This window comes from Rhizobium sp. S96 (genome assembly GCF_030382195.1).
Taxonomy (GTDB): domain Bacteria; phylum Pseudomonadota; class Alphaproteobacteria; order Rhizobiales; family Rhizobiaceae; genus Rhizobium.
This window is the reverse complement of record NZ_JAUDRY010000042.1, coordinates 184,124-299,466: the sequence shown is the minus strand read 5'-3', so window position 1 is coordinate 299,466 and position 115,343 is coordinate 184,124. Positions and strand designations below refer to the sequence as shown.

98 protein-coding genes (1 of these 98 cut by a window edge) are annotated in these 115,343 nt (G+C 61.1%); 47 read left to right on the top strand and 51 right to left on the bottom strand.

Annotation, left to right across the window (positions count from 1 at the left end; translation table 11 throughout):
* From QTL94_RS27635 to QTL94_RS27600, 8 genes are all read right to left on the bottom strand, one after another.
* On the bottom strand, nucleotides 1–226 hold the 5' end (the start) of the coding sequence (locus QTL94_RS27635) for an ABC transporter ATP-binding protein (RefSeq protein ID WP_289803783.1). The gene continues 488 nt to the left of window position 1, outside the view; the window shows 226 of its 714 coding nt (coding positions 1–226); the start codon lies at nucleotides 224–226; the stop codon falls past the left edge of the window.
* Complete coding sequence (locus QTL94_RS27630; RefSeq protein WP_289803782.1) at nucleotides 223–1,047, bottom strand: ATP-binding cassette domain-containing protein; 825 nt, start codon at nucleotides 1,045–1,047, stop codon at nucleotides 223–225. The genes QTL94_RS27635 and QTL94_RS27630 overlap by 4 nt, the downstream gene beginning before the upstream one ends.
* Nucleotides 1,040–1,897: an ABC transporter permease gene (locus QTL94_RS27625; protein WP_113522024.1), complete on the bottom strand. Its 858-nt coding sequence runs from the start codon at nucleotides 1,895–1,897 to the stop codon at nucleotides 1,040–1,042. Before QTL94_RS27625 ends, QTL94_RS27630 begins: the two co-directional genes overlap by 8 nt.
* Nucleotides 1,894–2,976 carry an ABC transporter permease gene (locus QTL94_RS27620; RefSeq protein ID WP_289803781.1) on the bottom strand — a complete coding sequence of 361 codons (1,083 nt, stop codon included), beginning with the start codon at nucleotides 2,974–2,976 and terminating at the stop codon, nucleotides 1,894–1,896. Before QTL94_RS27620 ends, QTL94_RS27625 begins: the two co-directional genes overlap by 4 nt.
* On the bottom strand, nucleotides 2,977–4,557 hold the full coding sequence (locus tag QTL94_RS27615) for an ABC transporter substrate-binding protein (protein WP_065693138.1): 1,581 nt from the start codon (nucleotides 4,555–4,557) through the stop codon (nucleotides 2,977–2,979).
* Between the two features lie 134 nt (nucleotides 4,558–4,691).
* On the bottom strand, nucleotides 4,692–5,174 hold the full coding sequence (locus QTL94_RS27610; RefSeq protein ID WP_065693139.1) for an Lrp/AsnC family transcriptional regulator: 483 nt from the start codon (nucleotides 5,172–5,174) through the stop codon (nucleotides 4,692–4,694).
* A gap of 380 nt (nucleotides 5,175–5,554) precedes the next feature.
* Nucleotides 5,555–6,199: a ThuA domain-containing protein gene (locus QTL94_RS27605; RefSeq protein WP_289803780.1), complete on the bottom strand. Its 645-nt coding sequence runs from the start codon at nucleotides 6,197–6,199 to the stop codon at nucleotides 5,555–5,557.
* 72 nt (nucleotides 6,200–6,271) lie between these two features.
* Nucleotides 6,272–7,561 carry an ABC transporter substrate-binding protein gene (locus QTL94_RS27600; protein ID WP_065693141.1) on the bottom strand — a complete coding sequence of 430 codons (1,290 nt, stop codon included), beginning with the start codon at nucleotides 7,559–7,561 and terminating at the stop codon, nucleotides 6,272–6,274.
* A 139-nt stretch (nucleotides 7,562–7,700) separates the two neighbouring features.
* Here QTL94_RS27600 and QTL94_RS27595 point away from each other — a divergent pair, with 139 nt between their 5' ends.
* Genes QTL94_RS27595 through QTL94_RS27585 form a run of 3 tightly spaced genes read left to right on the top strand, consistent with a single transcriptional unit; the run spans nucleotide 7,701 to nucleotide 11,601 of the window.
* Nucleotides 7,701–8,732 carry a LacI family DNA-binding transcriptional regulator gene (locus QTL94_RS27595; protein ID WP_289803779.1) on the top strand — a complete coding sequence of 344 codons (1,032 nt, stop codon included), beginning with the start codon at nucleotides 7,701–7,703 and terminating at the stop codon, nucleotides 8,730–8,732.
* 5 nt (nucleotides 8,733–8,737) lie between these two features.
* Nucleotides 8,738–10,594, top strand: a complete 1,857-nt coding sequence (locus tag QTL94_RS27590; protein WP_289803778.1) for a DUF2264 domain-containing protein — start codon at nucleotides 8,738–8,740, stop codon at nucleotides 10,592–10,594.
* Nucleotides 10,591–11,601 carry a hydroxyacid dehydrogenase gene (locus QTL94_RS27585; protein WP_289803777.1) on the top strand — a complete coding sequence of 337 codons (1,011 nt, stop codon included), beginning with the start codon at nucleotides 10,591–10,593 and terminating at the stop codon, nucleotides 11,599–11,601. Before QTL94_RS27590 ends, QTL94_RS27585 begins: the two co-directional genes overlap by 4 nt.
* 40 nt (nucleotides 11,602–11,641) lie before the next feature.
* On the opposite strand, the gene QTL94_RS27580 is transcribed toward QTL94_RS27585, so the two are convergent.
* A complete protein-coding gene (locus QTL94_RS27580) occupies nucleotides 11,642–12,700 on the bottom strand; it encodes an adenylate/guanylate cyclase domain-containing protein (RefSeq protein ID WP_289803776.1) in 1,059 nt (352 codons plus the stop codon).
* A gap of 57 nt (nucleotides 12,701–12,757) precedes the next feature.
* Nucleotides 12,758–13,204, bottom strand: a complete 447-nt coding sequence (locus QTL94_RS27575; protein ID WP_065693145.1) for an SRPBCC family protein — start codon at nucleotides 13,202–13,204, stop codon at nucleotides 12,758–12,760.
* A 322-nt stretch (nucleotides 13,205–13,526) separates the two neighbouring features.
* On the opposite strand from QTL94_RS27575, the gene QTL94_RS27570 reads away from it, so the two are divergent.
* The 10 genes from QTL94_RS27570 (at nucleotide 13,527) to QTL94_RS27525 (ending at nucleotide 27,149) form a co-directional block, all read left to right on the top strand.
* Complete coding sequence (locus tag QTL94_RS27570; protein WP_065693146.1) at nucleotides 13,527–14,129, top strand: ANTAR domain-containing response regulator; 603 nt, start codon at nucleotides 13,527–13,529, stop codon at nucleotides 14,127–14,129.
* Nucleotides 14,126–15,334 (top strand): CmpA/NrtA family ABC transporter substrate-binding protein, encoded by a 1,209-nt coding sequence (locus QTL94_RS27565; RefSeq protein WP_289803775.1) that lies wholly within the window; start codon nucleotides 14,126–14,128, stop codon nucleotides 15,332–15,334. Before QTL94_RS27570 ends, QTL94_RS27565 begins: the two co-directional genes overlap by 4 nt.
* Nucleotides 15,335–15,656: 322 nt before the next feature.
* Complete coding sequence (locus QTL94_RS27560) at nucleotides 15,657–16,892, top strand: MFS transporter (RefSeq protein WP_289803774.1); 1,236 nt, start codon at nucleotides 15,657–15,659, stop codon at nucleotides 16,890–16,892.
* A gap of 17 nt (nucleotides 16,893–16,909) precedes the next feature.
* The gene (gene nirB, locus QTL94_RS27555; RefSeq protein WP_289803773.1) at nucleotides 16,910–19,360 is read left to right on the top strand and encodes a nitrite reductase large subunit NirB; all 2,451 of its coding nucleotides are present in this window, start codon (nucleotides 16,910–16,912) and stop codon (nucleotides 19,358–19,360) included.
* A gap of 4 nt (nucleotides 19,361–19,364) precedes the next feature.
* Nucleotides 19,365–19,700: a nitrite reductase small subunit NirD gene (nirD, locus tag QTL94_RS27550; protein ID WP_016554895.1), complete on the top strand. Its 336-nt coding sequence runs from the start codon at nucleotides 19,365–19,367 to the stop codon at nucleotides 19,698–19,700.
* The gene (locus QTL94_RS27545) at nucleotides 19,700–22,357 is read left to right on the top strand and encodes a nitrate reductase (RefSeq protein WP_289803891.1); all 2,658 of its coding nucleotides are present in this window, start codon (nucleotides 19,700–19,702) and stop codon (nucleotides 22,355–22,357) included. Before nirD ends, QTL94_RS27545 begins: the two co-directional genes overlap by 1 nt.
* Complete coding sequence (gene cysG, locus QTL94_RS27540; protein ID WP_289803772.1) at nucleotides 22,329–23,867, top strand: siroheme synthase CysG; 1,539 nt, start codon at nucleotides 22,329–22,331, stop codon at nucleotides 23,865–23,867. The genes QTL94_RS27545 and cysG overlap by 29 nt, the downstream gene beginning before the upstream one ends.
* A 196-nt stretch (nucleotides 23,868–24,063) precedes the next feature.
* Nucleotides 24,064–24,780, top strand: coding sequence for a GntR family transcriptional regulator (locus QTL94_RS27535; RefSeq protein WP_289803771.1), 717 nt, complete (start codon nucleotides 24,064–24,066; stop codon nucleotides 24,778–24,780).
* Nucleotides 24,781–24,902: 122 nt separating this feature from the next.
* Complete coding sequence (locus tag QTL94_RS27530; RefSeq protein ID WP_289803770.1) at nucleotides 24,903–26,045, top strand: M24 family metallopeptidase; 1,143 nt, start codon at nucleotides 24,903–24,905, stop codon at nucleotides 26,043–26,045.
* Between the two features lie 141 nt (nucleotides 26,046–26,186).
* The gene (locus tag QTL94_RS27525) at nucleotides 26,187–27,149 is read left to right on the top strand and encodes a dihydrodipicolinate synthase family protein (RefSeq protein ID WP_289803769.1); all 963 of its coding nucleotides are present in this window, start codon (nucleotides 26,187–26,189) and stop codon (nucleotides 27,147–27,149) included.
* 85 nt (nucleotides 27,150–27,234) lie between these two features.
* On the opposite strand, the gene QTL94_RS27520 is transcribed toward QTL94_RS27525, so the two are convergent.
* Entirely contained in the window at nucleotides 27,235–28,272 is a 1,038-nt protein-coding gene (locus QTL94_RS27520) for an Ldh family oxidoreductase (protein WP_289803768.1), read from the bottom strand.
* Between the two features lie 138 nt (nucleotides 28,273–28,410).
* On the opposite strand from QTL94_RS27520, the gene QTL94_RS27515 reads away from it, so the two are divergent.
* Entirely contained in the window at nucleotides 28,411–29,928 is a 1,518-nt protein-coding gene (locus tag QTL94_RS27515; RefSeq protein ID WP_289803767.1) for an aldehyde dehydrogenase (NADP(+)), read from the top strand.
* A gap of 60 nt (nucleotides 29,929–29,988) precedes the next feature.
* Here QTL94_RS27515 and QTL94_RS27510 read toward each other — a convergent pair whose 3' ends face one another.
* From QTL94_RS27510 to QTL94_RS27485, 6 genes are all read right to left on the bottom strand, one after another.
* On the bottom strand, nucleotides 29,989–30,276 hold the full coding sequence (locus tag QTL94_RS27510; protein ID WP_065693157.1) for a hypothetical protein: 288 nt from the start codon (nucleotides 30,274–30,276) through the stop codon (nucleotides 29,989–29,991).
* A 125-nt stretch (nucleotides 30,277–30,401) separates the two neighbouring features.
* Nucleotides 30,402–33,845: a YhaN family protein gene (locus tag QTL94_RS27505; protein ID WP_289803766.1), complete on the bottom strand. Its 3,444-nt coding sequence runs from the start codon at nucleotides 33,843–33,845 to the stop codon at nucleotides 30,402–30,404.
* Between the two features lies 1 nt (nucleotide 33,846).
* Entirely contained in the window at nucleotides 33,847–35,082 is a 1,236-nt protein-coding gene (locus QTL94_RS27500) for a metallophosphoesterase family protein (RefSeq protein WP_289803765.1), read from the bottom strand.
* A 229-nt stretch (nucleotides 35,083–35,311) separates the two neighbouring features.
* On the bottom strand, nucleotides 35,312–36,067 hold the full coding sequence (locus QTL94_RS27495) for an ABC transporter ATP-binding protein (protein WP_289803764.1): 756 nt from the start codon (nucleotides 36,065–36,067) through the stop codon (nucleotides 35,312–35,314).
* On the bottom strand, nucleotides 36,061–37,125 hold the full coding sequence (locus tag QTL94_RS27490; RefSeq protein WP_289803763.1) for a FecCD family ABC transporter permease: 1,065 nt from the start codon (nucleotides 37,123–37,125) through the stop codon (nucleotides 36,061–36,063). Before QTL94_RS27490 ends, QTL94_RS27495 begins: the two co-directional genes overlap by 7 nt.
* Nucleotides 37,126–37,128: 3 nt before the next feature.
* On the bottom strand, nucleotides 37,129–38,256 hold the full coding sequence (locus tag QTL94_RS27485) for an ABC transporter substrate-binding protein (protein WP_289803762.1): 1,128 nt from the start codon (nucleotides 38,254–38,256) through the stop codon (nucleotides 37,129–37,131).
* Between the two features lie 115 nt (nucleotides 38,257–38,371).
* Between QTL94_RS27485 and QTL94_RS27480 the strand changes: the two genes are divergently transcribed.
* On the top strand, nucleotides 38,372–39,166 hold the full coding sequence (locus QTL94_RS27480) for a class I SAM-dependent methyltransferase (RefSeq protein ID WP_289803761.1): 795 nt from the start codon (nucleotides 38,372–38,374) through the stop codon (nucleotides 39,164–39,166).
* A gap of 400 nt (nucleotides 39,167–39,566) precedes the next feature.
* On the top strand, nucleotides 39,567–40,112 hold the full coding sequence (locus QTL94_RS27475) for a flavin reductase family protein (protein WP_289803760.1): 546 nt from the start codon (nucleotides 39,567–39,569) through the stop codon (nucleotides 40,110–40,112).
* A gap of 17 nt (nucleotides 40,113–40,129) precedes the next feature.
* Here the strand turns inward: QTL94_RS27475 and QTL94_RS27470 are convergent, their stop codons facing one another.
* A complete protein-coding gene (locus tag QTL94_RS27470; RefSeq protein ID WP_289803759.1) occupies nucleotides 40,130–40,657 on the bottom strand; it encodes a hypothetical protein in 528 nt (175 codons plus the stop codon).
* A gap of 153 nt (nucleotides 40,658–40,810) precedes the next feature.
* Here QTL94_RS27470 and menC point away from each other — a divergent pair, with 153 nt between their 5' ends.
* Both menC and QTL94_RS27460 read left to right on the top strand, forming a co-directional pair.
* Nucleotides 40,811–41,944, top strand: a complete 1,134-nt coding sequence (gene menC, locus QTL94_RS27465; RefSeq protein ID WP_289803758.1) for an o-succinylbenzoate synthase — start codon at nucleotides 40,811–40,813, stop codon at nucleotides 41,942–41,944.
* Nucleotides 41,941–42,642, top strand: a complete 702-nt coding sequence (locus tag QTL94_RS27460) for a GNAT family N-acetyltransferase (protein ID WP_289803757.1) — start codon at nucleotides 41,941–41,943, stop codon at nucleotides 42,640–42,642. Before menC ends, QTL94_RS27460 begins: the two co-directional genes overlap by 4 nt.
* Before the next feature lie 125 nt (nucleotides 42,643–42,767).
* Here the strand turns inward: QTL94_RS27460 and QTL94_RS27455 are convergent, their stop codons facing one another.
* Nucleotides 42,768–44,693 (bottom strand): FAD-binding monooxygenase, encoded by a 1,926-nt coding sequence (locus QTL94_RS27455; RefSeq protein WP_289803756.1) that lies wholly within the window; start codon nucleotides 44,691–44,693, stop codon nucleotides 42,768–42,770.
* A gap of 173 nt (nucleotides 44,694–44,866) precedes the next feature.
* On the opposite strand from QTL94_RS27455, the gene QTL94_RS27450 reads away from it, so the two are divergent.
* Nucleotides 44,867–45,334: a MarR family winged helix-turn-helix transcriptional regulator gene (locus tag QTL94_RS27450; protein ID WP_289803755.1), complete on the top strand. Its 468-nt coding sequence runs from the start codon at nucleotides 44,867–44,869 to the stop codon at nucleotides 45,332–45,334.
* Between the two features lie 82 nt (nucleotides 45,335–45,416).
* Here QTL94_RS27450 and QTL94_RS27445 read toward each other — a convergent pair whose 3' ends face one another.
* The 10 genes from QTL94_RS27445 to QTL94_RS27400 form a co-directional block, all read right to left on the bottom strand.
* Nucleotides 45,417–46,610, bottom strand: a complete 1,194-nt coding sequence (locus QTL94_RS27445) for a saccharopine dehydrogenase family protein (protein WP_289803754.1) — start codon at nucleotides 46,608–46,610, stop codon at nucleotides 45,417–45,419.
* A gap of 20 nt (nucleotides 46,611–46,630) precedes the next feature.
* The gene (locus tag QTL94_RS27440) at nucleotides 46,631–48,136 is read right to left on the bottom strand and encodes an aldehyde dehydrogenase family protein (RefSeq protein WP_289803753.1); all 1,506 of its coding nucleotides are present in this window, start codon (nucleotides 48,134–48,136) and stop codon (nucleotides 46,631–46,633) included.
* Nucleotides 48,137–48,141: 5 nt separating this feature from the next.
* Complete coding sequence (locus QTL94_RS27435) at nucleotides 48,142–49,182, bottom strand: aminoglycoside phosphotransferase family protein (protein ID WP_289803752.1); 1,041 nt, start codon at nucleotides 49,180–49,182, stop codon at nucleotides 48,142–48,144.
* A gap of 42 nt (nucleotides 49,183–49,224) precedes the next feature.
* Complete coding sequence (locus QTL94_RS27430) at nucleotides 49,225–49,572, bottom strand: cupin domain-containing protein (RefSeq protein WP_065693173.1); 348 nt, start codon at nucleotides 49,570–49,572, stop codon at nucleotides 49,225–49,227.
* Between the two features lie 24 nt (nucleotides 49,573–49,596).
* Complete coding sequence (locus QTL94_RS27425; RefSeq protein WP_244499543.1) at nucleotides 49,597–49,959, bottom strand: cupin domain-containing protein; 363 nt, start codon at nucleotides 49,957–49,959, stop codon at nucleotides 49,597–49,599.
* Entirely contained in the window at nucleotides 49,952–51,247 is a 1,296-nt protein-coding gene (locus QTL94_RS27420) for a nucleotide disphospho-sugar-binding domain-containing protein (protein ID WP_141684015.1), read from the bottom strand. The genes QTL94_RS27425 and QTL94_RS27420 overlap by 8 nt, the downstream gene beginning before the upstream one ends.
* Before the next feature lie 36 nt (nucleotides 51,248–51,283).
* Nucleotides 51,284–52,339, bottom strand: a complete 1,056-nt coding sequence (locus QTL94_RS27415) for an ABC transporter ATP-binding protein (RefSeq protein WP_289803751.1) — start codon at nucleotides 52,337–52,339, stop codon at nucleotides 51,284–51,286.
* A complete protein-coding gene (locus QTL94_RS27410) occupies nucleotides 52,336–53,115 on the bottom strand; it encodes an ABC transporter permease (RefSeq protein WP_113522063.1) in 780 nt (259 codons plus the stop codon). Before QTL94_RS27410 ends, QTL94_RS27415 begins: the two co-directional genes overlap by 4 nt.
* A gap of 1 nt (nucleotide 53,116) precedes the next feature.
* The gene (locus QTL94_RS27405; protein WP_289803750.1) at nucleotides 53,117–53,980 is read right to left on the bottom strand and encodes an ABC transporter permease; all 864 of its coding nucleotides are present in this window, start codon (nucleotides 53,978–53,980) and stop codon (nucleotides 53,117–53,119) included.
* 173 nt (nucleotides 53,981–54,153) lie between these two features.
* Nucleotides 54,154–55,221 carry a polyamine ABC transporter substrate-binding protein gene (locus tag QTL94_RS27400; RefSeq protein ID WP_289803749.1) on the bottom strand — a complete coding sequence of 356 codons (1,068 nt, stop codon included), beginning with the start codon at nucleotides 55,219–55,221 and terminating at the stop codon, nucleotides 54,154–54,156.
* Between the two features lie 211 nt (nucleotides 55,222–55,432).
* Here QTL94_RS27400 and QTL94_RS27395 point away from each other — a divergent pair, with 211 nt between their 5' ends.
* The 4 genes from QTL94_RS27395 to glmU are packed head-to-tail and all read left to right on the top strand — an operon-like array spanning nucleotide 55,433 to nucleotide 60,544.
* A complete protein-coding gene (locus QTL94_RS27395; protein ID WP_289803748.1) occupies nucleotides 55,433–56,365 on the top strand; it encodes a GntR family transcriptional regulator in 933 nt (310 codons plus the stop codon).
* A gap of 6 nt (nucleotides 56,366–56,371) precedes the next feature.
* Nucleotides 56,372–57,643: a glycosyltransferase gene (locus tag QTL94_RS27390; protein ID WP_289803747.1), complete on the top strand. Its 1,272-nt coding sequence runs from the start codon at nucleotides 56,372–56,374 to the stop codon at nucleotides 57,641–57,643.
* 38 nt (nucleotides 57,644–57,681) lie between these two features.
* Complete coding sequence (locus tag QTL94_RS27385) at nucleotides 57,682–59,157, top strand: aldehyde dehydrogenase family protein (protein ID WP_289803746.1); 1,476 nt, start codon at nucleotides 57,682–57,684, stop codon at nucleotides 59,155–59,157.
* 49 nt (nucleotides 59,158–59,206) lie between these two features.
* Nucleotides 59,207–60,544 carry a bifunctional UDP-N-acetylglucosamine diphosphorylase/glucosamine-1-phosphate N-acetyltransferase GlmU gene (glmU, locus tag QTL94_RS27380; RefSeq protein ID WP_289803745.1) on the top strand — a complete coding sequence of 446 codons (1,338 nt, stop codon included), beginning with the start codon at nucleotides 59,207–59,209 and terminating at the stop codon, nucleotides 60,542–60,544.
* A 50-nt stretch (nucleotides 60,545–60,594) separates the two neighbouring features.
* On the opposite strand, the gene QTL94_RS27375 is transcribed toward glmU, so the two are convergent.
* Nucleotides 60,595–62,061 carry a xylulokinase gene (locus QTL94_RS27375; RefSeq protein WP_289803744.1) on the bottom strand — a complete coding sequence of 489 codons (1,467 nt, stop codon included), beginning with the start codon at nucleotides 62,059–62,061 and terminating at the stop codon, nucleotides 60,595–60,597.
* 164 nt (nucleotides 62,062–62,225) lie between these two features.
* Here QTL94_RS27375 and QTL94_RS27370 point away from each other — a divergent pair, with 164 nt between their 5' ends.
* The 3 genes from QTL94_RS27370 to QTL94_RS27360 are packed head-to-tail and all read left to right on the top strand — an operon-like array spanning nucleotide 62,226 to nucleotide 65,648.
* On the top strand, nucleotides 62,226–63,152 hold the full coding sequence (locus QTL94_RS27370) for a substrate-binding domain-containing protein (protein ID WP_289803743.1): 927 nt from the start codon (nucleotides 62,226–62,228) through the stop codon (nucleotides 63,150–63,152).
* Complete coding sequence (locus QTL94_RS27365) at nucleotides 63,149–64,663, top strand: sugar ABC transporter ATP-binding protein (protein WP_289803742.1); 1,515 nt, start codon at nucleotides 63,149–63,151, stop codon at nucleotides 64,661–64,663. Before QTL94_RS27370 ends, QTL94_RS27365 begins: the two co-directional genes overlap by 4 nt.
* A gap of 19 nt (nucleotides 64,664–64,682) precedes the next feature.
* A complete protein-coding gene (locus tag QTL94_RS27360) occupies nucleotides 64,683–65,648 on the top strand; it encodes an ABC transporter permease (RefSeq protein WP_289803741.1) in 966 nt (321 codons plus the stop codon).
* A 99-nt stretch (nucleotides 65,649–65,747) separates the two neighbouring features.
* On the opposite strand, the gene QTL94_RS27355 is transcribed toward QTL94_RS27360, so the two are convergent.
* Entirely contained in the window at nucleotides 65,748–65,996 is a 249-nt protein-coding gene (locus tag QTL94_RS27355; protein ID WP_083199617.1) for a helix-turn-helix domain-containing protein, read from the bottom strand.
* Nucleotides 65,997–66,122: 126 nt separating this feature from the next.
* On the opposite strand from QTL94_RS27355, the gene QTL94_RS27350 reads away from it, so the two are divergent.
* Genes QTL94_RS27350 through mnhG form a run of 6 tightly spaced genes read left to right on the top strand, consistent with a single transcriptional unit; the run spans nucleotide 66,123 to nucleotide 72,120 of the window.
* Nucleotides 66,123–69,044, top strand: coding sequence for a monovalent cation/H+ antiporter subunit A (locus tag QTL94_RS27350; RefSeq protein ID WP_289803890.1), 2,922 nt, complete (start codon nucleotides 66,123–66,125; stop codon nucleotides 69,042–69,044).
* Entirely contained in the window at nucleotides 69,044–69,379 is a 336-nt protein-coding gene (locus tag QTL94_RS27345) for a Na+/H+ antiporter subunit C (protein WP_065693188.1), read from the top strand. Before QTL94_RS27350 ends, QTL94_RS27345 begins: the two co-directional genes overlap by 1 nt.
* Nucleotides 69,376–71,007: a monovalent cation/H+ antiporter subunit D gene (locus tag QTL94_RS27340; RefSeq protein WP_289803740.1), complete on the top strand. Its 1,632-nt coding sequence runs from the start codon at nucleotides 69,376–69,378 to the stop codon at nucleotides 71,005–71,007. Before QTL94_RS27345 ends, QTL94_RS27340 begins: the two co-directional genes overlap by 4 nt.
* Nucleotides 71,007–71,483 carry a Na+/H+ antiporter subunit E gene (locus QTL94_RS27335; protein ID WP_065693190.1) on the top strand — a complete coding sequence of 159 codons (477 nt, stop codon included), beginning with the start codon at nucleotides 71,007–71,009 and terminating at the stop codon, nucleotides 71,481–71,483. The genes QTL94_RS27340 and QTL94_RS27335 overlap by 1 nt, the downstream gene beginning before the upstream one ends.
* Nucleotides 71,480–71,761, top strand: coding sequence for a K+/H+ antiporter subunit F (locus QTL94_RS27330; protein WP_289803739.1), 282 nt, complete (start codon nucleotides 71,480–71,482; stop codon nucleotides 71,759–71,761). The genes QTL94_RS27335 and QTL94_RS27330 overlap by 4 nt, the downstream gene beginning before the upstream one ends.
* Nucleotides 71,758–72,120 (top strand): monovalent cation/H(+) antiporter subunit G, encoded by a 363-nt coding sequence (mnhG, locus tag QTL94_RS27325; protein WP_502944201.1) that lies wholly within the window; start codon nucleotides 71,758–71,760, stop codon nucleotides 72,118–72,120. The genes QTL94_RS27330 and mnhG overlap by 4 nt, the downstream gene beginning before the upstream one ends.
* Nucleotides 72,121–72,341: 221 nt before the next feature.
* Here the strand turns inward: mnhG and QTL94_RS27320 are convergent, their stop codons facing one another.
* From QTL94_RS27320 to QTL94_RS27305, 4 genes are all read right to left on the bottom strand, one after another.
* A complete protein-coding gene (locus tag QTL94_RS27320) occupies nucleotides 72,342–72,758 on the bottom strand; it encodes an organic hydroperoxide resistance protein (protein WP_289803738.1) in 417 nt (138 codons plus the stop codon).
* Nucleotides 72,759–72,919: 161 nt separating this feature from the next.
* Nucleotides 72,920–74,242 (bottom strand): sensor histidine kinase, encoded by a 1,323-nt coding sequence (locus QTL94_RS27315; protein ID WP_289803737.1) that lies wholly within the window; start codon nucleotides 74,240–74,242, stop codon nucleotides 72,920–72,922.
* Complete coding sequence (locus QTL94_RS27310; protein WP_289803736.1) at nucleotides 74,239–74,979, bottom strand: response regulator; 741 nt, start codon at nucleotides 74,977–74,979, stop codon at nucleotides 74,239–74,241. Before QTL94_RS27310 ends, QTL94_RS27315 begins: the two co-directional genes overlap by 4 nt.
* A gap of 114 nt (nucleotides 74,980–75,093) precedes the next feature.
* On the bottom strand, nucleotides 75,094–76,155 hold the full coding sequence (locus QTL94_RS27305; protein ID WP_289803735.1) for an alpha/beta fold hydrolase: 1,062 nt from the start codon (nucleotides 76,153–76,155) through the stop codon (nucleotides 75,094–75,096).
* A 333-nt stretch (nucleotides 76,156–76,488) separates the two neighbouring features.
* On the opposite strand from QTL94_RS27305, the gene QTL94_RS27300 reads away from it, so the two are divergent.
* The 4 genes from QTL94_RS27300 (at nucleotide 76,489) to QTL94_RS27285 (ending at nucleotide 82,272) form a co-directional block, all read left to right on the top strand.
* Nucleotides 76,489–78,261, top strand: a complete 1,773-nt coding sequence (locus tag QTL94_RS27300; protein WP_289803734.1) for a cytochrome c biogenesis protein DipZ — start codon at nucleotides 76,489–76,491, stop codon at nucleotides 78,259–78,261.
* A gap of 44 nt (nucleotides 78,262–78,305) precedes the next feature.
* A complete protein-coding gene (locus tag QTL94_RS27295; RefSeq protein ID WP_065693197.1) occupies nucleotides 78,306–79,064 on the top strand; it encodes an alpha/beta hydrolase in 759 nt (252 codons plus the stop codon).
* Between the two features lie 116 nt (nucleotides 79,065–79,180).
* Nucleotides 79,181–80,152, top strand: a complete 972-nt coding sequence (locus tag QTL94_RS27290; RefSeq protein ID WP_065693198.1) for a sugar-binding transcriptional regulator — start codon at nucleotides 79,181–79,183, stop codon at nucleotides 80,150–80,152.
* 65 nt (nucleotides 80,153–80,217) lie between these two features.
* Nucleotides 80,218–82,272 (top strand): bifunctional aldolase/short-chain dehydrogenase, encoded by a 2,055-nt coding sequence (locus QTL94_RS27285; protein ID WP_289803733.1) that lies wholly within the window; start codon nucleotides 80,218–80,220, stop codon nucleotides 82,270–82,272.
* Between the two features lie 123 nt (nucleotides 82,273–82,395).
* Here the strand turns inward: QTL94_RS27285 and QTL94_RS27280 are convergent, their stop codons facing one another.
* From QTL94_RS27280 to QTL94_RS27270, 3 genes are all read right to left on the bottom strand, one after another.
* Complete coding sequence (locus QTL94_RS27280) at nucleotides 82,396–83,448, bottom strand: substrate-binding domain-containing protein (protein WP_065693200.1); 1,053 nt, start codon at nucleotides 83,446–83,448, stop codon at nucleotides 82,396–82,398.
* Between the two features lie 62 nt (nucleotides 83,449–83,510).
* On the bottom strand, nucleotides 83,511–84,452 hold the full coding sequence (locus QTL94_RS27275) for an ABC transporter permease (protein WP_502944211.1): 942 nt from the start codon (nucleotides 84,450–84,452) through the stop codon (nucleotides 83,511–83,513).
* 123 nt (nucleotides 84,453–84,575) lie between these two features.
* Nucleotides 84,576–86,087 (bottom strand): sugar ABC transporter ATP-binding protein, encoded by a 1,512-nt coding sequence (locus QTL94_RS27270; RefSeq protein WP_289803731.1) that lies wholly within the window; start codon nucleotides 86,085–86,087, stop codon nucleotides 84,576–84,578.
* Nucleotides 86,088–86,277: 190 nt separating this feature from the next.
* On the opposite strand from QTL94_RS27270, the gene mtnK reads away from it, so the two are divergent.
* The 7 genes from mtnK (at nucleotide 86,278) to QTL94_RS27235 (ending at nucleotide 94,419) form a co-directional block, all read left to right on the top strand.
* Nucleotides 86,278–87,549, top strand: a complete 1,272-nt coding sequence (mtnK, locus tag QTL94_RS27265) for an S-methyl-5-thioribose kinase (RefSeq protein WP_289803730.1) — start codon at nucleotides 86,278–86,280, stop codon at nucleotides 87,547–87,549.
* Complete coding sequence (gene mtnA / locus QTL94_RS27260; RefSeq protein WP_289803729.1) at nucleotides 87,546–88,640, top strand: S-methyl-5-thioribose-1-phosphate isomerase; 1,095 nt, start codon at nucleotides 87,546–87,548, stop codon at nucleotides 88,638–88,640. The genes mtnK and mtnA overlap by 4 nt, the downstream gene beginning before the upstream one ends.
* A 2-nt stretch (nucleotides 88,641–88,642) precedes the next feature.
* The gene (locus QTL94_RS27255) at nucleotides 88,643–89,578 is read left to right on the top strand and encodes a transketolase (RefSeq protein ID WP_289803728.1); all 936 of its coding nucleotides are present in this window, start codon (nucleotides 88,643–88,645) and stop codon (nucleotides 89,576–89,578) included.
* A gap of 2 nt (nucleotides 89,579–89,580) precedes the next feature.
* Nucleotides 89,581–90,582, top strand: coding sequence for a transketolase family protein (locus tag QTL94_RS27250; protein ID WP_289803727.1), 1,002 nt, complete (start codon nucleotides 89,581–89,583; stop codon nucleotides 90,580–90,582).
* Entirely contained in the window at nucleotides 90,582–91,718 is a 1,137-nt protein-coding gene (locus QTL94_RS27245; RefSeq protein ID WP_289803726.1) for a RuBisCO large subunit C-terminal-like domain-containing protein, read from the top strand. The genes QTL94_RS27250 and QTL94_RS27245 overlap by 1 nt, the downstream gene beginning before the upstream one ends.
* A 143-nt stretch (nucleotides 91,719–91,861) precedes the next feature.
* On the top strand, nucleotides 91,862–92,944 hold the full coding sequence (locus QTL94_RS27240; protein WP_289803725.1) for a patatin-like phospholipase family protein: 1,083 nt from the start codon (nucleotides 91,862–91,864) through the stop codon (nucleotides 92,942–92,944).
* Between the two features lie 20 nt (nucleotides 92,945–92,964).
* Nucleotides 92,965–94,419, top strand: a complete 1,455-nt coding sequence (locus QTL94_RS27235) for a GntP family permease (RefSeq protein WP_289803889.1) — start codon at nucleotides 92,965–92,967, stop codon at nucleotides 94,417–94,419.
* Nucleotide 94,420: 1 nt separating this feature from the next.
* On the opposite strand, the gene QTL94_RS27230 is transcribed toward QTL94_RS27235, so the two are convergent.
* From QTL94_RS27230 to QTL94_RS27210, 5 genes are all read right to left on the bottom strand, one after another.
* Nucleotides 94,421–96,058 (bottom strand): FGGY-family carbohydrate kinase, encoded by a 1,638-nt coding sequence (locus QTL94_RS27230; RefSeq protein ID WP_289803724.1) that lies wholly within the window; start codon nucleotides 96,056–96,058, stop codon nucleotides 94,421–94,423.
* 60 nt (nucleotides 96,059–96,118) lie between these two features.
* Nucleotides 96,119–96,847 (bottom strand): SDR family oxidoreductase, encoded by a 729-nt coding sequence (locus QTL94_RS27225; protein WP_065693210.1) that lies wholly within the window; start codon nucleotides 96,845–96,847, stop codon nucleotides 96,119–96,121.
* A gap of 25 nt (nucleotides 96,848–96,872) precedes the next feature.
* Entirely contained in the window at nucleotides 96,873–98,129 is a 1,257-nt protein-coding gene (locus QTL94_RS27220; protein ID WP_065693211.1) for a sugar ABC transporter permease, read from the bottom strand.
* Nucleotides 98,126–98,947: an ATP-binding cassette domain-containing protein gene (locus tag QTL94_RS27215; protein WP_289803723.1), complete on the bottom strand. Its 822-nt coding sequence runs from the start codon at nucleotides 98,945–98,947 to the stop codon at nucleotides 98,126–98,128. The genes QTL94_RS27220 and QTL94_RS27215 overlap by 4 nt, the downstream gene beginning before the upstream one ends.
* 68 nt (nucleotides 98,948–99,015) lie before the next feature.
* Complete coding sequence (locus QTL94_RS27210; RefSeq protein ID WP_289803722.1) at nucleotides 99,016–100,062, bottom strand: ABC transporter substrate-binding protein; 1,047 nt, start codon at nucleotides 100,060–100,062, stop codon at nucleotides 99,016–99,018.
* Between the two features lie 276 nt (nucleotides 100,063–100,338).
* Between QTL94_RS27210 and QTL94_RS27205 the strand changes: the two genes are divergently transcribed.
* Nucleotides 100,339–101,358: a LacI family DNA-binding transcriptional regulator gene (locus tag QTL94_RS27205; protein WP_289803721.1), complete on the top strand. Its 1,020-nt coding sequence runs from the start codon at nucleotides 100,339–100,341 to the stop codon at nucleotides 101,356–101,358.
* A 39-nt stretch (nucleotides 101,359–101,397) separates the two neighbouring features.
* Here QTL94_RS27205 and QTL94_RS27200 read toward each other — a convergent pair whose 3' ends face one another.
* From QTL94_RS27200 to QTL94_RS27180, 5 genes are all read right to left on the bottom strand, one after another.
* On the bottom strand, nucleotides 101,398–102,183 hold the full coding sequence (locus tag QTL94_RS27200) for an ABC transporter permease (RefSeq protein ID WP_289803720.1): 786 nt from the start codon (nucleotides 102,181–102,183) through the stop codon (nucleotides 101,398–101,400).
* A complete protein-coding gene (locus tag QTL94_RS27195; protein WP_289803719.1) occupies nucleotides 102,180–103,358 on the bottom strand; it encodes an ABC transporter permease in 1,179 nt (392 codons plus the stop codon). Before QTL94_RS27195 ends, QTL94_RS27200 begins: the two co-directional genes overlap by 4 nt.
* Nucleotides 103,355–104,419: an ABC transporter ATP-binding protein gene (locus QTL94_RS27190; protein WP_289803718.1), complete on the bottom strand. Its 1,065-nt coding sequence runs from the start codon at nucleotides 104,417–104,419 to the stop codon at nucleotides 103,355–103,357. The genes QTL94_RS27195 and QTL94_RS27190 overlap by 4 nt, the downstream gene beginning before the upstream one ends.
* Nucleotides 104,420–104,506: 87 nt before the next feature.
* Nucleotides 104,507–105,547: an ABC transporter substrate-binding protein gene (locus tag QTL94_RS27185; protein ID WP_289803717.1), complete on the bottom strand. Its 1,041-nt coding sequence runs from the start codon at nucleotides 105,545–105,547 to the stop codon at nucleotides 104,507–104,509.
* A gap of 119 nt (nucleotides 105,548–105,666) precedes the next feature.
* Complete coding sequence (locus tag QTL94_RS27180) at nucleotides 105,667–106,215, bottom strand: cupin domain-containing protein (protein WP_065693217.1); 549 nt, start codon at nucleotides 106,213–106,215, stop codon at nucleotides 105,667–105,669.
* Between the two features lie 180 nt (nucleotides 106,216–106,395).
* On the opposite strand from QTL94_RS27180, the gene hisD reads away from it, so the two are divergent.
* Nucleotides 106,396–107,700 (top strand): histidinol dehydrogenase, encoded by a 1,305-nt coding sequence (gene hisD / locus QTL94_RS27175; protein WP_289803716.1) that lies wholly within the window; start codon nucleotides 106,396–106,398, stop codon nucleotides 107,698–107,700.
* Nucleotides 107,701–107,816: 116 nt separating this feature from the next.
* Here the strand turns inward: hisD and QTL94_RS27170 are convergent, their stop codons facing one another.
* Nucleotides 107,817–111,728, bottom strand: a complete 3,912-nt coding sequence (locus QTL94_RS27170; protein ID WP_289803715.1) for a beta strand repeat-containing protein — start codon at nucleotides 111,726–111,728, stop codon at nucleotides 107,817–107,819.
* A gap of 655 nt (nucleotides 111,729–112,383) precedes the next feature.
* Here QTL94_RS27170 and QTL94_RS27165 point away from each other — a divergent pair.
* A complete protein-coding gene (locus tag QTL94_RS27165; RefSeq protein ID WP_289803714.1) occupies nucleotides 112,384–112,611 on the top strand; it encodes a hypothetical protein in 228 nt (75 codons plus the stop codon).
* Here the strand turns inward: QTL94_RS27165 and QTL94_RS27160 are convergent.
* Both QTL94_RS27160 and QTL94_RS27155 read right to left on the bottom strand, forming a co-directional pair.
* Nucleotides 112,608–113,072: a phage regulatory CII family protein gene (locus QTL94_RS27160; RefSeq protein WP_289803713.1), complete on the bottom strand. Its 465-nt coding sequence runs from the start codon at nucleotides 113,070–113,072 to the stop codon at nucleotides 112,608–112,610. The genes QTL94_RS27165 and QTL94_RS27160 overlap by 4 nt on opposite strands.
* A 701-nt stretch (nucleotides 113,073–113,773) precedes the next feature.
* Complete coding sequence (locus tag QTL94_RS27155; RefSeq protein ID WP_289803712.1) at nucleotides 113,774–114,217, bottom strand: pseudoazurin; 444 nt, start codon at nucleotides 114,215–114,217, stop codon at nucleotides 113,774–113,776.
* Between the two features lie 316 nt (nucleotides 114,218–114,533).
* Here QTL94_RS27155 and QTL94_RS27150 point away from each other — a divergent pair.
* Nucleotides 114,534–115,343, top strand: an 810-nt coding sequence (locus QTL94_RS27150) for a cbb3-type cytochrome c oxidase subunit I (RefSeq protein WP_289803711.1), incomplete at its 3' end; no start/stop codon positions are given.

The following is a 115,343-nucleotide window of genomic DNA, read 5'->3' as shown; positions in this document are numbered from 1 at the left end:
TCCTGCCTGGCGACAACGGCTGGCCGAACACACGGATCTCTCCCTGCCATCCGGTATTCAAGCCGGCGATCGCCCGCAGCACAGTCGTCTTGCCACAGCCTGATGGCCCGATGAGGCCGAAGGTTTCGCCTGCGCCCACCTCGAAACTGACGCCACGAACCGCCGTATAGCCGCTTCCCGCGCCCTGAAAGGTCACAAAAAGTCTTTCGACCGAAAGCGCCGTCATGCTTCGTCCCCATAGACCGGCAGCCGCGAACCGTAAGTCGCCGCCGACGGACGCGCATTCCAAAGCGCCCGCGTATAGCCCGACTGCGCCCCGGCAAGATCTGCCGCGACCATCTGCTCTTCTATACGGCCGTTCCGCATGACCACGACGCGATCGGCGTAGCGCGACACCTGTTGCAGGTCATGACTGATCAGCAGCAAACCCATTCCGAGTTCCTCGGTGAGTGCCCGCAAAAGCTTCAATATCTGGTCCTGCAAGTCTTGATCGAGGGCCGAGGTCGGCTCGTCCGCAATCAGCAGTTTCGGCCGATTGACCAGCATCGCCGCGATCATCACGCGCTGTCCCATGCCGCCCGAAAGCGCGGCGGGATAGCTTGAATAGGCTCTTTTCGGATCGGTGAAACCAACCCTTGCCAGCATATCAAGCGCATGCTCGCGGCGCTCGACCGCCGATAGGCCGGTATGTAGCAGCAAGGCCTCTTCGACCTGTCGGCCGACCCTGTGCGCCGGGTTCAGCGAATATTTCGGATCCTGCAGGATAAGCCCGATATCGTTGCCTCGGATCTTGTTCCAGCCGGCAGGCGTCAGGCCGCCCAGATCCTGTCCGTCGAACATCAGACGCTTCGCCTGCACCTCGGCGCGAGACGGCAAAAGCCCCATGATTGCCCGTCCGGTCATCGACTTGCCCGACCCGGACTCACCGACCATTGCCACGATTTCGCGCCCGACAGAAAAGGAAACGCCGTCGACGACGCGCACCGGGCCGCGATCGGACGGGAACGAGATCGACAGTTCCTCGATGGACAGCAGCGGCTCAGTCATGGCGTGGATCCAGAATGTCACGCAGGCCGTCGGCAAGCAGGTTGAAGGCAAGCGAGGTCACGAAGATCGCGGTACCGGGAACCGCGGCGACCCACCATTGGTCGAAGATCACCTGCGTTCCCTCAGACACCATCGATCCCCATTCCGCTGTCGGCGGACGGACACCGAGCCCAAGGAAGCCAAGGCCAGCGGCGGCGAGAATGATGCCCGAAAGGTCAAGCGCAAGGCGAACGATGGCGGAAGGCAGAACCAGTGGCAGAACATGCCCCCAAAGCAGCCGGACGCCCTTGATGCCGACCATCTCGGCTGCCGCCAGATAATCGCTCCGCCGCAGCGCCGCGGTCTCGACGCGCGCCTGGCGCGCATAGGCGGGCCAGCTTGTCAGCGCGAGCGCCAAAGCACCATTGATGAGACCCGGGCCCATGATCGCGACGAAGGCAAAGGCAAGCAGAAGGCGCGGAAAGGACATGACGATGTCCGTGAGCCGCATCAGCACGCGCTCCGTCATACCGCCGAAAAAGCCGGCAAGAGTGCCGACGACGATGCCGAGCGGTGCCATCAGCAGGACGACGATCAGCACCAGCAGCAAGGTCGGCCGCGCTCCGTAGATCAGCCTCGACAGGATATCGCGCCCGAACGCATCCGTGCCCAGCCAGTGCCCGGCAGTTGGCGGCATGAGGCGGTTTGCGGTCTCCTGAAGATTGGGATCATAGGGAGCAAGGATCGGCGCCAGCAGCGCGACCATCAGAATGAGAAGGACAATCAGGCCCCCGATCGCGGCGGAACGCGACCTCATGAACCGCCCGACAAACGCCGCCTTGCCGACGGGGATATCAGCAATATCGCTCATCGCCGTCCCCTTGCATTGATGCGCGCGACGCCGAGGTCGGTCAGTGCATTCAACAAGACGAACGACGCGCCGACGACAAGTGTCGCCCCGAGGATTGCCGGCGTGTCGCCCGCGAACATCGCGGTCGTCAGATAGCGACCGATACCGGGCCACGCAAAGACCGTTTCCGTCAGAACCGCGCCTTCCAGCAGGCCGGCGTACGAGAGCGCGATGACGGTCAACAGCGTGCCCGAGATGTTGGGCAGGACATGGACGAACACGATGCGGCGCAGGTTCGCACCCTTCGCGCGAGCGGTCGTCACATATTCCTGGCCGAGTTCAGTAAGGATAGCAGCTCGCGTCAATCGCGATATGGCTGCCGTCGCATGAAGCGCGAGGACAATCGACGGCAAGGCCAGATGGGCCACCACGTCGCGGAACGCCCCTGTCTTCCCCGACATCCATGAATCAATGAGCGCAAATCCCGTCACGGACTTTACGGTGTACTGAAAGACGACGTCGGCCCTTCCCGGCCCCGGCGCCCAGTGCAGCCGCGCATAAAACAGGAGCAGCATGAGCAGCCCGAGCCAGAAGATCGGGACCGAATAGCCGAACAGCGAGACGAACCGCGCAACACTATCCACCCAGGTGCCCTGCCGGGCGGCAGCGGCTATGCCGAGCGCCAATCCGATGACGGTTGCCAGCAGGATCGCCGCGGTGGCCAGCTCGATCGTTGCCGGGAAGGTCCGGGCGATATCCTTGGCGACAGGCTGCCCTGTCGAGATCGACTGCCCCAGATTTCCGGCAAGTGTTGTCTGCAGATAGCGAAGGAACTGCATCGGGACAGGTTGGTCCAGACCGAGTTCCAGGCGCGCCTGTTCGTAGGTCGACTGGCTCGCATGATCGCCGACCATCTGCAGGGCCGGATCGATCGGCGAAAGCCGTGTCATCGCAAAGGTCACGATCGCCAAGCCCAAAAGGGTCAGCGCGAATGACCAAAACCACTTAAGAAATGGCCGAACGAACGACAACTCCCGCCAGCGTTTGCGCTGGCGGGAGTTGGTCATGTCGGCATTGGATCGCGTTGCCGCTTGCGGCACTTATTTTTCCACCTTGTCGTAGTAGACCTGGTCCGCATTGAGACCCTGGGCATAGTTCTTGATTTTGTCGCTTAGCACGACTTGGTCGTTGCCTTGAAGCGTAAAGATGAAGGGCGAGCTAGCCTGAATCTTCTTCTGCAGATCCTGATAGAGCGCGACGCGCTTGGCAGGATCCTGTTCCTTGACGGCTGCAAGCGTCTCGTCGGTCAATTCAGGAATCACCCAGCCGGCATATTTCGCGGCCGTGTTGGTGGAGTTGTCCTTGTTGATCGCAAAGGCACTGGCGTTGGAATGCGGATCGAAATAATCCGGGATCCAGTAGCGAAGGGTCATCTCGAACTTGCCCGAACGGCCGCGTGCATAGATGTCGCTTGCCACGCCCGGCTGGATGTCGAGGTTGATGCCGGCCTGCGCGAAGGTCGACTGCAGCGACTGCGCGATCGAGAGGAACGGCTGGTCGTTAAAGACGATGAGTTCGACCTTGAACGGCGTCTTAATGCCGGCATCCGCCAGAACCTTCTTCGCCTTCTCGACGTCGAGCTTGAATGGCGTATCCGTCAGCGCGCCGGGGAAGCCGACTGGCAGGAAGGCCTGATGCACGGTGCTCTGGCCGCGCAGCAGGTTCTTGGCGATGCCATCGTAATCGACCAGATAGCGAGCCGCTTCCCAGAAGGCCGGATTGCCAAGGGTCGGATTCGCCTTGGTGTTGAGCAGGATATAGTCGGTGCGGGCAGAAGGAACGGAGAGCACCTTGACGCCGTTCTTGTCCTTCAGCGCTTCGATCTGGTCGGCCGACAGGCCACGAGCGATATCGGCATCACCCTGTTCGACCAGCAGGCGGCGCGCGCTAACGTCAGGAACGTTGCGGATGATCACGCTTTCCAGCTTCGGCTTGTCGGAAGAGTTCGGATTTGCCTGCAGCACGAGAGCTTCGTGCGGCGTGTAGGTGGCAATGGCAAAGGCACCGCTGCCGGCGGAATTCGTCTTCAGCCATTCATTGCCGAAATCATTGTCCTTGGCTTGCGCTGCAACGGTCTGCTCATCGACGATCGAGGCGATCGGCGCCGTCAGCAACGACAGGGCAAAGCCTGAGCCGACATCAGCCGTCCAGGTGAGCTTGACGTGCTTGTCGTCGACCTTGGTGACAGCCGCGTCGACATTGTCAGCCGTCCAGCCGAGCTCGTTCAGGATGAAGGCAGGCGACTTGTTGAGCTTCACTGCGCGGGTCAGCGAGAAGACGACATCCTCGGCGCGCACCGGATTGCCGGAGGCGAATTTCGCATCGGCCAACTCGAACGTCAGGCTCTTGCCGTCAGCCTTCCAGGAGGCAGCCAGCGCCGGCTCGATTTTCGTGCCATCATCCCGGTTGGACTGCACGAGCCGCTGATACAAGTTGTTGAAAGACTGAACCGTCGTCAACTCGAAGCCTTCGGCCGGGTCGAAGCTGACGGCATCATCGATCGACTGGGCAACGACCAGCACATTCGGCGGCGTTTCGGCATAGGTGACCGGCGCTCCCAAAAGAAGCCCCAAGCTAAAAACGGTACCGAGCAGTTTAGCGCGGCCGGCGGCGAGGTTCATTTCCATATCTCCATGAGTTAATTGGTTTAATTGTTTTGGCCAAACTTAGCGATGCGACGGGCCGCCACGAGGCCTGATTGTCCATTTTTGCATTTCGGGGTGGAAAATCTTTCCGGCTGTCGTGGATGGCAAATCTACTCGGCTGCGGCTTTCGAAAGAATCATGTGATCGAGCGGCAGTTCGGTCGAATACTTTATCTGCTCCATTGCGAATACCGAGGAAACATCGCGGATATCGATCTTCGCGATGAGCCGTTTGTAGAAAGCATCATAAGCCGCGATGTCGGGCACGACAACGCGCAAAAGATAATCCACATCGCCGCTCATGCGATAAAAGTCCAGAACCTCGGGGAAGGTCACCACAACTTCCGAAAACCTCTTCAGCCATTCGGTCGAGTGCGCGTCCGTCCGGATCGACACGAAGACCGTAACGCTCGCGTTGACCTTTACTGGGTCGAGAATGGCAACCTTCCGCTGAATGACACCATCCTCCTCCATCTTCTGGACACGCCTCCAGCAGGGAGTGGTGCTGAGACCGACCTTCTTCGCGAGATCCGCGACCGACAGCGTCGCGTCCTCCTGCAGAATGCGAAGGATCTTGCGGTCGAGACGATCCATCCTGGAATGCCTTTCGATAGAAGAATTGAGACAGAGCCTACCCATACGGAATTGGCTTTCCGTACGTCTGTTTGGGTTGGGCAGGCCTTTGGGAAAGATAAGCGAGGCAGCGTTTCTTCAGCTGGGGAGCTTGCGAAGCGCTAACAGATCGAAGACATCAAAGTCATTGAAAACTCACTTTCTTTCTTAAAGACTACTATTTCAGTAGGATTAATCGAGAATTAGGAATCTCAAGAATGTGCGCTTCGCAGGAAAATTCTTCTACAAATTGGCGACCACCGGAGAGCATCAGCTGGGGGAGGCCGGAGTGCCATAGCGTCCGTCGCAAATCCTCCGGATTGCCCAGGATGGGGATGCAGGTCCCGAGGACCTGCCCTCGCCTAGCGGCGCGCGGCCCAGCTCAGGCCTCGCCGCAGTATCAGTGGCATATGGGCATGATCGAATTCGGCGGCGACGTGACCGAGCGCGGAATAGAAGACACGACCGGCACCAAAGCTGCGCTTGAAGACGACCGGCATGGTGACATCGCGGGCTGCCGGGTCGTGTTCGCCGGTGAAGGTGGTGGTTGCGAGGATTTCGATGGAAGGGTCGTAGTGCAGGTAATATTGCTCGGACCGATAGTCGAAATCCGGAATTCCCTGCATCACCGGGTCCTCCGGGCAGGTAACCGCGACGCGAAAATCGATGATATTGCCTGGATGGGCAACCCAGGTCACGCCGGAGACGTAGCGGAACGGGGCGCTTTCCTTGAATGAGGTGGCGAGCGAGCCATGATGTCCGCCAAGACCGAGCCCTCCGCGTACGGCTTCCACGAGGGCGTCGGCATGGGCTTTTTCGAGGACCTCGCCCGTGATCACAGGCACTACAAGATCTACCTGAGCGAGCCTCGGCGAACCGAAGATGCCGAGATCGTTAGTGACCTCCGTCTGGAAGCCATCTTCCGCGAGAAGCCCGGCGACGATGCCGGCGCATTGCTCCGGCTCATGGCCCCGCCAGCCGCCCCAAACGATGATCGCCTTACGCATGATCTTTCCTTATCTCGGATGCGCTGAACCGCCGGAGGGGCTTGGCCGCCGGCGGTTCAAATATCCACGATCTCAGCTTCGGATCGTGGCCTTCCCTTCCTCGACCAGTCGTGCCGCTGCTTCAGCAGGCGTCGTCCGCTCAAACGCGAGTTCGTCGGCGATCGGGCGCAGGACGCGCTGGTCGAACTCCGTAGACCCCAAAGGCGCAGGCGCTGGATAGTCACCCACCTGATCCTTGAGAAGGTTCACGTATTTCACGGTAGCCTGCTCCGTCGGGTTGAGGTTCGGCAATATCGCTTCGCGGACCGCCGGCGACATCGGCACGCCGCGTTCGACACCAAGGATCTTGCCGGCGTCCGGGTCATTGACGAAGAAGTTGATGAACCGTGCCGCAGCTTCGCCGTTCTTCGTCGTCGCGCCAACGCTCCAGATGAGAGCCGGGCGATAGTAGTGGCCCGACGGTCCGCCCTTTTTCTCGCGGGGCAGCATCGTGATGGCCAGCTTGCTTTTCGAGATCAGCTGGTAGCCGACCAGCTGGTTGGAATAGGCCATGCCCATTGCCGACTTGCCGAGCGCCAGACAATTGGTGTCGATCGTGTTCTGGTCCAGCGTCTGTACGTCGGCTGCAACGGTGCCACCCTTCTTTCGCAGCTCCTCCCAGAAGCTGTACCACTCCTTGGCGTCCTCGACGTCGAAGCCAAGCGTCGCGTCCTTGTAAAGGCTCTTCCCGCGCTGCCGCAGCCAGGCGTCGAACACATAGTTGTAGCGCGCGCCGTAGGGTCCACCCGCGTAATTGTCCCTGCCGCCCGCCTTTGTGAGCTCGACTGCCAACTTTGCATACTCGTCCCAGGTGAGATCCGGCGTAGGCACCGGAATACCAGCCTTCTCGAATGCCGTCTGATCGAAGAAGAGCGCGAATGAATTGAGGCCAAGACCGACGCCGTAGAGCTTTCCGTCCACAGTCGTCAGCTTCAGCACGTCCTTGCCGAAGGCATCGACCTTCAATGTCGAGGGCACGAACTCATCGAGCGGCAGGCAGGCCCCGCGCTTGGAGTAATCGGAGATCGTTCCGGGCTCGAGCTGAAACACATCCGCGATCGAACGGCCAGCCATCTGTGTCGCCAGCTTGGTCCAGTACCCGTCCCCGCTGAGAGATTCACCAACGATCGTCACGCCGGGCGTCTTGCCTTGATAGAGCTTGGCGACGTCGAGCGTGCGCTTTGCGCGATCGTTCGATCCCCACCACATGGCGCGCAGCTGTGCGTCCGCTGCAAAAGCCGGAATGCTAGCGCCGGCGCCGAATGCCAGGCCGGTCGCCACGCCGGCGGAGCCCATCAGAAATGAACGTCGATTGATCTGCATGCTGATTCCTCCGGTTGCCTGCCCTTGGCGTCCTCCAACGTCTTTCGGGCATGTGGCGGAAAGAGTACGCAAAAACTTTCTGTTTGCAACAAAATATCTTTCTATTGCAAATTTGCGTAATTTGCATAACTCTACACTCATGAGCGAAATCAAATCAAAGCGGCCGCGTCAGGCCGACATTGCCGCCACTGCAGGCGTCTCCGTATCGACCGTGTCGCGCGTCCTGGCGAATGAACCCGGCATCAGCGAATCTGTCCGGCAGCACATCTTGCGCGTCGCAGCCGAGCACGGTTACCCAACCAAGGGCTCTTCAGAGCCAATGCCGGGCGGTCTTGCATTGATTGCCAGTGACGGCGCGACAGGCGGGCTCAGCGTCTTTTACGAGTCGATTGTCGAGGGTTTGCGCGCGGGCGCAGCGGACGCGGGCATGTCCTTCGAAGTGCGGCTGGTCCGTGAGGACCGCGCGATGCCTGATGTCATACGCGACCACATGAAGGCCACCAACGCCGAAGGCCTGTTTCTGGTCGGCATCGACCCCAATCCTGCGCTGCGACAGTGGGTCGAGGCAGAAAAGATTCCAGTCGTTCTCGTCAACGGTACTGATCCACAGCTTCGGCTCGACGGTGTCTCTCCCGCCAACTTTTTCGGCGCCCTCCAGGCCGCCGAGCGGCTGCTCGCAGCTGGACATCGCAAGATCCTGCATTTCACCGGTTCTCATCGCCACACCATCCGCGAGCGAGTCAGGGGCTTTGACGCAGCGATCGCGTCGGCGGAGGGAGCCACCAGCAAGGTGGTTCCAATGAGTTTCCAAGGCAGTGCCAGCCGGGAAGCCCACGAATTGATGGCGGCCATTCTGGATGGAAACGAAGGCTTTAGCGCCGCCTTCTGCATGAACGACTTCATTGCAGTCGGCGTTCTGGAAGCCGTCACCGAGGCAGGCCTTCGGGTGCCTGAAGATTTCGCAATTGTCGGCTTCGACGATCTACCCTGCGCCCTGATGACCAATCCGCCGCTCTCCACCATGCGCGTCGATCGTGGCGCCCTCGGTCGCGAGGCCATTGGCCTGATGATCGACAGGTTCCATGATCGGGCAGCGCCGGCGCGCCACGTATGCCATGCGGTCGTCCCCGTTGCCGGGGGCACTGTACCAATGCCGAAAACCGATGAGTGATGTTGATGACCTATGATCCGGCCAGCGCCAATCCGTTAGCGGGCAACCCGCTGGAGACGCGCGAAGACATGAACCGCGCCCTCCTCGATCTCTTCGATCCGTTGGTTCCCTATTTCTCAGCGGGCAATGCACGCGTTCGGCTGGATGCTGCCGGCGCCCATTTTGATCGCGCGGCCGCGGACCTGGAAGGGTTTGCCCGCCCTCTTTGGGGCCTGGCACCGCTAGGAGCAGGAAAAGGCGACTTTGCCCATTGGCAGCGTTTTGCAGAGGGGCTGGCGAACGGCACGGATCCCGACCACCCGGAGTTTTGGGGCACGGTCAACGGCCGCGATCAGCGCATGGTCGAATTGGCGGCGCTTGGCTTCGCGCTTGCGCTTGTGCCGGACAAGATCTGGGAGCCGCTGAGCGACCGCGCGCGGACCAATGTCATCGCCTATCTCAAGCATGCGCGGCAGTTCGATTATGCCGATAACAACTGGAAGTTCTTCCGCATTTTCGTCGATATCGCCCTTGAAGGCGTCGGCGCCGAATTCGACCGCAGCCTGACAAGGCAATACCTCGAGGAGCTTGAGGGCTTCTATATCGGTGACGGCTGGTATCGCGACGGCAACGTGCGCCGCATCGACCACTACATTCCCTTCGCGATGCATTTCTATGGGCTGATCTATTCCAAGCTCGTCGATGACGACTACGCCAAGCGCTACCGCGAGCGCGCCGTTCTGTTCGCCAGGGATTTCCGCAACTGGTTTGCACCCAACGGCGCGACAATCCCCTTCGGCCGCAGCCTGACCTACCGCTTCGCCTGCGCCGGCTTCTGGTCGGCACTCGCCTTTGCCGATCTGGAGGCATTGCCCTGGGGCGAGATCAAGCACCTCTGCCTGCAGCACCTGCGCTGGTGGAAGGACAAGCCGATGACCAATCGCGACGGCATCCTGTCGATCGGCTTCGGCTATCCGAACCTGCTTATGTCGGAGAGCTACAACTCGGCTGGATCGCCCTATTGGGCATTCAAGGCCTTTCTGCCGCTGGCGATCGCGGATGACCACCCGTTCTGGACAGCGAAGGAGAAAGCGCCTGCACCAAGCGAAAGCGTCTCGCCGCAGCGCCATCCCGGCATGGTGTTGATGCGTGCCGGTGGCGATGTCGTCGCCCTGGCTTCGGGACAAGAAAATCTCCAGATGCGCTTCGGCACGGAGAAGTACGCGAAGTTCGCCTATTCGGCGCGCTATGGCTTCAGCGTCGAAGCCGATGAGCGGAACTTCGCCGGCGGTGCGTTCGATTCCGCGCTCGCCTTCAGCGACGATGGATTGCACTACCGCGTGCGCGAGACGAACGCTGAGGCGAAGCTCGCCGGCGACGTGCTCTATTCGAGATGGTCGCCATTCAAGGATGTTTACGTCGAAACCTGGCTGGTTCCCGCAGCCCCCTGGCACATCCGCGTCCACAGGATCAATTCGCCGCGCCCACTGCAAACGGCCGAAGGCGGGTTTGCGATTGCCAAACGAGACTTCGATCTCGACGTGCTTGCGGCTGCGCCGGGCAGTGCCCACGTCATAGGTGAAGCCGACTTCTCCGGCATTGTCGACTTGGGTTCGACGGTGGAACGAACCGGGCTGACGCAGAAAGCTCTGCCAAATACCAACATGATCGTCGCCAAGACGCTCATCCCTCAATTGCGTGGTGAGATCCCGGCCGGCGAAACTATCCTGGTCACGGCCGTGCTCGCGCTCGATGAGCCGGCTGCGGTTTCCGGCGCATGGACCCAGCCTCCGGCGACACCTGACATCTCGGCGCTCGAAGCCAGGATTGAAAGGGATGGCATCACTGTCAGCGCCATCGAAGCGCCGGGGCAGATGCCATGAACCGACCGGGTATCGCGCTCGCCATGCACCCAGGTCGCACGGAGCATGTTCTCCCCGATCGCCTTCTCGACCGGCTGGAGAGTTTGGGCCGATTGCTTGACCGAGAGCCTTTGCAGACCTTTGCCGACGAACGCGCCAGGCGACTATTGCCCGAAACGGAAATCCTCATAACCGGATGGGGCGCGCCCTATGTCGGCCGTGAAGTGCTTTCGGCGGCCGGAGGGCTGAAGTTGATCGCCCATGCGGCGGGAACGGTTAAGGGCCTGATCGACGAGGAGGTTTTTCGCGCAGGCATTGCCGTCAGCCATGCGGCCGAGGCCAACGCGATCCCTGTCGCCGAATTCACGCTTGCCGCCATCCTCTTCGCCGGCAAGCAGATTTTCCGGTTTCGCGACACTTATGTCGCGGACCGCAACCGGGATCGCACCCATCCGATGCAGCGGCTTGCGATCGGAAACTACGGCCGCACCGTCGGCATCATCGGCGCGTCGCGCATCGGCCGGCGCGTGATCGAGCTGCTGAAGCCCTTCAATTTCAGAGTTATCCTCTTTGACCCCACGTTGAGCGCGTCGGAGTGCGCGGCAATGGGGACTGAAAAGGCTGATCTTGATAGCCTGATGCGCAGCGCTGATATCGTCTCGCTGCACGCACCTTCCCTGCCCTCGACGCGCCATATGATCGACGCTCAAACGCTGGCGCTGATGAAGGACGGCGCGACGCTCATCAATACGGCACGCGGCGCCATCATCGACGAGGCGGCACTTCTGGCCACGCTTTCGACCGGTCGGATCGATGCGATCATCGATGTGACCGACCCTGAGATACCGGGACCGGCATCCGCGTTTTACGACCTGCCGAACGTGTTCCTGACACCCCATATCGCCGGCGCCGTCGGCCTCGAGCGGACGCGATTGGGCGAAATGGCCGTCGACGAGATAGAGCGATACTTGAGCGATCAGCCACTGCAATACGGGATCACGCTAGCCGACCTCGAAAGAATGGCTTGATGGCTTGAGCCGTGGCTTAGCTTGCGCCGAGCCGGCTCAACTAGCCATCCGATAAGGTGAAGACCACGCAGGAGCGGTCGATACCGCGCAACCGGTGCTCTCCCAGAGAAACCAGTTCTTTGCTGGCTTGCGCGGCCGCCTCACCGGACACGAGGACCGTGCGATGCAGAGGCTTGCATAATCCCTCTAACCGGCTGACGAGATTCACCGCTGGCCCGATCGCCGTGAAGTCCAGCCTGTCGGCAGCGCCGATATTGCCCCACAGGATCTCACCGAAATGCACGGCCACGCCAAACGGCAAGGGCGCGAGACCTTGCGCCTGCCGCGAAACCTCGAGGTGAGCCATGCCCGCCCGGGCAGCCACAACGGCGTTCAGCGCCGCGTCGCACGCCTCCGCCGGGGTCGCGGTCACGGGGAAAATTGCCAGCAATCCGTCGCCCATGAATTTCAGGACTTCTCCGCCGAAGGCGTGCACTGCTCCCGCGACGCGCTCGAACCATGCATCGAGCGCAGCAATCACCAGCAAGGGTTCTGTCGTTTCCGACATGGTGGTGAAGTCCCGCAAATCGGCGCACAGAAGCGCCGCACGAATGATCTCTCCGGTTCCACGCGAAAGCGCGCCTGACTGTACGCGCGCGGCGCTCCGCCGGCCGAGATAGGTTTCGAGCAGTGCTGCCTGCGCCGCCCTTGAAGCGATGGCGGCCAAGGGTGCCAACGCAAAGCGCGCAACCTCATTCAGCCGGCCTGTTTCGGTAGAATCGAATGGTCGTTTGCCAGCCCAACCGAGCACCGGACTATCCGGTGCCTTTCCAATCGCGCTTTCAAACAGCGGTCCGAGCTCTTCAAGCCAACCGCGCTGCCCGCTATCGGGCGCTCCTGCGAGAAACCCCAGACGTTCTCCCACCACCCCAGTGTCGGCTCTCCACAGCGACGTTCGGTGTGCAATGATCGGATGCGCGACAGCAAGCGTCAACGCACCACCGGCGAGCGGCAGCCCTTCGGCTTCAAGGCGACGACCGAGGTCTCTCAGGAACGACGCGGCGCTGGGTGACGCTGCCGCGTCATCAACAAGCCAGGCAATGGGATCGGATAGGTCCATTGGGAACGGCCTCACGGCATTAGCGAACGATCATCCAACACCAGCCGCAGCTCCCCGTCAGGTCGCTGTTACCCACGGATCCGGCCCCGGATCTCGGCCGGCCGCAACTTCGCCAAGCCGACCGAGGTAGTGTTCCCAACCCCGTGTATGGCTCGCACATTCTTCCGCGTCCGGCAGGCCTGTGTGGGTGAAGCGCAGGAGCGTTCCGTCCGGCTGCTCGATCAGATCGATTTCGACCAGGCTGGAGCCAGGGGGAAAGGTATCACTGCCTTCCCAGCCGAAACTATAGGCAAGGCGGTGGACAGGCACCACTTCGCGAAACGATCCGCGGGCAATGCGGGTACCGTTGACGTTCACGAGATATAGGCCTCCCGGGCGCGGCTCGACCTGGGCTTCGGTGCCCATCCAGGCGAGTATTCTCTCCGGGTCGGTAAGCAGCGCGAAAACCGCCGCAGGTGGTGCGGGAATATGGGTTTCGCGCTGGATAATGAATTGCTCCTGCATCTATCGCTCCCGGTTCCTCGACCGCCTCGGCAAGCCCTACCCGAACTCGGCCTCAGCCATCCCGAGCTATGGATGTAGTCCTGCCGTTCACGCGAGCAAGTCCAAGTCCCTGAAACTTGTGCGGGACGACGCGCCGTGCTGCCGTGGCCAGCGACGAGATAAACAACTTGATCTGGCGACCTCTTTTGCGCATTCAATGAGCCGCAGGCCGTGATCGAGTGACAAATTGCAAACCATGCATGAGTTAAAGCGACAGGATGATGCAAGCGCGCCTCCTATCCCTCGTCAATGAAGGCCAGATGATTTTGCGGTCAACCACCTCATGAAACCCAGCAGCCTCAACGTCCTTGTGATCGACGAGAACAGCATCCGAGCGTCCATCATCGAGGTGGGTCTCCGCGAGGCCGGCTACGACAGGGTGACGATTATTGCCGATATGCATGGCCTTGCCCGGCGCATCATGGAGATCAATCCCGACGTCATCGTCATCGACATCGAAAATCCCAATCGTGACATGCTCGAAGGCATCTTTCAGATTTCACGCGCCGTGAAACGCCCGATCGCCATGTTCGTCGACAAGTCGGACGAGGCGTCGATCGAGGCCGCTGTCGAAGCCGGCGTGTCCGCCTATATCGTCGACGGGCTCAAGCAGGAGCGGGTTCGTCCCATCCTGAAGATGGCGATCAGCCGGTTCAATGCGTTCTCCCGTCTGAGCCGCGAGCTGGAGGAAACCCGCGGTGAACTGGAGAACCGAAAGGTGATCGACCGCGCAAAAGGACTTCTGATGCGCTCGAGAGGGCTGTCGGAAGAGGACGCCTATGCCCTGTTGCGACGAACGGCCATGAACCAGAACAGGAAGATCGTCGAAATCGCCCAAAGCCTTGTTACCGCAGCAAGCCTGCTCGACCCCGGAACCGACGCATGACACACGAAATCACCGCGGGCTTCCTGCCGCTTCTCGATAGTGCGCTTCTGGTGGCCGCCAAGGAAAAGGGGTTTGCCGAGGAGCACTCGGTTGCCCTGAAGCTCGTGCGCGAGCGCTCCTGGGCAACGATCCGGGACCGATTGGCGGTCCGGCACTTCGATGTGGCCCACATTCTTGCGCCAATGCCAATTGCCTGCAATCTCGGGCTGACGGCTCCCGCGCCGCAGATGGTGGTCCCGATGGCATTGGGGCTGGGCGGCAACGCAGTCACCGTGTCTCCTGAATTGTGGAGCGAAATGGTCGATCACGGCGCAACCGCCGATCTCGACGCTCGATCAAGCGGGCTGGCACTGCGGCAGGCGATTGTCGGCCGCAAGGGCGACAAGGTACGCCTCGGCGTCGTCCACCCCTATTCGGGCCATAACTACGAACTTCGCTACTGGCTGGCGGCGAGCGGCATTGACCCCGAGAATGATGTCGAGATCGTCATCCTACCCCCGCCGGATATGGCCGATGCCCTTACCGCCGGCACTATCGATGGTTATTGCGCGGGCGAGCCCTGGAACACGCTCGGCGTCCTCAGAAGCGACGCCCATCTGGCGACAGTCAAGGCGGCAATCTGGAAGTCCAGTCCAGAGAAAGTCCTTGGCGTCAACGGCCGGTGGGCAGACAACCATCCTGAGGCGCTGGCTGCCCTCCTTCGGGCGCTCTACCAGGCTTCGCTCTGGTGCTCCAATCCGGCAAATCACGAGGAACTCGCAGCGCTTTTGGCAACAACGACCTATGTCGGCCGACCAGCTGAAAACCTGTTGCCCGCTCTGACTGGCAGACTTTCGATCGGTGGCGGACAAATCCAGACGGTGCAGGACTTTTTCGTTCCCAATGCCAAGGCCGCGACCTTTCCATGGCGGAGCCACGCCCTGTGGTTCTACACGCAAATGGTTCGATGGGGGCATATCGAACACACGCCCGGCCACCAGCAGATCGCGGCAGATACCTATCGACCGGATCTCTACCGCAGCGCCCTCAAGACGCTCGGCGTCGCGCTGCCGTCCGCGAACTCCAAGGTCGAGGGCGGCCTGGCCACCGAGACGCCTGTCGGCTCGACCGGCACTTTGACACTTGGGCCGGACGGTTTCTTTGATGGCAGTCTGTTCGATCCCGATCGGGTCGATGCTTACATAGAGAGCCAGACCATCCGCTAATCGGAGTGCTCATTTTGTGCGCATTGCACAAAATTTGGATGAAATGTTGCACTGCTTTTAAAGCACCCGGCATCCGAGGCATCCATCAAAATTGCAAAATCGTTATAAATCATAAACTTAAACGATCTGGCACGCGCCTTGCTTTCTTTTAAGCAGGCCAACAAGCCAAGAATTCGGCGTCCAACGACGGGCGCCCCAAGCAAAGCCGCTGTTCAGGATATCTCGCGCACCTCATGGTGCACGCGCGCTCCCTGACCAGCGGCTTTTTGTTTTTAACCCCCAGCGATGGATAGGCACGACCTTGTCGGGCCCCGGAGAAGCTATGTCTGTTCTCGAGAAAACGCAGCCCATGTCCGCCGGCGAACCAGCCAGAGCATTGTGGATTTCCACGCTCGCCTTCACGATCTGTTTCGCCGTCTGGACGATCTTTGCGATCATCGGCATTCGCATCAAACAGGAACTGGGCCTGAGCGAGACCCAGTTCGGATTGCTGGTCGGAACACCTGTCCTGACTGGATCCCTCGTTCGCATCCTGCTTGGCATATGGACCGAACGATACGGCGGTCGCCTCGTCTACACGTTGACGATGCTGGCAGCATCAGTCGCAACTTTTCTGCTGTCCTATGCCACCACCTACCCGCAGATGTTGATCGCGGGCCTGGGCGTCGGCCTCGCCGGTGGCTCCTTTGCGGTCGGCGTCGCTTATATCTCGCCGTTCTTTCCCGCGCAGAAGCAGGGAACGGCACTCGGTATTTTCGGCGCAGGCAACGTCGGCGCGGCAGTTACCAAGTTCGCAGCACCTTTCGTTCTTCTTGCCTGGGGATGGCAGGCGGTTGCCGAGATCTGGGCTCTCGTCCTTGCTGCCATGGCACTCGTCTTCTGGTTCAGCACATCCGATGATCCGGCCTTTCGCGCTCGCCGCAATCGCGGCGTTGCCCCCAAGAGCCTGCTGCAGGAATTTGCCCCGCTGAAGAACATCCAGGTCTGGCGCTTCTCGCTGTACTACTTCTTCGCCTTCGGCGGATTCGTCGCCCTTTCCCTGTGGCTGCCGCGTTATCTGGTCGGCGTATACGGCTTCAATCTTGAGACCGCCGGCATGGTCGCCGCTGCCTATTCGATTCCCGGCAGCATCTTTCGGGCATTTGGTGGTTTCGTATCCGACAAGAAGGGCGCGCGAAGCGTGATGTATGCGACCTTGGCAGTTTCCGCCGTTGCCACGCTCATCCTGTCCTTCGCGGTAACGCCGGCAGCGTTTATCGTCGTCGTCTTCGTACTCGGCTTTTTCATGAGCCTCGGCAAGGCAGCGGTCTACAAGCATATCCCCGCCTACTATCCGGAAAGCGTCGGCGCTGTCGGCGGCGTCGTTGGAATGATGGGCGGCCTTGGCGGCTTCATCCTCCCGATCGCCTTCGGCGCCCTCAAGGATATGACTGGGCTCTGGTCGAGCTGTTTCCTGCTGCTCTTCGTGGTCGTTTCGATCGCCTTTGTCTGGATGCACCTGTCCGTAAAGCAACTCGAACGCCGTGGCCTGTCCTCCCAGGCCGTCGCAGCATCCTAATTCGGGAACGAAAACCAATGACCCAGAAACTTGTCATCGTCGGCAATGGTATGGCACCGGGACGCATGCTCGAGCACCTGCTCGAAAAGGCCCCGGGCGAATATCAGGTCACGATCTTCAACGCCGAGCCGCGCGTCAACTATGACCGCATCATGCTCTCTCCGGTCCTGTCCGGCGAGAAGGACTACGAGCAAATCATCATTCACGGTGATGGCTGGTACATCAAGCACGGCATCACGCTCTACAAGGGCCACAAGATCATCAAGATCGACCGTGCCGCGAAAACCGTCACGTCGGATCACGGTGTCACGGAAAGCTACGACAAGCTGGTGATCGCGACCGGCTCGGTCCCTTTCATCATTCCCGTCCCCGGCAAGGAATTGCCTGGTGTCATCACCTATCGCGATCTTGACGACGTGCAGGCGATGCTGCTTGCCGCCCAGTCACGCGAGAAGGCAATCGTCATCGGCGGCGGCCTGCTCGGCCTTGAAGCCGCCGCCGGCCTTGCCTCACGCGGCATGGACGTCACCGTCCTGCATGTGATGCCGACACTAATGGAGCGCCAGCTCGATCCGGCTGCCGGCTATCTCCTGCAGAAGGCCGTGGAAGAGCGCGGCATCAAGGTCATTACGAAAGCCAACACCAAGGCGATCATCGGCAACGGCAAGGTCGAAGGCATTGAACTGGACGATGGCCGCATCATTCCGGCAACGCTTGTCGTCATGGCGGTCGGCATCCGTCCCAGCGTCGGGCTTGCGAAGGAAGCCGGCATCGCGGTCAATCGCGGCATCGTCGTCGACGCCGGCATGCAGACCTCGGACGGCAGCATCATGGCACTTGGCGAATGCGCGGAAGTGGGTGGGCAGGTTTATGGCCTTGTCGCGCCGCTCTACGAAATGGCCCGCGTCGCCGCCTCGCACCTCTCCGGTGACACCTCCGCCGCTTTCGTGCACTCCGACACGCCGACCAAGCTCAAGGTAACGGGCATCGAACTCTATTCGCTCGGCGATTTCGCTGATGGCGACGATCGCGAGGAGATCGTGCTCCGCGACGCCTCGGCAGGCGTCTACAAGCGCCTGGTGCTCAAGGACAACAAGATCATCGGCACCGTCCTTTACGGCGAGACGGCCGATGGCGCCTGGTTCAACGATCTGAAGAGGAAGCAGACCGACATTACCGAGATGCGCGAAACGCTGATCTTCGGTCAGGCCTACCAGGGAGGGTCGCCGCTGGACCCTATGGCGGCCGTTGCAGCCTTGCCGGATGATGCGGAAATCTGCGGCTGCAACGGCGTATGCAAGGGAAAGATCACCTCGTCCATCACGGCCAAGGGGCTGACGTCTCTCGACGACGTCCGCGCCCACACCAAGGCATCCGCTTCCTGCGGCTCCTGCACCGGCCTGGTGGAGCAGCTGATGACCCTGACGCTTGGCGACAGCTACAATCCCGCGGCCGTCACACCGATGTGCACCTGCACCGAGCTCGGCCACGACGATGTTCGTCGCCTGATCAAGGCCAAGGGGTTGAAGACGATCCCCGCCGTCATGCAGGAGCTGGAATGGAAGACGTCGTGCGGCTGCGCCAAGTGTCGCCCGGCGCTCAACTACTACTTGGTCTGCGACTGGCCGGATGAGTATGCTGATGATTACCAGTCGCGCTTCATCAACGAGCGCGTCCACGCCAACATCCAGAAGGACGGCACCTATTCGGTGGTTCCGCGGATGTGGGGTGGCGTGACGAACTCCAACGAGCTGCGCGCCATCGCCGATGTTGTGGACAAGTTCGAAATCCCGATGGTCAAGGTCACCGGCGGACAGCGCATCGACCTGCTTGGCATCGAGAAGGAAGACCTCCCGGCCGTCTGGGCCGACCTCGGCAAGGCCGGCTTCGTCTCCGGGCAGGCCTACGCCAAGGGATTGCGCACCGTGAAGACCTGCGTCGGTTCCGACTGGTGCCGTTTCGGCACGCAGGATTCCACCGGTCTCGGCATCCGCATCGAGAAGTTCATGTGGGGCTCCTGGACACCGGCCAAGCTGAAGCTCGCCGTCTCGGGCTGCCCGCGCAACTGCGCGGAAGCGACGTGCAAGGATATCGGCGTCATCTGTGTCGACTCAGGTTTCGAGGTCCATTTTGCCGGAGCTGCCGGTCTCGACATCAAGGGCACGGAAGTTCTCGGCCTCGTCAGGACGGAGGACGAAGCACTGGAGCATATCGTTGCGCTGACGCAGATGTACCGCGAGCAGGCCCGCTATCTCGAGCGCATCTACAAGTGGGCGAAGCGCGTCGGCCTCGACGAAATCCGCCGCCAGATCATGGGCGACGCCGACAAGCGCACGGCCTACTACGACCGCTTTGTCTTCTCCCAGAAATTCGCCCAGGTCGATCCCTGGTCGGAGCGCGTCTCCGGCAAGGACAAGCATGAGTTCAAGCCGATGGCGACCATCGGTTACCCGCAGGCCGCTGAGTAAGGAGATGGACATGAACTGGATTTCAATCGGCGACATCTCCGACATTCCGCTGCGCGGCGCACGCTGTGTGAAGACACCGCAGGGCAAGGTCGCCGTTTTCCGCACCGCGGAGAACGAGGTCTTCGCCATAGAGGACCACTGCCCGCACAAGGGCGGACCGCTCTCGCAGGGTATCGTTCATGCGAAGGCGGTCACCTGCCCGCTGCACAACTGGGTGATCTCACTCGAAACCGGCAAGGCATTAGGTGCCGACGAGGGCGAGGTCAGGACCATTGCGGTGCGCAACGAAAACGGTGCCCTCTACATCGCGCTTGAAAGCCTGATGATGGCGGCCGAATGATGGAAAAAGAGGTCAAGACAACCTGTCCCTATTGCGGCGTTGGCTGCGGCGTCATCGCCAAGGTTGCAGAAGACGGCAAGGTTTCCGTCAAAGGCGACCGGGACCACCCCTCCAACTTCGGGCGGCTCTGCTCGAAGGGCTCCGCGCTCGGCGAGACGGTCGATCTCGATGGACGCATCCTCTACCCGGAAATTTCCGGAGAGCGGGTGAAATGGGAACAGGCGCTTGACCTCGTCGCACAGCGGTTTTCGGATGCCATCAACGAGCATGGACCCGATTCCGTTGCCTTCTACGTCTCCGGTCAGCTGCTGACCGAAGACTACTATCTCGCCAACAAGCTGATGAAGGGCTTCATCGGTTCGGCCAACATCGACACCAATTCGCGCCTCTGCATGTCGTCCTCCGTCGCCGGCCACCGCCGCGCCTTTGGATCGGACACCGTGCCCGGCACCTATGAGGACATCGAGCTTGCCGATCTGGTGATCCTCACCGGCTCGAATCTCGCCTGGTGCCACCCCGTCATCTATCAGCGTCTGGCAGCAGCCAAGGCAGCTCGCCCGGGGATGAAAGTCGTTGTCATCGACCCGCGCCGCACGATGACATCGGATATCGCCGACCTGCACCTGGCGATCCGCCCCGATAGTGATGTCGCCCTCTTCGTCGGCTTGTTCTCGCATCTGATCTCGAACGGATGCGTCGACCAGAACTATGTGGCCGAACACACCAACGGCTTTGCCGAGGCCTTCGCGACGGCGTCCAATCTTTCATCGAACGAAATCCTCGAGCGCACGGGCCTGCCGGCCATGCAGCTTCGGGAATTCTACCGCCTGTTCGCGACAACGGAAAAGGTCGTCACCTGCTACAGCCAGGGCGTCAACCAGTCCTCCTCCGGCACCGACAAGGTCAATTCAATCATCAACTGCCATCTCGCAACCGGCCGGATCGGGCGACCGGGGCTGGGGCCGTTCTCGCTCACCGGCCAACCGAACGCCATGGGCGGTCGCGAAGTCGGCGGGCTTGCCAACATGCTCGCTGCCCACATGGCAATCGAAAATGCCGAAGACCGCGATCGCGTCCAGCGCTTCTGGAGGTCTCCTAAAATCGCGCAGGCGCCCGGCCTCAAGGCCGTGGACATGTTCAAGGCGGTCGCTGACGGTCGCATCAAGGCGTTGTGGGTCATGGCGACCAACCCGGTTGTCTCCATGCCGGATGCAGATGCCGTCGAGGCCGCCATCAAGGCCTGTCCCTTCGTCGTCGTCTCGGACATCCTCAGGGAAACCGATACGGCCCGCCATGCGCATGTGTTGCTGCCCTCCCTCGGCTGGGGTGAAAAGAGCGGCACGGTGACGAACTCCGAGCGCCGTATTTCCCGTCAACGCGCCTTCCTCGACGTACCCGGCGAGGCCCGCGCCGATTGGTGGCAACTGAACGAAGTCGCACGCCGCATGGGTTTTGTCGAATCCTTCGACTTTGGCTCCAATGCCGAAATCTTTGACGAGCATGCCGCGCTCTCTGCCTTCGAGAACACCGGCAGCCGCGATTTCGACATCGGCGCCTACGTTGGCATGGACAAGGAGAACTATGACACGATGGCTCCTTTCCAGTGGCCGCAGCCGGCCGGTAAACATAGAGGCATCACACGCTTCTTCGCCAATGGCGGTTTCTTCCATCAGGACGGGAAGGCTCGTTTCATCGCAATCGAGCCGACCGGATCCGATCGCACCAATCCCGACTATCCGTTGACGCTGAACACCGGCCGCATCCGTGACCAGTGGCACACGATGACGAGAACCGGGAAAAGTGCGCGATTGTCGGCCCACATTGCCGAGCCGTTCGCCGAGCTGCACCCACGCGACGCCATCGAGGCCGGCATCGGCAATGCCGGCCTCGTCGAAATCGCGAGCCCTTATGGACGCGCGATCGTACGGGCGCTCCTCACGGAGCGGCAGGCCCGTGGCAGCATCTTCGTGCCCATGCACTGGAACGATCAATTTGCCGCCAAGGCCCGCATCGACACGGTGGTCGCCCCGCTGACCGACCCCGTGTCCGGCCAGCCCGCCTCCAAGAACGTCGCGGTGGCCGCCCGGCCGTTCAAGGCAGCACGCTACGGCTTTGTGGTGTCGACGGCGAAGCCCGACAATCTGAACGCAGCCTATTGGGCACTGGCCAAAGCCGAGGGGGGCTGGCGCCTCGAACTGGCGTTCGATCAGGCAGCCGACGACTGGTGCAGCTGGTGCCGCCGCACCTTCGCGATCCCTGAGGATGTCGAACCGCTCGGCTATGCCGACGAGCAATCAGGCGATCTCCGCCTGGCTTTCTTTGTCGGCAAGCGCCTTCTTGCAGCGCTGTTCCTGGCTCGCGAACCGGTGGCCGTCGCGCGCAACTGGGCAATCTCGCAGCTCACCGCCGAACATGGCGATCTGCGCAAGCGTTTCGCGCTCGTCGCCGGGCGCCCCGGCGCCGAAAAGCCCGATCCGGGTGCCACCGTCTGTTCCTGCTTCAGCGTCGGCGCCAACCAGATCGTCGGCGCAGTGCGCAACGGCTGTCACAGCGTCGAGGCGATCGGCAAGGAACTCAACGCCGGAACCAACTGCGGTTCCTGCCGCGCTGAAATCAGGGGGATCATCGATGGATGTCTTGCAGCAGCCGCGGAATGAAGCACCCGCCCGCATGGAGCCACTCGCGAAGCTCCCGGTGTTCTGGGCGCTGGAGGGCAAGCGCGCTGTCGTCGCGGGCGGCACGGACGCCGCCGCATGGAAGGTGGAGCTTCTCGCGGCCTGCGGCGCACAGGTTCACATCTACGCCGAAGAGCTCTCCGACAGTTTCGAGAAGCTGATCTTGCGCGGCGCGGAACACCCTGAGGGCGGCTTCGTTCATCACTGCCAAGCATGGGATGAAACGAGCTTCGTCGGCGCGGCCATCGCCATCGCCGACTGCGAGATGTATGACGAGGCGGCAGCCTTCTTCGACGCTGCTCGCGTCGCCGGTGTACCGGTCAACGTCATCGACAAGCCCGCCTTCTGCCAGTTCCAGTTCGGCTCGATTGTCAATCGCTCACCCGTCGTGGTCTCGATCTCCACGGATGGCGCAGCCCCGATCCTTGCCCAGGCAATCCGCCGGCGGATCGAGACATTGCTTCCGCGCGCACTGAAAGGCTGGGCGGGATTGGCACAGGCGCTGCGAGATCGTGTCAACGAGCGGCTGGCGGCTGGCCCCTTGCGCCGTGCCTTCTGGGAGACATTCGTCGATCGCGCCTTTTCAAGTTCGGATACGCCGGAGGAGGGCGTCGGCGGGCAGCTTCTCGAGGAAGCCGAAAGGCTTCGAGGAGCGCCCGCCCACTCGTCGCGCGGCCGGGTAACGCTGGTTGGCGCCGGGCCTGGCGACGCGGAACTGCTGACATTGAAGGCCGTCCGCGCCCTGCAGGGGGCAGACGTCATTCTTTTTGATGATTTGGTTTCACCGGAAGTGCTGGAGCTTGCGCGTCGTGAAGCCAAACGCATGCTTGTCGGCAAGCGCGGTGGGCGCACGAGCTGCAAGCAGGAAGACATCAACGACATGATGGTGAAGCTTGCCAAGGCTGGCAAACGCGTCGTGCGACTGAAATCCGGCGACCCGATGATCTTCGGTCGCGCCGGCGAAGAGATCGCACATCTCGATCGCGAGAATATTCCGGTGGACGTGATTCCCGGAATTACGGCAGCGAGCGCCATGGCGTCGCGCCTCGGCATTTCCCTTACGCACCGCGATCACGCCCAGTCTGTCCGCTTCATGACCGGCCACTCGCGCCACGGCGGACTACCAACCAATGTCGACTGGAAGACCGCGGCCGACCCGCACACGACCACGGTGTTCTACATGGGAGGCAGGACGGCGCCACTGATCGCCGAACGGCTGATGGCAGAAGGGCTGGCACCCTCGACACCTGTCGTGATCATGAGCGATGTAAGCCGTGCGACACAGGCACAGTGGCATGGAACGCTGGAAACGGTACCCGAGGGCATCGCCAACATCGGCTATGACAATCCTGTCCTGATTGCTGTCGGTCGGGCGCTGGCGGCCCGCGCCATGGACGCTGCGGAACACCGGTTGCTTCCGCAAGTGCCCCCAGCCCCACCCCAGGGCGACGGTCGCGCCGCCGAAACGCTCCTGCGGGTCGGTAACGGCTAGATCGCCGCCAGCGGCCGACAGCCACCGCGTTTTGCAGGGGATCGCAAAGCGCCCGGGTTGCAATTCCCGCTATCTGCCTTATCGCCTGAGGTTCGGAGAGTTGACTTTTTTCGGATCGAAAGACTAGCTGCCTTTGCGAGCTTGAGACCGTCCCGAACGGTCTGGCGGTAGGCAGCGAATGGAGCGGGCAGGCAGGATGAGCGACAAAGATATAGGTTCCGAGGACACCGTAAGAACGCGTGGCTCGGGAACCCAAAGCATCTACACCGCCTTGCGCCGGGAGATTCTTTCCATGGCTCTGCCGCCCGGTAGCCCACTCGACGAGGTCAGGCTTTCCGAGCGCTTCGGCATGTCGCGGACACCGATCCGCGAAGCACTGCTGCGACTGGTTGCCGATGGGTTGGTCACGACGCTTCCGAACCGCAATACGATCGTCGCGATCATCGATTTTTCTACCCTTCCGACCTATTTCGAAGCGCTGACGCTGATGTACCGCGTGACCACCCGTGGTGCCGCCCAGCGTGGCGGAGCAGCGGGCCTTGATGAAATCCTGCGTCATCAGCGCGATTTTATCGCTGCGGTGGAAGCGCAGGATGCTTTTACGATGATCGAAGCCAACCGCGAGTTTCACGTCGCCATCGCCGAGCGCGCGGGCAATTCCTATTACACAACCTTCTTCGCCCGCCTGCTTGACGAGGGTCGCCGTATCTTGCGGCTCTACTACTCGACGTTCGACGACAGGCTGCCCCGGCAATATGTCGACGAGCACGAGGAGATGATCGAGGCCATTCGCACGGGTGATGTGGAAAAGGCCGACAGGCTCGCCGTCGAACATGCCGACCAGATCGTCCGCCAAATCCAGGAATATATCTCGCGCGACTTCAACAACGCGCGTGCCTTGCCGGGCCTCTAGCCTACTTCACGAGACCACAAGCGGGAGCGACCGCCCCTGCGAGGCCGCCGCCTACCACATAAATCCGGCGCTGACGGTAATCCCTTGCCGTTTTCTGGCGCCTTGCATGAGAAGGAACCATCATGTCTTCATCCCCACGTCCATCCGCAATTTCCGATGTCGAGCGTCTATCGCGACTATCGCGCCTGCGCGCGAGCATGGAAGCCAGCAACCTGCAGGGCGTGCTTCTCGGATCAACAGAAAGCCTGCGCTATTTCACCGGGCTTGCCTGGTACCCTAGCGAACGGCTGCTCGGCGCGTTGGTCACGCCAACGGCACTCCACTACATCGTTCCGGGCTTCGAGCTCAGCAAGGTCGACAGCATGCCGAAACTTGCCGGCGAAATCGTTACCTGGGAGGAAGATGAAAGCAGCGCCAACCGCGTTGCCTCCCTGCTTGGTCCCACGGATCGTCTCGGCCTCGATGATGCGCTCCCGCTTTTCGCCTATCATGCGCTGGCGGGCGTCATGGGGCCGGACCGGCTGGTCGACGGCGGGCGCATCATCCGTGATATCCGCCTGCGCAAATCCCAAGCGGAGATAGATATCATCCAGTATGCAATGAACCTGACGCTTGAAGTGCATCGTCGGGCACATGCCTTCGTCAAGCCAGGCATCAAGGCATCCGATGTGGTTCGCTATATCGATGAGCAGCACCGGGCACTCGGCGCGGCAGGCGGATCGAGCTTCTGTATCGTTTCCTTCGGGGAGGCGACCTCCCTCCCCCACGGCGCGGAAGGCGAGCAGACCTATTCGGCAGGCGATGTCGTGCTCGTCGACACCGGTTGCCGGATCGACGGATACCATTCCGACCTCACCCGCACCTATGTTCTCGATGCGCCCGACGCAGAATTTTCCCGCGCCTGGTCGATCGAACGCGAAGCGCAGCAAGCGGTTTTCGAGGCTGCCCGGCTTAGCGCTGCCTGCGGCAGTCTTGACGATGCCGCGCGCGCCGTCATCACACGGCATGGTCTAGGACCTGATTATGCGCTGCCCGGCCTGCCGCACCGGGCCGGCCATGGCCTGGGTCTCGAAATCCATGAAGAGCCCTATATCGTTCGCGGCAACCGCACGGTGCTCGAAACCGGCATGTGCTTTTCCAACGAACCGATGATCGTCTTCCCCGGTCGCTATGGTATCCGGCTGGAAGATCACATCCACATGACCGAGACCGGGCCTAAGTGGTTTACGACACCGGCAAAGGGTCCGGCTGAGCCGTTTGCCTGATTGCTTCCCGTGCCGGATTCTTCCGGCACGTCTTTTCTGTCGACAAAAAGAATACAGAGTGTATTATAGATCTCGAAAGGGTCGGATTGGACGCGTCGGGCGTCGCAATCGCCAGCCACCAGAGGTTCACAGGAGCTTGAAATGAAGGCCAAGATTTTTTCGGGTGTAATTCCCGCGCTGATGACGCCCTGCAAGGAAGACCGCAGCCCGGACTTCGATGCGCTTGTCCGCAAAGGCAAGGAACTGATCGCCCAAGGCATGTCGGCCGTTGTCTATTGCGGATCGATGGGTGACTGGCCGCTGTTGACCGATGCACAGCGCATGGAAGGTGTGGAGCGCCTGGTGAAGGCCGGCGTTCCAGTTATCGTCGGCACGGGAGCCGTCAACAGCGCACTCGCCGTCGCACATGCCGCGCACGCTCAGAAGGTTGGCGCGAACGGCCTGATGGTAATCCCGCGCGTTCTGTCGCGTGGTCCTTCTCCGGTTGCGCAAAAGGCCCATTTCAAGGCCATCCTCGCCGCCGCACCGGAGCTTCCCGCCGTTATCTACAACAGCCCCTACTACGGCTTTGCCACCCGCGCCGACCTGTTCTTTGCATTGCGCGCCGAGCATCCCAACCTCGTCGGCTTCAAGGAATTCGGTGGCGCCGCTGACATGCGCTATGCGGCCGAGAACATCACGAGCGGCGACGATAGCGTTACGCTGATGATCGGTGTCGATACGGGCGTGTTCCACGGTTTCGTGAACTGCGGTGCGACCGGCGCCATCACCGGCATCGGCAACGTCCTGCCGAAGGAAGTCATTCACCTGTGCAACCTTTCGCAGGCCGCTGCCAAAGGTGATGTGGAAGCGCGCCAGCGCGCGGAAGAGCTTGAGAGGGCGCTGAATGTCCTGTCGTCCTTCGACGAGGGCCCGGACCTTGTTCTCTACTACAAGCGCATGATGGTGCTGAAGGGTGACAAGGAGTACACGCTCCACTTCAACGAGACCGACGCCCTGACCGAAAGCCAGCGCGGCTACGTCGATACGCAGTTCGACCTTTTCAACACCTGGTATGCCGCCTGGAGCAAGCTTCCTGGTGCGGTGCAGACATACAAGGCCTAAATTCCGGCCAAGCCGCTATCTTGAAAGGCCCTCTCGACGAGGGCCTTTTTGCATGAAGGTCGATGTTGAAACGTCAGCGCTGCCTCTAGGCGACTGCGTCAAGTCCAAGCGCCAGCAGGCGGTCAAGCTGTTCCACCTCGGCCTGGGTCAACGCGATGCCATCCGCCACTGACTTGGTACGGGCAGCGTAGCGCCGCTGTGAAGGCAAGCGTGCGCCTTGGCCGGCAATCGCCTCGAACAACACTTCCGCGCGGGCGAAGGGATCGCCGGCGCGACCTGCAGCGAAAGCGCGGGGCGAAAAGGCAAGGATGAGCTCGCCGTGGCGCGGGGCCAGCGTCGTCGTTCCAAGAAGGTCAAGCACCTCAGGACTGGTCAGATCACCGATCATGATACCGGCCAGAAGCTCGACCATCGTGGCGATGGCTGATCCCTTGTGCCCGCCAAAGGGCAGCATTGCGCCGGCAAGCGCCGCGTTCGGATCGGTCGTCGGGTTGCCTTCCGTGTCGATCGCCCAGCCCTCCGGCAACGGCTTTCCCGCCCGACGGTACAATTCGATTTCGCCGCGTGCGGCCACCGAAGTCGCGAAGTCGAACACATAGGCCGGCTTTCCCTCGCGGGGCCACCCGAAAGCGAGCGGATTGGTACCGAGCAGCGGCTTGTTGCCGCCGGTCGGGGCAACGGTGGCGTAGCTCGGGCACATGACGAGCCCCGCGAGTCCCTGCTCGGCCAGCGCCTCCACCTCCGGCCAGAGCGCCGAGAAATGCGTACAGTCATTGATGACAAGTGCGGCCAGCCCGCAGGATCGAGCCCGCTCGGCGAGCACCGGCAGGCCCAGTTCGAACGCAGGGCTTGCGAAGCCGCCCTTCGCATCCACCCTGACGATGGCAGTGCTTTCCTGTGGCACGAGTTCCGGCAGCGCATCCGGGTCGACCTTGCCCGCTTTGACCGTGCGCAGAGCGCCCTCGATCCGATAGATGCCGTGCGACTTGCAGGCATCGCGTTCCCCGGCCACGACCACCCGCGCCACCGCGCCTGCCTGCGTGCCATTCAGGCCCGCTTTGCGGAAGATCGCTTCGACACGCTCTTGAAGCGCGGTGATCGTCAGGGTAGTGGTCTCGCTCATCTTGTGTCTCTCATGTGTGGGCTCACGCGCCAGCGTTGATATTATGCATACATAGAGTATACAAGCGCCCGGCAGCACAATTCACCAATGGCTGATGTTCGGCCCAGTTGCACCCTGAATTAGAGAAGGATACCTCACATGGTCTTCACCCCGAATGGAAAACACCTCATCGCGGGCGAATGGGTCGACGGAGCGGGTACCTTCGCGTCCTCCCCTGCGCATGGCCCCGTGCACCACTTCGCCGTCGGCACGCCGGAACTGGTGAGCCGCAGCTGCGAAGCGGCGGAAGACGCATTCTGGAGCTATGGCTATTCCACGCGCGCCGAGCGCGCCGCGTTCCTGCGCGCCATCGCCGACGAAATCGAAGCCCGGGCAGAAGCAATCACGGAAATCGGCACTCAGGAAACCGGCCTTCCGGCAGCCCGTCTGCAGGGCGAGCGTGGCCGCACGACCGGCCAGCTGCGGCTCTTCGCCGATCACATTGAAAAGGGCGAGTATCTCGACCGCCGCTTCGACGCGGCGCAGCCCGATCGCCAGCCGGCACCGCGTCCTGAAATCCGCTTGATTCAGCGGCCGGTCGGCCCGGTCGCCGTCTTCGGCGCGTCGAACTTCCCGCTCGCCTTCTCCACGGCTGGCGGCGACACCGCAGCGGCACTGGCAGCGGGTTGCCCGGTGGTCGTCAAGGGTCACTCGGCCCATCCAGGCACCGGCGAGATCGTAGCCCAGGCAATCGAAGCCGCAATCCGCAAGACCGGCGTTCACCCGGGCGTCTTTTCGCTGATCCAGGGCGGCAATCGCGACGTGGGTCACGCGCTCGTGCAGCATCCGCGGATCAAGGCTGTCGGCTTCACCGGCTCCCTCGCTGGCGGTCGTGCACTCTTCGACCTGTGCGCCGCACGCCCTGAACCGATCCCCTTCTTCGGCGAACTCGGTTCGGTCAATCCTATGTTCCTCCTGCCGGAAGCGCTGAAGTCGCGCGCTGCCACGCTCGGACAGGGATGGGCAGGCTCGCTCACCATGGGTGCCGGCCAGTTCTGCACCAACCCCGGCATCGCGGTAGTGATCGACGGCTCTGATGCCGATACCTTTACCGCGGCAGCCGTCGAGGCATTGGGAAAGGTCGCTCCGCAGACCATGCTGACGGATGGAATTGCAAAGGCCTACCACGATGGGCAGGCGCGTTTCGAAACCCGCAATACCGTCAAGCCGCTGCTCGTGACTCAATCGTCTGGCCGCGAAGCCACCCCGAACCTGTTCGAAACCACTGGTGAGAAGTACCTTTCCGACCACGCGCTCGGCGAAGAAGTCTTCGGGCCGCTCGGTCTCGTGGTGCGCGTCGGCTCGGTAGACGAGATGGAACACCTCGCACGCGACTTCGAAGGGCAGTTGACGATCACCATCCACATGGAGCCGGCTGATCTCGACGCGGCACGTCGCTTGCGTCCGGTACTGGAGCGCAAGGCTGGACGCCTTCTGGTCAACGGCTTCCCGACGGGCGTCGAAGTTGTCGATTCCATGGTGCACGGCGGCCCGTATCCGGCTTCGACCAATTTCGGCGCGACCAGCGTGGGTACGATGTCCATCCGGCGCTTCCTGCGCCCGGTGGCGTATCAGAACATGTCCGAAGATCTTCTGCCCGAAGATTTCCAGGCCTGATCTGACGATCCAGATTTCGGGAGAGCTTCAGCCAATGAGGCTCTCCCGGGAATTTACAGCTTATTGAAGAGTTGGTGTCTGCGGGCGCTCCATATAACGGAGGCGGAAGCCTTCGATCAGCGTCATGGCCTGCTGGAGAAGAATCTCCGCCGCACGCAGATCTTCGCTTGCCAGCGTGTCGGCACTGCCACGAATAGTCAGCGCCAGGCTCTGGGAATTCACCGCAAAGCCACGATTGCCTTCGCTGAGTGCTTCTTCTGCGCTTAGCTCTAGTGCCTCCGCCACTGCAGCAAGAATATCCTGCCGCTCGCGCACGCTCATCTGCGTGATCGTCTTCGATCCGTCCATAGTTGTCTTCTTTCTTGGGATGACGGCCCGGTAAGCCTGCTGGTCAGGCTATATGTAGGCAGGATCGATCGTTGATCAATACGACTTTGTGCCAGAGCTCTGCCAATGGAAACCGAATGCGAAATTCACATTCGGATTACATCGACCGCATCGCCAAGCTCGCGCATCGCGATATCGACCACACTCGCCTGGTGGGTAAAGAGGATCGTCTGGAACGCGCGTGGCGCCGACGCAAGCGTCTTCAATCCAGACCGTGTCCTGTCGTCGTCGAACGTCTGGAAGATGTCGTCGATGACAAGGGGCGCCGGCTCGTTGCTCGAGCAATAGTCCTCGAGGAACGCCAGCCTGAGAGCCAGATACAACTGGTCTGCGGTGCCCTCGCTCAATCCCGCAAGGGGAACGCGTTCGCCACCTGTGCGAACGGCCTGCAGATGGAGCGCATCATCCTCGCCATACTCCTGCGCCAAGCCTAGGAATGCTCCTTCCGTCAGGGCCGAAAACAGCGTACCGGCGCGTGCCACAACAGGATCGGATTGGGCCTCCCGATAGGCCTCCATCGAACTGGAGAGCATCCTTGCGGCCAATTTCAGAACAATCCACTGGCGCGCGAGGTCCTTGGTCTCCTGCTCGGCAGACAGCTTCTCGAACACGGCGTATTCGACGCTCTTGCTCGTCTCCAGTTCCTGCTTTTTCCGCTGGGTCTCGGAAAGGCGAGCGGTCAGCGCGCCCAGGCGATCGACGAGCTTGACGTCCTCGCGTTCCAACTCCTCGATCAACAAAGCCGCCTCTGTCCGATCGAAACCGGAAAGCTCGAGACGAACATCCTCTTCGGCTCGACCGTTGGCGTGCTCCGTGAAGCGGCGCCGGCTGGCCTGAAGATTGCCCAGCGCCGCGCGCCGGTCCCTAAGTCTCTGCAGAAGCGACGATGGCTCGACGGCCAGGGAGAGCGACCGCGTCAGATCGGACAAGACGGCGTCGCAAGCAGTCGCCTCTTCCTCGGATCGCTTGAGCGACAGTTCGGCGAGTTCCATGTCGGCCACCAGCCTAGTGCGCCGCTGCTGTTCTGAATTGGTCGCGACAGCGCGCTGGTGAAGCAGATCGATGGCGGCGTCTGCGGAAAGCTGAGAAAGGTCGGTCGCGACCTCACCCGTGAGGACAGCCACGCTCTCTTCGAAGGCACGGATGTCGCGGGACATCCCCCTCACCCGCCGGCTCCTGTTTTCTCGCTCGACAAGTACCTGCGGCACCTGCTTCCAGACATCCAGCGTCGCTTGGGCCATCTCGATCGTGGCGCCTTCTCCAAGGCCCAGAGCTGCCGCAGCTTCCGCAAACTCAGATTCCCAACGGTCGATCCGACCTCTCAGGTCTTCGCCGTCCACCTCAAGATCGCGAATGGTCTCGAGGCTCGAAGCCCGCTTGCCATCTGTCGCGCGGCTCTCGCTCCATCGCTGCTCCATGGCTTGAAGGTGACGCTGCAGCACGCGGCCAAGGGCGGAACAGGCCAGCGTACGCCCGTCCGAAAGCCCGGTCTCCTTCGCGATCTCATTGAGAACCGGAAGGGCGCGATCCTCGCTCAGCCGCAGAACCGCCATTTCGTCTTCCAGCACGTTCAAAGCCGTGCGCTGGGCACTGAGGTCCTCGACGGCGCGACGCCATTCGACCATCTGCTCGGGCGCGAGCGGGATCACACCCGAGCGCGCGAACAACCCGGTATATTCGCCCTCGTGCCGCCTCAGCTTTGTACTCGCTGCTTGCTCCTCGCCCTCCAATCGAGCTTGAATCTCGATCAGTTCGGCAGACCGCATCAACAGCTGGGTGTGACGCGCGACCCTTTCGGCGTCGGCCAGCGCCAAATCGGAGAGGTGGTCGACGCGAAGGATGGCAGCCGAAACGTCCTCTGCCTTGAATGTCGCGCCACCCGCGGCAAAACCATCCCAGAGCTCGTCGCGGCGCGACCGCTCCCGCAAGATGTCATCGCGGGTCACGATTTCGTCGCCACTCTCCAGACGTTTCATCTCGTGGGAGACGGTAACAATCTCTGCCGCAGCCTGCGCAATCTTGCCTGAAATCTCGCCCAGCGACGCCGTCGCGGTCTCGATTGTGCGACGATGCGCAGAAAGTGTCGCCACATCCGGCAAAGGCACGGACATCAACTGATTCAGACTGTCTACCGCCGGCGTCAGCCGGCCAATTCCGCTCTCAAGGTCTGATCGTGCGCGTTCGATGCGAACCTGCAACGCGTCGCCGCGAGCAATCTCGGCAAGGTCGGCCTGAAGCGCTGCGAGCCTGTCGGCGTATGGCCGGGGATCGACCGGAGGCGGGCCGTCGTAGATGTTGTCCAATTCGCGCAGATAGGAGCGCTCCTTGGCCAGGTTTCGCTCCACATCCACCGACAGCCGGCGCAATTCGCACCCTGACTCTGCCAGATGGTGAAGACGCGCGAGCGCGGCGTCGGTTGGCTGGTGATCTTGCAACTGCTCCGCCTCGACATCCAGACCGAGCTTGCGGACAAGCTGACGGATCCGTTGATCGAAATCGTCGACTTCGCCGCGCACGCGGACAATATCGGACTTCGCGGCAAGATAAGCGGACTTGCCCGCATAACGCTCCATGATCTTTCCGGCGGCGTCATAGAGCGCCTCGTCGACCTGCGCGACGCTCAGCGCATCGCGCAGTCGAAAGGTGTTGGCGCGCGCGGTGTTCATGCGGTCGACGGCCTGACGATTGGACTCGATCGCGGTCGCGAGCCGCTCCTCCGCATCGACCAAGCCTTCGATGTCCGAAAACGTAGAGATCAAACGGTCCTCGGCGTCGATCTCGACCAGCAACGGCTCAAGGTTGCGAAGGACCGTCAGCCGCCCGTGTTCCTGGCGTTTTGCAAGACGCTGGGCCTGCAGTTCCACAAGCTCGGCCGCGATGCTCTCTTCCTCGTCGATCAGCCTTTTCCAATCGCCGGACCTGAGCTCGTGCTCCCGCTCGGCCTTCCGCGCCTCTTCGTGTCGTTCGAGGGCCTGATAGAACAGCCTGTCCTTCGACCGCCGCTGCGCGAAAATCCCCTCGGCGTCACTGTCCAGCGCGCGTCTGAGGTTGGTCAGTCCGGTCAGGCCGGATGCGGCCGAAAACAACAGACTGCCGATCTCGCCGCCGCTTTGCAGCATCGTCGCCGCACCCTCGCGAAGGCGACGGGTGTTTAGGCCAAAAGCGCGCTCGAACACCGGCCGCGCCAGCGCACCCAGGAACGGTGATAGCGCATCATCGGGAAGCGGTGCCTCCTGATCGGAATGGGAGACCAGCGTGTTCTTGCGACCGCGACGCCGCCGAAAACGGAGGTCGTTGCCACCCCGCGACGTTATCGCCGCGCCGATCCGCAGGGTCGAAGCCTCGTGCAGGAAGGCCTGCTCGATCTCGTGCGGAAAACCAAAGAGTAGGTCCGATATTGCCTTTAGCGCCGACGACTTTCCGGCTTCGTTCGGGCCATAGATGATGTGCAATCCGGCATCTTTGCGAAACTCAAGCGAGCGATCGGTCAATGCGCCGTAACGCAGGATATCAAGACGGTCGAAGCGCATGTCAGGCGTCACCCTCGCCGCGCGCCAGGAGCAACTGCCTGGCTTCCTCGATCAGGGCATCGACGGTCATTTCAAGCGGCAGGTCGCTGGCGCCGATGCCGCCGGGCAGACGCGGAACGATCGATGAGAGCAGGATCGCCGCCTCCGATTGCAGGTCGTCTTCGTTGCCATGCTCGGCCACCAGTCGACCGAGATCAAGGATCGCACCATCCGATGGAGCGCGAATAGGAGGCTCGATCACAAGCAACTCAAGCTTTTCCAGCCAAATGTCTTCGTGGGCGCGATGACATGCTGCCTGCACTTCATCGATCCATTGTTGCCGGTTGGCCGTAAAATTCCGGTGCAGACGTGATGCGCCCCGCAACCGGACGCGTAGCGCCGTGATGCGTTCGTCAGCGTCAGCGCGGATCGCACGTGCCGATTGCTCCACCAGCCGCAATATGTCCGGCGCGCTCTGGTCGAGATCGATGCCGATTTCGGTTACAGCGAAACGTGCCTCATCGACGATCATGCGCTCAAGTTCTATCCTGCTATCGTCAACGGTCACGAGCACAGCGCCTTTCGCCCCCCGCTCCCTGACGCTTCGCCCCTGGAGATTGCCTGGAAACACGACGACAGGATCGCTTGCCACCTCCTCGAACTCATGCACATGGCCAAGAGCCCAATAGTCATAGCCACGAGAGCGAAGATCTTCGAGCGAACATGGTGCATAGGGGGCGTGCGGCTCCTTTCCGCCAAGAGACGTATGGAGAACCCCGATATTGAACCAGCCTCGAACGGCGGGAGGATAGGTCAGCGCCAGATTGTCGTTGGCGGACCGCTCTGCAAAACCTTGCCCGTGCAGCGCGACATTCAGGCTTTCGATGAGCATCGTTTCCGGCTTGGATGTCGAAAACTCGTAGACATTCCCAGGCAGAGAGATCGTCTTGGTGATGATGCTCAATGCGTCGTGATTGCCGCGCAGGAGATAGACCGGGATGCCCGCGCGATCGAGCCGTCCCATCTCGCGACTGAAGAACAAGCCGATCTTGTTGTCCTTCCAATCGCCGTCGTAGACATCGCCGGCAATCACGAAGAAATCCACGTCAAGCTCTATCGCGCGGCTAACCAGCGTCGAGAAAGCCTTGCGACTGGCTTCAACGAAAATGGCGGCAATGTCGGGATCCTTGAGGGCGAGCCCCTGGAATGGGCTGCCCAGATGAAGATCCGCAGCGTGGATGAACCTGAAAGACGACATGCACTCGCTCTGCGTTCATGAAGACGCAGCAAGTCTATTGGCTGGCAAGGGCGATTGAAACGATTCATGAACGAAACGGCCGGCGTGACAGCGGATAGCCACAAGATATTCGGCGTTTCGCCGGCGAACAGCGGTTCGCGAGCCTCCTTCCCCACGTGATGGGAGGCATGTTCGGCTCACCAGGTGGGGAATAGAGAATCGAAAGTGACTTCAAACAGCCTCGAGGCTGCTACGCCGCGATGCCGTCGACGATGACAAATTTCTTCCCTTGCGAGCAGGTCTCGATACGCGCGTCGACCTTGTAGATGTCGCGCAGCATTGCACAGTTGATGACCTCTTGGGTTTGCCCGCTGACGGCCATCTCGCCGGAGGCGATGACGATCGTGTGCTCGCAATAGTGCAAGGCGTGATTCAGGTCATGCAAGGCAACAAGGACGATCATGCCGGCCCTGCCGGCAAGATCGCGTACGAAGCTCAGCACCTCGACCTGCCGATGCAAGTCGAGTGCCGATGTCGGCTCGTCCATCAGCAGCACTTCAGGCTTTCGCACAAGCGCCTGGGCCAGAGAGACCAGCTGGCGCTGCCCACCGGAAAGCTCGCCGAGCCCGCGGAACGCAAGATCTTCGATCCGCAACGCCTTCAGGATGGCGTCGATTTCGAAAAGTTCGTCATCACGGACACGCCAGCCGCCTCCCTGTTTTGCAGACAGGAGAACCGACTCGTAGACCGTGAGCACTGCGTTGGCGCCGGTATCCTGCGGCATGTAGCATATCGCGCGATCACCATTGGCGGCATCGGAAAGCTCGACGAGGCCGGGACCAGCGATCAGCCCCGCTATGCGCTTGAAAAGCGTCGACTTTCCGGCAGCGTTCGGTCCGACCACTGCAGTCAGGCTGCCGCTTTTCAGCGTGTCCACTCCAACTTTGGAAAGGACGGTCACCCGGCCGTATGAGGCTCCGACATCCTTCAGCGCAAGAGCTACCACGCACGCCTCCTGTTGCTGAAAATGAGCACGAAGAAAAATGGAACGCCGACGATCGCGGTGATAACGCCGATCGGCAGGATCGCGCCGGGGATGAGGATCTTGCTGACAACCGAGGTGACGGAGAGCAGCAGTGCGCCGCAGATGATCGAGCCGGGCAGGAAGAAGCGCTGGTCCTCGCCCACCACCATGCGCGCGATGTGCGGTCCAACCAGACCGACGAAGCCGATCGTTCCAACGAAGGACACCGGAATGGCAGCCAGCAGGCTGACCGTAAGCATGGTCTGCAGCCGCAGCGCGCGTACGTTCACACCCATGCTCGCGGCCTTGTCGTCGCCAAGGCGCAGCGCCGTCAGTGCCCAGGCATTGCGCATGAATAGTGGGACCGTGACGACGATGATGGCGGCCGTCACATAGACCTTGTCCCAGGTCGCCTTCGTCAGGCTTCCCATCGTCCAGAACACAACCGCCGCAAGCGCCTGTTCAGAGGCCAGATATTCCAGAAGCGACAGCGCTGCGTTGAACGTGAAGACGAGAGCGATGCCCAGAAGGACGATCGTTTCGACAGTCACACCACGCAAAGTGGAGGCGAAATGGATGAAGAGCGCAGCGACCATCGCCATCAGAAAGGCATTGATCGGAACCATATATTCGATGCCGGCCGGGAAAATCGCGACCCCCGTTACCAGCGCAAGCGCCGCTCCGAAACTGGCCGCCGCGGAAATCCCCAGCGTAAAGGGACTGGCCAGAGGATTGGACAGGATGGTCTGCATCTGAGCGCCGGCCACCGACAGGGAAGCCCCAACCGTGACCGCCATGAGCGCAATCGGCATGCGAATGTCCCAGATCACCACGCGCAACTGATCGGCTGCTGTCGCGGGGTCGAACAACGCGGCGAGAACCTGGCTGATCGTGTAGTTGGCAGGCCCCAGGGCCATGTCAGCCGCAATGCTGAGGCCAAGCGCCACGAGCAGGAGACAGAGGATCACGATGCGCCGGAACGCGAGAGCGCGATAGCGCTCCCGCCCGCTCGCAGCGGCTTGAAGAGCCACGCTGGCCATGTGTCAGCTATCCTTCAGCGAGACGAAATATCCCGGCTTGTAGTCCAGCGGCAGGAAGCGCGAGTGCAATTCCTTGAATGTCGTTTCGGGATCGAGGTCCTTGAACAAATCGGGATGCAGCCACTTGGCCATCTGCTGAATAGCCACGAACTGATAGGGGTTGTTGTAGAACTGGTGCCAGATGGCGTGGACATTGCCGTCTTTCACCGCCTTCACGCCGGTGAATGCCGGGCGTTTGGTCAAACCCTGCAGCTTGCGCCGCGCTTCCGTCAGGTCGGCGCCGTAGCCCACGCCAACCCACTTGCCGCCGGGCACATATGCCTCCCACAAGCCACCGGTCACGATGACCTGATCGGGGTTCGACGCGATGATCTGTTCCGGATTGACCGTGCCGAACGTGCCGGGAATGATGCCCTTCGCCATGTTCGTCCCGCCGGCAATCTCGACCATCTTGCCGAAATTCTCATTGCCGAACGACATGCAGCAATCATCGGAATATCCGCCCGCACGTTCGACGAAGACGACCGGCCGTGGCGGGTTCGACTTCTCAAGCACATCCGTCACCTGCTTGATGCTGTCGGCGCGGAACTTGATGAAGTCCTCGGCCAGTTGCTCCTTGCCGGTGAGCTTGCCCATGATGCGCATGCTCGGCTCGGTATTTTCCATCGGCTTTTCGCGGAAGTCGACGTACACGAGCGGAATACCGACCTTGGCGAGCTTCTCGATGTAGCCCGCCTCTTCCGTGGCCGTCTTGGCATCGACGTTCATCAAGATCACGTCGGGCTTCAGCGCCACCGCCTGCTCGATGTTGAAGGTTCCATCCTTCATGCCGCCGAAGGTCGGCAGCTTGGCAATTTCAGGATACTTTGCAAGGTACGCATCGTAGGTTTCCGGATCCGCCTTGGGCAGGTCGTCGCGCCAGCCGACGACATGCTCGAACGGATTGCTCTTGTCGAGCGCCGCAAGGAAGTAGATCTGCCGCCCCTCACCCAGAATGATATGCTTGACGGGAACGCTGACCTCGACGTCGCGGCCGGTAACGTCCTTCAACGTTATCGTGTCGGCAAGAGATGGCCAGGCCGAGGCAAGGATACCGGCAGCAAGCAGCGTGGCTTTCAAAGTCAGACGCATCAGGATCACTCCGTGGAAAACTCGGAGCTGTATTTATTTTATGATTGTCTCAGTCAAGTTTTATCTTTTAGAAGAGTTCGAAATTGCCCTGACGATTCAAAGGAAGACGGAAGAGATGTCCGGCCACAACCACGGACTGCGCGAGGAGATAAAGGCCTATTGGTCGGAGCGCGCGGCGACATTTGACCAATCGCCCGGTCACGAAATCTTCTCCGAGCCGGAGCGCCTGGCGTGGCACCACCTGATCCTGAGGCATCTAGGTGCGGGCGACGGCCGGCATGCGCTCGACCTTGCCAGCGGCACCGGCGTCATCTCCCATCTGATGGACGACCTCGGATATAACGTGACCGGCATCGATTGGTCGGAGGAGATGCTGGATCGGGCGCGCGCAAAGGCTGCCAAGCGTGGTCGCCCGATCAAGTTCTTCCTGGGCGATGCGGAAAACACCATGGAAGGCAGTGAAGCGTACGACGTCATCGTAAACCGCCACCTAGTCTGGACGCTTGTCGATCCTGAAACCTGCTTTCGCGAATGGCTGCGCGTCTTGAAACCAGGCGGCAAACTGATGATCGTTGACGGCGATTTCGTCAACGTCGGACGCGGCGAACGCCTTGCCAAGCGGCTCGCCGCCTGGCTGGAAAAGGCAGGGCTATTGAAACCCGACACCCCGCATGCCTCGCGTGAATTTGCCGAACGCCACAACAGCATTCTCGCGCGCGTCCATTTCTCCGCCGGCGCACGCGCCGAATCCGTCGTGGACTTGCTGCAGCGAGCCGGTTTCGAGGATGTCGTTATCGACACCAATCTCCGGCAGATTCATAAGGCACAGGCGAAGAACTGGAACTACCTGAAAGCCTTGGCGAGGGGACTGCAGCACCGGTATGCGATCGTGGCGCAAAAGCCGGTCTGAGCCGGCGCAAGAGCGGAAGAGTTCGTCAACAGCACGAGCGAAGTGCTGTCACTGGAGGAGATAGCCTCCGGTGCCGGGATCAGCGTCAACTCGCTGCAGCGGCTGTTTCATGCGGCCCATGGGACGACAGTCTTTCACTACATCAGGACGCAGCGGCTCGAGTAGGCGCGGCTCGCGCTGGAAAGCGGTGACGTTTCGATTGCCCAGGCTGCCTACATGGCGGGCTAAAGCGCTCACCCTGCAGCCATCCGTCAGATGATGGTCTTTTGGGCGCTAACCTATTCGATATGCCGGAGGTTTTCATCCATATGGCCGATGACCAGATTGGCGCCACTGCGGGTAAACTCGCGAAACAAGCGGCACGTTCGGGAGCGACCAGCTGGCTGGAGGAGAAGACCACATGACACTCACTGTTAACGTCGGAGCCGCGCCGCAGGCGTTGGAGCCGGTTAACTCGAAGGACTATGTCAGCGCGATGTCGGCGCATGTGTCCTCGGTCTGCGTCATCACGACAGCGATCGGCGGACGCCGCTTCGGCCTGACAGCAACGGCTGTGTCATCTGTCTGCGCCAGCCCGCCGCGACTACTCATCTGTGTCAACAAATCGGGCTTCAGCCACGACAGGATCATCGAAGCCGGCCACTTCTGCGTCAATGTCCTGACGGAGGACCAGGTCGGCGTAGCGGAGCTTTTCGCCGGCATGAAAGGTTCCGACGTGGAACGATTCGCCGCCGGCGCCTGGACGAACATGCCGTCCGGATCGCCGGCGCTGACTGGCGCAGCCGCAGTCTTCGACTGCCGCACTGCGCTGATCAGCGATCAATTCACCCATTCCGTCATTTTCGGCGACGTCGTCGCGGTCAACAGTCAGTCCGGACAGGACGCTCTGCTTTACGGTGCGCGGCGGTTTCGTTCGCTGCAGAAGGCGCCCTCCGAGCTCAACTGAGGGCGCCGGCTGCCGCGTTAAGCCTGCGCTCCGTCTCGTTTAGCTTGCGCCACTGCTTGCGCTTTTCTCAACCTGCCGCGCTCGGCCGGCCGCACCAGCGAAATAGCCTTCTGGTCCGGGATATCCCGCATGCCTTCATTGGCATGGCGTGTGTTGAAAGGCACGTTGCCCTTTTGAGCCGCCTGCTTGAGTTCGAGCGCTCGCTGGGCGTTTTCAACGAGCGAGTGGTTCTTGGCCATCGCCGTCCGCCGCTGTGACTCGGCATTCAGGCGTTTCATCCCGATCGAAAGAACCGAAGCTTTCAGTCGAGATCCGGCGTCCGAGGTCTTTGGCGTCGCACCCTTCGGGGAGGCCTTTCCACGCATTTCGCGCCGATGCTGATTGGCCTGCGACTGCGCCTTGTCGCGCATGTCGCGAAGCCTTCGCGACAACTTGTCCAATGCGTCGTCAGATAGCGCCTGTATCTCGGGATGACGTGTCTGGCGAACAACCTCGCGTTCGTCGACGTTGAGTGCCCGATCTTCTTCCTTACGCGTAACGGCCATTTCATGTCTCCTTTGTCTGGGAGGTTTCACAGGGCTTGGTCATGGCGAAGCGGCATCGGTGGACAGATATGTCACCGAAGGTTTCTTTCCACGCATTGCCTCGCGATTGGCGTGGATATACATCTCGCCCACAGACATTCCCTGGAGCAAAAGATGACAGCAGCCCCCCTGTTTCCTGGACTACTGATCGAGTCCGCCGAGATCCGCTTGATCCGCCTGCCGCTGCTGACACCGTTCGTGATCTCCACGGGAACGATGACCGAAAAGGTAATTCCGATCCTGACGCTCCGTGCGGAAGGACTGGAAGGCTATTCCGAAGGGGTGATGGATCCTCTTCCCGATTACCTCGAGGAAACGATCTCCGGCTCCCTGAGCTTCCTGAAGGAGGCCGTGCTCCCGCAGGTTATCGGCAAGCGCTTCAACGGCCCGGCGGAGCTGAACAGCATTCTCGACCCATGGCGTGGCCACAGGATGAGCAAGGCCATGGTCGAGATGGCGATGTGGGATCTCTGGTCGAAGGCGCTGAACCTTCCGCTCAGCGTTGCGCTGGGCGGCGTACGTGATGCCGTGGACGTTGGCGTCAGCCTCGGCATCGCCGACATTCCCACGACCATCGCCCGCGTCGAGTCGGCCGTTCAAGCGGGCTACAAGCGCGTGAAGCTGAAAATCAAGCGCGGCCATGACCTCGGTCTGCTCAAGGCAGTCCGCGAACGCTTCCCTCACGCGAAGCTGACAGTTGACGCGAATACCGACTACAAGCTGTCCGACCTCCCGCTTCTCAAGGCGATGGACGAGTTCGCGCTTGATTACATCGAGCAACCCCTGGCCTTTGACGATATTTCCGATCACGTGAAGGTGCAGGAAAAGCTTCTCACCGCCATCTGCCTCGATGAGAGCATCCGCTCGGCGGTCGATGCACGAAAGGCTCTGGTCGCAGGTGCCGGTCGCGTCATCAACATCAAGGTCGGGCGGGTTGGCGGTCACAACGCGTCGCGCGCGATCCACGATCTCTGCGCTGCATTTGATGTCCCGGTATGGTGTGGCGGAATGCTTGAGGCCGGGATCGGTCGAGCCCATAACATCCACCTGTCGACGCTTGCCAACTTCACCAAGCCAGGAGACACCTCGTCGGCCAGCCGGTACTTCCCGCGAGACATCGTCAACGAAGCGCTCGAGGCTGTCGATGGGCAGATGCCGGTGCCGAAGAACGGTCCCGGGATCGGCGTGACCCTGGATTACAAATTCCTCGACACAGTCACGAGCCTCCAAGAGGAGTTCGCCGCGTGAGCGACATCCTGATCCGCGAGCTGGAATCCGTGGCGGAGCTCAAACATTCCGAGCATCTGCAACGGCTGATCTGGGGAGAGGACGATCCTCCTGACAACTCCGACCTGCTGCTCGCCATACAACACGAAGGCGGCCTGGTTGCCGGCGCGTTCTCCGATGGAAAGATGCTCGGCTTCATCTTTGGCTTTCCGAGTTCAACGCAAGGGGTGCAACATTCACACCGGCTCGGCGTGCTCTCGGATGCGAGGGGCCTGAAGCTGGGGGCGCGCCTGAAATGGTTTCAGCGCGACTGGTGCCTCGCGCGCGCAATAACCTTGGTCCGCTGGACCTACGACCCTTTGCGGGCGGTCAATGCCGGGCTGAACATTTCAAGCCTGGGGGCGACGTCATCCACCTACCATGTTGACTACTACGGCCCAATGGTCGGCATTAACGCAGGTCTCCCCTCGGACCGCATCGTCGCCGAATGGAAGCTAGACTCCCCGCTTGTCGAGAGCCGCGCCCTGGGCATCCAGCCTGACCTGCCGCAGGGCCGAAGAGTGGAGATTCCGCGTGACATCGAACAACTGGTATCGCGCGACGCGCAGGCGGCGCTGGCCGCGAGACTATCACTACGCGAAACTCTCATGGATGCCTTTGGCAAGGGCGAGCGCATCATCGGATTCGATCCGGAGACGGCATCCTATCTGATTGGCTGAGCTCGCATTCAGCCTTGCCGGTCACGTTTGATGGAGGCCGCCTGCGTTAACCTGGCGGCCTCCTGTCATCTCGTCAGAACGGGTCAGCGGCATCACTGCGAATGCCGCTGGGTGTTTCCCGCCGATTAACCTGCGGTAATCATGAAGCCGTGGAAGAAATCGGCGAGCGCCGCATGGGCATCGAGCGGCAGGATATGCGCGACATATTGATCTGGCCGCACCACGACCATGCACCCTTTTTTTCGATCGACGCCGCGCAGGTCGAAGACGTTGTTGCTTCCCTTGAGATCGGGACAGAACATCTTTTCGTAGTCGCGCAGGCCGAAGCGCCCCTTGGCGGGAAAAAGCAGCGCTGGCATTGCCTCGATCGCAAGCTCGCGATGGGACTGCTGGAAGACGGCGCGAACGTCGATGACGGAATCGATGTCGCCGCCTTGCGACGTGAATTTCACCAATGGCGACCCCGCGCCCTCGAGAAAGCTGCAAAGCGCCGCGAGCGGCGAGCCGGGCTGGGCACGGTCACCTTCACCCGCAAACGCATAGACGTGCCAGCGACCGTCAGCCTTGGCCGCGTGGCCGAGTTCCATCGGTCGGGCATCGCCAAGGCGGACAACCGGTGCGGAGTGGAAGCGCTTGCCGATCGGGAACCCCTTTGCAAGGTCCTGATAGGTCGCCTCGCCGGTGAGGACGGAGGGTGCATAGCGCGTGGCGGTGCCGGCGGTGTAGCGCCCGGACCGGACGAAATATTCCTGGACGTCGGCCGGGTCCACACCATCGGGATTCGTCGCGGATTTCAGTGGCGCACTGAGCATTTTTGCCCATTCACGGTCGAAATCGATCAGTTCCTTCGCGATTGATTGCCGCTCGGCGGAATAGCTGTGCAGCAACTCGGCCGGTGCGCGGCCCTCCAATACGGCGGCAAGCTTCCAACCCAGATTGAAGGCATCCTGCATCGAAACGTTCATGCCCTGCCCGGCCTTCGGGCTGTGTGTGTGGCAGGCGTCGCCGGCGATGAAGACGTGCGGCAGCCGCGTCGCGATTTCCGCCTCCGGCACATCATCGAACTTGTCGCACAGTCGCTGACCGATTTCATAGACCGACCACCAGGCGACTTCCTTCACCTCGAAGCTGTAAGGCTCAAGCACCCGCTGGGCGGCGGCGATCAGATGGTCGACCGTTATGTTCTTGCTGGCGACGCGCTCATCCTTGGCGAGCTTGTCCAGCTCGACATAAATGCGCACGAGATAGCCGCCCTCGCGCGGAATGAGCAGGATGTTGCCTTCGCCTGCCGACTGGATCACGGCCTTGAGGCGGATATCCGGAAAATCCGTGACGGCCAGGACGTCCATGACGCCCCAGGCCTGATTGGCGGAATCGCCCTTCAGTTCCCGTCCGAGCGATTTGCGCACCGCGCTGCGCGCTCCATCGCAACCGACCACATAACGGGCCTGCACGGTCTCGATCTGGCCTTCATGCGCGGAAACGTTCCGCTCAAGCTTGACCGTAACAGGATGACTGCCTGCTGTCGCGGCGGTATCGATCGTGAGGTCGGCCAGGCGGCGAGCGTAGTGAGGCTCCAGCCGGTTCGGCGAGCGGCGCATGATATCGAGGTAGAAATCGTGCACGCGTGCCTGGTTGAGAATCACATGCGGCATTTCGGAGAGGCCGTCTTCGACGTCCTGGATACGGCCGTGTCGGACGATGTTGTCGCGCTTGCCATCGTCGGGCTTCCAGAACGATGTTTCGTTTACCCAGCACGATTCCTTCAAGACCTTCTCGGCGAAGCCGAAGGCGTTGAACATTTCAAGCGTGCGGCAGGCGATCCCGTCTGCCTGGCCAACCTCCAGTGGACCCGGCTTCTGGTCGACGATCGCGGTCTTGATGCCGGGAAAGGCGGAGAGCTGGCTGGCAAGCGTCAGACCGGCCGGGCCGCAGCCGACGATCAGAACGTCAACTTTCGAAGGCAGCGCGTCCGACCGCGCCGATGCCTCTGGCGATGGCTCTGACAGTGCAGGATCGCCGGTTCTGAAGCCATTCAGGTGAAATTGCATGGACATACTCCTCCCATCTTGGGCTGCGAGGGCGCCTGCCGCCTGGGGTGTGGACGCACACACCGGGCGCCGTTTAAGGTAGCGCGCAAGGCACATATTTCGCAGCAATCAATATTGCTCATAATACTGACGATCAGCATACTGTCAATTGACTTGTGCAAGCGGAGGGACGAGTGAGAGACAACAATGACATGCCGGGGCATCTGATCCGCCGGTTTCAGCAGATCGCGGTGGCCGTGTTTCACGCAGAGGCGGAGGCGGCAGGATATGACCTGACGCCAGTGCAATACGCGGCATTGGCGGCCATTAGTACCAATCCCGGCATCGATCAGGTGACCCTTGCGGGCTTGATCGCCTATGACCGCACAACAATTACCGGCGTGGTGGATCGGCTGGCGCACAAGGGCATGATCGAGCGGAACGCGAGCAGCCGCGACCGCCGCGCCCGTGAACTGACCGTCACGGCGGAGGGCATGCGCACGCTCGAAGGGATTACGCCTGCGGTGGAGGCCGCGCAAAAGACCATGGTTCGCGGGCTATCGACCGACGAGGTCGAAGAACTGATGCGGCTCCTGCGCAAGGCGACGGCGTCAGGCAACGAGCTAAGCAGGGCGCCGCAGCGCGATGTCCCAGCCGACTAGGAATCGCATGGTGTGGCAGGCTTCCTCAGCCTGCCACACTTTCGTTCAATCGCGTCGAGCTGGTCTCCGCAAAGCGGAGCGGTCATCGACGCGCGATACGCTTGTCGATTATGAAGCGGCGCTTTTCGAGCTCGACGAAGTAAGACGCCACGTTGAAATACTCTTCCGGCGCCCATACCCCCGGCTTTCGGGGATTTGCCAGGATCAGCTGGGCGGCGATGGAGCCGTTCATCGATGTGCAGGCATCGACGTAGGGCGCGTACATGTCGTCGGGCTTGACCACGACTTCCACAGTCACCTCTGTCTCTACGCCATCTTTCAGACCCCGGCCGACCGCGAAGTGGATCTCGTTGCTTTCCTGCGCCGGAATGAGGTGCGCGTTCTTCTTGATGTTCCGGTCGAGGACCTTGTTGAGCACGTCCAGCGGCTTCACCTTGACGCCGCCGATATCGACGGGTTCATCGAAATCTCCGAAGCCTGCCTTCACAAGCCCCACCCACGCTTCGTGCTCTCGGTGCGGAAGATGCAGTTTCCACGTGAACTCCTTGATGCCTTTCTCCCTTATGCCGTCAGCCAACGGAACCGTCAGCTGTTCTGAATGGGGAGAATGCATGAACTCGCAGCGTCCCCAGGGTTCAGGCAGGTCGAGATATTCCCGCCCACTCATCGGCGCGCACTCGACATGCCGGCCATCATAGAACTGGGTGCTCGGATGGGCATATTCCGCAAGGACGGTGGACACGCTGTAGGGCGGCACCAGAACGGGGTTCTCATCGCCGACCAATTCCGCCGCCCAGTAGAGATTGATCTTGTCGATCGTATCCAGCTCGTCGGCAACGGCACGGCATATAACGTTGGACATGCCAGGATCGGCACCGACCCCAATCACCGCGGTGACTCCAGCCTCCTTGAAGCGCTCGTGCTCGGCGAGTTGCTTGACGGTGTAGGTACCGAGCCCTCCTAGGTCGATATAGGAGACGCGTGCTTTTAGGGCGGCCTCGAAGATCATCATCTGGAAACCGAGCAGGGTTGGAACGCAGTTGATGCAGATGTCGGCGCCGGCGATAGCCGCGTGCAGCGCATCGGCGTTCGTGACGTCGAGATCGACCGGAACGATGCGCGGGTCGGCCAACTCCGACACCAATGCGTCGACCTTTTCGCGCGATGCGTCGCAGAGCCGTAGCGTCGTGATGTCGATGATGGAACGCTCGGAGAGCAGGTCGCGGACAATGCCTGCGCCCATGAAGCCAGCGCCGCCAAGAAGTGTAATGATCATTGTTTAGTCCTCAGGAGAAACTAGGAGTGCTTTCGGCCGCCGTGCTCGTAGAACCACTCATCGGGATAGGGATACCACCAGCCCTGGACGACAGGCTTGTGATCGATGATGACCATCTTCGACCGACGGAAGGTATCGAGCCCAAGCCTGGAAAGCTCGCGCCCGAGACCCGATTTTTTCCAGCCGCCGAATGGAAGCGCATCATTGTCGATCAGCGGATTGTTGATCCACACCATGCCGGCTTCCAGCCGCTCCGCCGCATCCATCGCCTCATCGAGCGAGGTGGTGAAGACAGAGGCGCCTAGCCCGAACTCGCTATCGTTGGCACGCTCGATCGCCTGGTCGAAATCGGCAACCCGCATGACGGCCGCAACCGGACCGAAGCATTCTTCGCGCATGATCGCCATATCCTGCGTGCAACCCGTCAGGATCGTCGGTTCGTAGAACCAGCCGGTTGGCTCGCTTTCGGGGATCCTGCCCCCCACGACAACGGTCGCACCTTTCGATTTTGCGTCCTCGACAAGGCGAATAACCTTGTCGCGGGCAGCCTTGCTGACCAGTGGTCCGATCTCAGCCCGGGTCAGCCCGTTGCCGATCCTCAACCTTTGGGTCTCTTCCGCAAATCTGGCGATGAACTCGTCATGGATACTGTCGACAACGAAGAAGCGCTCCGCCGACGTGCAGACCTGGCCGGACATGTGAAAGGCAGCCGTCACCGCTCCTGCAGCCGCTACATCGACCGGTGCATTGGCCGTGATGATCATCGGGTCCGAACCGCCAGCCTCGATGACAGCCGGCTTCATCTGTCCGGCCGCGGCCATCGCAACAGCCCTGCCCGCCGCAACCGAGCCAGTGAAGGCTACGGCATGCGTCTTCGGTGACTCGATGAGCGCCGTTGCCAGTTCAGCGCCGCCGGGAAGGCACGCCACAAGCCCTGCGGGAAGCGGATCGAAGACCTGCATGAACTCGAGCGTCGATAACGTCGTGGCGGGTGCCGGCTTGATAATGCAGCCGTTCCCGGAGGCCAATGATGCCGCCACGGTCCAACACATCAAGAGGATCGGAAAATTGAACGGCATGATGTGAACGCTGACGCCCAATGCTTCATAGCGTGAATGCTGGAATGAGCCTGCCTGTGTCGTGCCGGCAACCTTGCCACCATCATCCCGGGCCATTTCCGCGAAATAGCGGAATGCCCCGGCGCAGTTGGCCACCTCGCCGATCGCTTCCGGGTATGGTTTTCCCATCTCCCGCGACATCAGTTCCGCGCAGCGGCGCATGTCGGTCGCTTCGATGCGACTGGCGATCTGGTGAAGAATAGTCGCGCGGGTCTTGGCGTCGAATTTCGACCATGCACGTTGCGCTTTGGTGGCGTCGTCGAGTGCCGCGCCCATCTCGGCAGCGGTCACCTCACTGCGAATGCCCACAGTGTTCAGGTTTGAGGGGTCAAGAACATCGTGAGTTACGCCGGCACTGATCTGGTAGGCGCCACCGGCGAAATAGACGGCTTTCGAGGGATCAAACATCGGTCTCAATTCCTGCGTTCGTGTAGGTCTGCGGGCTGGCTAGATCTGATCTGTGCGAACTGCCGCCAGCCCGGCAGGCATTCATCCATGCAAGACCGTATTTCGGTCAGATTGGCCTGGCTCAGAGCGCGGTCCAGTAGCGCTGAGACATGCTCCTGATACCGGAGGTAACCATGCTTGCTGTCACGCCTGGAGAGCCGCTCGAAGTTGCCGAGGATCTTGGTGTGACGATGGGCGGCCAATAGCCAGTAGTCGGCTATGAACGACCTGTGGTCGACGTTCGGGCGTGCGGCGAGATACCGTTCGACCAAACTTGTCTCAAGCGCAGGGGCGATCGAGCGGCGGGCGTCCTGCGTCAAGGAGACGAGATCGTAAGTGGCAGAGCCGATAAGCGCATCCTGGAAATCCAGGACTCCACAGGCGGCGATCCCCGCTCGCCCGTCAATCACCATAAGATTGTCGACGTGGTAGTCACGCAGGACCAGCACCTCGCGACGGCCAGCCACCTCGGCGAGCGCCTGCTTCCAGAGCGAAAGAAACCTCTGCTTAAACCCCGCAACGTCGAGGTCCGGGTTGCAGAAGGGGGCAAACCAGTCGGTGAACATGCCGAGTTCCTCCAACAACGGCGTCTCGTCGTAACTCGGGAGGCCGATGCGCGTCGCGCCGGGCGCATCGTGCAGATGGACCAGCGTGTCGATCGCAAGCTGATAGAGTTCCGCCTCGCTCTCGCCGCGTGCGAAAAGGCGCGTAAACGTGTCGTGTCCAAAGTCTTCGATCAGCGCCAGCCCCCTGTCGAGATCCATCGCGTAGACTTGCGGAGCCGACAGGCCCAGCTGCACGAGGTGCCGGCTGATCTCAACGAAAGCCGGAAAATCCGGCGCATGCGCCGGAACTTCCATGAGAAGGCGCGGCGTGAACTCGACACGATAGTATTTTCGTGGGGAAGCGTCGGCGGGCAGTTGCGTGAGTTGCAGCAACTCATCGCAAGACTTGAAGACAAAGCCCTGCCGTGCATCCCATGAGGTTTGATCCTGCATGATGCTCATTCACTTTCTTCGCGTTTAAACTGACCGCCGGCGCGAGGCCGCTTAGCGGATCATGTAGACCTTCTTGATCGTTTCATGGACCGTGCAGACACCTTTCCAATCCTGGGGGAAGAAGGCGGCCGTGTCCGGCGTTACTTCGATCACGTCCCCGGATTCATGCACGTAAGTGCAGCGCCCCTCGAGAAAGTGGCAGAACTCATCGCGCGTTACGTGGCATTCCCACTTGCCGGGCGTGCAGATCCAGAGGCCACATTCGCTCTCGCCGCTTGGACCCTTGTGGATCAGCCGGCCCGACACGTGGCTTACCCCCTCGATCATCGTGGGAATTGTTCCCCAATCGACGAGGTCGCTCTGTTCCAGCGGCTTTCGCATCAACGGTGCGGTGGTCATGTGCGGTTTTCCTTTCGTCTCGGCTTACGCCAGCATGTATATGTTGCGCATGGTCTCATGGACGGTGCATTCGCCGGTCCAGCCGGCCTTGAACATCACCGCCGTTCCTGCAGTCACCTCCACGACCTCGCCGCTATCCGAGCGGTAGGTCGCGGAACCGGTAACGAAATGGCAGAACTCGTCGCGGGGGATCGACAGGCGCCAGCGGCCCGGCGTGCATACCCAGATCCCGGTTTCCGGCTGGTTGTTCGGCCCCTTGAACAAGAGCCGACCAGTGGATTTCGACTGCCCTTCAAGCGCATCGGATTGGACACCCCAGTCGACAAGATCGTCGAACGTCGTTGCGCCATGTATATGTGGGGCCGTGGAAGTCAGGGTTTTAGGCATTGTATGTTCCGGTGTTGATCAGCTGATTGAGGATGCCTGCGGCCTTTTGCGGACCATTGCGGCTCTGCATGTGAGCCGACGTGGAGGCGAGTTTTGCCTTCATCGCGGCATCATTGATCATGTGCTCGAGTTTGGTAGCGAGCTCTTCGTCGGTCCAATCATAACGGGGCATCTTGAAGCCATGACCGGTCTCATCGATGCGGGTTGCGTTGTCGTGCCCGTCCCATACATAAGGCATGATGATCGCCGGCTTGCCGAAGTAGAGGCACTCGGTGAAGGAGTTGTTTCCTCCGTGATGGATCGCCGCATCGATCTGCGGGATGACGGACGGCTGCGGGAACCAGCTCTCGATCACCACGTTGCCAGGCACATCTTCATACTGGTCCTTGTAGTCGCCCACATTGACCAGCGCGCGGTAGGGCAGCCTGCCGATCGTCTTGATCAACCGCTTCAGGAGATCGGTGTCGCCTGCTCCGAGGCTGCCAAACGAGATGTAAATCAGAGGCTTGTCATTGTTCTCGGCAAACGTCGGGACGGTGTACGGCGCCTCCTTGCGGATGCAGCCCTCGAGATACTGGTACTGGTTTGGATCGAGTGGATGCGCCCGGTCGAACTTTACCGACTGCGGATAAAGCAGCAGGTTCATATGGGGCGAGGCCTCGAAGAACTGACCGATGGGATAGGCCTCTTCCCCTGTCGAGGCGAGGAACGCGTTGAAATCATCATGGATGGGCTTGATCACTTCATTGAAGCGGTCACGGAAGGCCGCGTGGCCGGCAAGGTCATCCTGGCGGCATCCGGAAAGGTGCGGCGGGATTTGCGGGTCCTCGATCTCGTTCTCCGAGCAGGAAATGATCCGCACCCACGGCTTGCCGAAGTGCTTGATCGCCGGAAACAGGATCACGTTATCGACGCAGATAAGGTCTGGCTGGATCTTCGCCAGAACGGCCGGCAGATCCTTTTCCGCCCATTTGGCGCTGTCCACGATCGCGGTCCAGCAGTCCTTCACGTAGTTGTCGATCTGGTCGTAGGGGCTTTTGCGGAAATTCGGGATATGGCCGTTGATGAAGTCCTCCCAGAACTTCGCCATCTGTTCAGGCGGCACCGGGGCCGAGAGATTGACGGGATAAGCCTCGAATCCATAGCCCTCGTAGACCGACACGAAGCCCGGATCGGAGAGAAAAACCGCCTTGTGGCCGAGGGCCTGGACGGCTTGGGCGATACCAACCGAGTTGAGGGCCGGGCCGAACGCGGCTTCCGGAAAGAATGCAATCGTTTTGCTCATCAATGTTCCCTTCTTGTCATTATTCTTGTGCCGCCTTCCCTAGAAGAGGTGGCATTTCGCAGGATCGAACAGCAGGCGTACCTGCTGCGCCGGCCTGAAATTCCGCCCCTCCTCCGCGGTAACGCGAACTTGCACCGGAGCCTGAGACACAGTCGTCTCAACGTGAAGCACGCGGTCGAGCCCGTGATAGGCGATGTCGGAAATCGTGCCCGCGAGGCCGGCACCATCGTCGGAAAGGCGGATCGCCTCTGGGCGCGCTGCCAACGTTGCCTTGCCGGGGCCACGATCGGAGGCAAGCGCGATCCGGTAACCGTCAGCAGTGAAAGTGCCGTGGTCGCCGACAGTTCCGTCGATGAAGTTCATGATGCCGATGAAATTGGCGACGAAACGATCGGCAGGCTGTTCGTAGACCTGCTCGGGCGTACCCACTTGCAGGAGTTTTCCGTCGCGCAGGATCGCCATGCGGTCGGCCATGACCAGCGCCTCCTCCTGGTCATGCGTGACGATGATGAAGGTGATGCCCGCTTCGTGCTGCAGGCGCTTCAACTCCAGCTGCATCCGCTCGCGCAACTTCTTGTCCAGCGCCCCGAGCGGCTCGTCCAGCAGCAGCACTTTGGGGCGCTTCACCAGGGCGCGGGCGAGCGCGACACGCTGCTTCTGGCCGCCGGAGAGCTTGTCGGGCTTGCGATCGGCAAAGGCGGTCAGATCCGTCGACAGCAAGGTTTCATCCACCCGCCTGCGGATTTCCGCCTTGTCGAGACGCTCCATCTCTAGGCCGTAGCTGAGATTTTGGCGCACGGTCATATGCGGAAAGAGCGCGTACGACTGGAACATCAGGTTGAGCGGCCGCTTTTCCGGCGGCAGCGACGCGATATTCTCCCCCGACAGCACGATCGCTCCGCTGGTCGGCATCTCGAAACCGGCGAGCATCCGCAGCAGCGTGGTCTTGCCGCAACCGGACGGCCCCAGCAACGCGAAGAACTCGTTGCGCTGGATGCTCAACGACACATCCTCGACTGCGGAAACCGGGCCGAACGCCTTGCTCAGGCCCTCGATCTTCAGGATCGTCTCATTCTTGCTGGGAACGTTGGTCATTGCATCTGTTCTTTGTTGAGCCATTGAGAAATGAGGAGCGCTGTTGCACTGACACCCATGACGATCGTCGCCAGGGCATTGACTTCCGGCGTGATGCCAAAGCGGATCATCGAGTAGATCTGAATTGGCAGGGTGATCGACGACCGGCCGGCGCCGGCCGTAAAGAAGGCGATGATGAACTCGTCTACGGACAGCGTGAAGGCCAGCAGGGCGCCCGCGATGACGGCCGGCAGGATCACCGGAAGCGTAACTCGCCAGAATGTCGTCCACGCCGAAGCTCCAAGGTCGCGAGACGCCTCGACGATGGAATTGTCAAAGTTCTTCAACCGTGCCCGCACCACCGAGCAGACGAAGGCCAGATCGAAGATGACGTGGCTGATCACGATGGTGTGCAGGCCAAGCGTGATGTTGAGCAGCGAGAAGAAGGACAGGAGCGCAACGGCAAGAACGATATCGGGGATCACCATCGGCGCGAAGGCAAGAGCCTCGATGCCCGTGCTCTTGCGCCGGCGTTGCTCCATGCCCATCGCCAGCATGGTCCCGAGCACGGTCGAAATTGCCGTGGCACATACTGCGACGATCAACGTGTTCCAGGCGGCGCCCAGAATGCTCGCATTGGCAAGCAGCGACCCATACCACTTGGTCGAGAAGCCGGACCAGCTGGTCGGCAGGCCGGACTCGTTGAAGGACAAGAGAACCAGCACCGCGATCGGCAGGTACAGGAAGCCGAAGACCACGAGCAAGACGATGCGGGAAGGCAGGCGTGATTGTGGCATCTCACGTCTCCCCTTTGATCGTCTCGCCGCTCGCGCGGGCCGTGACCCTTGCCTGCAGCAGCAGCAATGCCATCATGGTGATGATCAGGACCATCCCGAGCGCTGCGCCAAACGGCCAGTCATTGGCGCTGAGAAACTGGTCGTAGACCACGTTCCCGATCATCTGGAAGCGGCCGCCTCCAAGCAGTGCCGGCGTCACGAAATTACCGATCGACAACACGAAGACGAATACCCCGCCAGCCGCGACGCCGGGCAGCGTCAGGGGAAGCGTGACCCGAAAGAAGGTGCGAATGGGCCCGGCACCAAGATCGCGGGAGGCTTCCATAAGCTCCGGATTGAGACGCGACAGGGTGGAGTAGATCGCAAGGATGACGAAGGGCAGATAATTATAGACGAGCCCGACGATGACCGCGCCTTCGGTATAGAGCAGCGACAAGGGTTCGCCCTGGTAACCGAGCACCTGCAGAAGCTTGTTGATCAGCCCCTCGCGATTGAGAAGCACGATCCAGGCATAGGTGCGGATCAAATAGTTCGACCAGAAAGGCAGAACCGCAAAGAAGAGCAACATAGGCTGGCGTGCCCGCGGTGCACGACTGATCGCATAAGCAGCGGGATAACCGATCAGGACAGCCAGAAGGGTGGCCAGTCCCGCGATCTGCGCGGATTTCAGGAAGATCCGCGCATAGAGCGGGTCCGCGACACGCAGGAAGTTCTGCAGATTGAGATTGTAATCAATACCGCCCCAGACGCCGCGCTCGAAGAACGCGTAGCTCAGGACCAGCAGGCATGGCGCCACCATGAAGGCGAGCAGCCAGGCGACAGCGGGCGCCGCAAGGAGGTTAGGTCTGGTTGCTTGGTAAGACACGAAGAAGGAAACCTCTGGAAGGTTGATTTCCCAACAGCTGCCCGATCACTTCCCACATGCCTGCGTGAAGTAGCCGAGTGTCTGTCGATGACCGTAAGCGCGGCAGGTAGATGTCCAGCCCTCAGGCGGGACATCTGCCGAATTCGATCGAGCCGCGTACGTGCGGCAAGGCCTTAGTTAGCGGCCTTGATTTCGCTCACGGCGCGGGAATAGTCCTTCTGTGTCGCCCCGAGATCCCTGAGAAGCTCATACTTCATCAGTTCCACCGGTGTCGTGCCCATGTTCGGATACTGAGCGATCAGCTTCGGATCGAGGCTTTCCATCGCGGCCTTGTTCGGAACCTTGTACAGGATGTTCTCGGCCGCCCAGGCATGGTTCTTCGCATCGAGCATGAAGTTGATGAACTTCATGGCTTCCGCCTGCTTTTCAGAGTTCTTCATGACGACAATCGTATCGACCCAGAGATCCGAGCCTTCCTTCGGCACCACGAACTTGATGTCCTTGTTGTCGGTAATGCCGTAGTTGCACCAGCCGTCCCAGGCCTGCACGAGGTGAGCTTCGCCGGATACCAGCTTCGAATAGAAGGTCGTGTCGTCGTAGGCGAGAAGGGTCTTCTTCGCCTCGATCAGCTTGTCCTTAGCCTGCGCGATCTTGCCGGCATCCTTCTCATTGACCGAATAGCCGAGAGAAAGCAGGCCCGCCGCCATCAGCCAGCGGTCAGTCGCCAGCATGGTGGTTTTTCCCTTCAGCGCATCATCGGGCTTCAGAAGGGTATTCCAGCTGTCCACTGGTGTCTTCACGAGGTCGGATCGGTAGCAAAGACCCGTCGCGCCCCAGGTGTAAGGAACTGAATATGCATTGCCCGGATCATACGCCAACTGAGCGGCCTCAGGATAAAGGTTGGCGAGGTTCGGGATCGCGGACTTGTCGAGCGGCGCCAGCATGCCTTGGCCGTTGAGGATCTCGGCAAAGGGCGACGAAACGAAGACGACATCGTAGCCCTTGCCCTTGCCGGCCATCAGCTTGCCCATGATTTCCTCATTGGTGGCGTGATTGACCACCTCGATCTCGAGCCCGGTCGCGGCTTTGAAACTCTGGGCCACATCCTTCGCCATGTAGCCGTCCCAGTTGGAGATCACGAGGTCAGCCGCACCGGCGACATTTACGCTGCCCAGAATGACCGAGATAGCCAGAGCCTTCGTACTCGCGCTGCGGAGTACTGCTTTCGTTTTTCCACTCACGGAGAATTCCCTTTTTTATTTGTTCCACCTCAGAAATCAGGCGCCGCCGCTTGGCACGGTCATTTGCTGCCCGACGCGATGGTATTATTTCAAACAAAAATACGTCAATAGAAAAAATGATAGGCGGTATCTTTTTCCAATTTCGTACCATCATACTTGAAAATCAATTCTGCGCCGGGCACTATGAATCAACGAACACGGGACATACCGAATGACATCTGAGATGCAACGCCCACGCCATCGCCATGTTGAATTGGCGCAAAAGGTACTGGACATCGCGATAGAACGAGGGATGTCACCGGGCGAACGGCTTGCCGAACAGGCCCTGGCGTCCCTCTGCAATGTATCGCGAACACCGATCCGCAAGGCCCTGCAAGTCCTGGCGGATGAGTCCATCGTCACCGCGGACACCGATGGCGGCTATGTTCTCGCGGTGGATCCCGCGACCCTTCCGAGACTTGCGGGCGGTGAGTCGGAAACGAGCGAAGGGGATTTGCATCTTGCGATGCTGCGGGATCTCGCAGCCGGCAGGATCCAGGAAGTCCAGACCGTAGCGGGCCTGCAGCGACGCTACGGCGCATCGAGAATGACGGTACAAAATGCGCTAAATAGACTGTCAGAAGACAATATGGTTGAACGCGGCGCCGGGCAACAGTGGGTATTGAAGCGCTTCGCCGTCAGCGTTGACTCCATCTCCAAGAACTACGAGTTCCGCCTCGCAACAGAACCCCTTGCGCTCACGATGCCGGATTTCAGGCGGGATCTGCCTGCCATTCTGGCGCTTCGCCACTCCATGAACAGGCTCAAGGAGATGGATGAATCGAGCTTTGATGTCAGGCTGTTCGAGCGCACCGACTTTGATCTGCACATGCTGATTGCGCGCTGTTGCGGAAACCCGTTCATGGCTGAGGTCCTCTCGAATTTCCATAAGCGGCGGACAGCGATGCCGTCGCCCAGATATGCCAGCATGTATCGCCTGATCCAGTCCAATCTGGAACATATTCAAATACTTGAGCACATAGAGAGAGGGCAGCTTGCGCTTGCGGCGGATCTTTTGCGCGTGCATATTCAGCTGTCCCAATCGCAGCGCCCTTCGCTCGCTGGCCGGGGCGTTCCCCGCGCATTCAAAGTCGTAGGCCGTTGATCGAACATGACCACTGAAAAGACCATCGCCTTCTTTCCCGAGGCCAGCTACGGAGCCGCGCTGAACTGCATCGGCATCGCACAAGCGCTGCGGCGCATGGGACACAAGCCAGTCTTCATCTGCCATCCGGGCTTCTCTGGCATCTTCGCCGACTACGGTTTTCCAGAATATCCGCTGTCGGATACCGAAGAACCGACCGACTGGAACGATTTTATCGAGCGCCATCAGGATGCGTTTCGCCAGCCGCCGGTCGATCAGCTCGACACCTACATCGGTCCCACGTGGGAAACGATCGTGGACACGGCGATCCGCGTCGAAGAACCACTCCGCCTGCTTTTGGCTCGACTGCAACCGGACGTGATCGCGCTCGACAACGTTGTCATGTTCCCGGCGATCGCCAATGCCGGCGCCCCCTGGGTCCGGATCGTTTCATGCGCCGAGACCGAGATCCCAGATAGCAATGTCCCACCATATCTTTCGGGCGCAGGTGAGAACGACAAGAACGATTGGGATGTGTTTTCGGCGCTCTACAAGAAGACCGTGGCGCCGACCCACCGCCGTTTCGCAGCCTTTCTCAACGAATGTGGCGTGAAGCCGCCGCCACCACCCACTTTCCTCGACGCCTCGCCATACCTCAATCTCTTGCTGGCGCCGGAGATTATCCGGCACGAGAGACACCAGCCGCTGGATCCGGAAAAGTTCGTTTTTCTCGATGGATGCGTGCGCAATGAGGCGCCCTTCACGCCACCGCGTTTTGCGAACCATAACGATGCGCCGCTGGTCCTGGTCAGCTTCGGCTCTCTGGGCGCAATGGACGTCGAGATGATCAAGCGCATGCTCAGCGTGCTTTCGACGCTCCCCTTCCGCTTTCTCGTCAATGTCGGGCACTGGCGCGAGGAGTATCGCGAGGTGCCGGACAACGTGTTTATCGACGCATGGTTCCCCCAACCTTCGGTCGTCGAGCAGGCAAGCCTCTTCATCCACCACGGCGGCAACAACTCCTTCTGCGAAGCGCTCTATTTCGGTGTTCCGTCGCTGGTGATGCCCTACTGCTGGGACGGCCACGACAACGCCGTGCGGGCCGACGAGACCGGCGTGGGCAAGCGACTGGACCGCTACAACTGGTCGGATGAGGAACTCGCAGGCGCGATCCAGTCGCTGATCCGGGACCAGAAGACGCATATCCGGCTAAAGGCGAACGCCGAGAAAATGCGAAAGGCAAACGGCGTTGCCCGAGCCGCACAGGAAATCGTCACCGTCGCGGAAAATCACAAGTGACAGCAATCAATCGCGAACCAATGGCCTGGAGCTGAGGAATGAAAGACAAACTATTCATCGCGGGCCAGTGGGTCGCTCCGGTCAAGGGAGGCAGCTTCGACGTCGTCAATCCGGCAACGGAGCAGACGATCCATCGCGCACCTGCCGGCACCGCCGAAGACATCGACCTCGCCGTCGCCGCGGCACGACAGGCCTTCGACGTCGGCCCATGGCCCAGAATGTCGGGCCGAGAGCGCGCCGTCATCTTGCGCCGTATCGCCGATATCATTCTGGCGGAGAAGCATGCCCTGGCGCATCTGGAAGTGCTCGACAACGGCAAACCCCTGCCCGAAGCAATCTGGGACATCGAGGATGTCGCCGGATGCTTCAACCTCTACGCCACTTTTGCCGAGGAACTTGACGAAAACCCGGAAGAACCGATTGCGCTCGCGGACGCTCGCTTTTCCTCGAAGGCCGTCCGGGAACCGATCGGCGTAGCGGGCGCAATCATTCCGTGGAACTATCCGCTGCTCATGGCGGCGTGGAAAGTCGCTCCGGCGCTCGCAGCCGGCTGCACCATGGTGCTGAAGCCCTCCGAACTCACGCCGCTGACGGCGCTCGAACTCGGCGCAATCGTCGAGCGTGCCGGCTTGCCGGCCGGCGTGCTCAACATTGTCAGTGGCCTCGGGCCGGATGCGGGACAGCCGCTGTCCGAACACCCCGGAATAGACAAGCTTGCCTTCACCGGCTCCGTGGCAACGGGCTCGAAAATCATGGCCACAGCCGCCCGCGACATCAAAAACATCAGCCTGGAGCTCGGCGGCAAGTCGCCATTTGTCGTCTTTGCCGACAGCGATATCGAGAAGGCTGTCGAGTGGATCATGTTCGGCATCTTCTGGAATCAGGGCCAGGTCTGCTCCGCGACTTCGCGTGTTCTGGTCGAGGAAAGCCTCTATGCGCCCCTCCTGGAACGGCTGGTGGCGGAGGCAGCGAAGATCAGGATCGGCGACGGCCTTGCTGATGGAACGCTGCTTGGGCCGCTGGTTTCAAGCGGTCAGTATCAAAAGGTCTTGGCGGCTATCGCCCGAGGCAAGGCCGAAGGCGCGACGATCGCCGGCGGAGGCAAAAGACCCGAAGGTTTCGACACCGGCTATTTTCTCGAACCAACCATCCTGATCGATATGACGGAAAACAGCTTCATTTGGACCGAGGAGATCTTTGGCCCCGTTGTGTGTGTCAAGCCGTTTCGCGATGAGGCCGATGCGATCCGCATGGCAAACGACAGCCGTTTCGGCCTTGCAGCAGCCGTCATGTCCAAGGACAAGGCACGGTGCGAGCGGGTCGCGAAAGGACTTCGCGCGGGTATCGTGTGGATCAATTGCTCACAACCTACCTTCGCCGAAGCCCCTTGGGGCGGCTACAAGCAATCCGGCATCGGTCGGGAGCTGGGACGATGGGGTCTCAGCAACTATCTCGAGACCAAACAGATCACCACCTTCGAGAGCGATGATCCCTGGGGCTGGTACATCAAGTAATCGGTCGAAACCCTTCCCTGCTTCATACCTGATCTTGCGGAGATTACTCATGCGCAATCCCTCTTGCCTGGCCATCATTCTGGCCGCCGGTGACAGCACGCGAATGAAATCGCGACGCTCCAAGGTGCTGCATCCGGTTGCGGGGCGCCCGATGATCGCCCACGTCCTTGATGCCATCAGCGAGGCGGGCGTGTCGGAGGCCGCGCTCGTGGTCGGACGAGATGCCGATGCGATCGGTACTGCTGCCACGGGTACGAACGTGCAGATAGAAACGTTTCTCCAGTCCGAGCGGCTGGGCACGGCACATGCCGTATTGGCCGCACGCGCGGCGATCGCGCGGGGCTATGACGAGATCCTTGTGACCTATGGAGACGTGCCGCTGATCACCGGCGCCACCTTGCGGGCGGCCCGCACGGCGCTCGCAGACGGCAGCGGCGTCGCGGTCATCGGCTTCGAAGCCGCGAACCCGACCGGATATGGACGCCTGCTGGTCAAGGACGGCGAGCTTTTGGCCATCCGCGAAGAGAAGGATGCAACCGACGAGGAGCGCCTGATCCGGCGCTGCAACAGCGGCATCATGGCAATCAGCGGTCGCCATGCCATAGAACTCATCACGCAGGTCAGCAATGACAACGCCAAGGGCGAGTATTATCTGACCGACATCGTCGAGATCGCCCGAGCGCGCGGCATCGCAACCTCGGTCGTGGACGCCGACGAGAACGAACTCGCCGGCTGCAACAACCGGCAGGATCTCGCCGCGGTCGAACGCTTCTGGCAGGAGCGCCGACGCCGGGAGCTTATGCTGTCGGGTGTCTCGCTGATTGCCCCGGAAACCGTGTTCCTTTGCCACGACACCGTTATTGAGCCGGATGTAACCGTTGAGCCCAACGTCGTATTTGGCCCTGGTGTACGCGTTGAAACGGGAGCGGTTATCGGAGCCTTCAGCCATCTGGAGGGCGCGCACGTGTCAGCCGATGCACATGTCGGACCCTACGCCCGCCTTCGCGCCGGCTCACGGCTCGCCCGCGGCTCCAAGGTTGGCAATTTCTGCGAAATAAAGAACGCGATGATCGGGGAAGGCACGAAAGTCAATCACCTGAGCTACATCGGCGATGCGCAGATAGGCTCCGGCACCAACATCGGCGCAGGAACGATTACCTGCAATTACGACGGCGTGAACAAGCATCTCACCACCATTGGGTCGCGCGCCTTCATCGGCTCGAATGCATCTCTGGTCGCACCGTTGAATATTGGCGACGGGGTGATCGTCGCTGCAGGCAGCACAATCACCGCTGATGTCCCAAGCAATGCCCTCGCCTTCGGTCGTGCACGACAGGAAACGAAGCCTGAACGCGCGAACACGGCAAGAAAGACCAGCCGGGCCTAGACCTGCAGCTCGAGCGAGCGACCGATCGGAAGGCAATTCGTCTCATCGCGCTAGGATCGCGAAACCAGATCGAGATTGAAGGCCTCCAGCTGGTGGTAGAGTTCCTTGTATTTGGCGTAGCCATACGCGTACCGATCCGTCAGCGACGGATCGGGTTCGAAAACGCGCTCCGTCACGACGAGCTGCGCGGCTGCATCGGCCAGCGAATGAAACAGCTGCGCTCCCGCGCCGGCCAGCACTGCTGCACCGAGCACGCCGGCATCGAGATTCTTTCGCCGCAAGAGTGGCTTTCCCAGCACGTCGGCGCGGATCTGACACCAGACATCCGAAGCCATGCCGCCGCCTGCCGCGCAAAGCGCCGCAGGCACGGTCCCGGCTGAACGTTGCAGGCTTTCAATCGCCATCCGCGCCGAAAACGCCACACCTTCCATCATCGCGACGGTGAATTCGGCGGGCCCCATCGCCGCATCGATGCCCGAGAAGGATGCACGTGCATGGGCATTCCACAACGGCGCGCGCTCGCCCTGCAGGTGAGGAAGAAAAACTGGCGTCATGCGGCGTCGATCGACGTGATCGGCAAGGGAAGAAAGCTCCGTCGGCGACCGCCCAAGCAGGGTCGACAGCCACGCCATGGAGGCACCGCCGGCTTGCGTCGGAGCGGCATGCAGCACAATGGATTCGCAGCGTGGGAACGCGATCACACCCGGCTCAGGATTTCGTTGTTCGGAAACGATGCCCAGCACCTCGCTGGTTCCGCTGAGATACAGGCCATCCCCCTCGCGCAGCGCACCGCTGCCGAACAGGCCGGACCATGCGTCCATGGTCGCAACGACCATCGGCGTTCCGGCAGCCGGCAGCCCACTTCTTATCTGTCCGGCAATCGACGTAAAGTCCCGGATGGGTGCCAGCCGCTCGGCGGCCCCATCGACGAGATCGACCAGCCCGCCTATGTAGCGCAAATCCTGATCGATCACGCCGAAGGACTCCATCGAGTCGGCCACGACCTCGCCCGTCAATTGCATGATGCAATAGTCCTTGGGTGACATGACCCAACGCGTCTTTTGCCAGATATCCGGACGGTGACGCTTCACCCATTCCATGCGCGACAGTACATGGCTCGCGTCGATCGGCAGCGGCGCTCCCCACCAGGCGATCTTGTCGGTCGGGTCAACCCTGGCGTCCAGCTCGGCCGCCACATCGGCACACCGACCGTCCTGCCAGATAATCGCCGGCATCAAAGCCTGGCCGTTCGCATCGACGAAGACGTGACTGTTCACATGGGAGCACAAGCCCACCGCATGCAACTGACCGGGTGCGAGATTAGAGGTCAGTTCGTCCAGTGCCGCCTTGACGTTGACGATCCAGTCGCCCGGGTCCTGCTCCACGATGTCCGGTGGCCGGCGCGTCGTCGGATAATGACGGGCATAGCTGCGCTCGACGTTGCCATTCGCATCGAAGCGCGCAGCCTTGACGGCAGTCGTTCCGACATCGATGCCGATCAGCATGGGACCGCTCACAATTTCCTCCGTCTGCGCTCTTGCAACTGACGCCATCCTTAGCGGCGCGATTGACTCATGACAATCTGTGGCAACCCTTGGGTACGGTCTATTGAAATGCGGATTAAGCTCGGCTAACGTCCCGAACATATTAGAGAAATCGAAAGATAAGGGCGGGGACCAGCATGACTTTCGTATTGAAGACCAGCGCCGTTGCGGGAGTTCTCGCAGCGCTTTTCATCGCAGGCGCAGCCAACGCTGCCGGTAAGATCGCGGTGATTACGCCATATCTCTCGCAGCCAGGCACACAGTTTTATGTCGAGGCCTTCCAGGAGGAAGCCAAGACGAACGGCTGGGATATCAATGTCATCGATACGAAGGGCGATGTAGCCGCAGCCATCAGCCGCATTGAAGACGTCAGCACCCAGAAGGTCGACGCCATCGTTATCAATGTCGATCCGGCGCAGGTTGCGGCCGGCTTGGAGACTGCCAAGGCAGCCGGGATCCCGGTCTTTGGCATGGATGCCGGTGCAAACCCGCTGCTGGTCACGAATGTCACGTCGAATGGCTATGCGATGGCCGCCGATACCGCTGCCTATGCCGCAAACCGCATCAACGGCAAGGGCAATGTTGTGATGTTCGTTTTCGATGCCTTCCCGCCGGTCCAGGCGCGCGGTGTGATTGCCGACGCGATCTTCAAGAACAATCCCGACATCAAGGTTCTCGAGCGCGTCACCCCTGATGTCTCCGACGGAGGCATCGCGGATTCCCGAGCCAAGATGGAAGCAATCCTGACGGCTCACCCGGAAAAAGGATCGATCGCAGCGGTCTGGGCAGCCTGGGATCAGCCGGCCCTCGGCGCGTTGCAGGCAATTGAAGCGGCGGGCAGGCAGGACGAAGGCATTGTCATTACCGGCATCGACGCCAATCCTCAGGCCCGCGACGCCATCGCCAAGGGAAGCAATTTCGAAGCTTCGATGGCGCAGGATTTCAAGGGCATTGGGCGGACAACAGCCGACGCAGTGAAGCGCTATCTCGCAGGCGAGAAGATCAAGCAGAGCGTGCTCTACGTGCCGACCAAGCTCGTGACCGCGGCAAACGCCAAGGAATGAACGCGCCGACCCTCGAAACGCGCAGGCTTTCCAAGAGTTATTCCGGCGTACCTGCGTTAAGAGATGGCTCCATCACCATTGCGCGTGGCGAAGTCCACGCGCTGATGGGCGAAAATGGCGCGGGCAAGTCGACGCTGATCCGTATTCTTGCGGGTGCGACGACGCCCGACAGCGGCACCATCCTGATCGACGGCCAACCGGTGTCGATCGAGCACCCCTCGCAATCGCGGCGGCTGGGCCTGCGTTTCATCCACCAGGAACTCGCCGTCATTCCGGAGCTTTCAGTCGCCGAGAACCTGTTTCTCGGCCGACCCTATCCGCGGCGACTGGGCTTCCTTGCCGACTGGCGGGAACTCAACCGGCGTGCATCGAGCGCCCTTGAAGCATTGGACATCGGTCATATTGACCCCAGCCGGAAGATGGCGCGGCTATCGCTTGGCGACCAGATGCTGGTCAAGATCGCCGCGGCCTTTCTGGATGACGAGGGTGAGGCCGCTCGCCTCTATGTGATGGACGAACCCACGGCCGCCCTGACGAGCGAAGAATCCGAACGCCTGTTCAAGGTTATCGCCGGCCTGACGGAACGAGGACGAAGCGTCATTTACGTGTCCCACAGGATGGACGAAGTGATGCGCATCGCCGACAGGGTCAGCGTCTTGCGCGACGGCGAGACCGTGGCGACACGCGCGATATCAGAGATCAGCAAGGCAGAGATGATCGAGCTGATGACGGGTCGCCAGATCGCGGACGCTTATCCGCAACGGCAGGCCACGGCCACGTCGGCATCCGTATTGCGTCTCGACGCGGCGCGTTCGCCGGCCGTGCACGATATCTCGTTCGACCTGCAGGCAGGCGAGATCCTGGGTGTCACCGGCCTCTCCGGCGCTGGCCAGAGCGAGGTCCTGCGTCTGCTTGCTGGCGCCGACAAATGGACAGGCGGCACCATTGAACTCGATGGCAAGGCCCTGGCAGCCGGCACACCGGCGGCGCGTTGGGCAGCCGGCATCGCCTATGTGCCGCGCGAACGCCGGCTCGAAGGTCTTCTTCCGCGCGCTTCGGTCGCCGACAACACCGTCCTTGCCCATCTGGAATCCCTGAGCCGCGCAGGGATCCTGCGTAACCGCCGGGCGGAACTGCAGAGATCGGCCGACATTGCCTCGCGCGTCAAACTGAAATCGACAGGCGGCAAACAGCCCGTCTTCCAGCTGTCCGGCGGCAATCAGCAGAAGGTGGTGCTTGCGCGCGCGATTCTCGGCGGCCCGCGGGTCCTCCTGCTCGACGAGCCTACCCGAGGCGTTGACGTCGCAGCAAAATTTGACATCCACACATTGATCCGGGAACTCGCCGCAAGCGGCGTAGCCGTTCTCCTGGCATCATCTGATCTCTCCGAGCTGACCGGCATGGCCGACCGCATCCTCGTCATGCGCGAGGGGCGGCAGAGCGACATCGTCGCGACCGATGGCCTCACGCAGGCAAGATTGCTTGCGCTGTCGTTTGGTGAGCCCGCTTAATTTCCCTGAGGACGTTCAATTGATCCGCGCCATTCGCAAATACGGAACCCTGGTTGGCATTATCGCCGTGATCCTGTTCTTCTGGATCAACATACCTGATACCTTCATGACGGCGCGCAACTGGCTGAACATTTCCCAACAGGTTTCCATGCTTGCCGTCACTGCCTTTACCATGACCATCGTCATGGCGATGGGCGATTTCGACCTTTCCGTCGGGTCCATGGCGAGCCTTTCCGGTATCATCGCGGCACTTGCATTCAAGGCAGGCGTGCCTGTTCCCGCAGCGATCATCCTTGCCCTTGCCGTCGGGCTTGTCGGCGGATTGATCAACGGGTTGCTGGTCAGCTACATCGGCATCCTGCCATTCGTCGCGACACTCGGTACGCTCACCGTGTTTTCGGGCTTCGCCTTTCTCGTCAGCGGCGGCAAGACGATTTTCGGCACCGACATCCCCGCGAGCTTCAGCGGCTTCGCGCGCAGCGGAATTCCGCTGTTTCAGGCTGGCGAGCAATGGGTGTCGCTGCCGTATCTGACCCTTCTTGCGCTGATCGTGCTGTTTGTGGTTTGGGTGCTCCTGGAACACACCGTTTACGGCCGGCGTCTCTATGCCATCGGCGGCAACGTCGAAGCGGCGAGGCTTGCAGGCGTAAGGGTACGATTCCTCCGCTTCTCCGCCTTCGGGCTGACAGGCATCGGCGCGGCGACTGCCGGGCTGATGTACGCCAGCCGGGTCGCCTCCGCCAACCCGACACAGGGCAGCGGCCTGATGCTTTCGGCGATCGCCGCCGTCTTTCTCGGCATGACGATGAGCGAAGAGGGAGAGCCTCGGGTCCTCGCCACGTTCTTCGGAGTGCTCATTCTTGGTGTGCTCGACAACGGCCTCACGCAGATGAGCGTCGATTCCTATGTTCGCGAGATCCTGATCGGAACGATCATTATTCTCGCCGTGGCCTCCTCGAGCCTGAGCAAGCTTGGCCAACGATAGTCTGACACTTCAGGTTTCAGGGCGCCGCCACGGCGTCAGAGTGTCGGTTCGGTGAGGAAGCAGCGGACGACGGGAGCCTGATCCAACGCTGGCCGCTGCTTAGCCGGTGCATATCCCGATTCTGCCGTCATCAAGGCACATGAAGACGACGCCGCCATCTTCCAGCGCAAGTCGTAGCTGCGCCGCGGTGGCACGATGAACGTCATGCCGACAGCCTTCATAATCCCGTATGGTGCTGCGTGAGACGCCGGCTCTGCCAGCGAGGTCCATTTGAGTCCAGTCGAGGAGGCCGCGAGCTGCGCGACAAAGCGCCGGCGTCAAAATCTTGGAGTCGTTCGCTTGACCCATCGCTCGAAGTCACCCATATTGGTTGATATATGCCATATAGGGCAATTTCAGCCCAATTGCTAGATGCTGGCCGGATCCGCCCTTACAGGCTCGGGGATCGAGAAACAGAAGGAATAAAGCCTTGGGATAACAGTCGGACCGTCTCTGCTCGTTGTCCTGCTGCTTCTGCCTTTTGTCGGAAGCCTTCTGTCCGTCTGCCTGCTGAACACCCCGTCACGGCGCCTGCCGGCCGGCTTGGCCGCCATCATCATACTCGCGTCCCTGTTGTTGACAGCAAGTTTTTATCCTGCGGTTTCCGACGGCGGGGTCGTCCGCTTCGATGCGCAGTGGCTGCCGCAGCTCGGCTTGAACTTTACCCTGCGGATGGACGGCCTGGCATGGATCTTCACCATGCTGATCACCGCAATCGGCTTCCTGGTCGTGCTTTACGCGCGCTATTACATGTCGGAAGAGGACCCGGTCCCGCGGTTCTTCTCGTTTCTTCTCGCATTCATGGGCGCCATGCTCGGCGTCGTCATCTCGGGCAATGTGATCCTGCTGTCGGTGTTCTGGGAACTGACAAGCATCTTTTCCTTCCTGCTCATCAGCTACTGGCACAACAACCCCAACGCTCGCGACGGCGCCAGGATGGCGCTGACGATTACCGGGATCGGCGGCTTCTGCCTGCTGATCGGGCTCATCCTGCTCGGCCACATCGTCGGCAGCTACGATCTCGACAAGATCCTCGATTCCGGCGATGTCGTTCGCAATCATCCCCTGTATCTGCCAGCCCTGATTTTCATTCTGCTGGGCGCGCTGACGAAAAGTGCGCAGTTCCCATTCCATTTCTGGCTGCCCAACGCCATGGCCGCGCCGACGCCGGTTTCGGCGTTCCTCCATTCCGCGACCATGGTCAAGGCAGGCGTGTTCCTGCTGGTTCGCTTCTGGCCAGTGCTTTCGGGCACCTACGAATGGTTCGCGATCGTCGGCGCCGCCGGTATGATCACTTTGCTGCTGGGCGCCTATTTTGCGATGTTCCAGCAGGACCTGAAAGGGCTGCTCGCCTACTCCACCATCAGCCATCTCGGCCTGATAACCGTGTTGCTCAGCCTCGGTAGCCCTTTGGCAACCGTGGCAGCGATCTTCCACATGCTGAACCACGCCACATTCAAGGCCTCGCTCTTCATGGCGGCCGGCATCATCGACCACGAGACCGGAACACGTGACATGCGACGGCTGAGCGGTCTGTTCCGCTTCATGCCGTATACCGCGACGCTCGCAATCGTCGCCAGTGCGGCGATGGCAGGCGTGCCACTTCTCAACGGGTTCCTGTCGAAGGAAATGTTCTTTGCGGAAGCGGTGGAGACGCATGCGGATTCCATCCTGGACCGCATTCTTCCCTATATAGCGACCCTTGCCGGTGCGTTCAGTGTCGCCTACTCGCTGCGCTTCATTCACACCGTATTCTTCGGCCCACCGCCGACCGATCTGCCGAAAAGTCACCCGCACGAGCCGCCTCGCTGGATGCGGTTCCCTATCGAGTTCCTGGTCATCGCCTGCCTGATCGTCGGCATGGTCCCGGCGCTATCGATCGCGCCTTTTCTGCACAGCGCCGTCGTCAGCGTCCTGCGAGAAGACACTCCGGAATACAGTCTCGCGATCTGGCATGGCTTCAACCTGCCGCTGGCGATGAGCGCGATCGCCCTGGTTGGCGGTGCGCTGATCTATGTCTTCTTCAAGGATTACTTCTCCCGCTGCGATGACGGCCCTCCGTTCCTTCGCCGGCTCAAAGGGCAGCGAATATTCGAGCGCGTCATCGTTGAAGTCTCCTGGCGTTGGGCTCGCATCGCCGAGGGGCGCCTCGGCACCCGTAAACTCCAGCCGCAGCTCCGTTGGTTGGTGGTCATGGGGTTTGCCGCAGGGATGCTTCCTCTCTATGTCAGGGGCTTTGAAAGCCGTCCGTTTACCTACTCCGGTTTCGACCCCGCCTTTGCCGCCATTTGGGCGATCGGCGTCGTCCTTGCGGTGGGCACGGCCTACATGGCCAAATACCACCGTCTCGCGGCCCTAGTCATGCTCGGCGGCGTTGGCCTCGTGGTCTGTATCACCTTTGTTTGGCTTTCCGCTCCGGATCTCGCGATCACCCAGCTGCTGGTCGAGATCGTTACCACGGTCCTCATCCTTCTCGGCTTGCGCTGGCTGCCGAAGCGGTCGGAGGGCCTCGGTGAATCGATGACGCTGAGAGCACGGTTCCGGCGGTTTCGGGACTTCGCCCTGGCCATTCTCTGCGGCGTTGCCATGTCGTTCATCGCCTATGCGGTGATGACGACGCCGGTGCCTGACGCGATCTCCAACTACTTCCTCGAAAACGCCTACACCGAGGGCGGTGGTCGCAATGTCGTCAATGTGATCCTCGTGGACTTCCGTGGCTTCGATACGATGGGGGAGATTGCCGTTCTCGGCGTCGTCGCCTTGACCGTCTATGGCCTGCTACGCCGCTTCCGTCCGGCTGAGGACAGCATGGACATGCCGGAGCAACAGCAGGCGCAAAATCGCTTCGACGAGGAGCGGCCGGAGCGTTCGGCAGGCGACACCGTCCGCGACTACCTTCTGGTGCCGTCGGTGATCATGCAGTGGATGTTCCCGGTCATCATCACCTTCGCTGTCTACCTCTTCATGCGCGGGCACGACCTGCCCGGCGGCGGTTTCTCGGCCGGCCTGACATTGTCGATCGCCTTCCTGCTGCAGTATCTGGCCGGCGGGACGCGGTGGGCGGAAGACAGGATCCGTATCCTGCCGTTGCGCTGGATGGGGGCAGGATTGCTGACAGCCGTCTCAACAGGGATCGGCGCCTGGTTCTTCGGCTATCCTTTCCTGACGTCGCACTTCCAATACATCGACCTGCCGCTCATCGGAAAAATGCCGGCGGCGACCGCGCTCCTTTTCGATCTTGGGGTCTTCTGCCTGGTGGTCGGCTCGACGGTTCTCATTCTCGTCGCGCTCGCGCACCAGTCCTTGCGTATCAATCGCCTGCGGACGATTGAAGCTGCCAAATCGGAGGAGCGCTGATGGAGCTCGTACTATCCGTGGCCATCGGCGTCATGACCAGCTGCGGCGTCTGGCTGATCCTGCGCCCGCGAACCTACCAGGTGATTATCGGGCTTTCGTTGCTCTCATACGCCGTGAACCTGTTCATCTTCGGCGTCGGCGGCGTGAAGGCGAACGTCCCACCGATCCTCGGCGACGGGGCAGCAGGCCACTTGGCGGATCCGGTGCCGCAGGCTCTTGTTCTGACCGCGATCGTCATCGGCTTTGCGACGACTGCGCTGTTTCTCGTCGTGCTGCTCGCGTCACGCGGCCTCACCGGTAGCGACCACGTGGATGGGAGGAACGAGCCGAAATGAACGGTTGGGCCCACCACCTTATCATCGCGCCGATTCTGGTGCCGCTGATCGCCAGCGCTATCCTGCTGTTTGTCGATGAGCGCCAACGTCTCGCCAAGGCCATGATCAGTCTTGCCTCGGCGATCGCGCTGACTGCCATCGCCATCATTCTCTTCCGCATCGAAAGCGGTCCGAACGGGTTCGAGGGCGCCTATCTGGTCGGCAATTGGGCTGCACCCTTCGGCATCGTGCTCGTGTTGGACGGCCTTTCGGCTCTCATGCTGTTGCTGACGGCCCTTCTTGCCGTCCCCGCGCTGATCTTTTCGCTTGCCCGTTGGCACGCGGTCGGCGCGCACTTTCACAGCATGTTTCAGCTTCTGCTGATGGGGGTGAACGGCGCCTTTCTGACCGGCGACCTGTTCAATCTCTTCGTCTTCTTCGAAGTCATGCTGGCAGCCTCTTACGGCCTTTTGCTGCACGGCTCCGGCCCGCTCAGGGTCAAGGCGGGCATGCACTACATTGCCGTCAACCTGGTGGCTGCGCTGTTGTTTCTGATCGGCGTCAGCCTGATCTACGGTACCGCCGGAACGCTCAACATGGCCGATCTTGCGGCACGCATACCGGACATGGAGCCGGATCGTCGGATGCTCATGGAGGCCGGCGCCGGCATCTTGGGGATCGTTTTCCTCATCAAGGCGGGCATGTGGCCCCTCTGCTTCTGGCTGCCGACAGCCTATAGCGCCGCATCGGCGCCCGTGGCCGGCATATTTGCCATCATGAGCAAACTCGGCATCTATGCCATCCTACGCCTGACGATGCTTCTGTTCGCAGATGGCCCATCGGCGAATTTCGGCACCGTCGTTCTGCTTTACGGCGGCATGGCAACGCTGATCTTCGGCACCATCGGTGTGCTTGCCTCACAGGCTCTAGGTCGACTGGCCGGATTTTCGGTTCTCGTCTCCTCCGGCACCCTTCTGATGGTCCTCGGCATCAATGATGGGGCCGTTTCGTCAGGGGCCCTTCTCTATCTCGTCAGCTCGACGCTGACGATCAGCGCCTTCTTCATGCTGATCGAGCTTGTCGAACGCGGACAGGATGCCGGCGCCAACGTGCTCGCGGTCACTATGGAAGCCTATGGCGATGCGGACGACGAAACCCTCAACGAGGAAGAGGGCGTCACCATGCCTGGCACGATGGCCATCCTGGGCATCTGCTTCGCAGCCTGCGGTATCCTGCTTTCGGGTCTGCCCCCGCTTTCGGGCTTCATCGCCAAATTCGCCATGCTGTCGGCCATGATGGGCACGGGTGCCATCGGCGTACCGCCGACGGCCGCCGTCTGGGCGTTGATCGTGTTGGTCATCCTGTCCGGCATCGCAGCCCTTATTTCCATGACGCGCGCCGGCATCCGCACCTTCTGGAGTTCCATCGAAGGGACGGTTCCTCGTGTGCTCGTCATCGAGATCGTGCCTGTGATGTTCCTGCTTGCCCTCACCCTTGCCTTGACCATCCAGGCCGGGCCGGCAATGCAATATATGGACACGACCATTCGGACGCTGAGCAAGCCGGCAAACTACATCAATGCGGTCAGCACGGCCGTGCAGATCCCCGGCTACAAAGCGAGTTCCGGCGCCGCAAAGGAGAGCAAGTGATGCTGCCCTATCCCTTGCTCGCAACCTCCCTTGTCCTGATGTGGCTGCTGCTGAACGGCTTTACGCTCGGCAATCTGATTTTGGGCGTGCTGGTCGCCGTGTTCGCAACCTGGGCCATGGCATCGCTGCGGCCGGAAAAGCCGCGGCTTGCCAAATGGTATCTCCTGCCGAAGCTGTTCGTGCTCGTGGTCTACGACATCGTGAAGTCGAACATGGCGGTGGCCGCGATCATCATCAGGAGCGGTTCGCGGCATCATAATCCAGGCTTTGTCACCATTCATCTCGACATCAGGAGCCGCTCCGCCCTCGCCCTGCTGGCTGTCATCCTGACCAGCACCCCCGGATCGGCCTGGCTCGAATATGACTCCAACGACAATTCAGTGCTCATCCATGTTCTCGACATTCAGAACGAAGCCGTCTGGCGGGACACGATCAAGAACCGCTATGAAAAACTGCTGATGGAGATTTTCGCGTGAGTGCAATCATTCTGTTCAGCGCCGTCTCGATTGCCCAGCTGATGCTGGTCCTGTCGATGGCCATCGTATCGGTACGGATGTTCATCGGCCCCCGCGCCCAGGACCGGATCATCGGTCTCGATACCTTCTACATCAACGCAATGTTGCTGCTTATGACCTTCGGCGTCGGTACAGGCCGGCTCGTCTATTTCGAAGCGGCACTGGTCATCGGCATGCTCGGGTTTGTTGCCTCGGTCGCCTTGGCGAAATTCCTGATGCGCGGCGAGGTGATCGAATGATGTATTCGGCCGCAGATATTCCTGTCTGGGTAGCCGCCGTGGTTGCCTTTTTCCTCTTGCTCGGTGCAGCACTGGCGTTGATCGGCTCGATCGGCTTGCTGCGGTTGCCGACGTTCTACGAGAGGATCCATGCCCCCACGCTCGGAACCAGCTGGGGAATAGGCGGTATCATGGTGGGGTCCATGCTGTTCTTCTCGGTCGCGTCCTCGCGCCTGGCGGTCCATGAAATCCTCATCGGGATTCTGGTGACCGTCACAACCCCTGTGACCCTCATGATGCTCGCGCGCGCGGCGCTGCATCGCGACCGGGTCGAGAACAACGGAAAGGCGCCGCCGAAGCATTCCGGGCGGCACCTCTGAAATTTCCCGATTTGAACGGAGAAGGAGCGGCATCATTCGCGACCGCTCCTTCTCTGCTATCTCCGCCCGCTAGCCTATATGCCCACCGCAGCGGCAAGCGCGGCCAAGGGTGAAGGCTCAGGCGAGAATACGTCAAGGACGCAAGGCGCCGCCACGACAGCCAGCGCCAGCATGCGAAAAATCAAGCGTTTCATGGGGTACTCCCTGGACTATCGAAATGGTCAGGCGAGTGTCAGCTCGACTGCGATATTGCCCCGTGTCGCCTTCGAATAGGGGCAGGTCTGGTGCGCTTCCTCGATGAGGGCCCGGGCGAGTTCCGGGTCGAGGCCCGGCAGGCTGACATTCAATCGGGCCTGCAGAAAATAAGCGCCGTCGGTGGTGCCGAGATCGACTTCGGCATCGACGGCCGTGTCGGCAGGGAGCCGGAGCTTGCGCTTGCCGGCAGCAAGTCCCATTGCGCCGATGAAGCAGGCCGACCAGCCGGCAGCGAAGAGCTGCTCGGGATTGGTGCCTGGCTGCGCCGTGCCGGGAGGCGACAGCTTGACGTCGAGCTGGGCATCGTCGCTGCGGGCCAAACCATCGCGGCCGCCGGTCGTATGGGTCTTGCCGGTGTAGAGAACCTTTTCAATCTTCGTCATGGGAGCACTCCTTCGTGTTCTGTCGCAAGGGGCGACGTTGTTGACAGGAGTGGTTTTGAAGGACTGACGTATCCGGCTTGTTTCCTGAAATGCCGGAAGTGTATCAAAGCGTAGCTAAAGGCCGGCGGGATATAGTCGCATACACAAAGCGGCCCGCAACCTCATGGCCGCAGCGTTACTTCGGCCGCCAGCCCGCCACCCTCCCGGTTGTAAAGGCGCACCGCGCCGCCGATCGTGCCGGCGAGCTGTTGCGCGATGGCAAGACCCAGCCCTGTGCCCCCGGTCTCACGGTTGCGGGACTGCTCCAGCCGGAAGAATGGCTGCATGGCCGCATCGAGCATGTCGTCAGGGATACCCGGCCCGCGATCCATCACCGTGATCGCGATATCGCTCTCGCCCTTTCGCTCGACGCTGATCTCGGCGGCACCGGCGAACTTGATCGCATTATCGATGAAGTTCGTGAGAATGCGCCGCAAGGCATGCGGCTTGGTCGAGGCGGTTCCTTGAACGATACCGACCACGGAGACCGCCTTTCCGGTATCCTGATAATCATAGGCGATACTGTCGATGAAGGAAGAAAGGTCGATGCGCGCAGTCTTCTCGCCATTGCCGTGTGAGCTGCGCGCATAGGCGATACCATCCTGCACCAGACGCTCGATCTCGCGCAGGTCGTTGACGAGCTTGTCTCTCTCCGGCGAGTCGTCCGCCATGTCGGCGCGCAGGCGCATGCGGGTGATCGGCGTCTGAAGGTCGTGGGAAATGGCTGCGAGGATCTGCACCCGCTCTTCGAGATAATGAGCGATGCGCTCGCGCATGCCGTTGAAGGCGCGCGCCGCGTGAGCCACCTCGCTCGGCCCGACCTCGCTCATCGGCTGCCCCTTCTGGTTCGGATCGAGCGCATCGGCAGCCGCCGCAAGCTCACCCAGCGGGCGGATCGCCTGCCGTACCGCGAACCAGGTACAAAGGACCAGCAATGCCATCTGCACAGCGAAAACGTAGGGAAGCCATTTGGCAACCGGCATCACGCCGGTCGGCGTGACGTCGATCGTCAATGGTGAGCCGTCGGAGAGCGTCAGGTGTCCCTGCAGCCGCTTGCCGTCGCCCGGAATGGATTCGATCTTCAGGGGAAACTTGTGGCCTGCGGCCTCCTCTATGCGCTCCGCGATCTCGGCACCCCGGCCGGACATGTCAGGCACGCCGGGAAGGCCCGGCCCGAGAACGAGGCGATAATTGCCACGGCTCAGCCGATCCAGCCAATCCGCCCGCTCGTTGGCCGGCAGCCGGTCGACCACGGCGATGGAGGTGGCAAGGTCGCTTTCCAGCGTCCCTAGCATCACCGCCTTGGCCGACATGTAGCGTTCCAGCAAGAGGATGCTGAAGGACAGGCCGTACGCAATTGCCAGTCCGGCGAACAGGATGAGGAAGAGCCGCGAGCGGAGCGTGCTCGGCCACCGCCAGCGGCGAGCTGTACCGCTGGCCGTCATGTCCTGGGCTCCGAAATCTCGACCGGAACGGAGAAAACATACCCTTCGGCCCGCACGGTCTTGATGTAGGTCGGTTCGCGCGCGTCGTCGCCCAAGCGCTGGCGCAGCCGGCTGACGAGAAGGTCGATGGAACGGTCGAAAAGCTCGGCATCGCGCCCCTGCGTGAGATTCAGCAACTGATCGCGATTAAGCACACGCTGTGGATGATCGATGAAGACCCTTAGCAGACGGTATTCGGCTCCACTCAGCGCGATTTCGGTGCCATCCTTGTCGAGAAGATGCCGGCCAACCGTGTCCAGGCGCCAATCGCCGAAGGTCAGGATCTGGCCGGCTTCGCTGATCTGGAGATTGGGCGGCAGCATCCGCGTTCGGCGCAGGACCGCCTTGATGCGCGCCAGAAGCTCGCGTGCGGCAAAGGGCTTCGGCAAATAATCATCGGCGCCCATCTCCAACCCGATGATGCGGTCCATTTCGTCGCTACGAGCCGTCAGCATCAGGACTGGCGTCGCCTTGTGCTTGCCGGCGCGCAATTCGCGGCAAAGGACCAGCCCGTCATCACCCGGCATCATGACATCGAGAACGATCAAGTCGACCGTATCCGTCTCGAGGAAGTTGCGCATCTGCCGGCCGTCGGCCGCCACCGTCGCGCGAAGTCCGTTCTTCTTCAGATAGCTCGACACAAGCTCGCGAATTTCGCGGTCGTCATCGACGATCAGGATATGGTCGATATGCTCCATCTTCGGACCTTCAAATCCTCGTTTGCTGTATGGGCGGCGAACCGCTGATCCTCTTTAGACGCGGATTCGGCTGCTGCGAAGCGGAGAAATATCCTCACAGCAGCCAACGTCGACCTAGAACTTCGCAACGTCGAGGACGGCCTGGGCAAACGCCTCCGGCGCTTCCTGGGGCAGGTTGTGGCCAATGCCGCCTGTGATGTTGCGATGCTCGTACTTTGCGGAAAACTTGGCCGCATAGACCGAAGGATCCGCATGTGGCGCACCGTTTGCGTCACCTTCCATGGTAATGGTCGGAATGGTGATCACCGGCCCCATGGCGAGCTTCCTTTCGTATGCATCGTACTTGGCTTCGCCCTTAGCCAGCGCCAGCCGCCAACGATAGTTGTGGATGGTGATCTCCACATGATCGGGATTGTCGAAGGCCGGCGCCGAACGGTTGAAGGTTTCGTCGTCGAACTTCCATGTCGGCGATGCGGTCTGCCAGATCAGGCGGACGAAATCGCGGGTATTGGCGGCATAACCGAGGCGGCCGCGTTCGGTCGCAAAATAAAACTGGTACCACCAGGCAAGTTCAGCCTTCGGAGCAAGCGGCTTCTTGTTGATTTCCTGGCTGCCGATCAGGTAGCCGCTGACGGACACGAGAGCCTTGCAACGCTCCGGCCAGAGTGCCGCCATGATACCGGCGGTGCGTGCGCCCCAGTCATAGCCGGCGACGATAGCCTGCTCGATGCCGAGAGCATCGAGAAATGCGATCATGTCGGCGGCAAGAGCAGACTGCTGACCATTGCGCGGTGTCTTGTCGGACAGAAAACGGGTGGTGCCATAGCCACGGAGATAAGGAACGAGGACGCGATAGCCGGCCGCTGCGAGGATCGGCGCGACATCGACGAAACTGTGGATGTCGTAAGGCCAGCCGTGCAGCAGCAAGACGGCCTGGCCATCCGCCGGGCCGGCCTCGGCGTAACCGATGTCGAGCACACCCGCTGCGATCTGTTTCAGGCTCTCGAACGAGGTATGGTTGCCGGCCTTGCCGGCGGCAGACGACGATCCCGTAGCAGATTGGGCGTTCGCCAACGAGGTCATGCCGAGCTCGACGGCTGCAACGGTCATTGCAGCTACGCCGAAGAAGCGGCGGCGTTGAAGGTTGACTTCGTTCTGGGGCAACTTGGGGCTCATCGTGTTCTCTCCGATCCGTGTTTGATGATGTGGGACAAAATGCTGGCGGCATGTATACGACATGTGTCCCCTGCGTCCCGTAATTGCATTCGGATGTAGCATCCGCCAGCCCGGATACAGTCTGATACAATTCATCGCTCGCCCGCCCGCCCAGCGGCATCCTCGGCAGCACGATTGTCTCGTTCTGTAGACTGAGGGCCAATCCCTACACTTCGATACATTTCCCCGCCGATCCGGACACACGCGGGATACGTCACGTCGACCAGATTGGCGCCGTGCTGGTCGAACCGCATCGCCGGCCAGAACCAGAACCCGGTTTCAAAGGAAACGATGATGACCCTTCTTATCATTGCCTATCTTGGAGGCGCGCTGACGATCCTCAGCCCCTGCATCCTGCCCATCCTCCCCTTCGTCTTCGCTCGATCAGGACAACCTTTCGTCCGCAGCACGCTGCCCATGCTCGCCGGCATGGCTGCGACCTTCGCCGCCGTGGCGACGCTCGCCGCGGTCGGCGGCAGTTGGGCGATCCACGCCAACGAATATGGTCGTCTGGCTGCGATCGTCTTGCTAGCCGTTTTCGGCGTCAGCCTGATCTCGCCCCGCATCGCGAGCGCCATTTCCCAGCCGGTCGTTGACCTAGGCAACCGGATGCTGAACACCGCTGGAAAACCTGGCGCCGCGCCGACGGCGGCGAGCTCGCTAATCCTTGGGATCGCGACCGGTCTGCTCTGGGCGCCATGCGCCGGACCGATCCTCGGCCTCGTTCTGACCGGTGCCGCGCTACAGGGCGCAAACCTCGAAACGACCTTCCTGCTGGCCGCCTACGCCGCCGGCGCCGCGACCTCGCTCGCCATTGCCTTGGCTGTGGGCGGCAAGATCTTTGCTGGCATGAAGCGGTCACTGGGTGTCAGCGAACGCATCCGCCAGGCCTTGGGCGTAGCGGTACTGGCTGGCGTTGCCACCATCGCGTTTGACCTCGACACCGGACTGCTCGCGCGGCTTTCCTATGCAAGCACAACATCCTTCGAGCAAGCGGTATTGGACCGGCTGCAAGTGAAGCAGAATGCCGCACAATCCACAGAGGTTGCCAGCAACGGCGCGATGGCGATCAGCGACGCTGCAGGATCGTTCCACGCGAACCTGCCGATCGAAGGCCCTGCCCCTTCATTGAATGGCGCGGACGAATGGCTGAATTCGCCGCCGCTTGATCTCAAGCAACTCCGCGGCAAGGTCGTTCTGGTCGATTTCTGGACCTACTCATGCATCAACTGCATCAGGACCACACCCTTTGTCCGCGCCTGGGCTGAAAAGTACAAGGACCAGGGTCTTGTGGTAATCGGTGTACATGCTCCGGAATTCGCGTTCGAGCAGAAGATCGACAATGTCAAAAAGGCCGTCAGCGACTTCAAGATCGGCTATCCGGTTGCGATCGACAACGACTACAAGATCTGGCGCGCCTTCGACAACAGCTATTGGCCGGCCCACTATCTGATCGATGCCGACGGCCAGATCCGCTACCACCACTTTGGCGAAGGCAATTACCGCCAGACCGAGCAGGCAATTCAGGATCTCCTGCGCGAGGCCGGCGCCAATGCCTCCGCCAGCGCGCCGGTGACACCCGACGCCAAGGGCGCTGAGGCCGGCCCCGACCTGAAGAACATCCGGTCCGACGAAACCTATCTCGGCTATACACGCGCCACCAACTTCGCCTCGCGGGAGAATGTGAACGCCGACGCCCCACGCGAGTATTCGGTCGGACAGCCTGATCTCAACGAATGGGGCCTGTTGGGCACCTGGACTGTCGGCGCGGAACAGGCCACGCTCGACAAACCGAATGGCCGTATCGCCTACCGGTTCAGTGCTCGCGATCTACATCTCGTCCTGGGTCCCGGCACAGCCGGGAAACCGGTCCGCTTTCAGGTGAAGATCGACGGCAAGGCGCCGGGAGACAGTCACGGTGCGGATACCGATTCCGACGGCAACGGCACCGTCACCTCGACAAGGCTCTACCAGCTTGTCCGCCAATCCGGCGACGTGGAAGTGCGGACCTTCGAGATCCGCTTCCTCGACCCGGGCGTCGAAGCCTACGCCTTCACCTTCGGCTGAAGCCTCTTTTCCATCCAACCAACCCCAATACAGGAGCTATTTCCATGAACCGTCGTTACATCTCCACCCTTGCTCTCGCATTCGCCACCAGCGTCATTGCCTTCGCAGCCCAGGCTGCCGAGGTGAAGAACATCGTTATCGTCCATGGCGCTCTTGCTGATGGTTCCGGCTGGCGCAAGGCAACTGACATCCTCGAACGGCGCGGCTTCAACGTCACGATCGTGCAGGAGCCGATCACCTCGCTTGCCGACGATATCGCCGCCACCAAGCGAGTGCTCGACCTGCAGGACGGTCCGACACTCCTCGTCGGTCACAGCTATGGCGGCATGGTGATCACCGAGGCCGGCAACAGCACGAATGTCGCTGGCCTTGTCTATGTCGCCGCCTTTCAGCCCGACAAGGGCGAAAGCCTGCTGAACCTCGCCAGCTCCAAGCCGGCCAGCGGCATGAACATCCGCGAGACAAAAGACGGCAAGTATCTCTATCTGGATCCTGCCGGTTTCGCGGCCGACTTCGCCGCCGACTTGCCGAAGGACGAGGTCGCCTTCCTCGCCAAGTCGCAGGTTTTCGCATCAAAGGACGCATTCTCCGCCAAGGTTGGCGAGCCTGCCTGGCGGACGAAGAAGAGCTGGTCGATCGTCGCCACCGACGACCACTCGATCAACCCGGAGCTTGAGCGGGACATGGCAAAGCGCGCCGGCAGCGCGGTGACCGAGATCAAGGCAAGCCACGCGGTCTTCGCCTCCCGGCCGGAGAAGGTCGCCGATGTGATCGCGGCGGCAGCAGCTGCGTCCAGCAAGTGAGTTGTTGCGGCAGTTCACGCATGTCGTGAACTGCCGCACGCGCTATCCGAACGTTATTTGACTTTTGTCAGAGCTCGTGAATAATGTCGAAATAACTCATTTCTGGAATATGCCGTATGCCCATCCGCTCCACCGACCAGGTACTGCACAAAGCCGCCTGGCTCTACTACACCCATGGCATGCGGCAGGATGAGGTGGCAAAGCACCTCGACATTTCCCGCGCCTCGGTGGCGATGTACCTCAGGCGGGCTCGGGAAACAGGCATCGTCAACATCGCGACATCAACACAGCTTTTCGCAGACGACGTTCTAGCACGCCAGGTGGAAGATGCGATCGGCCTCAAGTCCGTCTGGATTGTTCCGGAAGATCGGCATGCGCTGGATCCGACAGCGGAAATGCCGGTCGTGGCGGCCGCCGTATTTCTGGAACTGATCGGCAAGGGTGATAGGGTCGGCGTTGCCTGGGGGCGAACCGTCTATCACATTGCCGACGTCATGCCCTTCGCCGACCTGCAAGGGGTAACGGTGGTCCAGCTTTGCGGAAACCTTGGCGCGCCCTATTCCTATCGGCCCGACCAATGCACGACAGAAATTGCGCGGCGGTTGAACGCAGAAGGTATCAACTTCTATGCGCCGTTGGTTCTAAGCTCCGAGCGGTTGGCGCACGAGCTGCGGCAGGAGCCGGTTATCCAGGAGCAATTGGCCACGATACCGGACTGCACGCTCGCGCTTTATTCCGTTGGCGGCATCGAGGCCGACAGCCATCTTGTCAAGTGCGGGGCGCTGACCGCCGAGGAAATGAAGGCGCTGGGCGAGGCAGGCGCTGCCGGTGTCATCGCTGGCCAGGTGATCGACCGGGAGGGGCAATTGATGGATTGCGCCCACAACCGTCGATGCATTTCTGCCGATCTCGACTCCATCCGGTCAATCCCGAAGCGGATGATGGTCGTGCAGGAGGACGAGAAGCTGGAACCTTTGGTCGCTGCCATCAAGGGCGGCTTTGCTTCGCATCTTATCATCACCGCTTCGATGGCACGGCGTCTGCTCGATCGCTGGAGCGGCACCGCGGCACCAGGCAGCGGGACCTGAATTCAATAAAGTCAGGCATGGCGGGTGCGGAGGCGCTGGCTTTGCCGTGAACGGAGGAGGACATCATGAAGAATCTTTGGCGCGACAGCGATGCGGAAGCAATGGTCGAAGCCTATGCCAAGAAAGGCATCAATCGCGATCTCGCACTCAGAACCTACACGACCCGGCTGCTCGGCGGAGAGCCACGCCTGGTGCTGCACGGCGGTGGCAACACGTCGGTCAAGACTGTGGTCAGCGATATCGTCGGCGACGAGTGGGAGGTCCTCTGCGTCAAGGGCAGCGGGTGGGACATGGGCACGATCGAGCCTGAAGGGTTGCCCGCGGTCAAGATGGCGTCGCTGCTCAAGGCCCGCAAGCTTGACGCGCTCTCGGACGAGGACATGGTGACGCTGCAACGCGCCAACTTGGTCGATCCGGCATCGCCCAATCCCTCGGTTGAGGCGCTTTTGCACGCCTTCCTTCCGCACAAGTTTGTCGACCATACCCATTCGACCGCGATCCTCGCGATCGCCGACCAGGCAGCCAGCAAGGAGATGAGCTCGGCAATCTTCGGCAAAAAGATGGGCTTCGTGCCCTACATCATGCCGGGCTTCGCCCTCGCCAAGGCCGCTGCCGAAGTGTTCGATCGGGACCCCGATGTTGACGGTCTCATCCTCGACAAGCACGGCATCTTCACCTTTGGCGAGACGGCCAAGGAAGCCTACGACAGGATGATCCATTACGTCACGCTGGCGGAAGACTATGTGCGCGACCACGGGAAAAACCCGTTCACGCCGGCAATCCTGCCGCAGACAATCGCTCCCGCGAGCGAGATCGCATCGATGTTGCGTGGCGCCGTTGCCGTCGCTCGTGGCGATGGCCGTTACGATCGCATGGTGAGCGAATTCCGGACCTCCCCCGCCATCCTCGAATTCGTCAATGCGCGCGAGGTCGAGGACATGGCCTCGCGTGGTGTCTCGACCCCTGATCTGTCGATCCGCATCAAGACCGGTCCGATGGTATTGCCGGCGCCGGACGCCGATCGGATCGAGGATTTCCGCAGCGTCATCGACGCCCGCGTGGCAGCCTTTGTGGCAGACTATACGGAGTACTTCCGCACGAACGACGCGCGTGACGATGTGAAGCGGACGATGCTGGACCCGATGCCGCGTCTCACCCTCGTCCCCGGCCTCGGCATGTTCGGCCATGGCCGCACACTCAAGGACGCGAAGATCGCAGCCGATGTCGGCGAGATGTGGATCGAGGCGGCACGGGATGCGGAATCGGTCGGGCGCTTCGAGCCCGTCAGCCGACCGGATCTCTTCGATCTCGAATACTGGTCCCTGGAACAGGCAAAACTCGCCGGTGCCAAGCCAAAACCGCTAACGGGACAGGTGGCATTCGTAACCGGCGGTGCCGGCGCCATCGGCGCAGCAACGGCCAAGCTCTTCGCGCGTGAAGGCGCCCACGTCGTGGTGGCTGACCTCGACGGCGGCAAGGCGAGTGATATAGCCAAGGCGATCGGCAACCAATCCATCGGCGTGGCGTGTGATGTTACGGATCCAGCCTCGGTGCGCGCCGCCTTCGATCGTGCAGTTGCAACCTTCGGCGGCGTCGACATCCTTGTCTCCAATGCCGGTGCGGCATGGGAGGGCGCCATTGCAACGCTCGATGACAGCTTGCTACGTCGGAGTTTTGAGCTGAACTTCTTCTCGCACCAACTGGTCGCGCAAAACGCCGTCAGGATCATGAAGCAGCAGGGCACCGGCGGCGCGTTGCTCTTCAATGCGAGCAAGCAGGCGGTCAATCCCGGGGCAAAATTCGGCGCCTACGGACTGCCAAAAGCCGCAACGCTGTTCCTCTCGCGGCAATACGCCCTGGAGCACGGCGCAGATGGCATCCGTTCGAATGCGGTCAATGCCGACCGTATTCGTTCGGGGCTGCTGGACGATGAGATGATCGCCAAGCGGGCCGCCGCCCGCGGGCTCTCGGTCAAGGACTATATGGGTGGCAACCTGCTCGGGCAGGAGGTGACCGCCGAGGATGTGGCTCAGGCCTTCCTCAACCATGCGCTGGCCGAGCGCACGACCGCCGACGTCACGACGGTGGACGGCGGCAACATCGCTGCCGCCCTGCGCTAAAACCAGGGCGCAGATCCGCTTCTCCGGTCACCTGACCGGAGAGGCCAAGCCGCAGCCAGACAACTCCGCAAACGAAAAAGGCGGCCCGAAGACCGCCTCCCATTCGCCAGACAAAGCCGGAAACTACTTCTTGCTGGGCGTCGGCATCCATGCAGGAACCGCAACGTCGGCATGGGCGAACTGCGGCAGCTTGGCGCCGAGCTCTTCCATGTTCTTGATATCGGCATCCTTCAGCTGCTGCTGCGTGATCAGAGTCGGAGGAACGATCACGTTGTGGCCCGGATCTTCGCCGGCAAGCAGCATGGCAAGGGCGCGAACGGACACCTGACCGACCACGGCAGGATTGGTCGCGGCCGTTGCCGCCCAGGCGCTATCCGGTTCGCGCATGGCGGCGATATCGGAGGTGGAAATATCGGCCGAGTAGATCTTCACGCTGGTCGAAAGGCCAGCTTCGTCGACCGCGATCTTTACGCCCTTGGCGAACTCGTCATAGGGCGCGAACATCACCTGGATATCGGGGTTGGCTGACAGGACCGAGCGGGCCTGGTTGGCGACAGAGTTTGCGATGGGATTGTCCATCGTCCCGAACATCGCGGCTTCCTTGATGCCCGGATACTTCGTCTTGAACTCCTTCCAGGTCTCGTCGCGGCGGTCGAGCGGCGCGATGCCGGCGACATAGACGTAGCCGGCCTTCCAGCTCTCACCGTTGTCCTTGATGGACTGCTCGAGCGCGAGCCGCGCCAGATCGCGGTCGGACTGCTCGATCTGCGGGATCTGCGGATTCTCGACGTTGACGTCGAAGGCGACAACCTTGATCCCGGCGTCGACGGCGCGCTTGGCCGCTTCCTTCATCGATTCCGTCAGGCCGTGCTGGATGATGATACCATCGACCTTGAGCGCGATCGCCTGGTCGACCATGTCGGCCTGCAACGCGGCATCCTGGCGGCTGTCCAGCACGCGAAGATCAACGCCAAGGGCCTTGGCCTGCGCTTCGACGCCCGACAGATAGGATTGGAAGAAGTCGCCGGTCGACAGATAACGCACGAGGGCGATCTTGACCTTGCCGGGATTATCAAAGGGCTTGGGCATTTCGGCCGAAACGGCCATGCCAGAAAAGGCCGTCGCGCCCATAAGACCTATGGTCAGCTTGGCGAGTGTTCTGCGCGTAATATTCATTCCTGTCTCCTCCACAGTAGACGCTTTGTTGTTCATGCGTATGCGCGATGGGCCTCCCAGCCCTATCGTTTGCCTCTCCCCGATAGAGCAAAGGTAAAGACCAGCGCGATGACCAGCACCGCACCCTTGACGAAATCCTGCGTGTAGTAGGGCGCGTTCATCATCGTTAGGCCCTGCAGGAGAACACCGACGAAGAGCGCACCGATCGCGGTGCCGAAAGCGTTCGGCTTGGCAACACCAAGCACTGCGAAGCCGATGAGCGCAGCCGCAACCGCATCCAGCAGGAGATTGTTGCCCGAAGCGATATCGCCACGGCCCAGACGCGCCGCAAGCAGGATGCCGCCGATCGAGGCGAAGACGCCCGAGATGACATAGGCGAACATCTTGTAGGTATTGACCGGCGCACCGGCGAGCTGGGCGGCGCGCTCGTTCGAACCAACGGCGTACATCATCCGGCCGTAGCGGGTGTACTCCAGGAAGAACCAGATGAGCACGGCAAGGACGATCAGCACGACGACCGAAACCGGCACCAGATTGGGCAGGATAAGATCGAAGCGATGGCGCCCGAGTGCCAGGAAGGCCGGGCTGAACGTGCCGCTTGCGGTGCTGCCGTCAGGCAGGCTCATGCCGGTCGCAATCGATCGGCCTTCGGTGGGAATGCGCTGCAGCCCGACAAGCAGGAACATCATACCCAGCGTCGCCAGCAGGTCGGGAACGCGCATGTAGACGACCAGGAAGCCGTTGATCAGCCCGATGACGATACCGATCAGCAGGCACGCGGCAATGGCGGTCGTGGCGTCGCCGTTCATGATGACCATGATATAGGACGAGGCCATCATCGCCGTTGTCGCAACGGAGCCGATCGACAGGTCGAAGCCGCCGACGACCATGGTTGCCGTAACGCCAAGTGCCAGGATGCCGGTGATCGAAACGGATTGCAGGATGAAGACGGCGCTCTGCGGCGATGCAAAGCCGCTGGTGACGATGGAGAAATAGACGAGCATGCCCGCCAGCAGCACCAGAAACCCATAGCGGATCGCGAGCTCGCGAATGGTGGCGCTGCTCGCCTGCGGCGGAACGCTTCGTGTCGTCGGCGCAGCGGCGATCGGCGTGTCGTGATCAGTCATTCAATTCACCATTTCATGCTGCCCGGCGATTTCGGCCAGCAGTTTGTTGACGTCGATATTCGCGTTACGGTGTTCGCCCACCAGGGTCTGCTCGGACATCACGAGAATACGGTCGGCAATTTCGAAGGCCTCATCGAGTTCGGTGAGAAAGACCACGGTCGCCCTTCCCTTGGCCGAGGTCCGCAGCTTGCCCGCAATGTCGCGCCGGGCGGCGATGTCGACGCCCTGAAAGGGCTCGTCGAGCACCAGCAGCCGGCACGGCTGGCTCAGCCAGCGGGCGACCATGACCTTTTGCTGATTGCCGCCGGACAGCGTGTGCATTTCGTCGCGCTCCGACCGGCAGACGATGCCGAGCGCCGCAATCTGCCGCTTCGCCTCTCCCCGTTCCGAACCACGGCTCGAGACCCCGCCGAGATGCGCGAGCCGCCTCAGAAATGGCAGGCTCATGTTCTCGTAGATATTGAAATCGGGAATGATGCCGCTGTCCGTACGGTCCTTGGCAACAAGGAAGACGCCCTCGTTGATTGCCTGCTGCGGTGTGCGAGGCTTGTAAGGCTTGCCGTCGAGCGACATCTGGCCGGCAGCAGGCTGCCTTGCGCCGAAAAGCGTTTCGGCAAGCGCAGTCTTGCCGACACCGACGAGGCCGGTGACAGCAACGACTTCTCCCTCGCGAAGGGCAAAGGAGAAGGGCCGAGCACCGCTGGCCAGTTGCAGGCTCTCGGCGGAGAGAACCGGTGCCCCTCCGGTTTGTACGGTGATGCCGCCATGGCTGATCGTCTTGCCGAGCATGGCGTTGACCGCACCCTCATAGTCGAGCTCGGGGCCGGCAAAAGAGCCGGTGATCCGTCCGTCTCTGAGGCTGACGATACTGTCGGCAAGACGCCGGATATCAGACATCCGGTGCGAGATATAAAGGATCGCCACTCCGTGGGCGCGCAGGCGGTCGACAAGCTGGAACAGCCGCTCGGCCTCGGCGCTCGACAGCGACGATGTCGGCTCGTCCAGAATCAGGACTTTCGGTTCGTGCGCCATGGCACGGGCAATGGCTACCATCTGCCTGTCGGCAAGGGAGAGGTCGGCAATGCTGGCGTCGAGATTGATCGACAGGCCCATGCGGTCGGCAACAGCTTTTGCTTCACGCCGCACCCGCCTTGGATTGAAGAACCAGCGGGCCGAGCGACCGTTCAGCCGGTCAAGGGTAAGATTGGTCGCGACATCGAGGTCCGCGACGACACCATCGTTGATGTTCTGATGGACGGTCACGACACCGGCGCGGATGGCCTCTGCTGGCGAGGTCGGAAAGAAGTCCCTTCCCGCGAGCGAGATATGGCCAGCGTCGCGCGCATAGACGCCGCTGACGATACGAACGAGTGTCGACTTGCCGGCGCCGTTTGCGCCCATGAGGGCAGTCACAGAGCCAGCGCGCAGTGAAAGATCCACCCCGCCGAGCACCTGAATACGACCAAACGACTTCCGCAGTCCTTCGACGCGGAACACAGGTTCTTCGTTCATTTCCATCCTCCCGACATGATGCTAGGACGGGACGTCATCAAATGTCAAGCGCGTTGACATTTGACAAAGTAGCCCATATCAAATGCCATCAAGATCGTTGATTGGGAGATCGCTGGCCGACCAAAGAGGAGGGAAGCCAGCAGTGCGGGGCGGAGACGAGCCCGCACGAAAACGATCCGGGAGGAAGATAATGACGGATACGAAACCGTTCGTGGCGCTATGCCCCGAAACGTTGCCGCAACGGCTGGGCGCCCTGCCGGAACTCAGGGCAAGACTCGGCGCCAACAACAACAGCTGGCGTGTCAGAGAAGTCGGCGACGGCAACCTCAACTTGGTCTTCATCGTCGAAGGCGAACAGGGAAAAGCGATCGTGAAGCAGGCGCTGCCTTATGTGCGCCTTGTCGGCGAAAGCTGGCCACTGCCGCTGAAGCGGTCCTTCTTCGAATATCACGCGCTGGTCCGCCAATCGGAGCGCGACCCCGGCATGGTGCCGGAGATTTTCTATTTCGACGCCGAGCAGGCGATCATTGTCATGGAATTCCTGTCGCCGCACATCATCCTGCGGCGCGCGCTCATCGAGGGCCAGCAATTGCCCAGGATTGGTCGCGATCTCGGCCTCTTCGCTGCGCGGACGCTGTTTCGTGGCTCGGACCTCGCGATGTCCGCGCGCAAGCGCAAGGAGGATCTGGCGCTGTTTTCCGACAATGTCGAGCTTTGCGACATCACGGAAAACCTCGTCTTCTCCGATCCCTACTTCGAAGCGTCTCTAAACCGGCACACGTCGCCGCAGCTTGACGGCCTGGTGGCCGAATTACGGGCCGACCGCGACCTGAAAGTAGAGGCGCAGAAGCTCAAGCATCTCTTTACCGCCAAGGCCGAGACGCTGCTCCATGGCGACCTCCACACCGGATCTGTGATGGTGACGGGCGAAGAGACGCGCGTCATCGACCCGGAATTTGCCTTCTACGGCCCCATTGCATTCGACGTGGGCATGATGATCGCCAATTTCTGGATGAGCTATTTCTCGCAGGCAGGGCACGAAGAAGACGGTGATCGCGAAGAAATGCGACGCTACCTATTGGGGGTCGTCGACGAGATCTGGACGACCTTCCGCGCGGAATTCGCTCGCCTCTGGCACGAGGAGCGCAACGGCATCCTCTACCAGCGATCACTCTTCGAAGATCGCGGCGACCGGCTGGGCTCCGAACAAGCACTCAACCACATGCTGCACGAGATCTGGACTGACATGCTCGGCTTTGCCGGTGTGGAGATCCATCGCCGTATCCTCGGCCTCGCGCACAATGCGGATTTCGAAACCATTTCGGACCTCGACCTGCGCGCGCGCTGCGAAACGAAAGCCCTGAAGCTGGGCCGTCATCTCGTCGTCAACCGCCGGCAAATTCATAGCCTTGCAGAGATCAGCTCTTTGGCCAACAGGCTCGAGAAGGAGACAGTCAGTTGAAAGTCGGAGAACGCCACTACCACACCATCTGGCTGAACGAGGACGGCAGATCCGTTGACATCATCGATCAACGGTGGCTGCCGCATGAGTTCCGGGTGGTCACGCTGAAGAACGTGGAGGACGTTGCGGTTGCCATTCGCGACATGTGGGTACGAGGCGCGCCACTGATCGGCGTAACCGCGGCTTATGGTGTTGCCCTTGCCATGGCCTCCGACAGCAGCGATGCGTCGCTCGACACAGTCTGGGAAACCCTTCACGAGACGCGCCCGACAGCCATCAACCTGCGCTGGGCGCTCGATTCCATGCGTGAGTTTCTACGCAAGCTGCCGGAAGGCGAGCGAGCTGATGCCGCCTATCGGCGTGCCGCTGAAATCGCGGAGGAAGATGTCGACCTGAACCGCAGCATCGGCATGAACGGCCTTGCCGTCATCCGTGAGATCGCTGCGCGCAAGAATCCCGGCGAGCCCGTCAATATTCTCACGCACTGCAACGCCGGTTGGCTTGCCACCGTCGATTACGGCACCGCCACGGCCCCGATTTATCTGGCGGCCGAAGAAGGCATTCCGGTGCATGTCTATGTCGATGAAACCCGGCCACGCAACCAAGGCGCCCAGCTGACGGCATGGGAACTGAACGGCCATGGCGTGCCGCATACGCTGATCGTCGACAATGCCGGCGGCCATTTGATGCAGCATGGTGACATCGACATGGTGATTGTCGGCACCGACAGGACCACGGCAAACGGCGACGTCTGCAACAAGATCGGGACCTACCTGAAGGCTCTTGCCGCCAAGGACAACAACGTTCCTTTCTATGTGGCACTTCCCTCGCCCACCATCGACTGGACGGTGCATGACGGTGTGCGCGAAATCCCGATCGAGGAGCGCAGCGCCGACGAGGTAACCTTCGTGCAGGGTCGCGGCCCTGACGGTTCGATCGCCACCGTTCGCGTCTCACCGGATGGAAGTCCCGCGGCCAACCCCGCCTTCGATGTGACGCCGGCCCGCCTGATTACCGGCCTCATCACGGAACGCGGCATCGCCGAAGCCTCGCCATCAGGGCTGAAGGCGCTTTTTCCCGAGCGGAGATAATCATGAGCATCCCCAACAAGCAGCGCACGGAGGATGTCGCAGCCGGCATCCGAAAGCGTGTCTTCCTCCATACGATGCGGAACAATGGCGGCTATCTGAGCCAGGCCTGCTCCGCAGCGGAAAGCCTGGCATTCCTCTACAACGAGGCACTCCATCTCGGAGAACCGACACTTCCTAAAGTGCCCCCGCCCTTCGCCGGCGTTCCGTCGTCTACGAACCCACAGGCATTCACCGGAGCGGGTTATCACGGTCCTTTCACGCCGGAATACGACCGCTTCATCGTCTCGCCCGCGCATTACGCGCTCGTCATCTACTCGGCGCTCATCCAGGTCGGCCGCATGGATGAAGATGCGCTTGACCATTTCAACCGCGACGGCGGTTCCGTCGAGATGATCGGTGCCGAGCATAGCCCGGGCATGGAGGTAACCACCGGATCGTTGGCGCAGGGCCTCTCCATGGCATCGGGCCTCGCCTGGGCGCGCAAACGCCGCGGCGAACCCGGCAAGGTCTGGGTTTACATGTCCGATGGCGAATTCCAGGAGGGACAGACCTGGGAGTGCCTGGCCGCCATGAGCTACCATGGCATAGACAACATTCGCGTTGTCGTAGACGTCAATCGTCAGCAATGCGACGGTGCCATGTCGTCCGTCCTCGATCTCGGCGATCTGCCCGCGCGTGTTGCTGCCTTCGGCGCCACCTGCCGCTCCATCGACGGCCATGACCTGCAGGCCTTCCGGACGGCAGCCGACGGCGCCGAGACGGGAAAACCGCTCCTCATCCTCGCGAACACCTCGCCATTCGAAGGCATGCCGTTCCTGAAGAGACGGTTCCCCCGCCTCCATTATGTCCGTTTCAAATCCGCCGACGAGCGCCAGGAAATGCAGGCGGCGATCGCCGCCGAACTCGGTGTCGACATTGCAGAAATAGCGAGGGCCTGATCATGGTCGAAATCGTCAATCGCCCCTACGCCAAGGCTTTTGAAGCCTTCGCTTCGGCCCGACCCGAAGTGCTTTGCCTGTCGGCCGACCTGACATCGTCGTGCGAAGTCGATGGATTCCGCGATCGTTATCCGGATCAGTTTCTGTCGCTTGGGATGGCCGAGCAGAATATGCTGTCCTTTGCCGGCGGGCTGGCGATGCAGGGCTTTCGCCCGTTCATCCATACCTTCTCTGTGTTTCTCTATCGCCGTCCCTACGATCAGTTGATCAACTCGATCGCCTATTCCAACCGCAAGGTCCGGATGATGGGTTTCCTGCCCGGCATCACGACGCCGGGCGGCATCACCCATCAGGCGATCGAAGACATATCGGTCATGCGGGCGATCCCGAACATGACGGTGCTCGAGACCGGCGACGCGACCGAAGTGGAAACGGTGCTCGATGTTGCCGACGCCATCGACGGGCCCGTCTATGTTCGCGTCTTGCGCGGCGAGGTGCCGCGGCTGTTTTCGACGCCGTTCGAATTCAACCGGCTGCGTACGCTTAGTGAAGGCGACGATATTCTTGTCGTCACCTCGGGTGTCTGCACGGAAGAGGCGTTGCGTGCGGCCGGGCCGCTGAAGGAACGCGGGATCGGCGTTCACCATCTCCACGCGTCGACGCTGAAGCCGTTCGACCGTGATGGTCTCATCAGGGCTGCGCGCGGCAAGAAGGGTGTTGTCACGCTTGAAAACCACACGATCAACGGCGGGCTTGGTTCGCTGGTCGCGGAAATTCTGGCTGAAGAGGGTCTCGGCATCCGCCTTCGCCGGCTGGGACTGGAAGACACGTTCGCCCATGGCGCCTCCAAGCCCTATCTGATGAAGAAATACGGCCTCGACGCCAGCGCGCTGACGCACGCGATCAGCAAACTTCTCGGCCGCGACCTCGATATTGCCGATGCCGAACTTGACGCCGTCCGCCTTGATACGGTGCATTCGGCGCAAAAAGCGGAAGCACTGTGATGGCTGAGCGGTTCTCCGTTACCTACTGGCTCGGCGCCATCGACGAGAAGGAGGCAAGAGCGCGAGCTCTGGATATCAGCGTCGAACAGACGGTTGAAATCCCTCGCGATATCGTGCCCCACGGTTACGTCGAAGACGAAATCCTCGGGCGGCTCGAGACCTTAACCCCCGACGGCAGCGAGCGCGGCGGCTTTATCGCCGAGATCTCGTACAGCGAGGACGATGTCGGCGGCGACTTTCTGCAATTGCTGAACATCGTTTTCGGCAACTCGTCCATCAAGACCAACACCCGTGTCGAAGGGATCAGATTGTCGAGCGGCCTGCGCACGCTATGCCCCGGACCACGGTTCGGTGCAGCGCGACTGCGCACGCGCACCGGCGTCACCTCCGGACCGCTGATCATGTCGGCCATCAAGCCGGTCGGTCTCTCGACGGCCGAACTTGCCAAGCTTGCCTACAACTTTGCACTTGGGGGCATGCACCTGATCAAGGATGACCACGGGCTGGTCGACCAGCCGACGTCTCCCTACGCGGATCGGCTTGCGGCCTGCGTGACAGCCGTCGCGGAAGCGAATGCCGAGACCGGTTTTCAATGTGCTTACGTGCCGAACATCACAGGCCCTGCCTCGCAGATCGTCGATAGAGCATTCATGGCAAAGGAAGCGGGCGCCGGCGCCGTCATGCTCGCTCCCTCTCTTGTCGGTTTCGACGTTTCGCGCGGCCTTGCCGCCGATCCGGATTTTGGCCTGCCTATCGTCTCGCATCCGACCTTCTCCGGGACGCATGTCATCACGCCCACGACCGGCTTCTCGCATCGCTTCTTCTTTGGGACCCTGCAGCGACTGATGGGCGTGGACGCGGTGGTGTTCCCGAATTTCGGCGGCAGGTTTGGTTTCTCGCGCGAGGAATGTCTGTCGATCCTCGAAGGCTGCACGGAAGATCTTGGCGGGTTGAAGCCGATCTTCCCCGCCCCTGGAGGTGGCATGACCTTTGAACGGATCCCGGACATGCAACGCGCCTACGGCGAACACGTGATCTACCTCATCGGCGGTGCGCTTCTACGCGAAAACGACCTTGTCGTCGCCTGCCAGACCCTGCGTACCGCGATAGCGGAAGCGGCGGCGCATATTCGTTAGCCGCTGTCCGCGGTCATCCGGCGGCACAGCACGAACATCGCACAAGGGACAATCTTCGATCCGGCAATATCGAACATTGTCTATTGCTGCACTGCAACAAAGAGCATATGCTCCCCTCGTATCGCTGAATTCGAAGGGTCACCATGCCACCGAAATCGAGCAGCAGCATTCAGACCCCACGGTCCGATGAGGCACCTTTGCCCATCGACCTGGCCTTGCAAGGCGGCGGCGCGCACGGCGCCTTCACCTGGGGCGTGATAGAGCGAATTCTTGACGATCCATCGCTGACGATCTCGAGCATAACCGGAACATCCGCCGGTGCCATGAACGCGGTCGTCCTTGGCCATGGCTATACATCAGGTGGTCGGGACGGGGCGAAGGCGGCGCTTGAGGCATTCTGGCGCCGGGTCAGCGATGCAGCCCGGATGAGCCCGATCCAGCGGACGCCGTTTGACGTCGTGACAGGCAACTGGTCGCTTGACAATTCGCCGGCCTATGTCCTGTTCGACCTCGTGAGCCGGCTTTTTTCTCCCTACGAGATCAATCCCGCCAACATCAATCCACTACGCGATATCCTTGAGGAGAGCGTCGATTTCGACGCCTTGAAGCGCGCCCCGATCAAGCTCTTCATCAACGCGACGAATGTGCGAACGGGCCTTCCACGCGTTTTTCGCAATGCGGATTTGAGTGCCGACGTCGTTCTCGCCTCCGCCTGCCTGCCTCTGATGCACCAGGCGATCGAAATCGATGGCGATCCTTATTGGGACGGCGGCTTCTCGGGCAATCCCCTGCTGACACCGGTCGTGCGAGAGAGTTCGGCGCGCGATATTCTACTCGTTCAGGTCAATCCGATCGAACGCGCGGGCGTGCCGAAGACGGCACGCGAAATCCTCAATCGCATGAACGAGATTTCTTTCAACTCGAGCCTGAAGAAGGAGCTGCGAGCAATCGCCGTCTTTCAGCGTATGCTTTCTGAAAGCGGTCGTGCGCCGGAAGAGTTGGCCTGGGCCAAGGATTGGGCGGGAATGCGCCTCCATCGGATCACCACGCCGAGAATGGTCGAACTCGGCGCATCGTCCAAGCTCAATGCGGAATGGCAGTTCCTCTGCATGCTGCGCGAGGAAGGCCACGCCAGCATGGAGCAATTCATGAGCGAACACGGCGACGATCTAGGCACGCGAGCAAGTTTCATCATCGAAGATCTTCTTGATACCATTCTGGCATAAGGCGGCATCGCAAGTTGACCATGGATATTGTCGGCGTTCTTCTTGCTCTCGGCATTCTCGTATGGCTCGCCTATCGCGGCTGGAGCATCCTGCTCCTCGCACCTTTCTGCGCGATACTCGCCGCACTCCTGGCCGGTCAGCCGCTGCTGGCGAACTGGACACAAACCTTCATGCGGACCGCGGCGGATTTCGTCGCCCAGTTCTTCCCGATCTTCCTGCTTGGTGCGCTGTTTGGCAAACTCATGGAGGCGACCGGCTCGGTGAGCGCGATTGCCTCGGCAATGACGGAGCGACTTGGGACCAAGCGGGCGATCCTCGCCGTTGTCTTGGCCGGCGCCCTCGTCACCTATGGTGGCGTCAGTTTGTTTGTCGCCTTCTTCGTGCTTGCGCCCATGGGCCACGCGCTTTTCAAGGCCGCCGATATTCCCCAACGGTTGATGCCGGCGGCTATCGCACTCGGAACCTCGACGTTCACCATGTCGGCGATGCCGGGCACGCCGGCGATCCAGAACGCGATCCCGATGCCGTTCTTCGGGACGGGGCCCTTTGCCGCTCCGGGGCTCGGTATCATTGCCTCGGTGATCATGCTGGGCTTCGGAATGTGGTGGCTGACTAGGGCACAAGGCAGAGCGGTGCGCGCGGGTGAGCGGTACAGTTACAGCGGGGCGAACGCTTCGGATGTCATCTCCCGCGACGAGACGATACGCGAGCGGGGGTCTGCGGCGCACGAGTTCGATCCAAGCGAGATGGGGCGCGGTGGCCACGCCACCACTTCCCCATCCGCCGTAATCGCAGCGCTTCCCCTGGTGGCGGTCGTGATCGTCAATCTGCTAATGTCATTTGTCGTCTTGCCTCGCATGGATGCCAGCTTCCTGGCGGAGGCAAACTGGGGAGCGACCTCGCTTTCCGCCGTTGCGGGCGTCTGGTCGGTCATCGTGGCGCTGGCGGCGGGAATCGTCACCCTGCTGGTGACGAACGTGCGCAACCTTCCCGGCCTTCGAGGGATCATGGACGCCGGCGCTAATGCGGCGGTTCTGCCGATCCTCAGCGTTGCGAGCCTGGTCGGCTTCGGCGCGGTCGTCGCCGGTCTGCCGGCATTCGAGCAGGTGAAAAGCTGGGTACTCAATATTGAAGGCGGACCGCTCGTTTCGCTCGCGATCGCAACCAACATCCTCGCTGCACTGACAGGATCTGCCTCCGGCGGCCTGACGATCGCCCTGGACGCACTCGGACCGACCTACATGCAGATTGCATCACAAATCGGCCTCAACCCGGAACTGATGCACCGGGTCGCGGTGATCGGGGCAGGCACGCTCGACAGCCTGCCGCACAACGGCGCAGTCGTTACGCTTCTGGCCGTCTGCGGTGTCTCGCACAGGGATGGTTATCCCGATCTCGCCGTGGTGGCGATCGCCGGAGCGCTCGTTGCGCTCACAGCGGTCATCATCCTCGGAAGCATGTTCGGATCATTCTGATCTAGAAATCCCGGATCCGGCGGCAAGCGGCCTGCAGATCATTGAAAGCCTCGTAGCGCTTGTTGTGGATTTCAGCCAAGGCGCCGCCAACGGGCGTGTGAGTGCCGGCAGCGCCGGAGAGGCTGCTCATTGCAGAGCCGACATCGGAAAAGGCGCCGGCTGCGACCGCGCCAAGGATCGCCGAGCCGAGCAGGACAGGTTCGTCCGACGTCGGTGCCACGACGGGCTTGCCGCAGGCATCAGTGAGGATTTGCCGAACAAAATCGTGTTGCCCCGCCCCGCCGCTGATCACGACCTGCTCGATATGGGCGCCGGCCGTTGCCTGAGTTTCGATAATCTGCTTGAGGCCGTAGCCGATCCCGCAGACGCCGGCCACATAGAGCGCGACTAGGTTGTCGAAGTCGCGCTCCATGCCGAGGCCGGCAATGACCGCACGCGCATGCGGGTCCGCGAACGGAGCGCGGTTGCCGAGAAACTCCGGAACGACGTGGAGACCTGCCGCGAGCCGCACGGCGTCCGACAGGTCGTTGACCTTTTCGGCGGCCGCGTCCGCAAGCAGGACCGGCAGCGGGACACGTCGCTCCGCGGCGCGTGCCGCCGCCTCCGCCGCCGCCGGATGGAACGACATAAGCTGGTCGATGGCGGCGCCGGCCGCGCTTTGCCCGCCTTCGTTCAACCACATGCCGGGAACCATCGCCGAGTAGTAAGGGCCCCATACGCCCGGCACAAAGACAGGCTCCGGCGTCGAGGTCATGGTGCAGGACGATGTACCGAAGACATAGGCGAGGTTGCGCTGAGGTTGGCCACCAATGCCCACCGTTCCGATGCCGCCTGCATGCGCATCGATCATGCCAGCCGCAACCGCCGTCCCTGCTTTCAGGCCCATGGCTGCGGCAGCAGCCTCTGTCAGTCCGTTCCCCAAGGTCGTGCCTGGCTCGACGATCTCCGTTCCGATCCGCGCGAAGCCCTCGTCAGCCAACGCCCCGAGACCGATCTTGCGGAAATAGGACGAATCCCAGCGCTGCTCATGCGCCAGATAGGTCCACTTGCAGGTCACCGTGCAGGTGGAGCGAGCGAGCGCGCCGGTCGAGCACCAGGTGAGATAGTCGGCAAGGTCGAAGAACTGCCAGGCCGCATCGAAGATCTGCGGCCGGTTCTCCTTCAGCCACAGCAGCTTCGGCGTTTCCATTTCCGGGGAGATGCGCCCGCCGACATATCGCAGGACATCGTGGCCAAGCTCGTTGATGCGTTCGGCCTGAGCAACGGCGCGGTGATCCATCCAGACGATGATGTCGCGGTTCGGGTCTTCCGACGGCCCGACGGGCAGCGGCTTGCCACCCTCGCCGAGAACGACGAGCGAACAGGTCGCATCGAAGCCCAGACCGATGACGGACGCCGGATCGACACCGGCAACCGACACGGCTTCGCGAACAATCGAGCACACCGCATCCCATATCTCGGTGCTCGATTGCTCGACCATGGCACCGGCTTCGCGAAACAGCGATATATCCCGCTTGGCGACCGCAAGCATGCGACCGTCAAGGTCGAACAGGCCCGCGCGGGCGCTTCCGGTGCCGACATCGACGCCGATGACGTGGCGCGCGCCCTTCGGCGCTGCCGTGTTCGGTGTGGTGCTCATGGTCTTTGGCTCTTCTTATGTCTTTGAATCAGGAATCGGCTTGCAGCCGATTGGCCGGTCTTACAGATCGACGCTGTTCGGTAGTATGACGAGATCGCGGATGGTGACATTGCGCGGCCGCGACAGCATGAACAGGACGGCTTCAGCCACTTCCTTCGGCTGCATCAGGCTGCCGTTGGCCAGGGCCTCTTCCATCTTCGCCTTCGGCCAGTCGTCGAGCAGTGCCGTGACCACGGGCCCCGGCAGAACTGCGCCCACGCGCACGCCATGCTGCGCGACCTGGCGGCGGGTTGAATGAACGAACGCCTGTACCGCAAACTTCGATGCCGTGTAGATCGGCTCCCAGACGACGGGCACGACGCCGGCGATCGAGCTGGTGAACAGGATATCGCCCGACTTCTGCGCGATCATGTGCGGCAGGACGGCGTGGACCGACCGGAACGCCGCATTGATGTTGAGGTTGAGCATCCGATCCCAGGCATTCGGATCGCCTTCAGCCACGGCACCGCCGATATAGGCGCCGGCATTGGCATGGAAGATATCCAGCCGGCCTGCCAGTTCGAGAATGCGCGGCAGGATGCCGGAGACTTCCTCTGGAGCGAGCAGATCAACGACGAGCGGCTTGGCACGGTCACCGAGTTCGCGGCAAAGCGCATCAAGCTTGTCCTTCGCCCGATCGATGAGGACGACGGTTGCACCTTCGGCAAGCAGCGTGCGGGCGCATTCAAGCCCGATACCGGAAGCGGCACCGGTGATGGCGGCAACCTTGCCCTTCATGAGTTCAGCCATAGCGTAATTCTCCTGGAATATGATGTTAGGCGCGACCGTGGCTGACACGGGACCGGCGAGCAAGCGAGTCGACGATAACGGCGATCGCGAGAACCGCACCGGTGATCATGTAGCGCAGCGACGAGCTGAGATTGAGAAGCGTCAGGCCGTTCGAAATCGCCTGGATGACGATGATGCCCAGCAGCGCGGAGTAAGCGCTGCCGCGACCGCCAAACAGGCTGGTTCCGCCGATAACCGCCGCCGCGATGGCGTTGAGGTTGACGTCGCCGGTGCCTGCCTGCTGGCTGGAAGACGCCAGGCGGGCTGCCGACAGGATGCCGCCGAGGGTTGCCAGCGTCGAGCAGAGCATGAAGGCGCTGAGATAAATGCGGCGGACATTGATACCGGAGCGGCGGGCAGCCTCACGATTACCGCCGACGGCAAACAGCGACCGGCCCCACTTCGTCTTGGTCAGCGCGTAGTTCAGAATGACGACCAACGCGACGAGCAGGCCGAACATCCACGGAACGCCGCGACCGAGGTTGAGATAGTAGGCCGCGAACTCCAGGGCGACGGTCAACACCAGCGCCTTGACCACGAGGGCACCAAGCGGCTGAGACGACAGATTGACAGCCTGACGGCGGCGGCGCGTGATGACGCCGACCACGACCATCACAAGACCCGGCAACAGCGCCAGCAGATGCGAAGCCCAGTGCGGCATGACCATGATCTGGCCGAAACGAACGAGCGGCGAGGCATAAGGCAGGTTGATGCTGCCGGTCGGGCCGAGAATGTAGAGCTGCAAACCGAGAAGGGCGAGCAGACCGGCAAGCGTCGCAACGAAGCTCGGCATGCCAAGGCGATTATACATGACCGCGTAGAGCGCGCCGACGGCGGCGCCGCTTGCCAGCGCAGCAAAGATCGCGGCTGCGATCGGCCAGCCGGTATTGACCCAGAGAACGCCGATGATGGCCGATGCCAGACCACTCATCGAGCCAACGGAAAGATCGATCTCGCCGAGCAGCAGCACACAGACAATACCGAGCGAAATGATGCCGACGGTGGCGCAATCGAACAGGAGGTTCACCAGGTTGTTCGGCGCCAGGAAGATCGGGTTCAGGATGCTGAAGACGGTCGAGATGACGATCAGGCCGACGGCGACAGGCAGCATTCCCAGATCGCCGGAACGGACACGATCGATGAACGCATGCAGCATGTCGGCGATGCCGTCATTGTGCTTTACACGCACGTCGCTGCGATCCAGGGCCTGGCCCTGGGGTGTTTCGGAGATTTTCTGGGTCATGCGGCACCCCCGCTCAAATCGTTGTGCTGGCCAGCCTTGCGATCAAGGCGGCGGGATACGGAATTCTCGGTCGCACCGGTAATCGACGCAACGAGTTCCTGGTTGGAGGCGTCAGGGCTGAAGATCCCATTGTTGCGGCCAAGGCGCAGAACCACGATCCGGTCGGCGACAGCGCGTACGTCTTCCATGTTGTGACTGATGATGATGACCCCGAGCCCGCGTTCGCGGACACGTTCGATCAGGTTGAGGACTTCGGCGGTCTGGGCGACACCAAGGGCGGCCGTCGGCTCATCCAGCATGATAATCTTCGGGTTGAGCAACAGGGAGCGCGCGATGGCGACCGTCTGGCGCTGACCGCCGGAGAGCGATGCGATGGGCTGACGAACGGAGGGAATACGTGCGGCAAGCTCCTTGAGGAGGGTCCACGCACGCACTTCCATGGCCACTTCGTCGAGGCTCCATGGAGACAGCTCGTGACCCAGGAAAAGATTGGCAACGACATCGAGGTTTTCGCAAAGCGCCAGATCCTGGAAGACCGTCGCGATGCCAAGCTCGAGCGCCCGGCTCGGACTGTCGAGAGAGACCTGTTGGCCACAGAACTCGATCGTGCCCGACGAGGGCTGATGCACGCCCGCAAGGACCTTGACGAGGGTGGACTTGCCCGCGCCGTTGTCGCCAACCAGGGCGACAACCTCGCCGGCATGCACCTCGAGGTCGATGTCGGTCAGCGCCGACACGGCCCCGAAATTTTTGGAAATGCGGCTGAGCCGCAGAATGGCACTGCCCTTTTCCGGCATAGCACTGATTTCTCGCACCATGGCTGAACGCCCTTTGCAAATAGAGATGTGCCCGGCCGGAAACGACCGACCGGACACCTTGGGAGGTATTACTGGGTGATGCCGAGCTTCTTGCAACCGTCGGCGTATTCGCCGGTGCAAACTTCCTCAGGCGTCTGGATCTTCTTGTCGAAGATTTCAGCCTTGATGTTCTCGGCTGTTACGACGGCCGGGATGAAGAGCTCGGATGGGGTGTTGTAGAGCGTCGTCTTCGGCGCCGGGGTCGCCCCCTTGGCCAGCTGGACGGCGACGTTGGCAGCTGCTGCCGCCACGATCTCGGAAGGCTTGGAGATCGTGTTGTACTGGTCACCGGAGATGATCAGCTGCAGGGCCGCGATCGTCGCGTCGTTGCCCGTTACCGGCGGAACCGGCTTGACGCCGGCAGCCTTCAAGGCCGCGATGGCGCCGCCACCAGTGCCGTCATTGGCTGCAACGATACCCTTGATCTGATCGCCGAAGCGCGTGATCTGGCCGGCTGCCCATTCCTGAGCCTTCGGCGGCGCCCATTCCGGCGTGTCGAATTCCGCCAGCGTCTTGTAGCCGGAATCCTTCAGGCCGCGATGGATACCGTCGCGGATCAGGCCAGCGGCTGCGTCTGTCGGAGAACCATTGATCTGCAGCACGCCCGAACCCTCGGCAACGCCGCCTGCCTTCAGGTGGTCGACCAGCGACTTCGCGATCGCGTAGCCGATGCCTTCGTTGTCGAAGGATACGTAATAGTCGGCTGCCTTGTCCGGGATCGGACGGTCATAGGCGATAACCTTGACGTCCTGCGAATGTGCGATTTCAATGAGGCCGGCTGCGGCCGCGGAATCGACCGGATCAAGCACGATCACCTTCGCACCCTGGGCAATCACCGAGTTGAACTGCTGCTGCTGCAGGGCAGCATCGGCATTGGCGTTCTGGTAGATAACGGTGCAGCTGGCGCAGAGCTTTTCCATCTCGGCCTTGAAGCCAGGAAAGTCGTGCTTTTCATAGCGCGTCGATGCCTGGTCGGGCATCAGGAATGCAACGGTCGCCGCTTCCTGAGCATAGGCCCCGCCGGCAAACATGGCAACGGCTGCAGACGTTGCCAGCAACATAGTACGATACTTCATTCTCTCCTCCTTATTGAGCACATGCTCTATCGAGAGACGCCCTCCGGTTCGTTCCAAGCTCCCTGCCCCGTTCTTCTCGAACCAGACACGCATTCATCGCCCGATATCGATTCGCATCGTACCGCCAATGACGTTGGATCCACCCGGACACCGCCCGGTTGACTCTCCCAAGTCAACCAACTTCATCGATTGCGCAACGTTGCTCAATCGATGAAGCAACAATTGCCACCTTAGCCCAATGATGTCAAGCTACGTTCGACATGGAGGCACGCATTCGTGAATCAACCCAAGCAGACAAAAAAGACGACGATCTATGATCTGGCTGAACTTGCCGGCACATCGGCAAGCGCGGTCAGCGCGGTTTTGAATGGCAATTGGAAGAAGCGCCGGATCAGCAGCCAGCTGGCGGAGAAGATCACCCGGCTGGCGGAAGAACAGGGCTACGCGCTCAATATGCAGGCGAGCCTCCTGCGGCGCGAGAAGTCCAAGATCATCGGCATGATCGTGCCCAAGTACGACAACCGCTACTTCGGTTCGATCGTGGAAGCCTTCGAAAACATGGCGCGAGAGCGCGGATTGTTCCCGATCATCACCTGTACGCGCCGTGATCCCGAGCTCGAGATAGAGGCCGCACGGACCATGCTCTCTTACCAGGTCGAATGGCTGGTTTCGACCGGCGCCACCGACCCCGACCGTATCACCGACCTCTGCGCGGCATCAGGCGTCCGCAGCCTCAATCTCGACCTTCCCGGATCGCGCGCTCCATCTGTCATCTCGGATAATTTTGCCGGCGCCCGGGAACTGACCCGGCGCGTACTTGCCAATTGCGAGCGCAAGCTCGGCCGCGTCGAGCCACTGCTCTTCGTCGGCGGACGCGGCAGCGACCACAACACCTCAGAGCGCGTCCGCGGTTTCCGCGCCGCGCACGCCGATATGGGGCTGGCCGTTGATGACAACCATATCCTCACATGCGGCTACGCGCCTGAGAAAGCCGAGATCGCGCTACAGGCGCTTGCGCAACAGGAAGGAAACCTGACCCGAGGCATGTTCATCAACTCGACGATTTCCTTCGAAGGGGTCATGCGCTGGATCAAGCGATCCCACCACTACGATGGCCGCCCGCCGGTCATGGGTTGCTTCGACTGGGACCCGTTCGCCGCCATGCTCGGCGATGACATCGAAATGGTACGCCAGGACGTGCCGGGAATGCTCAACGCGGTTTTCGGCATCATCGACCACGGGTCGAGCAAAGTCGAACGCATCGAAATCCCGCCCTTGTTTCTCAGCCAGAACTGATGGGAGGCAGGTACGCCCGGCACAATGCCGGGCGCGCCGTCAGGCGTTTTGCGCTCTTCTGCGCCAAACATTAGCCAGCGCGGCGATGATCACCGTCCCCAGAATGAAGACGAAGGCGGCCGCCGCTATGGCTGGACTGATGTTTTCGCGGATCGTCGAAAACATCTGGCGTGCAAGCGTGCGCTGGTTGGGTCCTGCCACAAAGAGCGTCAGGACGACCTCGTCGAGCGAGGTTGCGAACGCAAAGACAGCGCCCGAGATGATCCCGGGGAGCGCCAACGGCAACGTGACCGTTCTGAGCACCACATGCGGCGCGGCCCCCATGCTTGCCGCAGCATGTTCAAGGCGCCGGTCGATGCCCTGCAAGGAAGCCGTTACGTTCACGACGACAAACGGAACAGCCAAGACAGTGTGCGCGATGATGACGCCGATATAGGTGTTCGCCAGCCCGTATCGCGCAAACATCAGCTGCATGCCGACCCCGAGCACGACCGCCGGCACGACCATGGGAAGAAGAAACACGGTGCGGATGAAACCGAACACCAGTGAAATACGCTTCCCGCGAAGGCCCAGCGAGCCGATCGTGCCGAGGACGGTCGCCAGGGCGGTTGTTCCTGCCCCGATCACCAGACTGTTGAAAATCGACCGGCGCCAGGCGTCTGCAGTGAACAGCTCCTCGAACCACCGCGTCGAGTAGCTTGGAATTGGGTAATTCAGGAAGACGCTGTTCGTAAACGCCAACGGCAGGATGGCGACTAGCGGTGCCAGCAGAAAGAAGACGACCAGGATCGCAAATGCGGCTTTCGAGATTGCCAGCGGCTTCATGCCCGCGCCTCCTCTGAAGACAGTCGGAGATAGACGACGTAGAGGATGATCGTTGCGAGCAGCAGCACCAGACCGAGAGCACCGGCCATACCCCAGTTGGCCGCACCGGTAGCATAATAGGCGATGACCGAGCTGATCATCTGGTCCTTCGCACCGCCGATGAGCGCCGGGGTGATGTAGTAGCCGAGAGCACTCATGAAGACCAGCAGCGAGCCGGAGACAACGCCTCGCATCGACAGCGGCAGCAGAACCCGCAGGAATGCGCGTATCGGGTTTGCCCCCAGGGATGCAGCGGCGGGCATCAAATTCTTCGGGATGCCGATCAGCACGCTGAAAATCGGAAGAACCATGAACGGCAGCAGCACGTGGGTCATGGCGATCACGACGCCGACACGATTGAAAATGAGCGGGATCGGGCCACTGGTGAGGCCGATCGCCTGCAGCGACGCGTTGATCAATCCGTTATCCTGCAGGAGGATGAACCAAGCCGCCGTGCGGACAAGCAACGACGTCCACAGCGGCAAAAGAACGGCACCAAGCAAAAGCTGACGCTGCCATCCGCTGACCGACGCGGCGACCATGGCGAAAGGCAGCCCGAGTAGAATGCAGGCAACGGTGACCATTGCCGATGTAATCAGTGTTCGAATGAGCGTTTCCCGGTTGGCCGATGCGCCCTCGGGCATGCTGGCGATAGCGCCGCTTGCATCGCGGGTCAGATCGACAGCCGCGAGCAGGTTCCTGTCGGTGATCGGCGAGCCGGCCGCATCCTGAACCGCGATCCAGAACGCAGGATCATTCCACCGGGAATCGACGGACACGAGGTCTGCGAGGGTCTCGTCGGATTTTACCGCAGTGCGTGTCTTGCTCATCAGCGTTCGAAAGCCGGACTTCGCGCTGTTCAGGCGGCGTACCAGGTCCCCGAAAAGCTCGTCATCCGTGATGCCGCGAATATCAGCGGCAAAGGCTCGTTGAGCATCGGCGGACGGAACACTCGCGCGGTCCCAGTCCTTGAGCGCGGACGTCACGGTTGGCAATGCGCGCGATGCAACCGGGTCGGAAACCGCCGACTTCATCATGGTGAAGAGTGGCGCGATGAAAAAGAACACCAGGAAGAGTGCCAATGGCGCGACCAGCAGCAATGATGTCGCGTGTTTCGCTAGCCGGCCCTCTCTCATGCGACGATCCAGCATTGCTCTGGCGAGAAGGACGCAACGACCTGGTCGCCCAGCTCCGGCGGGGCGGCCTTTCGGTCGGCTTTCACGATGAAATCCTTGCCCTCGGACCGTACGCGAAGCTGCAGGTGATCGCCGTGATAAACAATGTCGGAAACCGAAGCCTTGAGGCGATTGGCGGCCGGTGTCGCGGAATTGACCTCGATGCGTTCGGGCCTGATCGACAGCTTGACCTGCTTGCCTGGCTCAACCGGTGCGGACGCCCGAACATCGATCGTCGCTCCCCCATCGAGGCGCACGCTCAGCAAACCATCGGTCGCCTTGTGCACCACGCCGGTAATCAGATTTGTCTCGCCGATAAATTCGGCGACGAACTGCGTTCGGGGACTGTCGTAAATCTGGGCCGGTGTGCCTATCTGCTCGATTTTTCCGTGATTGAAGATGGCGATGCGGTCCGACATCGTCAGCGCTTCCGTCTGATCATGGGTCACGAAGACGATGGTAAGCCCCAGGCGACGGTGAAGATCGCGAATATCGAGCTGCATCTGCTCGCGAAGTTTCTTGTCGAGCGCCCCAAGCGGTTCGTCCATCAGAACGACTTCGGGCTCGAAGACCAGCGCACGAGCGAGCGCGACGCGCTGCTGCTGCCCGCCGGACAGCTGGATCGGACGTCGGTCCTGGAAGACGCCAAGCTGCACCATGTCGAGAGCCTTGCCGACACGTTCGGCGATCTCAGCGCGGGAAACGCCTCTCATCTTCAGGGGAAAGGCCACGTTCTCAGCGACCGTCATGTGTGGGAAGAGAGCGTAGTTCTGAAAGACGACGCCCATGTTCCGCTTGTATGGCGGCAAACCGTCAACGCGCTTGCCGGCGACAGAAATTGCGCCGCTTGAAGGCTTCTCAAAGCCCGCCAACATCATAAGCAACGTCGTCTTGCCGGAACCCGACGGGCCGAGCATGCTGACGAACTCACCCTTTGCGATGGAAAGATCCAGATCGTCGACAACCGTCACGATGCCGAAAGACTTGCTTACTTTGTCGAAATTAATAAAGGCGTTGCTCATCAAGGCCCACTCTCATTCCTGTTCGCGCTGCGCTTTGCGTTGCAGCTCGATGTAATGGGGCCTCACAAGGAGGCCCCAATTCGAAAGTTACTGACCGAGCCAGGCATTGAAGCGCTGGGTCAGTTCCTCGGAGTTGTCGGTCCAGAAGTCAACGTCCAGAGCAATTGCACCCTTCAGGTTTTCTTCGCTGGTCGGCAGTTCCTTGCGGTACTGCTCAGGAACAAGCTTGGATGCGCCGAGGTTGGGCAGACCGTAGGCAATGAACTCAGGAAGCTTCGCCTGGTTTTCAGCCTTGCTGGCGAATGCGATGAAATCCATCGCTGCATCCTTGTTCGGCGCATCCTTCAGGACCACCCAGGAGTCGATTGCATAGACGCTGCCCGGGAAAACGAAGCCGAAATGCTTGCCCTCGGAACGGTTGATGCCGCTGATACGGCCGTTATAGGCAGCCGTCATGACCACCTGGCCGGAGGACAGCAGCTGGAGGGGCTGCGCGCCGGCATCCCACCAGACGATATTGCTCTTCAGTTCATCGAGCTTCTTGAACGCGCGATCAACGCCGCCTTCCGCACTCAGAACCTTGTAGACTTCGTCAGCCGGAACACCATCGGCCATCAGAGCGAATTCGAGGGCATACTTGGGGCCCTTGCGGAGGCCGCGCTTGCCCGGAAACTTCTTCGTGTCCCAGAAGTCGGCCCAGGTCTGCGGCGCTTCCTTCAGCTTGTCGGCATCATAGGAAAGGCCGGTCGACCAGACGATGTTGCCCACGCCGCAATCGCTCACGGCTGCAGGAAGAAAGGTCTCCTTGCCGCCCATCTTCTGCCAGTCAATCTTCTCGTAGATGCCGTCGGCGCATCCGAGAGCCAGCTCCTCGGATTCGACTTCAACCACATCCCAGTTCGGCGTTCCGGCCTTCACCTTTGCCTGGAGAACGCCGTAGCCGCCCTCCCAGCTCTCATCCAGAACGGGCTTGCCGGATTCCTTCGAGAAGGTTTCAAAGAAGATCTTTCGCTGCGCGTCCTGGAAATTTCCGCCCCACGATACCACTGTAAGGTCACGCGCCTGAGCGCCGAGCATGCCGCTCATCAAGACGGAAGATGCAATAAGAGATACTTTCAAGAGTTTCATCGACGTTCCCCATTTTGGATTTGGATATCGAGTAGGAAACCACGTTTTGACTGTTTTGGAAGGCAGGCGAAGAGCACTGGTGACTATTCTCACCGTCGGTTAACTGCTCCAGTCGCGTGTCAATAAGTCGGCGGCGTGATGGCACTGAGGATCTCGCTTTTGCCGTCATGCACGTTACGGAAGCGATGCGGCAAGCGGCTGTCGAAATAGTATCCGTCGCCTGGTCGAAGCACTTTTTGCTGCCCCCCGACCGTGACCTCAACCGCACCTGAAAGTACCATCCCCGCCTCTTGCGCCGCATGCGCGAACGCTTCCCCCGAATCCGCTCCCACCGCATAAGTCTCATGCAGCATCAGGAGTTGCCGGTTCGGATGATCCAACCCGATGACCCGATATGAAATCGTGTCCACTTTCCCTATCTCAACGAGATCTTGCGATGTGTAGAACGGGGTATAGGGCAGACTGGACTGAAGATCAGAGAAGAAGCCGGGCAAAGTGGTCCCAAGCGCCTCCAGCACAGCGCTCAGCGTGTCGACCGACGGGCTCATCCGATCGCGCTCGATCAACGAGATCGTTGAATGGGAGATCCCAGAGCGGGCCGCCAACTCCCTTACGCCCAAGTCGCGTCGACGACGCAGCTCACGCAGTTTGGCACCAATCTTCGGCATGCACGTCCCTTTCTGTCTCGATCAGGCGCGCAGCATGACACTCCAGATCCCGGCCGCCTATCGCTGATTGCGGCAACGGACCCACGCTGGTGATAATACTAGACAGCTGTCCAGTGGGCAATTGTCGGACCGCCGAGAGTGGATGATGCTCCTTGCCAGCACGCACATAGGAGACCCTTCATGACATCGCGGCTCGACGCCCTCAAAGGCAAGTTCATTCAGATCAAGGAACCGAAGCGTGATGCCGTTTCGGACACCGCTTCCATCGAGAAGACGGTCAAGGACATCATCGCCAACGTTCGCGAACGTGGCGACGCGGCCGTTCGCGAGTACTCCGTAGCATTCGACAAGGCCGACGTCGCAGCGTTCGAAGTCACGGAAGAAGAAAAGCTGAAGGCCATCGCGGACCTCGCGCCGCAGACCCGTGCAGACACCGAGTTCGCGATCGCCAACGTACGGAAATTTGCTGAAGCTCAGCTCAAGACCATCCTTCCGCTGGAAGTTGAGACGCTTCCCGGCCTTCACCTTGGCCATCGTGTCATCCCGATCGAGATCGTCGGCTGCTACGTTCCGGGCGGCCGGTATCCGTTGCTGTCGGCTCCTGTCATGACGATCGTTCCGGCAAAGGTCGCTGGCTGTGACCAGGTAATCGCCTGCCTTCCGCCGAACGCTCATCCGGCGATGATCGCGGGCTGCCACCTCGCCGGGGCAGACCGTATCTTCCGCGTTGGTGGCGCACAGGCCATCGCCGCCATGGCTTTTGGCACAGAGACGATCCCGGCAGTCGACAAGATCGTCGGACCAGGCAACGCCTTCGTCAACGAAGCCAAGCGACAGGTCTTCGGCCAGGTTGGCATCGACCAGCTCGCGGGCCCGAGTGAAATCTTCATCGTCGCCGATGAAACCGGAAAGGCTGCAACGATCGCGACCGACCTTCTGGCACAGGCAGAACATGACGTGCGCACGCGCGTTGGTCTGGTGACCACCGATCGCAAGCTCGCCGAGGCCGTACTGGTCGAAGTCGAAAAGCAACTCGAGGATCTCCCGACGGCGCCCGTCGCAGGGGTCGCCTGGAAGGACTACGGTGAAATCACCGTCGTCGAAGACGAAGCGTCGATGATCGCCTATTCCGACTATATCGCCACCGAGCACCTGCAGGTCCACACACGCGACCCCCAGGCGACGGCCAAGAAGCTTCGCAACTACGGTTCGCTCTTCATCGGCGAACTGGCCAGCGTGGTTTACTCCGACAAGTGCTGCGGTACGAACCACACCCTGCCGACGATGGCGGCCGGCCGCTATACCGGTGGCCTCTGGGTCGGCTCCTACGTGAAGATCGCGACACACCAGTGGCTTGACGAGCGTGGCGTCGCAGCGGTGGCACCGGCGGCAGTTCGCCAGAGCGCGACCGAGAAGCTCGAAGGCCATCGCCGCGCAGCTGCACTTCGCCTGACCGCCGAGCAACTCGCCGCCGCCACACGCTGATCTAAAGTTGCCTCTCCTTTCTGGAGCGGCGCGGCCATCCGGTCCTAAGACCGGATGGCCTTTTACGTTTCTGGTCTGCCTCACCGAACAGGCAGGCGCAACCCAGCTGTGCCGGGTCAGAACGCCTGATAGGCCTGCACGATCGCGGCAATTTGTGTGGCATCCATCGAGTCCACCTGCGCGGACGTAATCACCTCGAGCTGGGCGGTCGACAGGCTGGCAATGTCTTTGGTCGTCAGTCCCGAAATTGCTGTCGTCGCGATCGAGGCGATGTCCTCGAGGGAAAATGTGGCGACGGCGTCAGCGCTCAACGCGGCGATCTGGGACGAACTCATGCTGGCAACTTGAGAAGGGGTCAGGGCTTCGACCTGTGCCGTGCTCATGGCCGCAAATTGCGCGGTCGTCAGGCCGGCGATCTGTGACGAGGTCATCGCCTTGATTTGGTCCGTCGTGAGGCTTGCAATCTGAGAGTTTGTCAGTCCCGCGATCGTTTTCGCCTTGAGTGCCGCCACCTGACCCGTGGTAAGCGCTGCTATGTCACTGGTGGCCAACGCCGCGACCTGTAGGGCGTTCAAAGAGCCGATCTGGCTGGTGGTCAGCGACGCGATCTGATCTCCGGACAACGCCTTGACCTGCAGATAGCTCAGCGCGGAGACCTGGCTACTCGTCAATGCCGCAACCTGACTTGTGCTCAACGAATGGATTGCACTCGTGGAAAGCCCGGAAATACTTGAAGAACTGATGGCTGCGATGTCGCCGGTCGAAAAGGTTGCGAGATCGGCGGTCGTGAAGGCGGCGATCTGCGTCGAACTCAACGCACCGACTTGAGATGCGGTCAAAGCTTCGGCTTGCGCCGTGGACAACACCGCAATCTGCGAGGTCGACAGACCGGCGATCGACTTTGTGCTGATCGCCGCAATCTGGCTTTCGGAGAGGGTCGCGACCTGTGCGCTCGATAGCGCCGACACCGCCGTCGAACTCAGAGCTGCAATCTGCGACGTCGTCGCAGCCGCCATCTGTTCCGTCGTAAAGGCTCCCAGCTGGGCCGCAGTCAGACTTGCGACCTGAGCGGTCGTCAACGCGCCGATCTGAGCCGTGCTCAGCGCGCCGACAGTGGCAACCGCCAACCCGGAGACGGCGGCCGAGGCAATGGCGCTAAGCTTGTCCGGCGACATTTGCTCGACAATCGATGTCGACAACGCGCTGACCTGGCTCGCGTTCAATGCTCCCAACTGCGCCGTGGTGAACGCATTGATCTGTGACGTGGACAACGCAGAGACCTGCAGCGAGCCAAGACCAGAGATGGCCTTCGAGCTCAGTGCGCCGATCTGGGCGTCGGAGAGGGAAAGAAGGGCGGGTATCTGCATCCCCGACAGCGCCGTCGCGCTCAGGGCCGCGACTTGGTCTGTCGTCAGGGCCGCCATCTGCTGCGCCGTCAGCGTTCCAGCCTGGACCAAACCGAGAGCGGCGATCTGGGAGGTGCTGAAGGCAGCGATCTGATCGACGCTGAGGACCGCGATGTCATCGGTCGTAAGCCCCGCGATGGCGGCGGCAGTGATCGCCGCGATCTTGTCCTGGGAGAAATTCGCGAGCTCGCCTGTGGTCAGCGCCGAGATCTGCGTCGCGCTGAAACTCGCGATCTGGGTGGCGCTCAGGGCCGTGACCTGATCCGTGGACAGGCTGGCGATCTGGCCCGCGGTAAGGCCTGAAATGCCCTTCGAGCTCAGGGCCGCAATCTGGAGCGTAGAAAGCGAGCCGATCGTTTCGCTAGCCAAAGACTGGATCTGGCTGGCATTCAATGCCGCAACCTGTTCCAGGCTCAAGCTCTGCAATTGGCTTGAAACAAGCGCCGCAATCTGGCTCGAGGTCAGGGCCGCGATCTGATTGGTCTTGAGTGCCGCCAGCTGGTCACCGCCAAAGGCGGCCACGACATCTGGCGCCAGTCCCGCCAGCGCGGTCGTACTGATTGAGGCAAGCTCGCTGGGCAGAAATGTTGCCAGATCCTCGAGACTGAACGCCGCAATCTGGGTGCTGCTGAAAGCGGCAATCTGGGAGGCCGTAAGCGCTTCGGCCTGATCGACGGACAAGGCTGCAATCTGCGAGGTCGCGAGCCCGGCGATTGCCTTCGTCGTCAGGGCAGCAACCTGATCGGGCGTCAAACCCGACATGGTTTCAGCGCTGACAGCATTGAGCTGGGTGGCGCTCAAGGCGGCGACCTGCGATGTCGTCAGCGTGCCAACCTGGCCGGACGAGAGCGCGGCGATCTGACTGGTTTTCAGGGCCGCGATCTGAGCGGCCTTGAGGGCTGCCACCTGCTCCGCACTGAGCGCCGCTAGACCGCTTGAGGTAAGACCGGAAATCGCCGCGGTGCTGATCGCGGCGATCTCTTCCGGCAGAAACGTTGCGAGGTCGTCGGGCGTCAGCGCCGTAACCTGGCTGACGCTCAGGGCCGCGACGAGCTGCGTCGTCAAGGCTTCCGCCTGGGCAACAGACAGGCCGGCAATCTGCGACGCGGTCAGCCCCGTGACGGCTTTTGTGCTCAGCGCCGAAATCTGCGAAGCAGAGAGGCCAGCAAGACTATCCGAGGTCAGCGCGTTTACCTGGGTCGCCGTCAGCGCGGCGACCTGCGAGGTCGTCAGTGCACCGATCTGATCGGAGGAAAGTGCCGCGATCTGGCTGGTCTTCAACGCTGCGATCTGGTTGGTCTTCAACGCCGCAAGCTGATCGGCATCAAGAGCAGCCAGAACAGTCGGAGCAAGTCCGCTGAGCGCGGTCGTGCTGATGGCGGCAACTTCGCTCGGAAGGAATGTCGACAGGCCTTGAGTACCGAAGGCAGCGATCTGCGTGGCACCGAGAACCGCGACCTGCGCCGTCGTAAAGGCTTCGGCCTGTTCGGCGGAGAGCGCTCCAATCTGCGAGACAGTCAGCCCCGAGATGGCCTTTGTGCTCAACGCCGCGATCTGCTCCGAGGCAAAGCCCGACAGGGTATCGCTGGACAGCGCCTTGACCTGAGTGGAGCTGAGCGCGGCAATCTGTGACGTCGTCAGCCCGGTAACCTGTTCAGAAGACAGGGCGGCGATCTGGCTGGTCTTCAGGGCAGCAATCTGATTGGTCTTCAGCGCTGCAAGCTGATCGGCATCGAGTGCTGCAACGACACTTGGCGCAAGCCCACTGAGCGCAGTCGTGCTGATCGCAGCGATTTCGCTCGGAAGGAATGTGGCCAGGTTGGCCGACCCGAACGCGGAAACCTGCGCAGCGCTAAGCACCGCGATCTGAGTGACCGTGAAGGCTTCCGCCTGGTCGAGAGACAGGGCTCCGATCTGCGACGTCGTCAACCCGAACATCGACTTGCTGCTGAGCGCCGCGATCTGCGTGGAGGTAAGACCCGAGACGCTGTCGGTTGTGAGCGCCTTGACCTGTATGGCGCTGAGTGTCGCTACCTGCGAGGTCGTCAGCGCGCTCACCTGGGCGGACGACAGCGCTGCAATCTGGCTCGTCTTCAACGCAGCGACCTGATTGGTCTTCAGCGCCGCCACCTGCTCGGCGCTCAACGCGGCCAGAGCGCTCGTCGATAGGCCGGAAATCGCGGCTGTGCTGATCGCCGCGATCTCTTCCGGCAAGAATGTCGCGAGGTCTGCACCTGTCAGCGACGCGATCTGACCGGAACTCAGTCCAGCGATCTGGCTCGCCGTCAAAGCCTCGACCTGGGTTGCCGTCAGGGAGCCGAGCTGGCTTGCGCTGAACGCCTTGACCTGGCTTGCGGAGAGGCTCTCGATGCTTGCCGCCGACAGTATGGCGAGCTGGCTTGCCGTGAGACCGACAATCGATGTCGCCGATATCGCACCGAGCTGCACGCTGGAAAAGGCGCCGAGATCTTCGGTTTCGAGGGCCGAAATCTGCGTCGACGAGAGCGCTTTGATCTGCGCTGTCGAAAGTGCGGCGACGTCCTCGGTCGTCCACGCCGCGATCTGCGCGCTCGAAAGCGATCGGATCGCCGTGACAGTCAAGGAGGATACGATCGAAGTCATGAAGGGCGCCTATTTCATAGAGTAAGGATTGGTCATTCGGAAATGCGACTGGATCGCGTTGCGCGGGCAGGCACTCACCCCACAGTCGCAGCGCCAGCCGGTTGGTGCCGGCGCGCGTGCCCCCGTTCTCAATCCTTTGAGACAGCGACAGCAAAAACTGCGCGACCATCGATCATGGTTTCGGGACACCGTTGCGGATCATCCGCACAGTGGGAGTGACTGATACCGCGCTCGGAGCGCTACGCTGGACAATTGAATTATGGGGACGGGAACTCAAACCTGCCGTCGACACGATGCAACGTCATGTTGCATGCGTCCGATGATTCGATCAACCGACTACCGGACAATCGAACTATGGAATGGAGCATCCCCAGCGCAAGCCTCCACGCGCATCTGTTACAAAGCAGAAACACAATCAGGGCGCGCTGAAATCTTAACGAAACACTAAGATTTATAACCGACTTTCCAGTCATTGCGTTGAACCTTGATGTCGCCGAGCCGTTTGGCCGAAACCCATCGCGAGGGCGCGGAAATCCTCTCAGAAGCGGCGCTATCCCTTCGTAGCGAAGGCGTGAAAAAATACCGGGCGTTTTGACATCCCGAGCAGGCCCTTTCTGCTAGGCAACGGCTTCTTGCCACAGCGGTCCAACCGAAGATGCCTGACGACATTGATCCACTCAGCGAATACATGCGCATGGTCCGCGCCATCAATCTCAAAAAGATTCAACTGGCTTCGATCGAGCGGAAGGCGCGCATGACGGAATGTCCACGTCGCAAAGAATCATACGAATTGAGCAAGCGACTTTTCGAGGAAGAGATCGTTCTTCTCAAAGACGAAGGAGAAACCTATCTAGCCATGGTGCGAGATAGGTTCCATCGCTAGTGCCCGTCTCCCTGGAGCCGTACGCGCAAAGACGCCAGGGCTCGCTCCGCTTCGTCTATCTCGTCTAGCAATAAGGTCTCGTAGCGGTGGTCCATCCGCCCGCCCGCCAGCGCCGCGTCGACCACCTCCAACACATCGGTCACCTCGACCACCGCGCGCGTAGCACGGCGCTGTATGCTGTCGGCGTAAGCCTCCGGAGAACTGTCTTCATATAACTGGGGACGGTCTGCAGCGACGAAGGCGGAATCCTGCAGCAGGTAGGCGACAAGCCGCGCGTCCGGAACAACTTGCAACAGCGCCCGTATCTCGTCAGCCGAAAAGCATGTCCGGTTGATCAGCCGCGAATGCAAGGTCGAATAACTTATGCCGAGGCCGGCCGCGACGACCGCAACGTCCGGCGATTTCTCCACCACAAGGATCGTGTAGACGATGTTTGCGAACTCGCTTCCTCTTGAAGCCATCAGGCTTATCTCCGTGCTCGACGGTACGCTTTCCTGTCCAGACACAGACACGAGCCGAGTGACTGGGTGAGCGAAGTAGACGGCTCTGTACGCAGAAGCATCTCTGGGCGGACCTTTAAGAACATTTCCTCGGCGAGAAAATAACCGACCGCGATGGTAGTATGGTGCTAAGTGTTTTGGCGGCCTACCCGTCCTATGAGCAGTTTCGCGTCGGTCGTCTCTCAGGGGCAATTGCAACGACCATTGAATGCACCATTTCGAGTCCCCGCTTTCTACCTAAGGTAACGCCTTCTCGCTCTCAAACTATGACGCGTTCCGCTTCAACTTGAAAGATACTAGCAAGCCGATAGTCAGCTGAAAACACGCAGACGATTGGCAGGCTTGAATGGTCGAAAGCGAGTGGAGAGCAGCACCACGATCAATGGCAGCCTCATTCATGCATCAAGGTGTTTATGGGTGCCGCAGGTATCGCGCTTGGCGATCGAAGCGTTTTGTCCGGCCGGCATCAGGCCTCATAAAAAGAGGCTCGCCAAGTGGCGAGCCCTAGAGGTGGTTGCCACCAACAGATGCGGCGAGGCCTCCTAGCATCCCACTCATGCCACTGCTCGGGCCAACTTTGGGTAGGCACTTTCGTAGTACCGGCCGTCGGTAGATTTCGGTCTTGAAGATGATTGCGGAAGCTGGAGGCTCAATACGACCTGCTACTGGTTCGCCTGCGCGAGTTCGGCATCCAGGCGCTTGCGAGCTAGGTTCGGCACCTTGGCAGCCTTGACCGCGTCGAGGTTGGCGGGCGCGTCGCCCACCTGGATCAGCGCGACCATGCCCATTGCCGCATGCGGCGTGCATTTGACGACGTAGGCGCCGGGCAGGTCGAACTTGGCCTGATACTGTTCGCTCGGCTTGGATTTGAATTCGGGTGCGCCGTCGGGAATCAGACCCTTGAAGGTTTCGACATTGTGGCTCTTGTCGGTCGGGACGAAGGTGATCGTGTCGCCGGGGGCGATCTTGACGAAGCCCGGCTCGAATACCATCGCGCCATCGGCGCCCTTGTTGAGCATCTGAATCTGGTGGTCTGCAGCCATCGATGGTGCTGCCGAAGCAACCAGCGCTGCCGTGACAGCGAGCAGACCGAATTTCAAACGCATGTGTATATCTCCTGTTTCCTGAGGTCGAACTGACCCCGGCGCTCCTTCTAGGACGCGACGAATCGGCGTTCTTTGATGTCTGTCAAACTTACGAGAAATGCCCCCGCCCCGTGTACTGCGGCACGATCGACATGTTGACTGGCTCAATCCGATCGGTGGCGTACACCCGACTCGGGCGCGCGGTCGAGCCATTCCTGTCAAAGCAGCTAGGTCCTTGATGTAGATCAAGGAGCAGGATCGCTGTCCGTGACAGTCCTCATCCCAAGTACGACAGAACCGGCCGCGCCGCGGTGGTCTACGCACTGGGGACGACAATATGAATTATTCAACCGAAACAATCGTGGTCGCTGCGGCCGCGTTCCTGGCTTTGCTGGGGGCGGGCTACGCGCATGACCATCTTTTCGCGGTCCATATGGCCATACTGTGCTTCTGCCTCGTGGCCGGCACGGTGCTGCTGCTCAGGAGAGTGGATTTCTCGCCGGCGGCGCGTCACGCCAAGGTCGATACATCAGGGTATTTCGACGAGGTGATCCGGTATGGCCTCATCGCCACGGTCTTCTGGGGTGTCGTCGGCTTCCTTGTCGGAGTGGTCGTCGCCGCCCAGCTGGCATGTCCCGACCTGAACATCGCGCCCTGGTTCAATTTCGGCCGCTTGCGCCCGGTCCACACCTCGGCCGTCATCTTCGCATTCGGCGGCAACGCGCTGATCATGACGTCCTTCTACGTGGTCCAGCGCACATGCCGTGCCCGCCTCTTCGGCGGCAGTCTGGCCTGGTTCGTGTTCTGGGGCTACCAGCTGTTCATCGTCATGGCGGCCACCGGCTATCTCCTCGGCATCTCGCAGGGCCGCGAATATGCGGAACCGGAATGGTACGTTGATCTCTGGCTCACGGTCGTCTGGGTCGCCTATCTCGCGGTGTATCTGGGCACGATCCTGAAGCGCAAGGAACCGCACATCTATGTCGCGAACTGGTTCTATCTCGCCTTCATCGTGACGATCGCCATGCTGCATGTTGTGAACAACCTGGCAGTCCCGGTCTCCTTCCTGGGTTCGAAGAGCTATTCGGTCTTCTCGGGTGTCCAGGATGCGCTGACGCAATGGTGGTACGGCCATAACGCCGTCGGT

What these genes read in the sequence shown, in the direction of transcription:
- QTL94_RS27585 (WP_289803777.1), top strand. Translation starts at nt 10,591, where the DNA reads ATGAACCGACCGGGTATCGCGCTCGCCATGCACCCAGGTCGCACGGAG.
- QTL94_RS27455 (WP_289803756.1), bottom strand. Translation starts at nt 44,693, where the DNA reads ATGCAATTTCACCTGAATGGCTTCAGAACCGGCGATCCTGCACTGTCA.
- QTL94_RS27295 (WP_065693197.1), top strand. Translation starts at nt 78,306, where the DNA reads ATGAACCGTCGTTACATCTCCACCCTTGCTCTCGCATTCGCCACCAGC.
- QTL94_RS27490 (WP_289803763.1), bottom strand. Translation starts at nt 37,125, where the DNA reads ATGGCCAGCGTGGCTCTTCAAGCCGCTGCGAGCGGGCGGGAGCGCTAT.
- QTL94_RS27200 (WP_289803720.1), bottom strand. Translation starts at nt 102,183, where the DNA reads ATGAAGCCGCTGGCAATCTCGAAAGCCGCATTTGCGATCCTGGTCGTC.
- QTL94_RS27270 (WP_289803731.1), bottom strand. Translation starts at nt 86,087, where the DNA reads ATGAACGAAGAACCTGTGTTCCGCGTCGAAGGACTGCGGAAGTCGTTT.
- QTL94_RS27230 (WP_289803724.1), bottom strand. Translation starts at nt 96,058, where the DNA reads ATGAGCACCACACCGAACACGGCAGCGCCGAAGGGCGCGCGCCACGTC.
- QTL94_RS27605 (WP_289803780.1), bottom strand. Translation starts at nt 6,199, where the DNA reads ATGCGTAAGGCGATCATCGTTTGGGGCGGCTGGCGGGGCCATGAGCCG.
- QTL94_RS27370 (WP_289803743.1), top strand. Translation starts at nt 62,226, where the DNA reads ATGACTTTCGTATTGAAGACCAGCGCCGTTGCGGGAGTTCTCGCAGCG.
- glmU (WP_289803745.1), top strand. Translation starts at nt 59,207, where the DNA reads ATGCGCAATCCCTCTTGCCTGGCCATCATTCTGGCCGCCGGTGACAGC.
- QTL94_RS27235 (WP_289803889.1), top strand. Translation starts at nt 92,965, where the DNA reads ATGGATATTGTCGGCGTTCTTCTTGCTCTCGGCATTCTCGTATGGCTC.
- QTL94_RS27625 (WP_113522024.1), bottom strand. Translation starts at nt 1,897, where the DNA reads ATGAGCGATATTGCTGATATCCCCGTCGGCAAGGCGGCGTTTGTCGGG.
- mnhG (WP_502944201.1), top strand. Translation starts at nt 71,758, where the DNA reads ATGATGTATTCGGCCGCAGATATTCCTGTCTGGGTAGCCGCCGTGGTT.
- QTL94_RS27275 (WP_502944211.1), bottom strand. Translation starts at nt 84,452, where the DNA reads ATGCTCGTCTATTTCTCCATCGTCACCAGCGGCTTTGCATCGCCGCAG.
- QTL94_RS27390 (WP_289803747.1), top strand. Translation starts at nt 56,372, where the DNA reads ATGACCACTGAAAAGACCATCGCCTTCTTTCCCGAGGCCAGCTACGGA.
- QTL94_RS27610 (WP_065693139.1), bottom strand. Translation starts at nt 5,174, where the DNA reads ATGGATCGTCTCGACCGCAAGATCCTTCGCATTCTGCAGGAGGACGCG.
- QTL94_RS27215 (WP_289803723.1), bottom strand. Translation starts at nt 98,947, where the DNA reads ATGGTGCGAGAAATCAGTGCTATGCCGGAAAAGGGCAGTGCCATTCTG.
- hisD (WP_289803716.1), top strand. Translation starts at nt 106,396, where the DNA reads ATGACATCGCGGCTCGACGCCCTCAAAGGCAAGTTCATTCAGATCAAG.
- QTL94_RS27300 (WP_289803734.1), top strand. Translation starts at nt 76,489, where the DNA reads ATGACCCTTCTTATCATTGCCTATCTTGGAGGCGCGCTGACGATCCTC.
- QTL94_RS27570 (WP_065693146.1), top strand. Translation starts at nt 13,527, where the DNA reads ATGAAACCCAGCAGCCTCAACGTCCTTGTGATCGACGAGAACAGCATC.
- QTL94_RS27385 (WP_289803746.1), top strand. Translation starts at nt 57,682, where the DNA reads ATGAAAGACAAACTATTCATCGCGGGCCAGTGGGTCGCTCCGGTCAAG.
- menC (WP_289803758.1), top strand. Translation starts at nt 40,811, where the DNA reads ATGACAGCAGCCCCCCTGTTTCCTGGACTACTGATCGAGTCCGCCGAG.
- QTL94_RS27530 (WP_289803770.1), top strand. Translation starts at nt 24,903, where the DNA reads ATGTCTTCATCCCCACGTCCATCCGCAATTTCCGATGTCGAGCGTCTA.
- QTL94_RS27335 (WP_065693190.1), top strand. Translation starts at nt 71,007, where the DNA reads ATGCTGCCCTATCCCTTGCTCGCAACCTCCCTTGTCCTGATGTGGCTG.
- QTL94_RS27440 (WP_289803753.1), bottom strand. Translation starts at nt 48,136, where the DNA reads ATGTTTGATCCCTCGAAAGCCGTCTATTTCGCCGGTGGCGCCTACCAG.
- QTL94_RS27315 (WP_289803737.1), bottom strand. Translation starts at nt 74,242, where the DNA reads ATGACGGCCAGCGGTACAGCTCGCCGCTGGCGGTGGCCGAGCACGCTC.
- QTL94_RS27210 (WP_289803722.1), bottom strand. Translation starts at nt 100,062, where the DNA reads ATGAAGTATCGTACTATGTTGCTGGCAACGTCTGCAGCCGTTGCCATG.
- QTL94_RS27425 (WP_244499543.1), bottom strand. Translation starts at nt 49,959, where the DNA reads ATGCCTAAAACCCTGACTTCCACGGCCCCACATATACATGGCGCAACG.
- QTL94_RS27500 (WP_289803765.1), bottom strand. Translation starts at nt 35,082, where the DNA reads ATGTCGTCTTTCAGGTTCATCCACGCTGCGGATCTTCATCTGGGCAGC.
- QTL94_RS27515 (WP_289803767.1), top strand. Translation starts at nt 28,411, where the DNA reads ATGGTCTTCACCCCGAATGGAAAACACCTCATCGCGGGCGAATGGGTC.
- QTL94_RS27545 (WP_289803891.1), top strand. Translation starts at nt 19,700, where the DNA reads ATGGAAAAAGAGGTCAAGACAACCTGTCCCTATTGCGGCGTTGGCTGC.
- QTL94_RS27355 (WP_083199617.1), bottom strand. Translation starts at nt 65,996, where the DNA reads ATGGGTCAAGCGAACGACTCCAAGATTTTGACGCCGGCGCTTTGTCGC.
- QTL94_RS27160 (WP_289803713.1), bottom strand. Translation starts at nt 113,072, where the DNA reads ATGGCTTCAAGAGGAAGCGAGTTCGCAAACATCGTCTACACGATCCTT.
- QTL94_RS27345 (WP_065693188.1), top strand. Translation starts at nt 69,044, where the DNA reads ATGGAGCTCGTACTATCCGTGGCCATCGGCGTCATGACCAGCTGCGGC.
- QTL94_RS27630 (WP_289803782.1), bottom strand. Translation starts at nt 1,047, where the DNA reads ATGACTGAGCCGCTGCTGTCCATCGAGGAACTGTCGATCTCGTTCCCG.
- nirD (WP_016554895.1), top strand. Translation starts at nt 19,365, where the DNA reads ATGGACATGAACTGGATTTCAATCGGCGACATCTCCGACATTCCGCTG.
- QTL94_RS27290 (WP_065693198.1), top strand. Translation starts at nt 79,181, where the DNA reads ATGCCCATCCGCTCCACCGACCAGGTACTGCACAAAGCCGCCTGGCTC.
- QTL94_RS27485 (WP_289803762.1), bottom strand. Translation starts at nt 38,256, where the DNA reads ATGCGTCTGACTTTGAAAGCCACGCTGCTTGCTGCCGGTATCCTTGCC.
- QTL94_RS27250 (WP_289803727.1), top strand. Translation starts at nt 89,581, where the DNA reads ATGGTCGAAATCGTCAATCGCCCCTACGCCAAGGCTTTTGAAGCCTTC.
- QTL94_RS27170 (WP_289803715.1), bottom strand. Translation starts at nt 111,728, where the DNA reads ATGACTTCGATCGTATCCTCCTTGACTGTCACGGCGATCCGATCGCTT.
- QTL94_RS27615 (WP_065693138.1), bottom strand. Translation starts at nt 4,557, where the DNA reads ATGAACCTCGCCGCCGGCCGCGCTAAACTGCTCGGTACCGTTTTTAGC.
- QTL94_RS27245 (WP_289803726.1), top strand. Translation starts at nt 90,582, where the DNA reads ATGGCTGAGCGGTTCTCCGTTACCTACTGGCTCGGCGCCATCGACGAG.
- nirB (WP_289803773.1), top strand. Translation starts at nt 16,910, where the DNA reads ATGACCCAGAAACTTGTCATCGTCGGCAATGGTATGGCACCGGGACGC.
- QTL94_RS27165 (WP_289803714.1), top strand. Translation starts at nt 112,384, where the DNA reads ATGCCTGACGACATTGATCCACTCAGCGAATACATGCGCATGGTCCGC.
- QTL94_RS27600 (WP_065693141.1), bottom strand. Translation starts at nt 7,561, where the DNA reads ATGCAGATCAATCGACGTTCATTTCTGATGGGCTCCGCCGGCGTGGCG.
- QTL94_RS27565 (WP_289803775.1), top strand. Translation starts at nt 14,126, where the DNA reads ATGACACACGAAATCACCGCGGGCTTCCTGCCGCTTCTCGATAGTGCG.
- QTL94_RS27340 (WP_289803740.1), top strand. Translation starts at nt 69,376, where the DNA reads ATGAACGGTTGGGCCCACCACCTTATCATCGCGCCGATTCTGGTGCCG.
- QTL94_RS27395 (WP_289803748.1), top strand. Translation starts at nt 55,433, where the DNA reads ATGACATCTGAGATGCAACGCCCACGCCATCGCCATGTTGAATTGGCG.
- QTL94_RS27580 (WP_289803776.1), bottom strand. Translation starts at nt 12,700, where the DNA reads ATGGACCTATCCGATCCCATTGCCTGGCTTGTTGATGACGCGGCAGCG.
- cysG (WP_289803772.1), top strand. Translation starts at nt 22,329, where the DNA reads ATGGATGTCTTGCAGCAGCCGCGGAATGAAGCACCCGCCCGCATGGAG.
- QTL94_RS27320 (WP_289803738.1), bottom strand. Translation starts at nt 72,758, where the DNA reads ATGACGAAGATTGAAAAGGTTCTCTACACCGGCAAGACCCATACGACC.
- QTL94_RS27415 (WP_289803751.1), bottom strand. Translation starts at nt 52,339, where the DNA reads ATGACCAACGTTCCCAGCAAGAATGAGACGATCCTGAAGATCGAGGGC.
- QTL94_RS27195 (WP_289803719.1), bottom strand. Translation starts at nt 103,358, where the DNA reads ATGAGAGAGGGCCGGCTAGCGAAACACGCGACATCATTGCTGCTGGTC.
- QTL94_RS27590 (WP_289803778.1), top strand. Translation starts at nt 8,738, where the DNA reads ATGACCTATGATCCGGCCAGCGCCAATCCGTTAGCGGGCAACCCGCTG.
- QTL94_RS27430 (WP_065693173.1), bottom strand. Translation starts at nt 49,572, where the DNA reads ATGACCACCGCACCGTTGATGCGAAAGCCGCTGGAACAGAGCGACCTC.
- QTL94_RS27190 (WP_289803718.1), bottom strand. Translation starts at nt 104,419, where the DNA reads ATGAGCAACGCCTTTATTAATTTCGACAAAGTAAGCAAGTCTTTCGGC.
- QTL94_RS27470 (WP_289803759.1), bottom strand. Translation starts at nt 40,657, where the DNA reads ATGGCCGTTACGCGTAAGGAAGAAGATCGGGCACTCAACGTCGACGAA.
- QTL94_RS27445 (WP_289803754.1), bottom strand. Translation starts at nt 46,610, where the DNA reads ATGATCATTACACTTCTTGGCGGCGCTGGCTTCATGGGCGCAGGCATT.
- QTL94_RS27480 (WP_289803761.1), top strand. Translation starts at nt 38,372, where the DNA reads ATGTCCGGCCACAACCACGGACTGCGCGAGGAGATAAAGGCCTATTGG.
- QTL94_RS27560 (WP_289803774.1), top strand. Translation starts at nt 15,657, where the DNA reads ATGTCTGTTCTCGAGAAAACGCAGCCCATGTCCGCCGGCGAACCAGCC.
- QTL94_RS27510 (WP_065693157.1), bottom strand. Translation starts at nt 30,276, where the DNA reads ATGGACGGATCGAAGACGATCACGCAGATGAGCGTGCGCGAGCGGCAG.
- QTL94_RS27575 (WP_065693145.1), bottom strand. Translation starts at nt 13,204, where the DNA reads ATGCAGGAGCAATTCATTATCCAGCGCGAAACCCATATTCCCGCACCA.
- QTL94_RS27285 (WP_289803733.1), top strand. Translation starts at nt 80,218, where the DNA reads ATGAAGAATCTTTGGCGCGACAGCGATGCGGAAGCAATGGTCGAAGCC.
- QTL94_RS27280 (WP_065693200.1), bottom strand. Translation starts at nt 83,448, where the DNA reads ATGAATATTACGCGCAGAACACTCGCCAAGCTGACCATAGGTCTTATG.
- QTL94_RS27435 (WP_289803752.1), bottom strand. Translation starts at nt 49,182, where the DNA reads ATGAGCATCATGCAGGATCAAACCTCATGGGATGCACGGCAGGGCTTT.
- mtnK (WP_289803730.1), top strand. Translation starts at nt 86,278, where the DNA reads ATGACGGATACGAAACCGTTCGTGGCGCTATGCCCCGAAACGTTGCCG.
- QTL94_RS27305 (WP_289803735.1), bottom strand. Translation starts at nt 76,155, where the DNA reads ATGAGCCCCAAGTTGCCCCAGAACGAAGTCAACCTTCAACGCCGCCGC.
- QTL94_RS27310 (WP_289803736.1), bottom strand. Translation starts at nt 74,979, where the DNA reads ATGGAGCATATCGACCATATCCTGATCGTCGATGACGACCGCGAAATT.
- QTL94_RS27520 (WP_289803768.1), bottom strand. Translation starts at nt 28,272, where the DNA reads ATGAGCGAGACCACTACCCTGACGATCACCGCGCTTCAAGAGCGTGTC.
- QTL94_RS27225 (WP_065693210.1), bottom strand. Translation starts at nt 96,847, where the DNA reads ATGGCTGAACTCATGAAGGGCAAGGTTGCCGCCATCACCGGTGCCGCT.
- QTL94_RS27185 (WP_289803717.1), bottom strand. Translation starts at nt 105,547, where the DNA reads ATGAAACTCTTGAAAGTATCTCTTATTGCATCTTCCGTCTTGATGAGC.
- QTL94_RS27255 (WP_289803728.1), top strand. Translation starts at nt 88,643, where the DNA reads ATGAGCATCCCCAACAAGCAGCGCACGGAGGATGTCGCAGCCGGCATC.
- QTL94_RS27220 (WP_065693211.1), bottom strand. Translation starts at nt 98,129, where the DNA reads ATGACCCAGAAAATCTCCGAAACACCCCAGGGCCAGGCCCTGGATCGC.
- QTL94_RS27365 (WP_289803742.1), top strand. Translation starts at nt 63,149, where the DNA reads ATGAACGCGCCGACCCTCGAAACGCGCAGGCTTTCCAAGAGTTATTCC.
- QTL94_RS27180 (WP_065693217.1), bottom strand. Translation starts at nt 106,215, where the DNA reads ATGCCGAAGATTGGTGCCAAACTGCGTGAGCTGCGTCGTCGACGCGAC.
- QTL94_RS27595 (WP_289803779.1), top strand. Translation starts at nt 7,701, where the DNA reads ATGAGCGAAATCAAATCAAAGCGGCCGCGTCAGGCCGACATTGCCGCC.
- QTL94_RS27410 (WP_113522063.1), bottom strand. Translation starts at nt 53,115, where the DNA reads ATGCCACAATCACGCCTGCCTTCCCGCATCGTCTTGCTCGTGGTCTTC.
- QTL94_RS27525 (WP_289803769.1), top strand. Translation starts at nt 26,187, where the DNA reads ATGAAGGCCAAGATTTTTTCGGGTGTAATTCCCGCGCTGATGACGCCC.
- QTL94_RS27155 (WP_289803712.1), bottom strand. Translation starts at nt 114,217, where the DNA reads ATGCGTTTGAAATTCGGTCTGCTCGCTGTCACGGCAGCGCTGGTTGCT.
- QTL94_RS27475 (WP_289803760.1), top strand. Translation starts at nt 39,567, where the DNA reads ATGACACTCACTGTTAACGTCGGAGCCGCGCCGCAGGCGTTGGAGCCG.
- QTL94_RS27505 (WP_289803766.1), bottom strand. Translation starts at nt 33,845, where the DNA reads ATGCGCTTCGACCGTCTTGATATCCTGCGTTACGGCGCATTGACCGAT.
- QTL94_RS27535 (WP_289803771.1), top strand. Translation starts at nt 24,064, where the DNA reads ATGAGCGACAAAGATATAGGTTCCGAGGACACCGTAAGAACGCGTGGC.
- QTL94_RS27240 (WP_289803725.1), top strand. Translation starts at nt 91,862, where the DNA reads ATGCCACCGAAATCGAGCAGCAGCATTCAGACCCCACGGTCCGATGAG.